The sequence below is a fragment of the Autumnicola aciditolerans genome, assembly GCF_041679265.1.
Lineage (GTDB): Bacteria > Bacteroidota > Bacteroidia > Flavobacteriales > Flavobacteriaceae > Autumnicola.
Genome location: NZ_JBGFSM010000006.1, coordinates 1 through 115,343 on the forward strand (window position 1 = coordinate 1; position 115,343 = coordinate 115,343).

General features: G+C 39.4%; 110 protein-coding genes and 2 tRNA genes (1 of these 112 running past the window's edge). 58 read left to right on the plus strand and 54 right to left on the minus strand.

The genetic code is table 11. The features are described from left to right. The coding region (locus tag AB8M93_RS07450; protein ID WP_373056948.1) for a hypothetical protein at window positions 1–2,800 on the plus strand (2,800 nt) is incomplete at its 5' end. Next, window positions 2,800–5,868, plus strand: a complete 3,069-nt coding sequence (locus tag AB8M93_RS07455) for a LamG-like jellyroll fold domain-containing protein (protein WP_373056949.1) — start codon at window positions 2,800–2,802, stop codon at window positions 5,866–5,868. The genes AB8M93_RS07450 and AB8M93_RS07455, both read left to right, overlap by 1 nt. Before the next feature lie 148 nt (window positions 5,869–6,016). Here the strand turns inward: AB8M93_RS07455 and AB8M93_RS07460 are convergent, their stop codons facing one another. From AB8M93_RS07460 to AB8M93_RS07585, 26 genes are all read right to left on the minus strand, one after another. Then, on the minus strand, window positions 6,017–6,892 hold the full coding sequence (locus AB8M93_RS07460) for a hypothetical protein (RefSeq protein WP_373056950.1): 876 nt from the start codon (window positions 6,890–6,892) through the stop codon (window positions 6,017–6,019). An 87-nt stretch (window positions 6,893–6,979) separates the two neighbouring features. Then, window positions 6,980–7,588 (minus strand): HAD family hydrolase, encoded by a 609-nt coding sequence (locus AB8M93_RS07465; protein WP_373056951.1) that lies wholly within the window; start codon window positions 7,586–7,588, stop codon window positions 6,980–6,982. 39 nt (window positions 7,589–7,627) lie between these two features. Then, on the minus strand, window positions 7,628–8,488 hold the full coding sequence (locus AB8M93_RS07470) for a glycosyltransferase family 2 protein (protein WP_373056952.1): 861 nt from the start codon (window positions 8,486–8,488) through the stop codon (window positions 7,628–7,630). Window positions 8,489–8,497: 9 nt separating this feature from the next. Beyond that, a complete protein-coding gene (locus AB8M93_RS07475) occupies window positions 8,498–9,082 on the minus strand; it encodes a DapH/DapD/GlmU-related protein (protein ID WP_373056953.1) in 585 nt (194 codons plus the stop codon). 6 nt (window positions 9,083–9,088) lie between these two features. After that, window positions 9,089–10,015 (minus strand): hypothetical protein, encoded by a 927-nt coding sequence (locus tag AB8M93_RS07480; protein ID WP_373056954.1) that lies wholly within the window; start codon window positions 10,013–10,015, stop codon window positions 9,089–9,091. Window positions 10,016–10,070: 55 nt separating this feature from the next. Further along, the gene (locus AB8M93_RS07485; RefSeq protein WP_373056955.1) at window positions 10,071–11,297 is read right to left on the minus strand and encodes a glycosyltransferase; all 1,227 of its coding nucleotides are present in this window, start codon (window positions 11,295–11,297) and stop codon (window positions 10,071–10,073) included. Further along, window positions 11,294–12,469: a glycosyltransferase family 4 protein gene (locus tag AB8M93_RS07490; RefSeq protein ID WP_373056956.1), complete on the minus strand. Its 1,176-nt coding sequence runs from the start codon at window positions 12,467–12,469 to the stop codon at window positions 11,294–11,296. The genes AB8M93_RS07485 and AB8M93_RS07490 overlap by 4 nt, the downstream gene beginning before the upstream one ends. Beyond that, complete coding sequence (locus tag AB8M93_RS07495; RefSeq protein WP_373056957.1) at window positions 12,466–13,905, minus strand: hypothetical protein; 1,440 nt, start codon at window positions 13,903–13,905, stop codon at window positions 12,466–12,468. Before AB8M93_RS07495 ends, AB8M93_RS07490 begins: the two co-directional genes overlap by 4 nt. A 5-nt stretch (window positions 13,906–13,910) precedes the next feature. Beyond that, window positions 13,911–15,155, minus strand: coding sequence for a glycosyltransferase family 4 protein (locus AB8M93_RS07500; protein WP_373056958.1), 1,245 nt, complete (start codon window positions 15,153–15,155; stop codon window positions 13,911–13,913). A 22-nt stretch (window positions 15,156–15,177) separates the two neighbouring features. Further along, on the minus strand, window positions 15,178–16,302 hold the full coding sequence (locus AB8M93_RS07505; RefSeq protein WP_373056959.1) for a glycosyltransferase family 4 protein: 1,125 nt from the start codon (window positions 16,300–16,302) through the stop codon (window positions 15,178–15,180). Window positions 16,303–16,356: 54 nt separating this feature from the next. Beyond that, complete coding sequence (locus AB8M93_RS07510) at window positions 16,357–17,226, minus strand: hypothetical protein (protein WP_373056960.1); 870 nt, start codon at window positions 17,224–17,226, stop codon at window positions 16,357–16,359. Window positions 17,227–17,267: 41 nt separating this feature from the next. After that, window positions 17,268–18,203 carry an NAD-dependent epimerase/dehydratase family protein gene (locus AB8M93_RS07515; protein WP_373056961.1) on the minus strand — a complete coding sequence of 312 codons (936 nt, stop codon included), beginning with the start codon at window positions 18,201–18,203 and terminating at the stop codon, window positions 17,268–17,270. Window positions 18,204–18,222: 19 nt separating this feature from the next. Next, window positions 18,223–19,374: a glycosyltransferase family protein gene (locus tag AB8M93_RS07520; RefSeq protein ID WP_373056962.1), complete on the minus strand. Its 1,152-nt coding sequence runs from the start codon at window positions 19,372–19,374 to the stop codon at window positions 18,223–18,225. Further along, on the minus strand, window positions 19,375–20,313 hold the full coding sequence (locus AB8M93_RS07525; protein ID WP_373056963.1) for a glycosyltransferase family 2 protein: 939 nt from the start codon (window positions 20,311–20,313) through the stop codon (window positions 19,375–19,377). A gap of 2 nt (window positions 20,314–20,315) precedes the next feature. Beyond that, on the minus strand, window positions 20,316–21,602 hold the full coding sequence (locus tag AB8M93_RS07530; protein ID WP_373056964.1) for a lipopolysaccharide biosynthesis protein: 1,287 nt from the start codon (window positions 21,600–21,602) through the stop codon (window positions 20,316–20,318). 46 nt (window positions 21,603–21,648) lie between these two features. Next, window positions 21,649–23,985 (minus strand): GumC family protein, encoded by a 2,337-nt coding sequence (locus tag AB8M93_RS07535; RefSeq protein WP_373056965.1) that lies wholly within the window; start codon window positions 23,983–23,985, stop codon window positions 21,649–21,651. A gap of 21 nt (window positions 23,986–24,006) precedes the next feature. After that, window positions 24,007–24,771 carry a polysaccharide biosynthesis/export family protein gene (locus AB8M93_RS07540; protein WP_373056966.1) on the minus strand — a complete coding sequence of 255 codons (765 nt, stop codon included), beginning with the start codon at window positions 24,769–24,771 and terminating at the stop codon, window positions 24,007–24,009. An 83-nt stretch (window positions 24,772–24,854) separates the two neighbouring features. Continuing rightward, on the minus strand, window positions 24,855–26,219 hold the full coding sequence (locus AB8M93_RS07545; protein ID WP_373056967.1) for an exopolysaccharide biosynthesis polyprenyl glycosylphosphotransferase: 1,365 nt from the start codon (window positions 26,217–26,219) through the stop codon (window positions 24,855–24,857). A gap of 126 nt (window positions 26,220–26,345) precedes the next feature. After that, entirely contained in the window at window positions 26,346–27,458 is a 1,113-nt protein-coding gene (gene gmd / locus AB8M93_RS07550) for a GDP-mannose 4,6-dehydratase (RefSeq protein ID WP_373056968.1), read from the minus strand. 51 nt (window positions 27,459–27,509) lie between these two features. Next, on the minus strand, window positions 27,510–28,277 hold the full coding sequence (locus AB8M93_RS07555; protein WP_373056969.1) for a glycosyltransferase family 2 protein: 768 nt from the start codon (window positions 28,275–28,277) through the stop codon (window positions 27,510–27,512). Between the two features lie 75 nt (window positions 28,278–28,352). Then, window positions 28,353–29,321, minus strand: a complete 969-nt coding sequence (locus AB8M93_RS07560) for a UDP-glucuronic acid decarboxylase family protein (RefSeq protein ID WP_373056970.1) — start codon at window positions 29,319–29,321, stop codon at window positions 28,353–28,355. A gap of 64 nt (window positions 29,322–29,385) precedes the next feature. Beyond that, window positions 29,386–30,387, minus strand: a complete 1,002-nt coding sequence (locus AB8M93_RS07565) for a mannose-1-phosphate guanylyltransferase (RefSeq protein WP_373056971.1) — start codon at window positions 30,385–30,387, stop codon at window positions 29,386–29,388. Window positions 30,388–30,461: 74 nt separating this feature from the next. Further along, window positions 30,462–31,901, minus strand: coding sequence for a UDP-glucose 6-dehydrogenase (locus tag AB8M93_RS07570; RefSeq protein ID WP_373056972.1), 1,440 nt, complete (start codon window positions 31,899–31,901; stop codon window positions 30,462–30,464). Between the two features lie 728 nt (window positions 31,902–32,629). After that, the gene (locus AB8M93_RS07575; protein WP_373056973.1) at window positions 32,630–33,313 is read right to left on the minus strand and encodes an outer membrane beta-barrel protein; all 684 of its coding nucleotides are present in this window, start codon (window positions 33,311–33,313) and stop codon (window positions 32,630–32,632) included. Between the two features lie 182 nt (window positions 33,314–33,495). Continuing rightward, window positions 33,496–34,740, minus strand: coding sequence for a S8 family peptidase (locus tag AB8M93_RS07580; RefSeq protein WP_373056974.1), 1,245 nt, complete (start codon window positions 34,738–34,740; stop codon window positions 33,496–33,498). Window positions 34,741–34,864: 124 nt separating this feature from the next. Beyond that, window positions 34,865–35,182: a rhodanese-like domain-containing protein gene (locus AB8M93_RS07585; protein WP_373056975.1), complete on the minus strand. Its 318-nt coding sequence runs from the start codon at window positions 35,180–35,182 to the stop codon at window positions 34,865–34,867. A 155-nt stretch (window positions 35,183–35,337) separates the two neighbouring features. Between AB8M93_RS07585 and AB8M93_RS07590 the strand changes: the two genes are divergently transcribed. The 15 genes from AB8M93_RS07590 (at window position 35,338) to AB8M93_RS07660 (ending at window position 45,680) form a co-directional block, all read left to right on the plus strand. Then, a complete protein-coding gene (locus tag AB8M93_RS07590; protein ID WP_373056976.1) occupies window positions 35,338–35,790 on the plus strand; it encodes a MarR family winged helix-turn-helix transcriptional regulator in 453 nt (150 codons plus the stop codon). Between the two features lie 36 nt (window positions 35,791–35,826). Next, the gene (locus AB8M93_RS07595) at window positions 35,827–36,459 is read left to right on the plus strand and encodes an NAD(P)H-dependent oxidoreductase (protein ID WP_373056977.1); all 633 of its coding nucleotides are present in this window, start codon (window positions 35,827–35,829) and stop codon (window positions 36,457–36,459) included. A gap of 79 nt (window positions 36,460–36,538) precedes the next feature. Further along, on the plus strand, window positions 36,539–37,039 hold the full coding sequence (locus AB8M93_RS07600) for a YceI family protein (RefSeq protein WP_373056978.1): 501 nt from the start codon (window positions 36,539–36,541) through the stop codon (window positions 37,037–37,039). Between the two features lie 299 nt (window positions 37,040–37,338). Further along, window positions 37,339–37,530, plus strand: a complete 192-nt coding sequence (locus AB8M93_RS07605) for a GIY-YIG nuclease family protein (protein WP_373056979.1) — start codon at window positions 37,339–37,341, stop codon at window positions 37,528–37,530. 133 nt (window positions 37,531–37,663) lie between these two features. Continuing rightward, complete coding sequence (locus tag AB8M93_RS07610) at window positions 37,664–39,058, plus strand: anthranilate synthase component I family protein (RefSeq protein WP_373056980.1); 1,395 nt, start codon at window positions 37,664–37,666, stop codon at window positions 39,056–39,058. A 109-nt stretch (window positions 39,059–39,167) separates the two neighbouring features. Next, window positions 39,168–39,857, plus strand: coding sequence for an anthranilate synthase component II (locus AB8M93_RS07615; RefSeq protein WP_373056981.1), 690 nt, complete (start codon window positions 39,168–39,170; stop codon window positions 39,855–39,857). A gap of 48 nt (window positions 39,858–39,905) precedes the next feature. After that, window positions 39,906–40,898 (plus strand): anthranilate phosphoribosyltransferase, encoded by a 993-nt coding sequence (trpD, locus tag AB8M93_RS07620; RefSeq protein WP_373056982.1) that lies wholly within the window; start codon window positions 39,906–39,908, stop codon window positions 40,896–40,898. Between the two features lie 156 nt (window positions 40,899–41,054). Beyond that, window positions 41,055–41,837: an indole-3-glycerol phosphate synthase TrpC gene (gene trpC, locus AB8M93_RS07625; RefSeq protein WP_373056983.1), complete on the plus strand. Its 783-nt coding sequence runs from the start codon at window positions 41,055–41,057 to the stop codon at window positions 41,835–41,837. A 48-nt stretch (window positions 41,838–41,885) separates the two neighbouring features. Beyond that, window positions 41,886–42,131 (plus strand): DUF6364 family protein, encoded by a 246-nt coding sequence (locus AB8M93_RS07630; RefSeq protein WP_373056984.1) that lies wholly within the window; start codon window positions 41,886–41,888, stop codon window positions 42,129–42,131. Further along, on the plus strand, window positions 42,128–42,541 hold the full coding sequence (locus tag AB8M93_RS07635) for a type II toxin-antitoxin system VapC family toxin (protein ID WP_373056985.1): 414 nt from the start codon (window positions 42,128–42,130) through the stop codon (window positions 42,539–42,541). The genes AB8M93_RS07630 and AB8M93_RS07635 overlap by 4 nt, the downstream gene beginning before the upstream one ends. Before the next feature lie 29 nt (window positions 42,542–42,570). Then, entirely contained in the window at window positions 42,571–43,242 is a 672-nt protein-coding gene (locus AB8M93_RS07640; RefSeq protein ID WP_373056986.1) for a phosphoribosylanthranilate isomerase, read from the plus strand. A gap of 59 nt (window positions 43,243–43,301) precedes the next feature. After that, window positions 43,302–44,483, plus strand: a complete 1,182-nt coding sequence (gene trpB, locus AB8M93_RS07645; protein WP_373056987.1) for a tryptophan synthase subunit beta — start codon at window positions 43,302–43,304, stop codon at window positions 44,481–44,483. Window positions 44,484–44,533: 50 nt separating this feature from the next. Beyond that, a complete protein-coding gene (gene trpA / locus AB8M93_RS07650; protein ID WP_373056988.1) occupies window positions 44,534–45,301 on the plus strand; it encodes a tryptophan synthase subunit alpha in 768 nt (255 codons plus the stop codon). 77 nt (window positions 45,302–45,378) lie between these two features. After that, the gene (locus AB8M93_RS07655) at window positions 45,379–45,543 is read left to right on the plus strand and encodes a hypothetical protein (protein WP_373056989.1); all 165 of its coding nucleotides are present in this window, start codon (window positions 45,379–45,381) and stop codon (window positions 45,541–45,543) included. Continuing rightward, window positions 45,543–45,680, plus strand: a complete 138-nt coding sequence (locus AB8M93_RS07660; protein WP_373056990.1) for a 30S ribosomal protein THX — start codon at window positions 45,543–45,545, stop codon at window positions 45,678–45,680. Before AB8M93_RS07655 ends, AB8M93_RS07660 begins: the two co-directional genes overlap by 1 nt. Before the next feature lies 1 nt (window position 45,681). Here AB8M93_RS07660 and AB8M93_RS07665 read toward each other — a convergent pair whose 3' ends face one another. The 4 genes from AB8M93_RS07665 to AB8M93_RS07680 form a co-directional block, all read right to left on the minus strand. Then, the gene (locus AB8M93_RS07665; protein WP_373057182.1) at window positions 45,682–46,341 is read right to left on the minus strand and encodes a uracil-DNA glycosylase family protein; all 660 of its coding nucleotides are present in this window, start codon (window positions 46,339–46,341) and stop codon (window positions 45,682–45,684) included. A gap of 112 nt (window positions 46,342–46,453) precedes the next feature. Then, entirely contained in the window at window positions 46,454–47,215 is a 762-nt protein-coding gene (gene yaaA / locus AB8M93_RS07670; protein WP_373056991.1) for a peroxide stress protein YaaA, read from the minus strand. A gap of 106 nt (window positions 47,216–47,321) precedes the next feature. Further along, window positions 47,322–48,371: an RluA family pseudouridine synthase gene (locus tag AB8M93_RS07675; protein ID WP_373056992.1), complete on the minus strand. Its 1,050-nt coding sequence runs from the start codon at window positions 48,369–48,371 to the stop codon at window positions 47,322–47,324. Further along, window positions 48,372–48,986: a PASTA domain-containing protein gene (locus tag AB8M93_RS07680; RefSeq protein WP_373056993.1), complete on the minus strand. Its 615-nt coding sequence runs from the start codon at window positions 48,984–48,986 to the stop codon at window positions 48,372–48,374. It lies immediately after the preceding gene. A 100-nt stretch (window positions 48,987–49,086) separates the two neighbouring features. Between AB8M93_RS07680 and AB8M93_RS07685 the strand changes: the two genes are divergently transcribed. Both AB8M93_RS07685 and coaD read left to right on the plus strand, forming a co-directional pair. After that, window positions 49,087–50,064, plus strand: coding sequence for a D-alanine--D-alanine ligase (locus AB8M93_RS07685; protein ID WP_373057183.1), 978 nt, complete (start codon window positions 49,087–49,089; stop codon window positions 50,062–50,064). A gap of 92 nt (window positions 50,065–50,156) precedes the next feature. Beyond that, window positions 50,157–50,618 carry a pantetheine-phosphate adenylyltransferase gene (gene coaD, locus AB8M93_RS07690; protein ID WP_373056994.1) on the plus strand — a complete coding sequence of 154 codons (462 nt, stop codon included), beginning with the start codon at window positions 50,157–50,159 and terminating at the stop codon, window positions 50,616–50,618. A gap of 15 nt (window positions 50,619–50,633) precedes the next feature. Here coaD and AB8M93_RS07695 read toward each other — a convergent pair whose 3' ends face one another. Continuing rightward, window positions 50,634–52,925: a TonB-dependent receptor domain-containing protein gene (locus tag AB8M93_RS07695; protein ID WP_373056995.1), complete on the minus strand. Its 2,292-nt coding sequence runs from the start codon at window positions 52,923–52,925 to the stop codon at window positions 50,634–50,636. A gap of 11 nt (window positions 52,926–52,936) precedes the next feature. After that, complete coding sequence (locus AB8M93_RS07700) at window positions 52,937–54,223, minus strand: PQQ-dependent sugar dehydrogenase (RefSeq protein WP_373056996.1); 1,287 nt, start codon at window positions 54,221–54,223, stop codon at window positions 52,937–52,939. 220 nt (window positions 54,224–54,443) lie between these two features. On the opposite strand from AB8M93_RS07700, the gene AB8M93_RS07705 reads away from it, so the two are divergent. Continuing rightward, a complete protein-coding gene (locus tag AB8M93_RS07705; RefSeq protein WP_373056997.1) occupies window positions 54,444–56,195 on the plus strand; it encodes a M14 family metallopeptidase in 1,752 nt (583 codons plus the stop codon). Here the strand turns inward: AB8M93_RS07705 and AB8M93_RS07710 are convergent. Further along, complete coding sequence (locus AB8M93_RS07710; RefSeq protein WP_373056998.1) at window positions 56,163–56,786, minus strand: NUDIX hydrolase; 624 nt, start codon at window positions 56,784–56,786, stop codon at window positions 56,163–56,165. The genes AB8M93_RS07705 and AB8M93_RS07710 overlap by 33 nt on opposite strands. 7 nt (window positions 56,787–56,793) lie before the next feature. Here AB8M93_RS07710 and pyrE point away from each other — a divergent pair, with 7 nt between their 5' ends. Continuing rightward, window positions 56,794–57,435 (plus strand): orotate phosphoribosyltransferase, encoded by a 642-nt coding sequence (pyrE, locus tag AB8M93_RS07715; RefSeq protein ID WP_373056999.1) that lies wholly within the window; start codon window positions 56,794–56,796, stop codon window positions 57,433–57,435. A gap of 3 nt (window positions 57,436–57,438) precedes the next feature. Further along, entirely contained in the window at window positions 57,439–57,831 is a 393-nt protein-coding gene (locus tag AB8M93_RS07720; protein WP_373057000.1) for an SRPBCC family protein, read from the plus strand. 52 nt (window positions 57,832–57,883) lie between these two features. Here the strand turns inward: AB8M93_RS07720 and AB8M93_RS07725 are convergent, their stop codons facing one another. Beyond that, entirely contained in the window at window positions 57,884–58,615 is a 732-nt protein-coding gene (locus AB8M93_RS07725; RefSeq protein ID WP_373057001.1) for a biotin--[acetyl-CoA-carboxylase] ligase, read from the minus strand. Between the two features lie 94 nt (window positions 58,616–58,709). Here AB8M93_RS07725 and rsfS point away from each other — a divergent pair, with 94 nt between their 5' ends. The 6 genes from rsfS to AB8M93_RS07755 all read left to right on the plus strand — a co-directional run bounded on the left by rsfS (window position 58,710) and on the right by AB8M93_RS07755 (window position 63,594). Continuing rightward, window positions 58,710–59,081: a ribosome silencing factor gene (rsfS, locus tag AB8M93_RS07730; protein ID WP_373057184.1), complete on the plus strand. Its 372-nt coding sequence runs from the start codon at window positions 58,710–58,712 to the stop codon at window positions 59,079–59,081. Between the two features lie 21 nt (window positions 59,082–59,102). Next, window positions 59,103–61,151, plus strand: a complete 2,049-nt coding sequence (gene ftsH, locus AB8M93_RS07735) for an ATP-dependent zinc metalloprotease FtsH (protein WP_373057002.1) — start codon at window positions 59,103–59,105, stop codon at window positions 61,149–61,151. A gap of 98 nt (window positions 61,152–61,249) precedes the next feature. Then, on the plus strand, window positions 61,250–61,861 hold the full coding sequence (locus tag AB8M93_RS07740) for an LUD domain-containing protein (protein WP_373057003.1): 612 nt from the start codon (window positions 61,250–61,252) through the stop codon (window positions 61,859–61,861). Window positions 61,862–61,864: 3 nt separating this feature from the next. Continuing rightward, window positions 61,865–62,668: a phosphatidate cytidylyltransferase gene (locus AB8M93_RS07745; protein ID WP_373057004.1), complete on the plus strand. Its 804-nt coding sequence runs from the start codon at window positions 61,865–61,867 to the stop codon at window positions 62,666–62,668. Further along, on the plus strand, window positions 62,658–63,314 hold the full coding sequence (locus AB8M93_RS07750) for a phosphatidylserine decarboxylase family protein (RefSeq protein ID WP_373057005.1): 657 nt from the start codon (window positions 62,658–62,660) through the stop codon (window positions 63,312–63,314). Before AB8M93_RS07745 ends, AB8M93_RS07750 begins: the two co-directional genes overlap by 11 nt. Before the next feature lie 4 nt (window positions 63,315–63,318). Further along, window positions 63,319–63,594, plus strand: a complete 276-nt coding sequence (locus AB8M93_RS07755; RefSeq protein WP_373057006.1) for an acyl-CoA-binding protein — start codon at window positions 63,319–63,321, stop codon at window positions 63,592–63,594. A 42-nt stretch (window positions 63,595–63,636) separates the two neighbouring features. Here AB8M93_RS07755 and AB8M93_RS07760 read toward each other — a convergent pair whose 3' ends face one another. Then, on the minus strand, window positions 63,637–64,482 hold the full coding sequence (locus AB8M93_RS07760; RefSeq protein ID WP_373057007.1) for a DUF1206 domain-containing protein: 846 nt from the start codon (window positions 64,480–64,482) through the stop codon (window positions 63,637–63,639). A gap of 123 nt (window positions 64,483–64,605) precedes the next feature. Beyond that, complete coding sequence (locus AB8M93_RS07765) at window positions 64,606–67,236, minus strand: valine--tRNA ligase (RefSeq protein WP_373057008.1); 2,631 nt, start codon at window positions 67,234–67,236, stop codon at window positions 64,606–64,608. A 135-nt stretch (window positions 67,237–67,371) separates the two neighbouring features. Between AB8M93_RS07765 and AB8M93_RS07770 the strand changes: the two genes are divergently transcribed. The 9 genes from AB8M93_RS07770 to AB8M93_RS07810 all read left to right on the plus strand — a co-directional run bounded on the left by AB8M93_RS07770 (window position 67,372) and on the right by AB8M93_RS07810 (window position 76,399). Next, window positions 67,372–67,758 (plus strand): DUF1573 domain-containing protein, encoded by a 387-nt coding sequence (locus AB8M93_RS07770; protein WP_373057009.1) that lies wholly within the window; start codon window positions 67,372–67,374, stop codon window positions 67,756–67,758. A 187-nt stretch (window positions 67,759–67,945) separates the two neighbouring features. Further along, window positions 67,946–69,139, plus strand: a complete 1,194-nt coding sequence (locus tag AB8M93_RS07775; RefSeq protein ID WP_373057010.1) for a pyridoxal phosphate-dependent aminotransferase — start codon at window positions 67,946–67,948, stop codon at window positions 69,137–69,139. A gap of 1 nt (window position 69,140) precedes the next feature. Then, the gene (murB, locus tag AB8M93_RS07780) at window positions 69,141–70,154 is read left to right on the plus strand and encodes a UDP-N-acetylmuramate dehydrogenase (protein ID WP_373057011.1); all 1,014 of its coding nucleotides are present in this window, start codon (window positions 69,141–69,143) and stop codon (window positions 70,152–70,154) included. A 126-nt stretch (window positions 70,155–70,280) separates the two neighbouring features. After that, a complete protein-coding gene (locus tag AB8M93_RS07785; RefSeq protein WP_373057012.1) occupies window positions 70,281–70,490 on the plus strand; it encodes a membrane or secreted protein in 210 nt (69 codons plus the stop codon). A 5-nt stretch (window positions 70,491–70,495) separates the two neighbouring features. Next, the gene (locus AB8M93_RS07790; RefSeq protein ID WP_373057013.1) at window positions 70,496–71,602 is read left to right on the plus strand and encodes a glycosyltransferase; all 1,107 of its coding nucleotides are present in this window, start codon (window positions 70,496–70,498) and stop codon (window positions 71,600–71,602) included. Then, the gene (locus AB8M93_RS07795) at window positions 71,593–72,165 is read left to right on the plus strand and encodes an RNA polymerase sigma factor (protein ID WP_373057014.1); all 573 of its coding nucleotides are present in this window, start codon (window positions 71,593–71,595) and stop codon (window positions 72,163–72,165) included. Before AB8M93_RS07790 ends, AB8M93_RS07795 begins: the two co-directional genes overlap by 10 nt. 73 nt (window positions 72,166–72,238) lie before the next feature. Next, the gene (gene lipA, locus AB8M93_RS07800) at window positions 72,239–73,117 is read left to right on the plus strand and encodes a lipoyl synthase (RefSeq protein WP_373057015.1); all 879 of its coding nucleotides are present in this window, start codon (window positions 72,239–72,241) and stop codon (window positions 73,115–73,117) included. A gap of 5 nt (window positions 73,118–73,122) precedes the next feature. Beyond that, complete coding sequence (gene gap, locus AB8M93_RS07805) at window positions 73,123–74,130, plus strand: type I glyceraldehyde-3-phosphate dehydrogenase (protein WP_373057016.1); 1,008 nt, start codon at window positions 73,123–73,125, stop codon at window positions 74,128–74,130. A 34-nt stretch (window positions 74,131–74,164) separates the two neighbouring features. Then, complete coding sequence (locus AB8M93_RS07810; protein WP_373057017.1) at window positions 74,165–76,399, plus strand: ATP-binding protein; 2,235 nt, start codon at window positions 74,165–74,167, stop codon at window positions 76,397–76,399. Window positions 76,400–76,495: 96 nt separating this feature from the next. Here the strand turns inward: AB8M93_RS07810 and lpxK are convergent, their stop codons facing one another. Beyond that, window positions 76,496–77,500, minus strand: a complete 1,005-nt coding sequence (gene lpxK / locus AB8M93_RS07815; protein WP_373057018.1) for a tetraacyldisaccharide 4'-kinase — start codon at window positions 77,498–77,500, stop codon at window positions 76,496–76,498. Window positions 77,501–77,572: 72 nt separating this feature from the next. On the opposite strand from lpxK, the gene AB8M93_RS07820 reads away from it, so the two are divergent. From AB8M93_RS07820 to msrA, 4 genes are all read left to right on the plus strand, one after another. After that, window positions 77,573–78,667, plus strand: a complete 1,095-nt coding sequence (locus AB8M93_RS07820) for a Nif3-like dinuclear metal center hexameric protein (protein WP_373057019.1) — start codon at window positions 77,573–77,575, stop codon at window positions 78,665–78,667. A 2-nt stretch (window positions 78,668–78,669) separates the two neighbouring features. Continuing rightward, window positions 78,670–79,449, plus strand: coding sequence for a zinc ribbon domain-containing protein (locus tag AB8M93_RS07825; RefSeq protein WP_373057020.1), 780 nt, complete (start codon window positions 78,670–78,672; stop codon window positions 79,447–79,449). A gap of 181 nt (window positions 79,450–79,630) precedes the next feature. Continuing rightward, window positions 79,631–80,215: a hypothetical protein gene (locus AB8M93_RS07830; RefSeq protein WP_373057021.1), complete on the plus strand. Its 585-nt coding sequence runs from the start codon at window positions 79,631–79,633 to the stop codon at window positions 80,213–80,215. A gap of 10 nt (window positions 80,216–80,225) precedes the next feature. After that, window positions 80,226–80,882, plus strand: a complete 657-nt coding sequence (gene msrA / locus AB8M93_RS07835) for a peptide-methionine (S)-S-oxide reductase MsrA (protein ID WP_373057022.1) — start codon at window positions 80,226–80,228, stop codon at window positions 80,880–80,882. Window positions 80,883–80,899: 17 nt separating this feature from the next. Here the strand turns inward: msrA and AB8M93_RS07840 are convergent, their stop codons facing one another. Further along, entirely contained in the window at window positions 80,900–82,246 is a 1,347-nt protein-coding gene (locus tag AB8M93_RS07840; protein ID WP_373057023.1) for an FAD-dependent oxidoreductase, read from the minus strand. A 252-nt stretch (window positions 82,247–82,498) separates the two neighbouring features. Here AB8M93_RS07840 and AB8M93_RS07845 point away from each other — a divergent pair, with 252 nt between their 5' ends. The 6 genes from AB8M93_RS07845 (at window position 82,499) to AB8M93_RS07870 (ending at window position 86,924) form a co-directional block, all read left to right on the plus strand. Beyond that, window positions 82,499–82,744, plus strand: a complete 246-nt coding sequence (locus AB8M93_RS07845) for a hypothetical protein (protein WP_373057024.1) — start codon at window positions 82,499–82,501, stop codon at window positions 82,742–82,744. Window positions 82,745–82,813: 69 nt separating this feature from the next. Continuing rightward, window positions 82,814–83,476 (plus strand): flavin reductase family protein, encoded by a 663-nt coding sequence (locus tag AB8M93_RS07850; protein WP_373057025.1) that lies wholly within the window; start codon window positions 82,814–82,816, stop codon window positions 83,474–83,476. A gap of 14 nt (window positions 83,477–83,490) precedes the next feature. Continuing rightward, window positions 83,491–85,038 carry a cryptochrome/photolyase family protein gene (locus tag AB8M93_RS07855; RefSeq protein ID WP_373057026.1) on the plus strand — a complete coding sequence of 516 codons (1,548 nt, stop codon included), beginning with the start codon at window positions 83,491–83,493 and terminating at the stop codon, window positions 85,036–85,038. Window positions 85,039–85,199: 161 nt separating this feature from the next. Further along, window positions 85,200–85,355, plus strand: coding sequence for a lmo0937 family membrane protein (locus tag AB8M93_RS07860; protein ID WP_373057027.1), 156 nt, complete (start codon window positions 85,200–85,202; stop codon window positions 85,353–85,355). Window positions 85,356–85,435: 80 nt separating this feature from the next. Next, complete coding sequence (locus AB8M93_RS07865) at window positions 85,436–86,194, plus strand: SDR family oxidoreductase (RefSeq protein ID WP_373057028.1); 759 nt, start codon at window positions 85,436–85,438, stop codon at window positions 86,192–86,194. A gap of 58 nt (window positions 86,195–86,252) precedes the next feature. Further along, entirely contained in the window at window positions 86,253–86,924 is a 672-nt protein-coding gene (locus tag AB8M93_RS07870) for a hypothetical protein (RefSeq protein ID WP_373057029.1), read from the plus strand. A 113-nt stretch (window positions 86,925–87,037) separates the two neighbouring features. On the opposite strand, the gene kynU is transcribed toward AB8M93_RS07870, so the two are convergent. After that, the gene (gene kynU, locus AB8M93_RS07875) at window positions 87,038–88,330 is read right to left on the minus strand and encodes a kynureninase (RefSeq protein ID WP_373057030.1); all 1,293 of its coding nucleotides are present in this window, start codon (window positions 88,328–88,330) and stop codon (window positions 87,038–87,040) included. A 93-nt stretch (window positions 88,331–88,423) separates the two neighbouring features. Here kynU and AB8M93_RS07880 point away from each other — a divergent pair, with 93 nt between their 5' ends. Next, window positions 88,424–89,065 carry an O-methyltransferase gene (locus tag AB8M93_RS07880; RefSeq protein ID WP_373057031.1) on the plus strand — a complete coding sequence of 214 codons (642 nt, stop codon included), beginning with the start codon at window positions 88,424–88,426 and terminating at the stop codon, window positions 89,063–89,065. Between the two features lie 32 nt (window positions 89,066–89,097). On the opposite strand, the gene AB8M93_RS07885 is transcribed toward AB8M93_RS07880, so the two are convergent. The 7 genes from AB8M93_RS07885 to AB8M93_RS07915 all read right to left on the minus strand — a co-directional run bounded on the left by AB8M93_RS07885 (window position 89,098) and on the right by AB8M93_RS07915 (window position 95,353). Continuing rightward, window positions 89,098–89,658, minus strand: a complete 561-nt coding sequence (locus AB8M93_RS07885; RefSeq protein WP_373057032.1) for a phosphatase PAP2 family protein — start codon at window positions 89,656–89,658, stop codon at window positions 89,098–89,100. 12 nt (window positions 89,659–89,670) lie between these two features. Then, window positions 89,671–89,952: a Sec-independent protein translocase subunit TatA/TatB gene (locus tag AB8M93_RS07890; RefSeq protein WP_311534096.1), complete on the minus strand. Its 282-nt coding sequence runs from the start codon at window positions 89,950–89,952 to the stop codon at window positions 89,671–89,673. Window positions 89,953–90,021: 69 nt separating this feature from the next. After that, on the minus strand, window positions 90,022–92,337 hold the full coding sequence (locus AB8M93_RS07895) for a M1 family metallopeptidase (RefSeq protein WP_373057033.1): 2,316 nt from the start codon (window positions 92,335–92,337) through the stop codon (window positions 90,022–90,024). 56 nt (window positions 92,338–92,393) lie between these two features. Continuing rightward, entirely contained in the window at window positions 92,394–92,900 is a 507-nt protein-coding gene (locus tag AB8M93_RS07900; protein WP_373057034.1) for a DUF6702 family protein, read from the minus strand. A 29-nt stretch (window positions 92,901–92,929) separates the two neighbouring features. Beyond that, a complete protein-coding gene (locus AB8M93_RS07905; protein ID WP_373057035.1) occupies window positions 92,930–93,649 on the minus strand; it encodes a peptidase associated/transthyretin-like domain-containing protein in 720 nt (239 codons plus the stop codon). Between the two features lie 97 nt (window positions 93,650–93,746). Next, entirely contained in the window at window positions 93,747–94,532 is a 786-nt protein-coding gene (locus AB8M93_RS07910) for a peptidase associated/transthyretin-like domain-containing protein (RefSeq protein ID WP_373057036.1), read from the minus strand. Between the two features lie 29 nt (window positions 94,533–94,561). Then, window positions 94,562–95,353, minus strand: coding sequence for a hypothetical protein (locus tag AB8M93_RS07915; RefSeq protein ID WP_373057037.1), 792 nt, complete (start codon window positions 95,351–95,353; stop codon window positions 94,562–94,564). Between the two features lie 172 nt (window positions 95,354–95,525). Here AB8M93_RS07915 and pepE point away from each other — a divergent pair, with 172 nt between their 5' ends. Both pepE and AB8M93_RS07925 read left to right on the plus strand, forming a co-directional pair. Next, window positions 95,526–96,233, plus strand: coding sequence for a dipeptidase PepE (pepE, locus tag AB8M93_RS07920; protein WP_373057038.1), 708 nt, complete (start codon window positions 95,526–95,528; stop codon window positions 96,231–96,233). A gap of 2 nt (window positions 96,234–96,235) precedes the next feature. Beyond that, on the plus strand, window positions 96,236–97,150 hold the full coding sequence (locus tag AB8M93_RS07925) for a glutaminase (protein ID WP_373057039.1): 915 nt from the start codon (window positions 96,236–96,238) through the stop codon (window positions 97,148–97,150). An 83-nt stretch (window positions 97,151–97,233) separates the two neighbouring features. On the opposite strand, the gene rpsT is transcribed toward AB8M93_RS07925, so the two are convergent. The 4 genes from rpsT to proS form a co-directional block, all read right to left on the minus strand. Further along, the gene (rpsT, locus tag AB8M93_RS07930) at window positions 97,234–97,482 is read right to left on the minus strand and encodes a 30S ribosomal protein S20 (RefSeq protein ID WP_373057040.1); all 249 of its coding nucleotides are present in this window, start codon (window positions 97,480–97,482) and stop codon (window positions 97,234–97,236) included. A gap of 31 nt (window positions 97,483–97,513) precedes the next feature. Continuing rightward, window positions 97,514–97,585 (minus strand) — tRNA-Glu (locus AB8M93_RS07935). A gap of 68 nt (window positions 97,586–97,653) precedes the next feature. Beyond that, window positions 97,654–97,725, minus strand: a tRNA-Glu gene (locus tag AB8M93_RS07940). 76 nt (window positions 97,726–97,801) lie between these two features. Next, window positions 97,802–99,280 carry a proline--tRNA ligase gene (gene proS, locus AB8M93_RS07945; RefSeq protein ID WP_373057041.1) on the minus strand — a complete coding sequence of 493 codons (1,479 nt, stop codon included), beginning with the start codon at window positions 99,278–99,280 and terminating at the stop codon, window positions 97,802–97,804. A gap of 110 nt (window positions 99,281–99,390) precedes the next feature. On the opposite strand from proS, the gene AB8M93_RS07950 reads away from it, so the two are divergent. Both AB8M93_RS07950 and AB8M93_RS07955 read left to right on the plus strand, forming a co-directional pair. Next, window positions 99,391–100,524: a hypothetical protein gene (locus AB8M93_RS07950; RefSeq protein WP_373057042.1), complete on the plus strand. Its 1,134-nt coding sequence runs from the start codon at window positions 99,391–99,393 to the stop codon at window positions 100,522–100,524. 105 nt (window positions 100,525–100,629) lie between these two features. Further along, window positions 100,630–102,138: an OmpP1/FadL family transporter gene (locus AB8M93_RS07955; protein ID WP_373057043.1), complete on the plus strand. Its 1,509-nt coding sequence runs from the start codon at window positions 100,630–100,632 to the stop codon at window positions 102,136–102,138. Between the two features lie 266 nt (window positions 102,139–102,404). Here the strand turns inward: AB8M93_RS07955 and AB8M93_RS07960 are convergent, their stop codons facing one another. Continuing rightward, window positions 102,405–104,252 carry a T9SS type B sorting domain-containing protein gene (locus AB8M93_RS07960; RefSeq protein ID WP_373057044.1) on the minus strand — a complete coding sequence of 616 codons (1,848 nt, stop codon included), beginning with the start codon at window positions 104,250–104,252 and terminating at the stop codon, window positions 102,405–102,407. 144 nt (window positions 104,253–104,396) lie between these two features. On the opposite strand from AB8M93_RS07960, the gene folE reads away from it, so the two are divergent. The 6 genes from folE (at window position 104,397) to AB8M93_RS07990 (ending at window position 110,231) form a co-directional block, all read left to right on the plus strand. After that, window positions 104,397–105,074: a GTP cyclohydrolase I FolE gene (gene folE, locus AB8M93_RS07965; RefSeq protein ID WP_373057045.1), complete on the plus strand. Its 678-nt coding sequence runs from the start codon at window positions 104,397–104,399 to the stop codon at window positions 105,072–105,074. 36 nt (window positions 105,075–105,110) lie between these two features. Next, window positions 105,111–106,595 carry a cysteine--tRNA ligase gene (cysS, locus tag AB8M93_RS07970; protein WP_373057046.1) on the plus strand — a complete coding sequence of 495 codons (1,485 nt, stop codon included), beginning with the start codon at window positions 105,111–105,113 and terminating at the stop codon, window positions 106,593–106,595. An 18-nt stretch (window positions 106,596–106,613) separates the two neighbouring features. After that, window positions 106,614–106,856 carry a membrane protein insertion efficiency factor YidD gene (gene yidD / locus AB8M93_RS07975; RefSeq protein ID WP_373057047.1) on the plus strand — a complete coding sequence of 81 codons (243 nt, stop codon included), beginning with the start codon at window positions 106,614–106,616 and terminating at the stop codon, window positions 106,854–106,856. A gap of 57 nt (window positions 106,857–106,913) precedes the next feature. Further along, window positions 106,914–107,741 carry a prolipoprotein diacylglyceryl transferase gene (lgt, locus tag AB8M93_RS07980; RefSeq protein ID WP_373057048.1) on the plus strand — a complete coding sequence of 276 codons (828 nt, stop codon included), beginning with the start codon at window positions 106,914–106,916 and terminating at the stop codon, window positions 107,739–107,741. Next, window positions 107,738–108,238 (plus strand): DUF192 domain-containing protein, encoded by a 501-nt coding sequence (locus AB8M93_RS07985; protein WP_373057049.1) that lies wholly within the window; start codon window positions 107,738–107,740, stop codon window positions 108,236–108,238. The genes lgt and AB8M93_RS07985 overlap by 4 nt, the downstream gene beginning before the upstream one ends. A 640-nt stretch (window positions 108,239–108,878) precedes the next feature. Next, the gene (locus AB8M93_RS07990) at window positions 108,879–110,231 is read left to right on the plus strand and encodes a hypothetical protein (protein ID WP_373057050.1); all 1,353 of its coding nucleotides are present in this window, start codon (window positions 108,879–108,881) and stop codon (window positions 110,229–110,231) included. A gap of 197 nt (window positions 110,232–110,428) precedes the next feature. On the opposite strand, the gene secDF is transcribed toward AB8M93_RS07990, so the two are convergent. The 3 genes from secDF to AB8M93_RS08005 all read right to left on the minus strand — a co-directional run. After that, window positions 110,429–113,437: a protein translocase subunit SecDF gene (gene secDF / locus AB8M93_RS07995; RefSeq protein ID WP_373057051.1), complete on the minus strand. Its 3,009-nt coding sequence runs from the start codon at window positions 113,435–113,437 to the stop codon at window positions 110,429–110,431. 166 nt (window positions 113,438–113,603) lie between these two features. Further along, on the minus strand, window positions 113,604–114,530 hold the full coding sequence (mdh, locus tag AB8M93_RS08000; protein ID WP_373057052.1) for a malate dehydrogenase: 927 nt from the start codon (window positions 114,528–114,530) through the stop codon (window positions 113,604–113,606). Window positions 114,531–114,618: 88 nt separating this feature from the next. After that, a protein-coding gene (locus tag AB8M93_RS08005; protein WP_373057053.1) for a DUF6588 family protein crosses the window boundary here: on the minus strand, window positions 114,619–115,343 show its 3' portion. It continues 262 nt past the right edge of the window; the window shows 725 of its 987 coding nt (coding positions 263–987); the start codon falls outside the window, past its right edge; its stop codon occupies window positions 114,619–114,621.

A 115,343-nucleotide genomic window follows, 5' to 3' on the forward strand; every position in this document is an offset into this window, starting at 1 on the left:
AGGAAGCGGCACGGTACAGTCTTTAGATCTTTCCGATAACGAGCTTTCCATCTCTGGAGGAAATAAAATAACTTTTGATAACTGGGATACCGATGCAACCGATGATTTCTCGGGAGATTATGACGACCTTCAGAATAAACCTGAGCTTTTCAGCGGAAATTTTAATGACCTTCTAAATCTGCCAAATCTGTATACTTCTGAAGAGGTGGACAGCCTGATGGTAAACGCGGGAGGAAGCGGCACGGTGCAGTCTTTAGATCTTTCCGATAATGAACTATCTATTTCAGGAGGAAACAAAATAACTTTTGATAACTGGGATACCGATGCTACTGATGATTTCTCGGGAGATTTTAATGACCTCCTGAATATTCCGAATCTGTATACTTCAGAAGAAGTGGATAGCCTGATGGTAAATGCGGGAGGAAGCGGTACGGTGCAGTCTTTAGATCTTTCCGATAACGAACTATCTATTTCAGGAGGAAACAAAATAACTTTTGAAAACTGGGATACCGATGCTACCGATGATTTCTCGGGAGATTTTAATGACCTTCTGAATCTGCCAAATCTGTATACTTCCGAAGAGGTGGACAGCCTGATGGTAAACGCGGGAGGAAGCGGTACGGTGCAGTCTTTAGATCTTTCCGATAACGAACTTTCCATTTCAGGAGGAAACAAAATAACTTTTGATAACTGGGATACCGATGCTACTGATGATTTCTCGGGAAATTTTAATGACCTCCTGAATATGCCAAATCTGTATACCTCAGAAGAAGTGGATAGCCTGATGGTAAATGCGGGAGGAAGCGGCACGGTACAATCTTTAGATCTTTCCGATAACCAGCTTTCCATTTCAGGAGGAAACAAAATAACTTTTGATAACTGGGATACCGATGCTACCGATGATTTCTCGGGAGATTTTAATGACCTTCTGAATCTGCCAAATCTGTATACTTCCGAAGAAGTGGATAGCCTGATGGTAAATGCGGGAGGAAGCGGTACGGTGCAGTCTTTAGATCTTTCCGATAACCAGCTTTCCATTTCAGGAGGAAACAAAATAACTTTTGAAAACTGGGATACCGATGCTACTGATGATTTCTCGGGAAACTATGACGACCTTCAGAATAAACCTGAGCTTTTCAGCGGAAATTTTAATGACCTTCTGAACATGCCGAATTTGTATACTTCCGAAGAGGTAGATAGCCTGATGGTAAACGCGGGAGGAAACGGCACGGTGCAGTCTTTAGATCTTTCCGATAACGAGCTTTCCATTTCAGGAGGAAATAAAATAACTTTTGAAAACTGGGACACCGATGCTACCGATGATTTCTCGGGAAACTATGACGACCTTCAGAATAAACCTGAGCTTTTCAGCGGAAATTTTAATGACCTTCTGAATCTGCCAAATCTGTATACTTCCGAAGAAGTGGACAGCCTGATGGTAAATGCGGGAGGAAGCGGTACGGTACAATCTTTAGATCTTTCCGATAACCAGCTTTCCATCTCTGGAGGAAACAAAATAACTTTTGATAACTGGGATACCGATGCTACCGATGATTTCTCCGGAAATTATGACGACCTTCAGAATAAACCTGAGCTTTTCAGCGGAAATTTTAATGACCTTCTGAATCTGCCAAATCTGTATACTTCAGAAGAAGTGGATAGCCTGATGGTAAATGCGGGAGGAAGCGGTACGGTACAATCTTTAGATCTTTCCGATAACCAGCTTTCCATTTCAGGAGGAAACAAAATAACTTTTGATAACTGGGATACCGATGCTACTGATGATTTCTCGGGAGATTTTAATGACCTCCTGAATATTCCGAATCTGTATACTTCAGAAGAAGTGGATAGCCTGATGGTAAATGCGGGAGGAAGCGGTACGGTGCAGTCTTTAGATCTTTCCGATAACGAGCTTTCCATTTCAGGAGGAAATAAAATAACTTTTGCTAACTGGGATACCGATGCTACCGATGATTTCTCGGGAAATTATGACGACCTTCAGAATAAACCTGAGCTTTTCAGCGGAAATTATAATGACCTTCTGAACATGCCGAATTTGTATACTTCCGAAGAGGTGGATAGCCTGATGGTAAACGCGGGAGGAAGCGGCACGGTGCAGTCTTTAGATCTTTCCGATAACGAGCTTTCCATTTCAGGAGGAAATAAGATCACCTTTGATAACTGGGACACCGATGCTACCGATGATTTTGATGGAAAATACGCTAGTCTTATAGGTGCTCCCCAAGTCTACACAAAATCTGAAATTGATAATCTTATTGCTGATAATAGTGGTTCAAGTAGTACAAACCAATTTTTGACTCTTAATGAAGATCAATTGAGCATTTCTGATGGGAACACAGTTTCTTTTCAGTCCTGGGACATGGACGTCACAGATGATTTTGACGGGAAGTATTCCAGTTTAACAGATGCTCCTGAAGTTTATACCCGGGCGCAGGTAGATAGCATAAAACAAGCACTATTGGAGAATATTAGTAATGTGTATATAAAAAAACCAGTTGTTGTTAACATTTCCTCTTCAAGAAATATATCTTCAGGCGATATTAGCAATACCATTGCCTGTACTGCATCTTCTACCTTAACCATTAGCTCTAACTTTAATGAAATGAAGGTGGGACAAACTATTAATCTTGAAGTTCATGGTACCATACTTAGCATAAAGGCAGATTCCGGAGTGACTCTAAATGGCACCTCGGCAGGAAACGCCAGTATTGGTAATAATGAGGCTTATACAGGAGGAATATTAAGAAAAACAGGTACAAATTCTTATATTGTATTGTAATGAGAAATATAATTTGTTTACTAATCTCCGTCTGTTTCTGTAGCGCAGCTTTTGCTCAAAATTTTCATTACGCATTAAATCCGCCACAAGGTGCTATTAATAATTGTGATGTAAATACTGGAGGTGTTCAGTTTGATGGTGTAAATGACTGGATAGATATTCCCGACATCATGCTTTCCGGAGATTTTACTATAGAATTTTGGGCAAAACTTGAAGGAGAAATAACTAATGATGATGCAGTACTAGGGCAAGTTGGTAAAGGTCCAGATATAAATTTTGACTGGAAAAAGGTAAGAATTTATGTACCCAATGAGGGCTCTGCAGGAAGAGTAATTTATGCCAATACAACTGTAAACCCCGGAGAGTGGAATCATTTTGCTTTTATTAGAAAAGGCAGGTCCATTAGACTATATATAAATGGTGCAGAAGATAAAATCACTACTACTAACTGGTCTGGAAATTTTCCAATCAAGGCTTTAGGTCGAGGCAATGCTGGTTTTTTTGGAGGATGCCTGGATGAATTAAGGATCTGGAACAAGGCAAGAACCTTTGAAGATATAGCTAATAACTTTAAACAGGAAATAAATCCACATGCTGATGGATTGGTTGCCTATTATGACTTCAATGCTACAGGAAAAGAGGTTGTAGATCTTTCTGGTATTACAGGCAATGGGGTGTTGGGGGCAACATTGGCCTCAGGAAATGATGACCCTTCCAGAAACAATGATGTTCCCGGAATTTGCAATTACCTGCCACAATCCCTAAATGCTCTTGAAAAAAACTCGTATGTTCTTAACAGGGCAACTACCACCTCGGCGGGGGTGTATGCAGAAGATGGAACTCTGGTTAGGACATTATGGAATAATAAATTTCAACAGGCAGGTACCTATCCGCTCAACTGGGATAATAAAGATGATGCGGGAAACACAGTAAATTCCGGTAGTTATTACATTAAACTCCTCACTAATAACCTTATTGCCGAGTGGGAAGGACCAATAGGCAATAATTCCCCATATCTTACTGGAGAAGGGGTGCAAACTTCTTATGAGCAGCTGCGAAGCATGTCCATTGTAGATGGTTATGCATATTTAGCTGCCGGTTTTAATGAAGGAAAAGCGGCACAGTGGAAAATAAATTTAAACAATCCTAATGTTCGAATACCCATAAGAATACTTAAAGAAGGTGTCTTTGGGAATGGCCAGGAAACAGAATATTCCACTACCGATGGAAAAACCGTTTATTACGGGGGGTATGACGACTGGGGAAGGGATAAGGTGAGTTTTATATTTGGCATTAACCCGGAAGATGACTCCTTTCATACCTTTAGCAATGGCAGTGCTTATACCACGGCTGCGGGAGGAGACACCTACACTTCTGCCATTGGGGTAATGACTGATGAAGTAGAATATGATAAATTTATTTCAGGGATGGCCGTACAACGTGATGGAGATTTTCTTTTTGTTTCGTATCTCAATCTTAATGAAATAAGAGTATATCAAAAAAATACTGGAAGCCTGATAAGGAAAATACCTATAAATAAACCTGCATTAACCGCTATTGAAGCAAATGGCACGGGTGATATTTGGTTACAGCATAATGGCAATATAGTAGAGAAATTCAAAATACACAGCGATGGCAATCTTAGTGCCACGGGTATTAAAATTGAAGGCACCAACAAGGTTCATGCTATGGGTGCAGATCATTCAGGAAACCTCATTGCCATAGTAGATGGGATGACGCAAACCGTAAAAAGATTTTCAACCACAGATGGTTCTTTTTTAAATTCCTTCGGGCAAAATGGCGGCTATGCCGGTAATCCCACCGTTCTGGATGATAAGTTTTACTTTTCTGATCGCCGGGACGACGGGAAATTTCTTCGGGGTGCAAAAACCTTCATCACTTATGAGACAGATGGCAGCTACTGGGTGGGAGATACCTACAATATGCGGGTTATGCATTTTAGTGGTGCAGATAAACTCCTTAATAAGATTGAATATCAGGGTGAGGTACGTTCAGCTACCGTAGACCCTAATGATCCTACAAGAGTTTTTGCTGATTATATGGAATTTAAAGTAGATTATAGTAAAGAACTTGGAGGCAATAATGGCTCCTGGAAAACAGTGAGAAATTGGAGATATCATACTGAAGGGTTTGAAAATTGGTACTATAAGCTTAGGTTTGTTTATACCTTATCTAACGGCAGAACATACGCCCAAATAAATCCTTCCAAGGCCGATGATCCCTTTGTGATTTTTGAACTGGATCCTGACTACGGATTAAGAAATACGGGCATTAAATTCCCTAAGGGCGGTAACCCATGGGTACTGGATTGGTTTTTAAAGGCTGATGGTTCCATGAGAAAATATACCCTATCTGGCGAGGAAAATGCCCGTACAGTTACCTGGGCAGAAGCGCCACTTACAGGATTTGATGCTAATAAAAATCCGCAATGGGGAAGTTTAAGAACAATCGCACAATTAAAAAACCAGGATAAACTTCAGCCATATCACCGTTATGGAATTTTTCAGAATACGCCTCCTATCCCAGACCTCTCTAAGAACGGGGTATTGGTTTCTTATGAAAACCATCATCCCGGCCTTGGAACTACGGGCTATCACCTGGGTGGTCTTAAACCAGGAACAAATGAGTGGTTGTGGAAAGCCATGCCCAGTACACCTGAAGACTACTCAGGCCCCTTCCCCACAGATGGAAGGTATGATATAGGGAATGGTGTACATTATCCCGGTGGTCCGGCTATAGTAATAGATGATCTTATATTTGCCGGTTACCATGGCGAACTATGGAAAAACTCTACTGTTAATATGTGGTATATCTACAGGGACGACGGCTTGATGCTTAAGTTATTTGGAGTTAAAGGTACCGATGTTGCTAATGAAAGCACACCTTATGGTTCTGCCGGTAATGCTCTTTCTGCCAATGTTGTAAAAATTGGAGAAGTCTATTATTTATATCATGCAGATGAAAATGCCCATGGAGGTGTAAACCGCTGGAAAATCTCAAATATTGAAAGCATCCAGGAGCAGCAGGTAAAAGTAGAGATGGAATAGCTATAAAGCAAGTCATTTCTAATACAAAACGCGGTCTGAAAAACTGTTATTTCAGACCGCGTTTTGTATTGTAAGTGTAATCATAGATAATAATACGCTTAGGGAACTTCAGAAATTGGAAAAACCGGGAGCAGTTCCCTCTTTTTGCTTATTCATCACTTTCATTTATAACAGAAGAATTTGCTGAAAATATTTGTTCTATATCCTGAAGGCTTATTTGCTTCCCCACAAAATTTCTTAATAAAGATAAAAGAATCATTGTTAAATGTGTTCCTACATAAATTGTAAACACTAAACTGAAATCCCTTAAAGGAATTTGATCAAAAATAATATAGGGAGCTAAAAATAGAAAAATAATCAGATATCGAATCCAGACGTATTTCATAAGCTGGATATTAATATACCAGAAATCCATTTTTCTACTGGCATATTCAATACTAAAGAAGCATGCTGTAGACAGCAGTAAGAGTGTAACCAACATAAAAGGAACATGGTCCATAGCAAGTATTAAAAAAGCAGATGGAATAAACCCTTTTAGAAAACGAAGGATCATAAATAAAGGAACCCGGAATCTCTCCTTAAGATTTCCATAAACAAAATAAATAAGAAACATGGAGGTGTACAACCAAACAATTTCCACATTTACCCAGGAATCTACAAAAGAAAGTATGCCATAAACAATTATAATCCTCATAAATATGGCAAAATACACATGCCTTTCTGGCACAGGATTTTTATATATTATCTTGCATATTTTTTTATTTTCCTTTTTAATAGAAATATTATCTGTGTAAATATATCCTACTTCATAGGCTACTGAGAAAACGAGCAAATGGAATATAAATCCAGAAATATTAAAAAGATCAAGGCCTTCCAGTACAACAAGAGCATAAATAGGAATCCAAATATAATCTCGTAACATTGAAGAAAAATATGCCACCACACTGGTTCGCCAATTACTATCATGTCTTCTTTTATACCTTTCTAAGGTATAAAGCAATGGAACTTTTAGTTCTAATTTCATAATTAATTATATAATGGTTAGTCTAACAGATTAGCCACTTTAATTAAAGAAACATGTTTTGGGAATGATGTAGGGGATTTTTAAAATTTATACTTCCACAATCTTATCCATATAAGGAATAAGCTCTCCTTCTGACGCTAAATCATCTGTATAGTAGATCATTTTCTCCTTTTCTTCTTTAATAAATTGCACTTTAAAATTGCCGTAAGTATCAGTTTTGATACCGCTTATGCTTCCTTTTTTAAAAAGAAATTCTGTACAAATAACTTTTTTAAAACCAAATAATGCTGCTATTTGCTGTGCCGGAACCTCTGTGCATCCCGTTAGCAATACATCTGCAGAGCTTTTATCTTTTATTAAGAACTGCCCAAGAGAAGTAAGGGATTCCATGAATATTGGGTGATAGACCTTGTTAAAGTAATTTTCCAGGTCGGCTTTTTTCTGACCTTTAAAATAAATCTTAATAAGTAGTCTTCTTGATTTTATGGGATGATAATTTTTTGTGTAAATAAGAAAAATGGCAATAGCGCGTCCTAAAAACAGTCGGCCATATTTCTTTTTATACCGAAGGAAACCATGTACAAAATCAAATGTGCTGTTTAAAGAGGATAAAGTTCCATCCAGGTCATAATAATGTTTTACTGTAGCTTTAGCAAAATCATTTAGTACAGACTTTTCTTTTTCTTTAATTTTCATAAGTGCAGATGCGATAATTTTACCACTTCTATAGTAGAGTTAGGAGTTTTCAAATGTCATATTTGCAGAAACAGCCTTTGAATCTTCAGCTTTTGGCTTCTCCTTATGAAGTTCTTTCATCTTAATTTGAATAAGAAATTCATAATATGCCATGTTAATACAATAAATAAACCCGGGAGTTCCTTCAGTAAAACCAAGGTTTAGAAAATAAGCCTGGAAAAATCTCAAGAAAGGCCAACCAGGTATCCTGCTCAACCAGGATTTTAATGCCGGATTTCTTACACTGGCATCTTTGGTAAATATCTTTTTAAAAGGAGGGCGCTTCCCAGACCGTGCAACGGCTTCCTGCGTAGAATATTTATTATGTCGCTCCATCCAGTAAAACCATCCTTTTGAGAATCCGTAGTGCAGGTATGGCTCTTTTAAATATTGAATTTCACCCTGTACTTTATCCTCTTTTTGCCCATGTCCAAAATCGGTAAACCTGGCTTTCCCTTTACGCATAAGCCTAAACTGCCATTTAGGAAAATTATCGCAACGCTTCAGCCATTTTCCATAAAGCATCATTTTCCAGCAACAGTAGTATCCGGCAACATTTTCATCTGCATCCCGAATTGCCTTCATTAATTCTGCCTTAAACTTTTTAGGTACTACTTCATCTGCATCTAAAAAAAGTATCCAGGTTTGAAGCTCCAGGTTATCCAGGGCGTAATTTCTCTGTTCTCCAAAACTCTTAAAAGCGTTCCTGCTAACTTTTGCACCGTATTGTATGGCAATCTCTACCGTCCCATCTGTACTCCCGGAGTCAAGAACATGAACATCATTGCACCAGCTTACAGAATTAAGGCACCTGGGTAAATCTTTTTCTTCATTCTTGGTAAGGACTACTATTGAAATCATTTCCTGCACTTATAAATTTATTCCTTCCAGTTTTCTTTCTTTCACCGGAACGCAGGGATGGCCTGCACAAACCATCCATGTTGGCATATCTCGAGAAACCACGGCACGCGCGCCTATTACACTACCCTCCCCTATTTTAACGCCGGGATGCACAAAGGCTTCAGCAGCAATCCATGCATGTGCACCAACATTTATGGGCCTGGTATACAAGGGGAAACCAGGTTTTGTATAATCATGTGTGCCTGCTACCAGGTGCGCTCCCTGGGAAATTACGGCGCGCTTTCCTATAACAATTTTCCCCTGAGAATATAAGGTTACCCCATTTGCTATTCCACACTCATCCCCAAGCTCCAGGTTCCAGGGAGCCCAGATTTTCACCCCGGGATAAACATGTACACGTTTACCCAATTTTGCACCAAATAAACGTAGTAAAAATGCCCTCCATGCATGAAAAGGATTTGGGGTAAACCGGAACAGGAAGAAGCAGGCAAGGTTCCATATTAGCCGTTTCAATCTATTCTGAAAACTGAAGGATGGCCCAGTAAAAGTATCTTCGTTAGTATTTGCTGAAAAATTTAAAACCGCCTTTTCCATAATCAATTAAAATTTTTCTTTAAGATACAGCCTCATTGAAATGAAAAATTTGTCCCTAAAACTAAGTGTATCTTCTTCTTCAATAGTTATTTGTATAAGCTCTGATTGCACATTGTTTTTAAACTCTGAAAAACTATTTTTAAACATGTATTTTCCTGGTCCTGCAAAATGAAAAATGGAACCTCCTTTTAACAAATGGCGAAATTCTTCGAATGAATCTATCATTCCTTTTTTACCAAAATATTTATACCCGTTTCGCTGTACCTCCAATACAGATCTTTTACGCATACCGGAGGTAACTTTTACCTGCTTACCATTGAAAAGGACCCTTTTCTTACTTTTACCCGCAAGGCATGACCAGCCAGATTGCTCAGACCACCAGTAACTTTTACAGGTTGTTAAATATTTTGAAACAATTTTTTCCAGATATCTAAAATCGATTATTTCTGGATTTACCGTTATAAGCCCTGCGTTAAGGGCGGGCACCATCTTCTCATTCCATGCCATATTCCACTTCCCTCTATATGCAGGCACATCTTCCCTCATGTAGGCAATATCGAAACCTTTCATTGGAAGCAGCACCCTGTCTTTAATGTATACATCTGTATCTATAATAGTGATTTTCTCTACCTTAGGAAACAAGATAGCCGAGTCAATAATTTTTCTCCAGGTACTATCCTTAGATCTAATTTCTTTTAATGCGGGATAATCGGTAAGAAAATCTTCAACAACAGAATTGGAATTTAGCACCTGAAAATTCATTGAAGAAAAAACAGCTTCTTCCCTGTTGCTCAAAGCACTATCTGGCAATACATAGAATTGTGAAGAAGAGATATTCTGAATATTACCCCAGCTTTTCATGCAGGGGATGGTCCACTCATTATCTATATAATTAGAACCGTACAATGTAATTAAAGGGTTTTCCCTATTCATATTAGTAGTATTCAAAGCAGCTTCAGGAGGGGATTAAATTTTGTTTCAGAAAGGTTTAAAACGTTATTGAGGAAGGCGCTTCTTTAAGAAGAAAGCTTTCTTTCCATTGGTTTACAAAAGAATCCATGGCGTATTGCTTCTTATAGCAATTGGCCGCATTCAAACTTTTTTCTTTTTTTTGGTTATCCGGCATGCCGCACCAGTTTTCCAATAATTTTATAGTGCCGGAGAGGGAGGCTGGAGCTACCAACCCTGCAGAAGCCTCCTCAATTTCCCTCCAGATGTTTACCTGGTTTGATATAAGTACAGCTTTTGCACAGGCGAGCGCTTCTATTATTGCAATACCAAAATTCTCCTGTTCGCTGGGTAAAATAAACGCCTCACAGCCATAAAAAGCACCCCATTTATCCATGGCAGTCAACATTCCTGGAAAAAATACCATCTCCCTTAAATCTTTATTATTTTCTACCATTTCTTGTACTTCCCTACCGTATAAAGATTCCTTACCCGGCCCTGCAATTACCAGAGCGGGTAATTCTTCCTTATTTTTCTTTATAAGATATTCATAGGCATTAATAAGGTTTTTTACTCCCTTCTTTTCGTGAATCCTACTCAGGAAGAGAATGTAAGGTTTTCCTTCCAGGTTACATTTTTTACCAAATGCACGCGTCATGGACAATTCATAAGCGGGAGGCGCTTCAGTCCCCAACCCTACTACAATTTCTTTTGTTGGTTTATAGGGGTGAAAAGGTTCATGGGCCAACCGTCGCTCCTCCTCACAGGTAAATAAAATTCCATCTGCTGCATTGATGACTTTAGATTCAATAAATTTCCAGTATAAAGTATTTCGGGCTGCCTTTATTTTCCTGGAGCTGGCTTTCTGAAAATAAGGATCAAGCATGCCATGAGGCATGATGTAAAGCCGAGGGCATTTTTGTTCCTTTATTCCCACTTTTTTTTGCTCCTTAAGATTTTTTAAAGCTTTATAAGTGGCGAAAGAATTGTATAACCACAAACCATGGATGATCACAAAATCATAATCCTCCAGGTTTTTCTGCAGCCATGGCACCAGTTTTTTGCTATAGCTCCAGGGAGATTTGGCAGGCCCGAGTGCATAGACTGCAAAATTATCTTCTTTTAAAAATGCTGCTTCAGGATCATCAAGGCATAAAACCTCATTTTGAAATTCTTCTTCGGATAGTCCTTTTACAATGGTACGTACTGCTTTGCATACGCCACCAAGCTGAGGATCCATTCCTTCTATAACGTGCAGAATTTTCATGAATTTTTATAGCTATGAAGAATTTCAATATAAATTTGCTCAATATTATCTAATGCGAGATTTTTGTCGAAGCGTTTGGCATTATCAATGCCCTTTTTAATCATCTTTTTTCTTTCTTCTGGCTGCAAAGTTAGTAACTGCTGTAATACCGCTGCTGACTTAAAGGCCCATTTTTCAACCTGTTCTCCTTCTGTTGGGCGCTTGCTTATATAATATGCGGCCTTGCCTGCCACTTCAGTCATAGGAGCCTCATGGGTGGTTATAACAGGGCATCCAGATGCCATTGCTTCAGCAATTGGCCATCCAAAACCTTCTGCGAGAGAAGGAAAAAGGAATGCTCTCGCTCCACAATAGGCAAGCTTCACTATATTATCAGAAGCATTTTTAATGAAATGGATATCACTTTTAAAGGGAGAAGCTTCAAAGACTTTTTCAAGAGCTGATAACGGTGCCTGCCCAACCAGGAGCAATGGCAAAGCGGCCCCGGAAGTTTTTCGCCAAGCATTATAAATTTCTATTACTCCAATCCTGTTCTTGTACCATTGGTTCCCGCCTACGTGTAAGATATACCCATCCCCTATTTGTAAATTTATTTCTTTACTCAGTAATTTACGGGCATTATCTGCATCATGAGGTAAAAATTGCTGATTTAATCCATTATAAACCACTTCTGATCTTGCAGGATTAACTTTAATGAATTTACTCAGGTCCTGCTTTGTTTTCTCTGAAACTGAAATAAAGTTTTTCCCTGTGGAATAACCATTTCTAATAAGTGCCTGGTATTGCTTCCCTGTCCAGGAGGTTTTGTTTTCCTCAATTTCATTTAATGCGGAACGTTGCGCCAGAAAATCGTGGCAATGTACCACGTGGGGTTTATCTGCAACAAGTTTAACCCATGGCCCTAACGCATGATCTGTGAAGACAAATAAGGTTTCCCGTGGTAATGCCTTTTTTTTCCTGCGAACCTGTACAGGAAAAATTAAATATTGATCGATATAGCCCATCCATTTTTTAAGGTTTTCTTTTAATGGGAATTTGTGAAAATATTCCTTAGGGGACCATATTTCAACCTCATGATGCCTGGCTTTCATACCCTCTGCCAACATTTTGGCAAAACGGGGCATACTTTGGTGGTTAAGAAATGTGGGATGAGCAAAAAAAACGATTTTCATGTAATTCCTTTTCCATTACTACCCGGCCTTTCCCAAAAGGTTTGCTCTTCTAATCCTTCTTCCTTTTCCTTAATGTTTAAAGCGCCCAGGACCAATCCTCCTATTAAGGTACTAAATCCAAGTGCAGTGGGTTGTGCCCATTGCCCCTGCGGAATGGTTATTAGGGCAAAACTCAGCAAAATCCATGGTAGCAAATTGTCATATTTTAAGCTGTTATAACTTCTAAGGCTAATTTCAAAACAAAATGCCAGCCTTAAGAGGATCACTAAGATGCCTAAAACGAATCCCATTTCGCCTATGAGACGCGCCCATTCTCCTTCAGCTATTAAAAAGGAACGCTCCCCCGTTAATAGTGCACTTCCTGCATTGGTTCCCATTCCAAGGCCATATCCAAAAAAGGGCAGGTCATTACTATTTATCACTGCAGATATCATCCCCCCAAAATATCTTTCTATGAGTGAACTCGCAACTCCGCCTTCAATACTACTGGCATCTTCAAAACGGGCGATAAAAGCTTCCATAGCAGTTTGAAAAAAGGAAGTTTGGCTTAGCATGGCCAGCAATACGAGCATGCAAATTCCAGCAATTAACATTCTTGAAAAATACTGAGGCTTCTGAGAGATGGCTATCCCGGTAAAAATAACTGCAACTACAATGGAGAAAAACAAGCTCCTGCTAATAGATAAGGGAATAGAAGCCAGTACAGCCATAGTGGAAGCAAACAATAAAAGCTTATTAATATTGTGTCTGTTAACCCAGAAGTAAAGAACAAAGCAGGCAACCAGGCTAAAGAACATAGAGTTTCCGGTAGTAAAAGAAAAGGTTCCAGAGGGCCGGAAAAACCCCATAGCGCCACTAAAGCCAGAACCTTCTGTATCCCCTCCTATCCCCCTGTTTACCCATGCTGATTGCGGGCTATAGAATTGTAAAGCCGTTAATATTACCAGCGGTATGGAAAGCCACAAAAGAACTTTCCCTATTTTAATGACATCATCTTTATTAAAAATACTGCCTATTACAAACATCAGTGGAAAATGCAGAATTAGAATACGTGCTCCAAAAAGACTTACAAACAAATTACCATGTCCAAATATAAGTGTAGTTGAAATCCCAATTATTGCAAGGGCCACCATTCCTGCAGAATAGATGTTAAAAGGCACGATATCTTTTTTCCAGGCTAAAAATAATATCCAAATTGCTATAGGATCCCTAACTACCAATAATGGAGCTGATAACGCAGGTATGCCCCATTTTCTCAATGCTCCTTCAAAAATTAACAGAAGAAAATAACACCATATTCCGGCTTTAAGATATTTATATCTCTCAACATTGGCTGCAAGGCTTTTATGGGTACCCTCATTCATGGTGTTGGTCTCCTCCTGCTGTGCTTCCCCCCTAACTGTAGCATTACTGGATGTATAAATCATTTCTTCCATGCAGGTTACTCCTTATGATTCCTAATTGCTTCTGCCAATTCTTCTCCATAAACCTGCCATGGGCGTAACCTTGCCTTTTCTACCGCTGCTTTCCCTACTCTTGAAATTTGTTCTGGATTTGCAATAAGTCCTTCTATTTCATTTCGTAACGCTTCAGTAGAAGCTGCTTTAACAAGCCATCCATTTTCATTATGAGTGATAAGATCTGGGCCTGCTGTGCGATCTGTTGTTATCACAGGAGTTCCCTGAGACATAGCCTCTGTAATTACCATCCCAAAACCCTCAAAAAGAGAGGGGAAAAGAAGTACATCATGCTCCCGCATTAATTTAAGAACTTCTGCATGAGGTAGTGTGGGAATCCATGTATGTTTTGATAATGCCATATCCAGGGGCTTGCAATTGTTAGATGCTTTGTGACCCACCACCGTTAAGGAAACATAAGCTTCCAGCCCTTCAACGGCCGCAAAAACATCGGCAATTCCTTTTCGTTGCGATAGCCCCCCCACAAAAAGCAGCTTCAGCTTCCTATTGGTTTTAAGATCATTATATCTTCTTTTCTCCAGAGCTGGAGGAAATCCATAAGGGATAATTTCTACAGGGGCCAACTGCCCCGGAAAATCTGCCAGGCTCCTTGCGGTAAAGGTACTGGCAACAAATATACGGTCGGCCATTTTTAATTCCTCATCTTTCCGTTGTAGTTTAGCTTCAGAATCTTTCATCCCTGTTAGGGTGGAAGACCATCCCGGCCAGCGCTCCTCTTCTGCCTTCAGCATTTTTTTTGCAGTACGCCAATATCCTATTGGTAAATCATAAAAACGAGAAATACCATTTTTTTCTGCTTCTATAAAAGAAAACCATGCACCGTCCTCGTAACCATACACAGCGTTAGCTCCTTTATTTTTTGCAGGTTTTATCCTGGAAGCTACTTTACGGTCTTGATTTTTGTATACCGCATCTACACAAAACACCCCCTCTTCATGTTTGGTTAACCTATCCATCCTCAGCTTTTGTGCAGCCATACGTCCTGCTTCTTTCCATGGGCTGGTATAAGTAAAGCCACTTAATTCAGGTTCAAAACCTCTTCTTTTTAAATCTGAAAGAGGGCGTAATGTGCTCATTTTGTCCAGGAAATTACCTGGAAAAGTAGCTATTGCTGTATGAAATTCATATAACATTCCGGCATTCATTAATCCTTTTAATAATGCCCGGTTAAATTGGTTACTGGTGGGGTGGGAAATAATCACTTTCATATATGGCAATATATCTATTGTTTTAGTACATTACTTCTTCTGTCTTCCGGATGGGCCGGGCAGTAAAATAGGCTTCAGGGTTTTTAAGCATTTCTTTCCATATTTCCCAGAACGCATCGTTACTAAAATGGTTTCTATACACCCGGTGAATTTCTTCTGCTGAAAATAATTCAGCTTTTATACGATCAATAAAAAGTTTTAAATTCTCTACCAACATTTCAGGTTCCTTCTCAGATACTATCATTCCGTTTTTATTAATTTCTGCCACTTCGGGCATAGCCCCTATGGTAGTACATAAAATCGGGCGGCCATACCGCATGGCTTCTATTACAATTAATGGTAAGCCTTCTGTATCTACAGAAGGGATCACTACTCCATGAGATGCACTTATAATATCTGCAAATTCTTCATCTTCATAAAAACCTTTCATGAACACCTTTTCTTCAAGGCCTTCCGTTTTAATAGTTTGTTTTATAGCCTCTGCTTCAGAACCCTTACCGTAGATATCAAGAAGTAAGTCTTCCTCCCTGAAGAATTTAGCGCAGGCCTGAACAAATTGCCTAATTCCCTTGTTCCATTCCAGTCTTCCAAAGTAAGTTAAGCGGATAGTTCTTTGAGCTTGAGGAATAGCTTCAAAATTATTTGACTTGTATTCTTTAGAGAAACAGGGTAGCCATGCCACAGGTTTTTCAGAAGAAACATTCTTTTTAAAAACTTCAATCATTCCTTCAGTTTGTGGTGCAATCGCGTCAAAAAGCTTAACCATTTTAAGCTTTAACGGAATATTATGTGCTTCAAAATGCACCTCTTCAAAAAATTTAAAGGTTGAAGCAGGTAGTGAAGCGGCAACCATAGAGTACCCATGGCCGTAACCTGTTGCTATAAAAACGTCTGGATTGAACGATTTTGCTTTTTTACAGGCCTTTCTTAATTTAAAATACTTCCCCAGTTTCTTTGAAAGTGAATCTGTAATATAAGGCACAGAAATTTCCGGGACTTCATTATCTTCAAAAATACATGCGCCGCTATTATTTACATTGATAAGGAGAAGCTCGTGGCCGGCTCTTCTTAGATACCTGCACAATACAATATAGTGAACTATAAGTCCTCCCATGAGCGCATTGTTGCCCATTACTATTATTTTCATCTTTAAATTTTAAAACGTTTATACCTGGATGATGCCAAAAACCTTCTCCTGAATTTACTTATTTTCAGTTAACCGGAATTTTAATTTTTCAAAGGCTGCAGAGACCGGATTGCTAAATTTAAGGTCTTGGGTTTCCAGGGTGACTATTTTGGTGTGTTTCTGGTAAATTAAATCGCTTACGCGGGAATAAATTTCTTCAAACCCTTCCAGCCTTTTTATAAGATGTATAGCAATGGTATCCGGTTTAATTTCATTCATGGATGCGGGAATAATTGCCTGCTCTTTTCTCCATATTTTCCCATTGCAATTTGCTCCCAATAAAGCCCATGCCGTCTGGTCTGCCAGCGAAACCCTCCAGGGTTCCTTGTCTTTAGGAAAATATTCTTCTTTGCTGAATAGCCATTCAAAAAGGTCAAAATCTATAGCACCGTTCCGCAGAAAATAAAATCCCGCATTTATTTTATCCGGAAATTTTATTCTTGGATGTATAAACCTTTCAAAGAAATTAATGGAATAATAATCAAACCTATCACTCATAAGTACAAGGTCTTCACTTCCATATTTGCTTCTTTCCAGTCCTACAAAGGGTTTTATAAAAAAAACATCAGAATCAAAATAGACATAATCGTCATCTTCCACTACAGCCATATCAAAGAGTTTAACTGTAAAAGCATTCTGTCCCCGCCATTTCTTACAAAAAGGATGGGACTTTAAAGCTTCATCAGCCAGGGCATCCACTTCTTTTTTATCTTTAACCTTAATTCCAGGTATATCACGCAATTTCTCTTTATCCTCCTGGGTAAGAGAACCATCTTCATATACATGAATTCTATAGTTATCCCTGTAATTATGGATAAAGGATTTTAATGACATTAAGGCCATTTCTATATCTCTGTGACAAGCTAAAGTGGTAATTGTAATCATAATAGAATTGGAATATTAAAACTTTATTACTTCAGGTATAATTAATATATGGATTTGGCCCATGTTGCCACCTGCTGCAGCCCCTTATCTAAATTGTATTCCGGTGTAAAACCAAGACTTCTTAATTTTGAAATATCTGCCTTCCAATTAGCCGGATCTCCTTTAGGAACCACTCCGTCAAATTTAATTTGCACCTCCACGCCCAGGTTTTTTATTAGGAGTTTTGCTACTTCATTAATGCTGCTTTCCACCCCCGACGCAAGATTATACACTTCCACTCCTTCCGGATTGGATTTAGAGATCACTTTAAGAACTGCCTGGCAAACATCTTTAACATACATAAAATCCCTGCTTTCTTTGCCTGTACCAAAAAGGGTAATTTCAGCTTTGCCTTCTTCTTCAGCCAGGAGAGCCCTTTGACTCACATCCCAAATAAGTTGTTTTCTAAGCTCAGGTCCATAAACTGAAAATATTCTGAAAATGGTAATACCTAAATTAAAAACCCGTGCATATTGGGTTAGCAGTGATTCTGCCGTTGCTTTATGGATGCCATAGGGAGAAATTGGCATTATTGAAGTTTCTTCAGTAATTGGCAAGGTTTCCGGATTGCCATACACGGCTGCGCTTGAAAAAAGAAAAAGCCTTGCCTGTGGCTGTGACTTTTTTAAAAAAGAGGCAAGCCTTGCAGTTCCCGGCAATAAACTGGAAAAATCGCCAAAAGGATCTTTTACAGAAGCAGCAACCGATGCCCCACCTGCTAAATGGCATACGGCATCTATTTTGTTGTTCTCCAATAAAGCATCTAAATCTACAGTGTCCAGTGAAGTAGTCGCAAAACCTGCCCATATTTGTGGTTGTAGGGGAGCTCTTAAATCTATACCAAACATCCTATGGCCAGCTTTGGCTGCCATTCGTGATAACCAGGTCCCCAGGAATCCTGAAGCTCCTGTAATAAGTATGGTTTTTGGTTGGGTCATATAATTAAAAATGTATTTTTCAATTTATTGGCTGTAGCTCTCTGGCAAGGCCCATATAAGCCTGCTGCGCTTCTTCAAACCTATTTTTCTTTTCAAAGTTTCCACGGGCATTAAGGCTTTTATAAATATCCTCAGCTCCAAATACCTGGAAAACTCCTTTTGCTTCCATTTCCTGTTTGTACATGGTATCTTCAGAAGAAATTATCACAGGGATTCCTCTTTCCAGCCACGCGATAGCAGAGCCACTTTTATCCAGGCCGTCTATTCTTGTAGTTACTACTCCTAAATCTACTAAATTCATACATCGGTTTACCTGGGAAGAATCTAAGGCACCGGTTTGAAAGTGGGAAGCATGGGCATCCTTCGCCATTTTTCCAATTTCCTGCCCCCTGCCATGGCCAATAGAGAGAATGCCTATTTTCTTCCCTAAACCTACCGCAGCTTTTGCTGCCGAATGGATTAAGTTTTTAATGCTCATGTAATGATAAACGGTACCAAAAAATCCCAGGATGAGCCAATCTTCCTTATTAGCGGTAATAGAATGAAGGCCTTTACTTTCTAAAATTTGATGCCATTGTTCATCTGAAGCCTTTTCTTCTGTAGGAATATTGCTAAAAACCGGTATTAATCTGGATCGAACCCCTATCTTCCGCAGATTATTTAAAGAGGTTTGAGTGTTAGTGAATACCTGCCGGGGATTTAAGCTGGCATACATTTTACTGATTAAAAGCTTTTGGAAGTTTCCTAGAATCTTCTCTTTTATTTTGGATTCTCTGGCTGTCCCGCACCACAGCTCATGGAACATGATATGGAGATTACTACTGGCCAAGCTTTTTTTGAGGCGCAACATTTCCAGGGGTAAACCATATTTATTGAACCCAAAACCTACATATTGCAAACTTACCCATTCCGGTGCCAGGGAATTTATCCACTCCTCCACTATTTTTATCTTTTCCCTGCTGGAAAAAAAGGAAGGAATGCGTACTACCCAATATCCAGTGTTGTGGCTTTTTCGCTCTTCTTTTGTTATTTCAGAAACAAACGGATCATTTAAAGCTATGACATTTATGGTAAACCCTTCTTTAGAAAGATTAACAGCCAGTCGCGAAACATAATCGCCTACTCCATCTTTTCCGGGCTCCATCCCGGGGCATATAAAGAGAAGTCTCATTTATGATATAATATTAATTAACCGTCTAATGCCCCCCAGAGTAAGGATCTTATTCCTGTGCCACTTGCTAAAATATATATTTAAGGCTTCCCTTCTTTTTCCTTTTTCCACAGCCTGCAGGATAGCAACAGGAGCTTTTCGTTTCAAAATAAGATTAACAGGGTCTGTTTTTTTACTATTGGCAGTTATACCGGCTTGTTGTATAATTCTAAAAGCCTGGTATCCTGAATCTGTCCTATTGCGGGCAATAGAGGATTCAGTAATCCTGTACTTCGCAGTATAGGCGTTAATAAAGTGTAGGTTAATTCCGCTAACCCCTAATCTAAAACCAAAATCGAAGTCCCCTGCATGCCCAATTTCGGTTTTACTACGGTAGTTTATTTTCTCAATTACAGTTCTGTCCACCATATAACAGTCATTAGGGAATTGTTGAACCATCCCGGCTTCCAAAGGGGAAAGTTTATTTGTACTATAATAGGCAGTTCTAAAATAGTAAGTATTCAACTCCTCTGAATGCTTCTTGTTAACAACTCCCCTTTCATCAATTATATATTGCTTACCGTAAACTGCCTGTATAGTATTATCAGACTGGAAACATTTCATCATCTTCTCCAGGGCTGTTTCCATCAATAGATCATCATCATGCAATAAAACGATTTTTTCTCCACTGGCGTTTTTAAACAATCCATTAACGTTTGCAGCCTGTCCCAATGGAGGTTCATTCTTAAAGTAACCTATATCAATTGCTGAAGCATCTTTATAAGTTTCCACCAGTTCTCTTGTTTCATTATTTGTGGAATCATCGCCTATTAAAATTTCGAAGGGTAAAAATGTTTGACTTAAACAGGAATCCATCGCTTCTTTTAAAAGGTCTGGCCGGTTATAAGTAGGGATACAAACCGTTATTTTCATAAGAAAAAATCCTGATATTTTAAACATTCTTAGACTTTTTGAAGCCCTGCAATGCTATTGGATAAATATAATAGCAGGGTTATTGAGCCTGAAAGGATACCCATGTATAAAACACCGGTTAAGGTAGTAATATCGAAAAGAAATATTCCTAATAAAATCCCTCCAATATCCGTTGGTATTTCTAATAATGGAGTAAACTTAATCCACCCTTTGTTAAGATTTACATTATGCACAATTCCTATTATAAATCCTATTGAACCCCCTATTATCATTAATAAAAGTTCATAATCTAAATTCTGGTACCCTTCACCCAAAATCCATAAGAAAAATTCAGGGAAAAAGGCAACAGCCAAAAGCACTATACCGCATATAATTAAAGAAGCCATAATTGCGCCTACAAACATTTTTTTTAGCCTCTCTAAGTTATTATTACGCGCAAACATGGGAGCGTAGATATTGTGAAAAAGAGCAGATATAATGGTAAAGATCAATGAAAACCGCGCCAGTGCACCTATCTCTGCAAGGGAATCTGTTGTACCAAAAACACCTAACAGGAAGATTGAAATTTGCCCTTTAAAAGCAAAAAAAGCCGAGTTATGCCAATTTAACCTGATGTAATAAATAAGCGTCTTCTTATAATCAGGATTGATCTCTGAGACTTCCGCTAATCCTAAATCTTTACCTTTTCTTTTAACATAGATATAAGAAGACCAGGCACTTATACTGGTTATAAGGAAAATTACTGCTATTACGTAATCCAGATTAAGAAAAAGTAAAATTCCCGCAATACCAATAAATCTAACTACATGACCTACAAGTTCAGAGATTTGCACAATAGACACTTCTTTTTGCAGTAACATGGCTGTTCGAAGAAAGGCGGTTTGAACTTCTGGTATTACAATTAAGAGAAGGCACAGTAGAAACCATATAATTCTGCTTATCTCTACCTCTTGCTCAAATAAAATATATGCGGCATATCCGCCCACCAATAGAAAAGCTATACCAATAATTATGGGAGCAATATGTTTGGCGGTTCTAATAAGACTCGAAATTTTTGAAGTATCACTCCAAATTTCTCCTCCAATCTTTTTAAAACCGATGAATATTGCTGAATTGGAAAGGGGTATAAGCATTCCCTGTATAGTAAGTAACACGGTATAAATAGCATAATCTGCTTTAGACAGCTCACGCACCAGCAATATACTTATTGCAAACCCCAGTGCTTTTCCTATCATTTGGGAACCTAAAACCTGCCCTATAGGTTTAAGTGCCGATTTGGTAAAGTATGGACTGATTTGCTCTATTGTAACTCGCAATCTTTTGTTGATATTATTAAATCTATTTAAAATTTAATCTTTAAAATTAGTTCTGGATGGCTGCCCGGCGTTCAGCATTTAATACTTTATTGGGGGCATGCCCATAGCCATAAGCATAGGCTTCCTTAGATTTTATGCCATTAAGAACAATCATAGGGCGATTGAGTTTATTTTTTTGATATATATCTTCAATAATCTTAAGTTCAGATTTCCTGGTATAATTATGTCTGATGACATAAATACTCGAATCTACATAAGGAGCGAGAGCATACGCATCTGCTACTTTACCAATTGGAGCGGAGTCTATAAGCACATAATCAAATCTTTGTTCCAGTTCCTTTAATAGATATTCTATCTTAGGGCTTAACATCAATTCCCCGGCGTTAGGAGGAATAGCTCCCGAGCCTATGAAATACAAGCCTTCAATTTCTGGAGAAGAAATGAGCAAATTTTCTATTTGCAGCTCATCATCCACAAGAAAATCAGTTATTCCAAAATCATCAGAAAGGCCTATATCTTTCATTAGCTTTGGTGCTCTAAGGTCAAAACTTAAGACTACCACTTTTTTGCCGGAGCTGGCAAGGCTACTTCCAAGGTTTATACTAAAAAAAGTTTTTCCTTCACCCTGCTTTCCGGAGGTAATCAAAATGGTTTTATTCTTTTTCCCGGCAGAAATAAACTTAAGGTTAAACCTGATAAGCCTAAATAGCTCCGCTACCGGAGTATTATTCTTTTCCTTTGCAACCAGGGTCTCTTTCTCCTGATTATAGGCAATTTCCCCCAGTACCGGCACGTGGGTGTACTCTTCTATCTCTTCACGCTCCTGTACTTTGTTATTTATTTTTTCCTTGACATAAACTATGGAGAATGGAAGGAAAAGACCTAGAATAATTGCTCCAAGATATACTGAAGTTGTATTAGGGCTTACGGGATACCCACCTGCTCTTGGAGCATCTACTATCCTGGTGTTTGAAATAGGGGCAGCCAGAGACAAAGCTTCTTCCTCCCGTTTTTGCAAAAGGTAAAGGTAAAGCTCCTGTTTGGTCCCCTGTTCCCTGTTAATAGCTAAAAGCTGTCTCTCTGCAGCCGGCACTTTTCTTACCTGTGATTCATATTGCTGCGAATTTTGTCTTAAATTTCTTTGCGCGATGATTAAGCCATCTTTAATATTACTAAGATTTTCTAATGTGCTCGCTCTTAAATCTTTAATTTGCTGATCTATCTCCACCACAAGTGGATTGTCTTTTGGGGTAGTACGTATTAAACTTCTTCTTCTTAACTGGAGCTCATTTAATCTTGAAATTAGGTTTACAAGCGTTGGATCTTCAATATTAAGTGTACTGGGGACTGTGGGGGCATTCTCGCCCTGTTGTCCCAGATATGATTCGATAGAATTTAAAACGTCCAACTGGGTTTGATAATCTGCCAGTTGCTGATTTGACTGGCTTGCCCGCTGCAAATAAAGTTCAGCATCAGAGCTTACATTAGTAAGTTCATTTCGCTGTTTATAATCTTCTACATTTTTCTCTACACTGCTAAGTTCTTCAGTAAGCATTGCAAGACGCTCATCTATCATATTGATAGTATTATGGGCTAGCTGATTATGGTAAAAAATTGACTTTTCTGTGTAAGCTTTAATCAAATTCTCCATAATACGTTTTCCTCTTTCGGGAAAGGGATCGGTTAAACTTAAAGATAGAAGGCTTCCATTGTCATTAACCGGTTCTACAGTAAGGTTACCGCTATAGTAGTCAGCAAGGCCTTCCACGCTATTAAAAGTCACATAAATATTTTCTTTAAATGAAGAAAGAGGGACTTCTTCATTGCGGTTAACAGTAAAAACACCGTATGGTTTTTGTATAATTTCTCCAAATTTATAGGCCATAAAGGTTTCCGGCTGTCCATCATTTAATTTGGCTAGTACAAAACTGTTATCATCTTTTATCCTTACGCTTAGGAAAGTTTGAGGTTCCAGGTAAGAAGAGTCAGCCGCACTTATGCTTATAGGAAGATTGCCAGAATAGACTTCAACACCATCAAATTTCCCCTCTACATAATATCTTACCTGCAGGTCCATTTGCCTGATCACCTTCTCCATTAGTCCTGCAGAACGCAAAATGCCAATTTCATCTTCTATATTCCTGGAGGGTTTAATTAGTCCTAGATCTCCAAAAGACTCTCCACCCCCTGATGCTCCCTCTCCTTTATCTTTATCTTTTAAAAGAATGGTACTGCTAATTCTATATTCAGGCACCGCCTTATACCGCAGGTACCAAAATGCTAATCCAATGCATATAAAAAGTCCTATTAAAAATAGGTACCAATACTTCAAATAGTTTGAAATAACTGATTGGATATCTTTTCCTTCAGATTTTCCTACCATACCAATTCGATTTATATAATATTAATTTAAATTAAGCAGAATTAACGAACCTACTGAGATAAGGGATAAGATTAGAGAAATATTGCTCCTGGTTAAGCTAGCCTGCTCCTTTTTGGATTTAATAGGTTCAACATATACTACATCATTGGGACCTAAATAATAATATGGAGAGTTAAGAACTTCTTTTGTATTTAAATTGAGCCTTACCGCCTGGCGGACGCCTTGTGATTCTTTAATTATTAAAACATTATCCCTCTTTCCATATACCGTTAGATCTCCAGCCATTCCAAGGGCTTCTATAATGCTTATTCTTTCTGAAGGAATAATAAAAGTAGAAGGGTGGTTGACTTCTCCAATTACTGTAATGCGGTAATTAGCGTATCTTACAGATATAATAGGATCTCCCAGATACTTTGAAAGAAGATTAGTGAGTTTATCTTTAACTGCCGATTTTGTAAGACCTGCGACTTCAATACCCCCAACTACAGGAAAATCAATATATCCATTACTATCTACAAGATAACCATCATTAACAGAGGTTGATGCATCCTCACTATTCCCTGAGGAGTTTCTGTTGAATGGAATATTTGCTTCAGGATTTAAGCTAGTTACTTTTATATTTAAAATATCATTAGGCTGTATAACGGGCTCCTTTATAACATTGGGAACATCTTCAACTGTGACCACTTCCTTGTCTGAAAAATCGCTGAAATAAGTAAGATTTCTGGATCCCGAACAGGAAAAAATAAAAGGTAAAATCAGGAAAAACAGGCTTTTTGAATTCATATAAGAATTGAGTTCTATTTATAGTTATTGTTATTGTTGGTTGTTCTATTTATTAGCTTACTAGGAAAAGGCATCATTATAATTCAATATGCTTTTTCCTCTCCTTTAACTGCATTCAGGATCGTTTGATAAATTATACTTAAATCCAAAAGCAGCGACCATTTTTCCAGATAAAAAATATCCAGGCGTACGCGATTAATAATATCTGTTTTTTGAATAATTTCTCCACGATAGCCTTTTATTTGAGCCAAACCTGTTATTCCCGGCTTAGCAAAATGTCTAACCAGATATTTATCTACCGAAGAACCATATTCTGTGGTATGCCTTTGCATATGCGGCCTTGGACCTACCACACTCATATGTCCGAGAAAAACATCTATAAACTGAGGTAGTTCATCTAAACTGGTTTTGCGTAAAAACTTCCCAATTTTAGTTACCCTCGCATCATTTTTTGTGGCCATAGTAGTATGTGCATCAGAACTTACTGTCATAGACCTAAATTTATGACAGCAAAAGACTTTACAATTTACCCCGTTTCGCTCTTGTTTAAAGTAAAGAGGACCTGGAGATTCCAGCTTAATGAGGATATATAAGATAGGGGTTATCCAGGACAGAAGAAATAGAATTACCAAAGAAGAGAAAACCAGATCAAATGTTCTTTTTACAATACGTGCGTATTGTCCTTCTATAGGGGTTCTTCTCATATTAAGGACGGGAACATTATCATATAGTTCAATGGACATTGCCCTTGTAAAAATTTCTTTATTATCAGGAATAATTTTCAGCTTTTTTAAGTTATTGTCTGCAAAAGTGATCAGGTTTTTCAATTCATCATGGGTAAGTTTAGATACCATACAATAGATTTCATCTACTTGATTACTTACCGCATACTTAAAGCAATTCTCTATTGTTCCTAAATAAGTAGGGCTTGTGGAAGGGATATTATCAAAATATCCCAAGTACCGGTAGCCTAAATCTGGTTCATCAAATACCTTCCTGATTTTTTTGAGGTTTTTATCCCTTCCCACTACCATTACATTTCTAAAATTACCGCCTTCGAGCCTGTACCTGCTGCGCATCCAATAAAACATCAGGCGATAAAGAAAAAGCAATAAAATGATAATCACGTACACAGAAATATGATGATTAAAAGAATATTGTTCCTGTTGCACGACCCCTAACAATGCAAAATAAGCTAATCCATATACTACAAAAAGTTGAAGCAATTTTGGAAAATTAGTCATAAAACGTTCTTTCCTTCCAGTAGGATAAAAATTAAGACTATACGTTATAATAAGCCATGAGAAGTTATAGTAAAAAATATTATTTACATTTAAATATATTTCTGGAATAAACAAAAACAGGCACCCATTGATTATCATCAGGTGGATAAAAATCGAAATGGGTATTATAAATACAGACTTTTGCATATTTAGGCGTCTTAACATTAGGTTATTAGCAGACCTAGTGATTTCAAAATTGCCACCATGGCATACTTAACCGTTCGCTGTAAATCTTTTTATATAGAATAGTAATCCGCGGGTTTTACTATTCACCAAAAGCATATGAAAAACTTATTCATAGTAATTGAAGGTTTCATAACCCCCGGTTTGCAGATGCTTATCCTTTTTCATCAATTTTACGTCGCATTCCATCATTTCATGAACCAACGACTGTAGATCGTACTCTGGAACCCATCCTAGTTTTGTTCTGGCTTTGGAGGCATCCCCTATTAAAAGATCAACTTCAGTAGGCCGGAAATATTTTGGGTCTACCGCTAAAACCTCTTTCCCTTCCTCAATCTGAAAATCTGGATTGGAGCAGGATTTAACGAAAGCCTTTTCTTCAATTCCTTTTCCAGAAAATTCAAGTTCTATTCCCACTTCAGCAAAAGCCATTTGTACAAATTCTCTAACAGGAGTGGTTTTACCTGTTGCAATTACCCAATCTTCAGCATGATCTGCCTGCAGGATCATCCACATCATACGCACATAATCTCTTGCATGACCCCAGTCCCTTTGGGCATCAAGATTTCCCAGATACAATTTCTCCTGCAGTCCAAGTGCAATTCTGGCCGCTGCACGAGTGATCTTACGGGTTACAAAAGTTTCTCCTCTTAAAGGAGATTCATGATTAAAAAGTATCCCGTTACAGGCAAACATTTTATAAGCTTCCCGGTAATTTACAGTTATCCAGTATCCATACATTTTGGCTACCGCATAAGGGCTGCGCGGATAAAAAGGAGTAGTTTCAGACTGGGGGACTTCCTGAACCTTACCGTACAATTCTGAGGTGGAAGCCTGGTAAATCCTGGTTTTCTTTTCCATTCCCAATAGTCTCACTGCATCAAGGATACGAAGTGTTCCTAGCCCGTCTGCATTACCCGTGTACTCCGGAGTTTCAAAAGACACCTGAACATGGCTCATGGCTGCCAAGTTATAAATTTCATCTGGCTGAATTTCCTGAATTAGCCTGATGAGATTGGTGCTATCTGTCATATCCCCGTAATGCAGGATAAAGTTCCTGTTTTCTACATGTGGATCCTGATAAAGATGGTCCACCCTGTCTGTATTAAATAAAGAGGCTCTTCTTTTTAGGCCATGAACAATGTATCCTTTATTTAAGAGAAATTCACTCAGGTAGGCGCCATCCTGCCCTGTTACCCCGGTTATAAAAGCTGTTTTCATCTTGTTAATTGTTGGTTTTCGGTTTATCTGAATCTGGTAACGCCTGAATTATTAATAAGCTTTAAAGCCCCTTAACTGGGGGATAAGATAGTGAGGTATTTTTCTTCCCACCTTAAAGAAGAGAGTAAACAATCCCATAAGATTATGTTTTTCAATAATTTCCATGTCTTCCAAAGATTTCTTTTTCTGCAATTTCATCGTGGTGCTTTTACCTCCCAATCTCATTTTCACAATCCATTGATTGATATACTTCTTCCTGATATTATCATTTTTAAACCAACGAAGAGACATCTCATAATCTCCTGCGATTTTATAATGTTGATCATATAGCCCGTACTTTTCATAAATTTCCCTTCGAACATATATGGTAGGATGTAATGGAATCCAGCCGAACAACAAATAATTCTTTTTGAAAGGATTTGAGGGATAAATACGTTTCACATCATGGGTATTCTGTTGATCAACAAAAAGACCCTTTCCATAAAGAAGATCTGCGCCGGAACGATTAAAACTCTCTACCACTTTTTCTATAGTGTCCAGGTGGTAGAAAAAATCATCGGAATTTAAAATTCCTATTACATCTCCTGTAGACTTCTTTATACCCTTATTTATGGCATCATATAATCCATTGTCTTTTTCTGATATATAATAATCAATTTTGTCCAAAAAAGGTTGAATTTTTTGCTGGGTTCCATCTGTAGAACCCCCGTCAATTACAAGATATTCAATATTAGGATACGTTTGATGTAATACGGATTCAATACAATCTGTAATATAATTTGCATTGTTGAATACTACGGTAATAATTGATACTTTCATTTTGTTTAGAATCAAGTTTATACGTAGTAGGAAGGAGAGGCAGATTTTTGGGCATTATGGGCTGCTTAATTTTACTTATTTTAATATTTGGTCTGGCACTTTTTTATTTCGTTCAAGGAGTGTATCAAAATACTTAATAGTTTTGTACAATCCTTCGCGGAGTTCTATTCTGGGTTCCCAGCCATTTAATTCTTTTCTGGCCAGGCTTATATCCGGCTGTCTTTGTTTAGGATCATCTCTTGGAAGGTCCTTAAAAATTAATTTTGAAGAGGAACCTGTTAATTCCAGTACAATTTCTGCCAGTTCTAACATCGTAAATTCATTTTGGTTACCAATATTTACCGGACCGGTGAAATTTGAGGTTGCCATTAGCCTTATCATTCCTTCAACAAGATCGTCTACATATTGAAAACTCCTGGTTTGTTTTCCATTACCAAATATGGTTATATCTTCTCCTCGAAGGGCCTGAACTATGAAGTTTGAAACCACTCTTCCATCATCAGGATTCATATTTGGACCATAAGTGTTGAAAATCCGGACAATTTTAACCTCAACATTATTTTGGTGATGATAATCCATAAATAAAGTCTCTGCACACCTTTTCCCTTCATCATAACAGGAACGGGGACCAATAGGATTAACATTCCCCCAGTAGCTTTCGGTTTGCGGATGTACTTCAGGGTCACCATAAATTTCACTGGTACTGGCCTGCAGAACCTTTGCTTTTACTCTCTTGGCAAGCCCCAGCATATTTATAGCTCCCATTACCGAAGTCTTTATAGTTTTAATAGCATTATATTGATAATGTACAGGAGAAGCCGGACAGGCGAGATTGTAAATTTCATCCACTTCAATCATAAATGGAATGGTAACATCATGACGAATCAATTCGAAATAAGGATTATCCATTAGCCCGATAATATTTTGTTTGCTTCCGGTGAAGTAATTGTCCAGGCATATCACCTCATTCCCCTCATCAAGAAGCCTTTTGCAAAGGTGGGAACCAATAAAGCCCGCACCACCAGTCACTAAAATTCTTTTCATTTTATAGTTTGGTAAGAAATTTATTATTAGATAACATAAATTAGAATAGACATCCAAACAATGATTACCTGATAAGATCAGGATAATATTGTTCCAGGTAGGTATAAACCTCTTTTACATCCTGGGAAGCAGATTTGGAAACAACAAGATTGGCGTCTTGTGTAGAAATTAGAATACAATTATTTAATCCCACAAAAAAAGTGGGTTTCACATCTCCAATTTGCATGTTTTGGTTGGCATCCATAGCATAACCCTTTGCTCTAAAATATTCATAAACGGCTTCAAAAGATCCCATGTCACTCCACATAAAATTTGAAGGAATTACCTTTATGCGATCGCTCTTTTCCATTACCGCATAATCTACACTAATAGAAGGAATTTCCATTGATGCTTCAAAATCCAAAACTCCATTAGTACCAGTACTCCAGGCATTGAAGGATCTTGTATAAACTTCAGGTGCATATTTTTTTAATTCTGCCAAAAAAACTCCGGCTTTAAAGCAAAACATTCCGCTATTCCAAAGAAAATTTCCAGATGCGATATAATCCAGTGCATCTTGCTTTTTGGGCTTCTCCCTAAAAGAAATTACGTTATTCCCATCAAATTCTATATAACCATAACCCGTTTCGGCAACAAGAGGCTTTATACCAAACGTGACCAGAAAATCTTCTTCCGCCAGTTTAACGGCTTGATTTACTGCGGTAGTATACGCCTCCCCCTCTTCTATAATATGATCTGCAGGAGTTACCAGCAAAATATCATGAGGCTTTGCGGCAAATGCTGCAAAAGCGATTGCAGGAGCAGTATTTCTTGGTGTGGCTTCCACTATATTTATAAAATCCTCACAATTGGTTTTAGCTAAAATTTTTTCTGAAAGCCCCCTGTTGCCACTATTGCCTACTACAATAAGTTCATGGCATAAACTGCGATTTCTTTCCAAAGCAAGTTCAAACAACGATTTTTCAGAAAAGATTTCCAAATATTGTTTGGGTTTTGACTGCCTGGAAAGAGGCCAAAGCCTACTCCCCACTCCCCCTGTTAATATTACGTGTGAAATATTTGTCATAAAAAGAAATGTTTTTGCTTAATCCCCCAGGATATAAAGAACTGTACTCTGCCTTTTTAAGATCGTGTGTACTTTTAACTCGCCAGTGCAGTGCTGTCTGCAAGAACTTTTAATTCAGTAGGTTTCCCAATGCTCTTTATGATGAAGCCAATCTTCATCATTTTCTGAATATCCAGTAAATCACGACCATCAAATATAAAAGCTGGTTTTAACATATTGTCATATATTTTTTCCCAGTCATAAGTCGCAAATTCTTCCCATTCTGTAAGAACGGCAATAGCATGAGCATCTTTACAAGCCTCATATGGATCAGAATAAACTTGACTGTTTTTACGATTTGCTTCCTTGCTTCTGGTTCCCAAATAATTTAAATCGCTGTAAATTTGAGCCTCTTCAACTTTGGGATCATAAACAGCAACTTCAGCTTCCTCGTTTAGCAGGTGATCAGCAACATAAATGGCTGCAGATTCACGGGTATCGTTGGTATCCTTTTTAAAAGCCCAGCCTAAAACTGCGATTTTCTTTCCTGAAACTGTATTAAAGAGGGTTTTGATAATATTATCAGCAAATCTTCTTTTTTGATGATCGTTCATAATAATCACCTGTTCCCAATAGTCGGCTACTTCATTTAGTCCGAAGGATTTCGCTATATAAACAAGGTTCAAAATATCCTTTTGAAAGCAGGAGCCTCCAAATCCAACTGAAGATTTGAGAAATTTTGATCCTATTCTGGAGTCCATTCCCAATGCCTTGGCCACTTCATTTACATCTGCCCCCGTTTTTTCACATAGTTGAGACATCGCATTTATACTTGATACCCGTTGTGCCAGAAAAGCATTGGCTGTTAATTTGGAAAGTTCAGAAGACCATACATTGGTAGTTAAAATATGATTATCTGGAACCCAGCGCCTGTAGACATCACACAATGCTTTCACGGCTTGGCGTCCTTCCTCTGTATCTATATCTCCACCAACTAAAACCCGGTCCGGATTGAGAAGATCTTTAACCGCTGTTCCTTCTGCAAGGAATTCCGGATTAGAAAGGATTTGATATTTCACACCGTTTCCTGTATTGTACAAAATATCCTTAAGAGCCGCTGCAGTGCGAACCGGAAGAGTGGACTTTTCAATAATTATTTTATCATTTTTAGCTACCGAAGCGATTTGCCTTGCACACAATTCTATCCACTTTAGATCTGCTGCCATTCCTTTTCCTATGCCATAAGTCTTTGTAGGCGTATTTACAGAAATAAATATCATTTCTGCTTTATCTATAGCGGCATCTACATCCGTTGAAAAAAACAGGTTCCTTCCCCTGGCTTCAGAAACAATTTGTGCTAAGCCTGGTTCATAAATAGGAATATTGTTCACATTATCATCATTCCAGGCAGCGATTCGCTTCTCGTTGATATCTACAACAGTAACCTTAATATCAGGACATTTTTGAGCTATAACAGCCATAGTTGGTCCACCTACATAACCAGCTCCTATACAGCAAATATTTTTGATTTCCATAATTTACGCTTTAAAATTTTTAAATGATTTCTTCTGGGAATTTCACGGCTTCGCCGCAGTAAGCCACATGGTGAACTTACTAATTATACAAAAGTTATCGGGGGGCAAATTATCCGACCATTGGGGAACTTTGGCTGGTTAAATTTCTATAAATTAAAAGTATAATTTTTTTTGAATCATCATTTATATGGTTCATCTACTTCAAAAATAGCTATTGAATATTCAGAATTATTTTTAACATTATCGATTTTAAATTGATAATATTTCAATTAAATCCAATTTTATATGATAATAATACTTTAAAAAGAATCTCTTCCACTCAAAATAGAGAAAATATTAAAACCTCCGTTTAAGTTAAATTAATGTTAAAATCAAGGTTATAAAAATATGTTAAAATTTTAGTCGATAAAATGTTCAGTTATTCCTGTCAGCAACATAAAATCTCTAAGTAGGGATGGTTGAAAATTTAAGAAAATAGAGCTTTTGGGGGTTGAAAAGTCAAATTACCTAGAAAGAAAAGAAAAAGTAGTGCATAATTGCCACTATATGACCTCAGTCAAAATTCGGAACTTTAAAAGTTTAAAACCAGAAAAACACTGAAAACGTTTACATCAAGTGAAATAAGAAAAACCTTTGATTCAGAATTATAGAAACATTGGGTAAGAATTAAAATACCCTTTAGAGGGGAACAAGCGAACGAAGATTAGCCACCTGCGTTCTTAGGGTAATTAAAAATAACAACCCCTACCACTTCTCCTTCCTCCACTAGCTTTACTGTCAAAGAGTTTAAAACTAAGGCTGAGCAATATCTGATTGAGGCGGGAATCGCTGAAGTTAGCCCTATTTACTCCGTATTGACTATTGATAATATCCACATCCTGTTCTTCCTCTGAAGAAAGCGTCCTGTCATACCGCAGATCTAATTCAAACCTTCCAAATCCAGCTTTTACACCCAGGTGCGCCGATAATGGAGTGTTCTGTGCAACAACTTCAGAATTGTTTAATTCATTCCCTTCAAGTGTGGAATTGATAATGTTAGTATATGCAGGGCCGGCATAAATATCTACTGGACCAAATATGTTATACCCCACCAAAAGCGGAATGCTTAATTTATCTACGGCATAAACAGAAGGGCGTGTAGGAAAATCAAATTCAGTTTCAATGGTGTTATACATAGCTTCCGGACGGACGAGAAATTTTCCGAACCTTAACTCAAAAAATACGCCTCCGTGAAAACCTATTTTTGAATTAGCCTGAAAGGTATCTCCATTAAACCCACCGTTAGGAATTCCTGTTAATTCACCTCCCATGGCACGATTAATACCACCTTTTAATCCAAAACTATATTCCTGTGCATGCACAGAGGCTAAAGATGAAAACAAAAACAAAAGAGATAACAGACACTTGTTCATAACGTAGGTTTAGTAGGTAAAATCTTCGCGGGTAAATATATCAATTATCTAAAATAAATTTGATCTCTCCCACTTTATTTTTAACGTAAAAATTCTTTTAAAAGTATATTAATAGAAAATGCCTCCAGCAGCATGGAGCTATTGGAGGCACTTTATCACTCGGTTTTTCCAGATCAAAATATCTAATGTACAATAGCCGGGTCTGGATTACCATCTGGATCTCCAATTACATTACCCTGTGTTGAAGCATTGCCCAAAAGTAAAACTCCTGCTGCATGTGGTGAAGCCATAGAGGTACCACTAATAGTGTTATATCCACCATCTTTCCATGTGGATTTTACAGCTACACCTGGTGCAGCATAATCTACAGGAGGATTGGAGTAATTTGAAAAATATGCCCATTCATCATTAGAATCCATTGCTGAAATTGTATAGATATTGATACCATTTGCACGAGCCGGAGAATGGTTATTGGCATCATCACTTTCATTTCCTGCCGCAAGGGTAAACTTTATACCTGCTTTACCGGCAGCAACAACTGCATCGTCCAATGCCTGAGAAACCGGCCCTCCAAGGCTCATGTTTGCCACATCACCAGATTTTCCCTTTGCAGCTACAAAATCTACTCCTGCAATAACGCCGGAGTAAGATCCGCTACCACGACTATCTAGAACCTTTACTGGAATTACTGTGGCCCCGGGAGCTATTCCTACTACTCCTATATTATTATTCAGGGCTGCAATAGTCCCGGCAACATGAGTACCATGCCCGTTTCCATCGTCCAGGGATCTGCCATCCCGGCCTGAGGTAAAAGCATTGAATCCACGTGAAGCATCAACTTTAAGATCTGGATGGTCAAGGTCTATCCCGCTGTCTATGATCCATGCCACTCCGGTACCACTATAGGAAGTTACTCCATTTACACGTAAAACTCCATAAGGAGTTTCCTGGCCTCCCGTACTACCACCGTCTCCTGGATTTGAATCACAGGGAACTCCGTTTGGAGTACCACAGGGAGGAGCAAGGGCAATAACTTTGTCCTCCTCGATAAAAGCTATTTCCTTCTTGCCTTTTAATTTCTCTACATCTTCAAGGGACAACTTAAGTGTTACTCCATTTAATGCTTTACTATAGACATTAATGACTTCAGCATCGGCTACACTCGCAGCTTTTAACAATTGCCGGGCTTTGCTTGCAACGGCTTCCTGGGCTTTTGAATAACTATCAGGAAATTTAGAGCTTGCATCTCCTGTTACCGCAGTATTAAAAACCACAATGTACTGGCCTTCAATAATATTTGAAGATGATGGCTGAGTAGCCATTGGCAACATTTCTTCTTCCTGAAATTCTTTTGTATCCTGAGAACAGGAGCACAAGATGCCTGCAGCAATCACAGTTACTGCCAAAGGCTTAAATTTGTTTAGCATAGTTAAAATTTTAGTTAAATAAGTGGTTTAATATATGCTAAACCTAACTAAAATTCTATGAAGTGCAAATATTTAAGATGAAATACATCTAAACCATCAAAAATAATTTAAAAAAGAACAATATTTAATCATCCCCTTCCACTTCACCATGCCAGTTCATAAATCCTCCCTGGAGGTTATAAGTGTTGGCATATCCCATTTGATCTAAAATAGTACATGCCTGAGCACTTCGCTTTCCAGAACGGCAATAGATGTAGTAATTTTTATTTTTATCAAGTTTCTCAACTTCCTCTACAAACTCCTGTCCTTTATATATATCTATTATTTTGGCGCCGGGAATATAACCCTCTTCTACTTCTTCATCTGTCCTAACATCCAGGATTACGGCATTTTTATCCTCCTTTAATTGCTCGCTCCACTCTTCTTGTGAAAGTTCTTTCATAACTATGATTATATTAGATTTTAAAAATACTAAAGATACCTGAAACACTTATAGAACACAACCTATACTCTTGAATAAGAAATAATATTTAACATTTAGTTAATATAATACTTCATAATAAAACTTATATTTGTACATACAAATGTTGTATTAACATGAATGTAGAAAAAATTTTAAAAACCAATAAGCCGCTTCCCATAAAAAAGAAGCTTATCATTAATATGATGCTGGCCACAAATGCAGCCAACACTTTAATGGCAGATGCCCTTAAGCCATTCGACATTTCTATTCAACAATTCAATGTTCTTCGAATCCTTCGCGGGCAACAGGGGAAACCGGCAAATCTCAATACCATTCAGGATAGAATGGTGAATAAGATGAGCAATACAACTCGATTGGTAGATAAATTACTGGATAAAAAACTTTTAGACCGATGCATTTGTGAAGAAAACAGAAGAAAAGTTGAAATTGTGATCACTTCTAAAGGCCTTGACCTTCTAAAAGAACTCGATCCAATTGTGGAAAATACTGAGAATAAAATAACCACAAATCTTAACGAAAAAGAAATAGAGCAGCTAAACCAATTGCTCGAAAAAATGAGAAACTAAAAAAATTTTAAATCAACACTTGTATATACAATTATTATGGATACATATATCAATAACTTAGAATGGAGATATGCTACCAAAAAATTTGATAGCACTAAAAAGATTTCTTCAGAAGATCTGGAAAAACTGCTGAAAAGCATTCAACTTTCCGCTTCATCTTACGGTATGCAGCCTTATGAAGTACTAATAATAAAAGATCCGGAAGTGAGAAAAAAACTTCAGCCCGAGGCATTCAATCAATCTCAGATTACTGAAGCCTCTCATTTAATAGTTTTCGCAAATCTTACTTCTATTTCTGAAGAACATGTAGATGCCTATCTGGACAACATCAGCAAAATAAGGGAGATTCAGGTAGAAAAACTGAACGGCTTTAAAGATATGCTGGCAAATACTGTACTTCAACAGTCTAAGGAAGAGCAAAGTGCCTGGGCAGAGAAACAGACCTATATCGCTCTTGGAAACCTGCTTTCTGCAGCGGCAAATTATAAAATTGACGTTTGCCCCATGGAAGGTTTTGACGCCGGGAAATTTGATGAAATTCTTGGCCTTAAAGAGAAAGGCCTTTCTACTGCAGTAATCGCAGCTATAGGTTACAGAAGCGAGGAAGATGTTGCACAACACGCCAAGAAAGTGAGGAAACAAAAAGAAGAATTATTTCAGCATATATAAGTAATTCCAAAAAATTGCTATGAAAAGGAATTATATCATGCAATCAATCTAAAAACATTCATTTAAAATTAATATTATCATGAAAAAGCAAGTAAACTCAGCACAAAGTAATGTCATATGGAAAGGAAAAAAATTAGCCGGTTCTCATACCGGAACCATTGATATTAAAGAAGGGTATTTTGAACTTGAGGATAACAAGCCGGTTGGAGGCGAATTTATAATAGACATGCCTTCTATTACCGTTACAGATCTTTCCGGAGACAGCAAAGCGCAGCTGGAAGGCCATCTAAAAAACGATGACTTTTTTGCCGTAGATACTTATCCAACCGCTAAACTGGTGATTAATAATGTGGTTAAAAAGGAAAATGGCACTTACGGAGTTTTGGGTGACCTTACCATAAAAGAAAATACACATCCGGTAACTTTTGAGCAGGAGTGGAAAGAAGATACTGCTTCCGCAAAAGTGGTAATAGACAGGACCAAATATAATGTGCGTTATGGATCGGGAAGTTTTTTCTCTAATTTAGGAGATAATACCATCCACGATAATTTTGAACTCGATGTGGAAGTAAAATTCTAAAAAACATTCTGTTATGAGGCTGGTCAATGAAGTTTGGCCAGCCTCCTTAACTTACCTCAAAACTAAAATAGAAAATTGTTTGTCATTTAAAATTTGATCTCTATATTTGAGGCAATGAAAATTTTTACTGTACATACTTGGTGGTGGAACAACTTACGTCAAAAGTCGTGAAGTAACATTGCTATAGTATAACTCCATACAAAGGCTTGTCTCACGACAAGCCTTTTTTATTTGTATAATATGGTCATTTCCGCGAAGGCGGAAATCTAAAAAAACGAGAACTTCAAATTTCAATGAGAATGAACAATTTCCAATATTATGTTTATATCATAACAAACAGAAAACTTGGTGTATTATATATTGGAATGACCGGAAGTATAGAACAGCGGTTGTACCAGCATAGAAATAAAAGCAGTAAAAGTTTCAGCAGTCGTTATAACCTGAACAAATTAGTGTATTATGAACTATTTGAATATCCTTTACGGCCATAAAACGGGAAAAACAACTAAAAAAATGGAACAGAAACTGGAAAATAAATTTAATTAACGACTTTAACCCTGATTGGGAAGACTTAACACAAAGATTTGTATAAGAGTTTCTGAAGCGTAAATACCAAAAATAACCATGTACCAATTAAAAACAACACATAAAAAACTGCTTGCCGATACTATCACCCCGGTAAGTGTCTATCTTAAGGTGCGCGATAAGTATCCAAACAGTTTGCTCCTGGAGAGTAGCGACTATCACGCCAGCGATAACAGCTTCTCTTATATTTGCTGCAATCCCATGGCTTCCATAAAGATCAAAAATGAGCAAATTGAAGAAAGTTTACCAGACGGCACTACAAAAACTACCAATATTGAAGACAGTATAAATGTGGTGGAGAAAATTCAGGAATTTTCAAAACAATTTAAAGCCGAAAATTCAGACTTCAAATTCATCAATAACGGACTTTTTGGCTACATCGCTTACGACGGAGTACGATATTTTGAAGATCTTGAGATCACCAAAAAGAAAGGCGACCTGGACCTGCCGGATATGTATTATGCGGTTTATCAAAATATAATTGCGATAAATCATTTTAACAACGAGGCTTATATTTTTGACCATTCTTACAAAACAGAAAGCAAATTAGCTGAAATTGAGCAACTACTAAAAGTTCGCAACTTCGCCACCTATAATTTCACCCGACAGGAAGAACCCTTTTCCAATCTTACCGACGAGGAGTTTATTGAAAATGTGAAACTGGGGAAAAAACATTGCTACCGCGGGGATGTGTTTCAAATTGTACTTTCCAGAAGGTTCTCCCAAAAATTTAAAGGAGATGAATTTAACGTGTACCGAGCCCTGCGCAGCATAAATCCGTCGCCCTATTTGTTTTATTTTGATTACGGCGATTTTAAAATCTTTGGCAGTTCTCCCGAAGCGCAACTCGTGGTAAAAGACGGGCAGGCCGAAATCCATCCTATTGCCGGCACCTTTAAACGCACCGGAAACGACGAGCAGGACGCAGAGCTTGCCAAAAAACTGGCCGCCGATGAGAAAGAAAATGCAGAGCACGTGATGCTGGTAGACCTTGCCCGCAATGATCTTAGCCGCCACGGCAGCAATGTTAAGGTAGAAAATTACAGGCAAATCCAGTTTTTTTCGCACGTGATCCATCTGGTGAGTAAAGTAACCGGCACCAAAGATCCCGGCACGCCAACAATGCAGGTGGTGGCCGATACCTTTCCCGCCGGCACCTTAAGCGGAGCGCCCAAGCACAGCGCCATGAAGCTTATCGAAAAATATGAAAATGTGAACCGCGATGCCTACGGCGGCGCCATTGGTTTTATGGATTTTGAGGGCAATTTTAACCACGCCATCATCATTCGCTCCTTTGTGAGCAAAAATCACCATTTGCATTACCAGGCCGGCGCCGGAGTGGTTTCAGAATCAAAAGAAGAGAACGAATTACAGGAAGTTTACAATAAACTTGGGGCATTAACAAAGGCACTGGAAATAGCAGAAGATGTATAATTTGGGCGTTGCCCTGCGGGCCGGGCTTTCGGTAGTCGCTTTTTAAAATTTGCCAATTTTAAAAGAGCTCCAACACTACCTCAATCCCTAACGCAAAAAGAGAGAAATCATGAGTGAAAATTCAACTATAGAAAGAAATCCCAACCCCTCATTAGAAGGAGGATCGGGAAGTGCGGTTAAAAAAATATTGGTTATAGACAATTACGATTCCTTTGTTTACAACCTGGTTCATTATCTTGAAGACCTCAATTGCGAGGTAACAGTCAGAAGAAATGACCAGCTGCAATTGGAAGATGTAGAGAAATTTGATAAAATCCTGTTATCGCCCGGCCCCGGAATCCCTTCCGAAGCCGGACTTTTAAAGCCAATTATCGAGAAATACGGGGCAACAAAAAGTATCTTTGGAGTATGCCTTGGCCAGCAGGCCATTGGCGAAGTATTTGGCGGAAAACTGGGAAATCTGAAATCGGTTTACCACGGCGTGGCCACCAATATTAAGCTCTGTGTAAAAGATGAGCCCATTTTTAAAGATCTGCCAGACAATCTTAAAGTGGGCCGTTACCATTCCTGGGTGGTTCTTAAAGAACTACCAGATGCTTTGGAAGCCACTTCTTATGACGAAGACGGGCAGATCATGTCCCTTCGTCATCGGGAATTTGATGTACGCGGAGTCCAGTTTCACCCGGAATCGGTGCTCACACCAGAAGGTAAAAAGATGATCGAAAACTGGGTAAACAGCCCCTACCCAACCCGCTCAAAAGAGCAGGAAGAAAATGCGAGTACAAACACTGAAGTTTAACTAAAATACCTCAACAACTCTGCAGATTTTCTGAAGACGAGGGAAAATATGAAAGAACTATTAAACAGGTTAATAAACCACGAAACCATCACCAGGGAAGAGGCTAAGCAGGTATTGTTTAACATTTCTGATGGCGAATATAACAGCAACCAGATAGCCGCTTTTCTAACTGTTTACATGATGCGCAGCATTACCATTGAAGAGCTGGAAGGTTTCAGGGATGCGCTGCTGGAACTCTGTATTGCTATAGATTTAAGCGATTACAATCCTATTGATCTTTGCGGCACCGGCGGCGATGGTAAAAACACTTTTAATATCTCCACCACTGCTTCATTTATAACTGCCGGCGCAGGGGTTAATGTGGCAAAGCATGGGAACTATGGAGTATCTTCGGTTAGCGGAAGCTCAAATGTAATGGAACACCTGGGAATAAAATTCAGCAATAACCCGGATTTTCTGGAAAAATGTATAGACCAGGCGGGAATTTGTATTTTACATGCCCCTCTCTTCCATCCGGCTATGAAAAACGTGGCCCCGGTAAGAAAATCTTTAGCAGTTAAGACCTTTTTCAATATGCTGGGGCCAATGGTAAATCCCGCTTTTCCTCAAAACCAGTTAGTGGGCGTTTTTGACCTGGAACTGGCACGAATGTACGGTTATCTTTATCAAAATACCGATAAGAATTTTACCATTTTACACGCCCTGGATGGTTATGACGAAATTTCCCTGACCGGAAAAACCAAAACCATTTCCAATGATTCTGAAGCGATGATTGGCCCGGAAGATTTTGGAGTTAAAAAACTTGATCCTTCCGAAATTGCCGGGGGTGGTTCTATAGAAACTTCCGCAGAAATTTTTACAAATATTCTAAGTGGTAAAGGCACCGTAGCACAAAATAATGTGGTTTGTGCCAATGCAGGCATGGCCATTGCAACTGCACAAAAGGTCTCCCTAAAAGAAGGTTTTGAAAAAGCGCAGGAATCCTTAAAATCCGGTAACGGTTTAAAGGCACTAAAAAAGTTGCAGGAGTTGAGTAAATAACCACCTGCCCTAGGCTGTTAGGTGGAGCCTGCCTGGCCGAAAGACAGACGCAGTCGAGAACGGGTAAAATTGTGAATGGGCAAAGTCCAGAACAGTTGTCAGTTCGAGCGCAGTCGAGAACAAGTGCTGCCATTGCAGAATTATTAAAAAAGAACAATGAACATTTTAGATAAAATAATAGCAGATAAGCTTAAAGAAGTTATCCTCAAGAAATCAATAATCCCGGCAGCTCAGCTGGAGAAATCGGTACTTCTTGACAGAAAAACCGCTTCTCTTACTAAAGCTTTAACCAAAAGCAAAACCGGGATTATCGCTGAACATAAAAGAAGGTCGCCATCCAAAGCGGTAATAAACCAAAACCTGAATGTGGAAGATGTGGCTAAAGGTTATGAGGATGCAGGAGTTTCGGGAATGTCTGTACTTACTGATGGAAAATATTTCGGCGGCTCTCTGGAGGACCTGCTTTTTGCCAGGGCCAGTGTGAGAATGCCCATTTTGAGGAAAGAATTTATCATTGATGAATACCAGCTCCTGGAAGCCAAAGCCTATGGTGCAGATGTAATCTTGCTGATTGCCGCCGTTTTGGAAAGGGAACAAATAAAACAACTTTCAGAATTTGCCAAAAGCCTGAAACTGGATGTACTGCTGGAAGTGCACAATGAAGAAGAACTTCAGAAATCCATTATGCCCAGCCTGGATATGCTTGGCGTCAATAACAGGAATTTAAAGACTTTTGAAGTGAGTACAGACATCAGCAAATCCCTTTCAGAAAAGATTCCGGCAGATTTTGTAAAGGTTTCTGAAAGCGGAATAAGTTCCGTAGAAGCCATTAAAGATTTAAAAGAATATGGCTATAAAGGCTTCCTGATTGGGGAGAACTTTATGAAAACCGATGATCCCGGAAAAAGTGCGGCAGAGTTTATAAAACATTTATCCTAATAGTTTTTCACGTGCAGAACAGTTATATTTATACGTAAATCATCAAGTATGGATACAAAGCTCACCTTAAGCCTTAATAAAGCAGTAATTGAAAAAGCTAAAGATTATGCCAGGTCTAATAACACCAGCCTTTCAAAGATGGTTGAATTTTACCTGGCTGCCATTGTAGAAAAAGATGAAAAAGATTTAAATATTACTCCCCTTGTGGAAAGCCTTTCCGGAGTTATAAATATTGAAGAAGATTTTGACTATAAAAAGGAGTATGGAGAATATATAATAAATAAGTATAAATGAAGAGACTCTTTATAGACACCAACATCATCTTAGATTTACTGGCAAAGAGGAATCCATTTTACCCGGCAGCTGCCCGAATGTTTTCCATGGCTGACAAAGGCGAATTAAAACTGGCTATTTCCTCTCTCAGCTTTGCAAATACTCATTATATATTATCAGGTTTAAAATCTAGAAATGAGGCCAGGCTCATTCTGCGCAGGTTCAAAGTGCTGGTCGAGGTGTTACCGCTGAATGATAAAATTATAGAACTAGCTCTTAATGATGAGGATTTTCCGGATTTTGAAGATGCAATGCAATATTATACTGCTTTGGAATTTCAGCACCAGATAATAATTAGCAGAAACCTGAAAGACTTCAAAAATTCAAAAATTCCTGTGTTAAGTGCAAAAGAATTTTTGGCTAAAGCTTAGTTGACATTTGAAAAGAAAATATCAGAATTATGAAATCTTCTGAACGGCATACTTTAAAACTTAAAATCTGCGGAATGAAAAACCCGGAAAACATCAGGGAGATCGCTCAGCTTCAGCCGGATTATATGGGACTGATATTTTATGAAAAATCACCCCGGTTTGTGGAAAGCCAAATTTCTGAAATACCTTCCGCAATAAAAAAAACAGGAGTTTTTGTAAATGCTTCCGTAGATGTCATCCTTGAAAAAGTCAGGGATTATCACCTCCAGGCGGTGCAGCTGCATGGCGATGAATCAGCAGATTTTTGCCAACAGGTAAAAGAAGCCATTGCGGATACCAAGCTGGAAATCATCAAAGTATTTTCAGTAAAAAATGAATTTAATTTTGCAGTTTTAAACGATTTTGAACCTTTTGTAGATTATTTCTTGTTCGACACAAAAGGCAAAAATAAGGGAGGTAACGGGATCACCTTTAATTGGGAAGTTTTAAAAAATTATCCTTCTTCCGTTCCGTTTTTCCTTAGCGGCGGGATAGGAATAGAAGAAGTTGAAGAAATAAAAAAACTGCAAAAATGGTTTCATCAAAATGGCCAGGAGGGTTTACTTTACGCTGTAGATGTAAACAGCAGGTTTGAAGACGCACCCGGATTGAAAAATGCAGAAAAGCTTCAAGTATTTAAAGAATCCCTGGCGAAAAAATAATTACTCAAATAAAACCTACAAGGTCTTGAAGACCTTGCAGGATAGACAAAAAGAACAATATGACCTATCAGGCAAACGAAAAAGGCTATTACGGCGATTTTGGCGGCGCTTATATTCCGGAAATGTTATATCCAAACGTAGAGGAATTGCGCTCGCAATACCTGGATATTATGAAAGAAGAATCTTTTCAGAAAGAATTCAAGGCTTTGCTGAAAGATTACGTGGGGCGGCCCACTCCGCTCTATTATGCAGAACGCTTCAGCAAAAAATACAATACAAAAGTTTATCTAAAAAGAGAAGATCTTTGCCATACCGGTGCGCATAAAGTGAACAATACTGTTGGACAGATCTTAATGGCTAAACGGCTAGGCAAAAATCGCATAATTGCTGAAACCGGCGCCGGACAACATGGTGTTGCCACCGCTACGGTTTGCGCATTAATGGGTATTGAATGTATTGTATATATGGGCGAAATAGATATTGAGCGCCAGGCGCCAAATGTTGCCCGAATGAAGATGCTGGGTGCAAAAGTTGTTCCGGCGAAATCGGGTAGCCGTACGCTCAAGGACGCCACCAACGAGGCCATCAGGGACTGGATCAATAATCCTGTAGACACACATTATATTATAGGTTCTGTGGTTGGGCCGCATCCTTATCCCGATATGGTCGCGAGGTTCCAGGCGGTGATTTCCGAAGAAATTAAAGTTCAGCTTAAAGAAAAAGAGAACCGCGAAAATCCAGATTATGTGGTGGCCTGTGTTGGCGGTGGGAGCAATGCTGCAGGAGCTTATTTTCATTTTATGGATAATCCCAATGTAGGCATTATTGCCGTTGAAGCTGCCGGAAAAGGAATCCAGAGTGGCGAGAGTGCGGCGACTTCGGCTTTGGGAAAAGAAGGTATTATTCATGGCAGCAAAACTCTGCTCATGCAAACCGAGGACGGGCAGATTACCGAACCTTATTCCATTTCTGCCGGGCTGGATTATCCCGGTGTGGGGCCGATGCACGCGAATTTATTCCGAAGCGGCCGAGGGGAATTTATTTCTATTACCGATGAAGCCGCAATGAAAGCCGGGCTGGAACTGGCAAAACTGGAAGGTATTATTCCTGCCATTGAAACCTCGCATGCCCTGGCCATTTTTGAAGACAGGAAGTTTAAAAAGGACGAAATTGTGGTGGTAAACCTTTCCGGGCGGGGAGATAAAGACCTGAATACTTATATTGAATATTTTAATCTATAATTTTAAATCTCCCAGGTTTTGAAAACCTGGGAGGTCTTGAACTGCTTACAATGAACAGAATTAGCAAAAAACTGCAGGAAGACAAAAAACTGCTCTCCATATATTTTACCGCGGGATATCCCGAGCCGGAGGACACGGTAAAAATCATAAAAGACCTGGAAAAAAGCGGGGTCGATTTTATTGAAATCGGTTTGCCGTTTAGCGATCCTTTAGCCGACGGGCCTACCATTCAGGAGAGTTCTACCAAAGCGCTCAAAAAAGGAATGACCACTAACCGGCTTTTCAAACAGCTGGAAGGAATCAGAGAGTCGGTGGAAATTCCGTTGATTATTATGGGCTATTTTAACCCCATTCTTCAGTACGGCGTAGAGAAATTCTGCCGAAAATGTGAAGAAACCGGCATCGATGGATTAATTATTCCAGATCTTCCGGTAGATGTTTATAATGAGGAATACAGGGCTATTTTTGAAAAATATGGCCTTCAGAATATATTTCTAATCACTCCACAGACTTCAGAAGAAAGGATCCGTTTTATCGATTCGGTTTCCAATGGTTTTATTTATATGGTGAGTACAGCCAGCGTAACCGGTTCTACAAAAGGTTTTAGCGACGAAACAAAATCTTATTTTAAGAGGATTGATGGAATGAAGCTAAAAAATCCGCAGATCGTTGGTTTTGGGATAAGCGATAATGAGACTTTTCAACAGGCAACACAATACGCCAAGGGTGCTATTATTGGCAGCGCGTTTATTAAACACCTCAATAAAACCGGAACAGAGAGCATTGAGGATTTTGTCAAATCTGTTAAAGGACTTTAACCTATTCCTAACAGGACTTTAGGAGTGTTTGACTGCCTCTTTTCTTATCTTAGAGTAGAATCTAAAAATATACAATTATGGGAGGCCCAATTGAAGATAAACACAGAGGAAAAACCGATCGCAGAAGAAGTGATAATGATCCGCTAAGCGGAGAATTAGGAGATCGTGACGCTCAAAATAATGACTATGATATTGATGAAAAAACCATCAAAGATCAAAAGAATAAAGGAGAAACAAAGTAATGGGTAGAGGTGATAAAAAGACTAAACGCGGTAAAATAGCCATTGGCACTAATGGAAAATTAAGGCCTAAACGCAAAAAGTTTAAGGTAAAACCCACAACCATGGCCGATACTCAAAAGAAACAGCTGGAACAATAATTTAAAAATGTTCCTTATACTGTAGAACCCTGAAATCAATCGTATTGAATTCAGGGTTTTTCTTTTTCATTTGTTTATAGAATTCCATGCTTCCAATGGCGCGATTCGCCGATCCGGAAGGCGCGGTTAAAGAAACCGTTTTGATAAGCCGCCCGTCCAGCACAAATTGATGGATCTTAGGCACATCATTAGAAATCACTTTCATTTTAATATCGCTTCCAATTTCCTTTAAATGTCTTCTGAAGAAATATTCAGGGCCGTTTTTGCTGTTTCCGCCAGTAAACAAAAGCGTATCAATTTTAGGATTTTCACGCAGAATCTGGATCATATTCCGCAATTCCACCTGCTGCATTCCCAGGTCTGATGCATCAATTTTTTCCCTCCTGCTGCTTTCCACCATATCGCAGATTCCAATCCCCCGGCTCTTAAGCCATTCCTTTCGATGTTCCACGGCCTCTTCAGTGGTTTCAAACCTAAGGCCAATATCAAATATCTTATCCAGCACCAGCCAGAGCAGCCCGTCCCGGCTTCCGTAGCAAAAATCAACGTCCCCTTCTTTTAACTGCCTATTCGTAAATCTTGGCGGCGGCAAAGTGCCCACGATAAGCTTGGTGGCATTTTTAGGAATAAATGGGCGATATGGATGGGTGTGGTGGAAAATAACTCTTGTTGTTCTAAATGTTAAATTTTGAATTTTAGATTTTAGATTATTTCGGCTACGGGTTTAGATGTCTTTTGCTAATCGTGATATTTAAAAATTGATGGCGCTTTTTTTACCGAATAAAAACCGGCTCGTTTTCTTTTTCGGTGTGTTCTTCGCTAAAGCGATAATCTTCATAATCGTAGCCTTTAATATCTTCCAGTGTGCTGGCGTTTTTGTCGATGATATACCGCACCATGGAACCTCTGGCTTTTTTGGCGTAAAAGCTGATGATCTTCAGTTTCCCGTTTTTGTAGTCTTTAAAAACAGGGGAAATGACCGGCACCTTTAAAGCTTTTTCATCTACGGCTTTAAAATATTCATTACTGGCCAGATTGACAAAAAGTTCATCATCTTCCAGTTCCTCATTTAAAGCTCCTGTCACCTTCTTTTGCCAGACTTCATAGAGGTTTTTCTTTCTCTCAATTCCCATAGAAGTACCCATTTCCAGTCGGTAAGGCTGCATGAGATCCAGCGGCCTTAAAATTCCGTAGAGACCGGAGAGAATACGTAAAGTATCCTGAAGCTTATCCAGTTTATCTGTGGGGATGCTGTAAGCATCAAGACCTGTATATACATCACCAGCAAAGGCATACATAGCGGGGCGGGAATTTTTTTTGTTATGATCTTCTTCAAATTCCTGGTACCGGGTATAGTTTAGATCTGCCAGTTTATCGCTGATGCCCATTAATTCTGAAATTTCCTTTTTGCTCATCCTGCCCAACTTGCGGTTCAGTTTTACAGTAGTTTCTAGAAATTGTGGCTGTGTGCCTCTTGTAGTTGGTAATTTTGAATCATAATCCAGGCTTTTGGCCGGGGAAACAACAATTTTCATTTTCTGAAGATTTTACGCCAAAGATAAGTTTAAGAATAAGATTTGAAAAAGTGCAGGCTAACTAGTTCTTTATTCAGGAATAGAATCAGCTTATTTCAGTTTTAGTCTAAAGCATCTCCTTCTGATTCTTAGCGTAGCTCTCCCACTTTTCGATACAGTCCTGCATATCCTGGGGAATTTCAGTATTAAAACTCATCCATTGTCCGGTTTTAGGATGCGTAAAACCTAAGGTTTTTGCATGCAGCGCCTGGCGGGGAAGCGCTTTAAAGCAATTCTCCACAAACTGCTTGTATTTGGTAAAAGTAGTTCCTTTAAGCACCCGGTCTCCTCCATAACGCTCATCGTTAAAAAGGGTATGGCCAATATGCTTCATATGCACTCTTATCTGGTGCGTCCTGCCGGTTTCCAGCTTACAGGAAACCAGCGTTACGTAGCCAAAGCGTTCCAGCACCTTATAATGCGTTACTGCCGGTTTACCTTTATCGGCATCGTCACCTTCGTAGACAGTGTTCTGCAATCTGTTTTTTGGATGCCTACCGATATTCCCCTCTATAGTACCTTCATCTTCTTCTACATTTCCCCAAACCAGCGCAACATAATCGCGCGCACTGGTTTTTTTAAAGAATTGTTTGGATAAATGGGTCATGGCTTCTTCTGTCCTGGCAACCACCAGGAGTCCGCTGGTATCTTTATCTATCCTATGCACCAGCCCGGGCCGGTCACTGCTATTATTGGGTAAGTTTTCGAAATGATACACCAGGGCATTAATAAGGGTACCGCTGTAGTTGCCGTGCCCCGGATGCACCACCATTCCGGCAGGTTTATTTACCACCAGCAGCGTATCGTCCTCATAAACAATGTCAAGCGGAATATTTTCCGGAGTAAGTAAAAATTCATAAGGCGGATGCTCGAACATTACCTGTACCACATCGCCAGCCTTAACTTTATAATTTGATTTTACAGCGACTTCATTCACATAAATATTACCGCTTTTGGCCGCTTTCTGAATTTTATTTCGGGTAGCTTTTTCAATGTAATTCATTAAATATTTATCTACCCGAAGTGGATTTTGTCCTTTTTCAGCTATAAACTTATGATGCTCATAAAGTTCATCATCCTGTTCTTCAACATCATTTATTTCGTCTTCTTCCCTCATTTAAAATTCAATTTCTTCAGCTTCAGGATTTATTTCGCCTTCCTCTTCCGTCTGGTTATACCGGCCTGAACCGTCGCCAAGCACAAGGTCAATTTTTGAGGTTTTCATCAATTTATCGCCCGGCTCCACCAGTTCCCCATTATGGCGCATTTCCAGCACGGCATCTTCAGCAATATCCGGCTTATAAGTAATTTCTCCAATTTCAAAGCCTAAAGAACGAAGCGTGGGCTCCACTTGTCTTCTGGTTTTTCTTATCAAATCATTTGGGATAGTGACTTTTCTAAAGCCCGAAGGATTTAATGTCAGATATATTTTTCTATTTTCCTTTACAAATTTTCCCGGTTCAGGCACCTGTTCAATTACAGAATATCGTGGAAAATCGGGATTAAAATTTGCCGAATCCAGGATTTCGTATCTCAGGTCCAGCTCGTCCAGGCGCTCATCTACATTATCCAAAGACATGCGGGCCAAATCTGGCACCTCTATCCTTTGATCCTGATTGGTGGAATAATCCAGCCACTGTAAGGCCAGGAATACGATAACCACAATGGCTATTGCTGCTAAAACTAATTGTATTAGAAAAGTTTTGCTGAAGATAAAACGTAATAATCCCATAGATTGGTTTAAAAAAACAAAGATATAAAACCCGGCGGTTTTGGATGCACCCGTTTTAAGTGATATTTTTGATAACGATTTAAATCCCGATATATTGACCATGAAGAAAAAAATTGCCATCGCCATGGGCGGCTATTCCAGCGAATACCGAATTTCCATCAACAGCGGAAACATGGTTTATAAGCACCTGGACCGCGAGCTTTATGAACCTTACCGGGTGCATATCCTGCAAAGCGAATGGTTTGTGGTGGCAGATGATGACACTCCTTATCCCATCAACAAAAGCAATTTTACGGTTACTATTAACGAAAGGCTTATCACGTTTGATTGTGTTTTTAATACCATTCATGGAACGCCCGGCGAAAACGGACTTTTACAGGCGTATCTTGAACTGGTGGGCATTCCCCAAACCTCATGCGGGGCTTACCAGGCAGCTTTAACCTTTAACAAGCGGGATTTAATAAGCGTTTTAAAACCCTACGGAATAAAGGCTGCCACAAATTATTTCCTGAATAAAGAAGACCATGTTAATGTAGATGAAATTATTGAAAAAGTTGGCCTGCCTTGTTTTGTGAAAGCTAATCGCGCCGGAAGCAGCTTTGGGATTACCAAGGTTAAAACCAAAGAAGAATTGGTCCCGGCCACCAAAATTGCTTTTAAAGAAGATACTGAAGCAATTATTGAATCTTTCCTCGATGGGACAGAAGTTTCGGTTGGGGTGGTAACCTATAAAGGGAAAGTTTTGGCTTTGCCTGCTACAGAAATTGTTTCCATGAACGAATTCTTTGATTATGAAGCTAAATATTTAGGCAAATCCAAGGAAATCACTCCTGCCCGAATTTCAGAAGAACAAACAAAAAAAGTACAGGAAATTGCTGTTCTTATCTACAAGAAACTAAAGATGAAAGGCCTCACCCGTTCCGACTTTATTTTTCATAATAATGAGCCTTATTTTATAGAGATGAACACCACACCCGGTTTAAGCCAGGCAAGTATTTTACCTCAACAGGCCGAAAAGGCTGGAATTAGCCTAAAAGAGCTCTATGGAAGCGCAATAGAGGCCGCTTTAAATTATTAAAATATTACCAACTGCCTTTCTTTCGAAAATGATCCTATAATCTGAATTAATCATTGGCAACTTTTTTCAGCAGAAATATTTATCTTTAACCTATGAGAAAAGCTGTATTTCCCGGATCTTTTGACCCGCTTACCTTAGGCCATACGGACATTATTGAACGCGCCTTGCCCCTTTTTGATGAAATTATCCTTGCCATTGGAACAAATTCTGATAAAAAATATATGTTCTCTCTCGAGGAACGCCTTTATTTTTTAAAAGAAACCTTTAAAGAAGAACCTAAAATTGTAGTGACCACTTATAGCGGACTAACCGTAGATTTTTGTAAAGAGCAGGAAGCCGGTTTTATTTTGCGTGGCCTGCGTAACTCTAAAGACCTGGAATTCGAAAAAACCATTGGGCAGACCAATTATTTAATGTCGGGCATCGATACCGTTTTCTTTATAAATGCGTCGGGAAAAAGCCATATTTCCTCAACCGTGGTAAGGGATGTTAGAAGACACGGTGGCGACTATAATTTTATGGTTCCTGATGCGGTAAAAAATTCAAAATTCTGAATTTTAAATTTTGAATTAAAAATCATAACTCACTCCTACTCCTCCAAAATAGTTACGTGGATTTCCGGGATAATAATAGCGCGGGGCCGCTCCTCCAAAACCAACTGCATTAGTAACAATACTTGCAGCATAATGTTCATCAAGTAAATTGTTGATGCCGGCATTTAAACTTATGTCAAAATTTTCAGCTAATTCGAATTCATAAGAAGCTTTAAGATTTAACAACTGGTAAGAATCGGTATAAGCTGAATTGGCATCATTGAGAGGCATTTCACCTACCGCGCGGTAATTGCTGTAAAAAGATAAACCGAATGTTGTGGAAAGATCAAAACCTACATTGACTGTTGATTTTGGAACTCCCGGCAGCTCGTTCCCGGAGAAATCTTCCTCTTCATTCACAAATTCATCAAATTTGAAAAAATTAAAAGCAGCATTTGCATAGGGCCGGCCGGTAATCCCGCCACCAAGATCAATATTGTATTTTGTCAAAAATTCAATCCCGTTATGGTCTGTTTTTCCTGCGTTTATGCCCACATACTGATCCTGTCCCACCCGCTGCGCCACGATTAAATTTTCTATCTGGATGGAATAAAAAGCAACTTCAGTATAAAGGCGGTTTTTTAACCAGTTCCCTTTAAAACCCATTTCATAATTGATACCGGTTTCCGGTTCCAGTTCAGTATTAATTTGTCCTTCAGGAGTTAGGGTTTCAGCAACCGTGGGAGTGGAAAAGCCGTGGCTGACTGAGGCGTAAATATTTTTACCCCTTGCAATTTCAAAAGTAGTTCCTACACGCGGCGAAAAAATGGTTTTAAAGCGATAATTTCCCGACTGGTCTAGCTCATCTTCAGCATAAAGATCATCGAGCGCATAGCTGGTGGTATTGATATTAAAACCTGCTTCTGCATTCCACCTGCTGGTGATCTCCAGGTTAATTTGCCCGAATAAATTGGCGTAATTGCGCTCCTGTTCATTATTACTAAGACGGGAACCACGCACGCTGCCCAAATTTTCAAAATCTTCATAGAGGTTTTCAAAAGTGCCAGTCTCGTACCATTCATTATAATACTCGGCGCCAAAACTTATTTGAGAAACCATTTCTCCAAAATTTGCATTAAGGTTGAATTTTGTCCTCGCCCCCGCAGCAAGACGTTCTTCCTTCAAAATATCAAACGGCCGTGGTTCATAGCCATTCCTGAAATTCATATAAATGCTGGTGGAGTTGCCGAAATTCTCAGAGAACTGATGATTGTAGGCTACGCCCAATAATCCGCGGTCGTACGATTCATATCCTTTGGAAGCGGCCCAGGTGAAAGCTGCCGTTTCAGGATTATTACGAAAATCTTCTTCATTTAAGGAACTGGGAATAAAAGCTTTCAGTTTTGTGAAATTTGCCAAAAAGGAAATACGGTTATTTTCAGAAGTCAGCAACTTTGCGTTCACTAAAGCAGATTTCCGATCGTAACTGCCATTTTCCCTGTACCCGTCACTTTTTAAATGTGAATAATTAGCAAACAAACTGGTGTTTTTGGAGCTATGAGAGGCAGTGACTATTTCTTTTGAAGTATTAAAACTGGAAAGCTGATATTTGACTTTTCCGGAAGTACCTTCATGATCCGCGCTGGCCGAATATAAATTTATAGAACCGCCCAGGCCTGCGCCATAGATACTGGAAGTGGGGCCTTTAATAATCTCAATCCGCTCCAGGGTTTCCTGGTCAAAATCGTCTAAAGTAAGTTCCCCTTCCGCAGTGGTTAAAGGAATTCCGTCAAAATAAGCCTGAATTCGATTGGTGCTATATTGAGAGCGTGCGCCAATCCCCCGAATATTAATTTTATTGGTGTTAAGCGCGCCCTGGTTTACGTACATTCCAGGCACGTAATTGAAGTTATCCAGGATGGCGATTGCATCTGTTCGTTGCATATCGCTTTCAGAAATAAGCCCTACGGAAGCCGGGATTTGCTGCAGTTTATTGGGAATTATGGTACTTCTAACCACTACTTCTGAAAGATCATCACGGTAAGGCTGAAGCCGGATAATAATTTCTTCGGAAGCTGAAGAGATTGCTCTTGTAGTATTCTGAAAGCCAAGATAGGTCACTTCCAGGTTTACCGGAAGATCTTCAGCAGTAATTTGAAAATTTCCGTTTTCATCTGAAAACACAACAACTCCGGAAGCTAAATTTTCAATTCTTGCATCTGAAATTGCTTCCGAAGTTGTGGCATTTAAAATTCTTCCGTCAATCTCCTGACAGTAAATTTTTCCGCAGCAAAGCAAAAGCAGTACTGCTAATAATTTCTTTTCCAATATTTTCTGTTTTATTCCGCAGAAACTCTCCAAATGGTGTTACCATCGTCATCATTAACCAGCAAAGAACCATCAGGCAAAGTAGTTACCGCTACAGGACGACCGTAAACCCTACTGGCATCCTCTTCTGCAATAAAGCCGGTAAGAAAATCTTCCGGTTCCTGTGGCTGCCCGTTTTCAAAAGGCACAAACAAAACTTTATAGCCTGCAAGATCTGCCCTGTTCCAGGAGCCATGCTGTCCTACAAAAGCACCATTTTTATATTTATCAGGAAACTGGTCTTTGGTGTAAAAATGCAATCCTAAAGATGCACTGTGTGATGTTACCGGAACATCCGGAACAATAGCTTTTTTAACCATATCCATGTGCGGATCTTCATTCCACCTTGGATCCTGAAGTTGCCCGTAGTATGAAAACGGCCAGCCGTACCAGCCGCCTTCTTTTACGCTGGTAATATAATCTGGCACCAGGTGATTACCTAACTTGTCACGTTCGTTTACCGCGGCCCAAAGTTCCCCGGTAACGGGATTCCAGTCCATTCCCACAGGATTTCTTAAACCCGCAGCATACACTTTTTCTCCCGAGCCATCAGGATTAATTTCCAGGATATTGGCGCGACGTTCCTCTTTTTCAATACCGTATTCCCCGGCATTACTGGAAGAACCTACAGAAATATAAATTTTACTGCCGTCTTTATTTGTTATGATATTCCGGGTCCAGTGGTGATTATAGCCCCCCGCGGGAAGTTCTAAAATAGTTTCACCTTCGGCGTCTATCGAGTTTTGACCTTCTTGATACGGAAACCTTTTTAAGCCATCTACATTGGCAACATAAAAGTAATCGTTTAACACCAGCATTCCGTAAGGCTGATTAAGGTCTTCTAAAAATACATGACGTTCATCTGCTTCTCCGTCCCCATCAGTATCCCTTAATAAGGTAATTTGATTAGCACTTTTTTTCGCATCATTGGTCTCTGCCACAAAAATATCATTATTTGGCGCTACGTAAGTAATACGCGGATGCTCAAGATCTCCTGCAAACTTATTCACTTTAAAACCTTCCGGAGCTTTGGGCATATTCCCGTTAGACCAGCCAATAGCTGTACTTTCATTATCCACCGATTCTGAAGAATACGGAGGCACGAGCGTTAATTCCCCTATAGCAGTTTGTACCACGTCTGGTTCTCTTTGAGCAATTTCTGCCTTTTTCTCTTCACTAACTTCTTCATATTGCGCAAAGGCCGATACGCCTGCACAGGTAATAAGGAAGAAACTTAAAATACTTGAAATTCTTTTCATTATACACGCAATTTTTCCTAAAAATACCCCGAAATTTGTGCTCACAAAAGTTTTTCAAGCTGATTAGGTTTCCTTTAACAACAGCATATTTCCTGCTGCTGATAAGATTTTGGCTGCCTTAGGTGTTTTATTTAAGTTTACACCTTATTTTTAAGAAATCTTTAGGAAGAAAAATTATTTCTCAGGATTGAGAGTTACTCAAGCGTTCATTTATCTTTTTATGAAAAAAGTATTCGCATTATTATTGCTTCTAATAGTATGTTATTCCTGTGACCTGTCTAAATACCAACTGGTGGTGGATTACGATTTTGAAACTCAGTTTGAAAAATCAGGAGGTACTGAAACAGCTACTTATCAACAGGTAATTGATTTTTATACCGAACTTGAAGAAGCATATCCCACCGTCACTTTTACTGAAGTTGGGGAAACCGACAGCGGAAAACCCCTGCACCTGGCCGTATTTAGCCCAACAGAGGAATTTGACCTTGAGGAAATAAGGAAAGATAAAACGATTATACTTATCAACAACGGGATTCATCCAGGAGAAAGCGATGGGATAGATGCCACCATGATGCTTTTTCGAGATCTTGCAGGAGATTCTATTGAGGTACCAGCCAACACGGTTATAGCCACTATTCCCATCTATAACGTGGGAGGCGCTTTAAACAGGAACTCCACCAGCCGCACCAACCAAAATGGGCCGGTGGAATACGGCTTTCGGGGAAATGCTCAAAATTATGACCTGAACAGGGATTTTATAAAAGCCGATACTAAAAACACCAGGAGTTTTTATCGAGTTTTTCAAAATTTAAAACCCGATGTTTTTATAGATACTCATGTAAGCAATGGGGCAGATTACCAATACACGCTCACTCATTTGTTTACCCAACATAATAAACTTGGCGGGGAACTGGGCGAATATCTTAATAATCGAATGATGCCCGCCCTGGAAGATTCTCTAAAGCTAAAGAACTTACCCATTACTCCATATGTAAACGTTTTTAATGATGTTCCTGAAAAAGGATTTAGTCAGTTCTTTGATTACCCCAGGTATTCCACTGGATATGCTGCATTATGGAATACGCTATCCATGATGGTGGAAACCCATATGCTCAAGCCTTATGCGCAAAGGGTAAATGCCACCTATGAATTGCTTCGTTCCATGATTTCCATTACCAATGCTGAAACTCCAACTATAAAAGATCTAAGAGAGCGGGAAACAAAAAAATACCTCACGCAAAGATGGTATCCGGCAAAATGGGAAGCAGACATGGAAAATCCCAGTACCCGGGAATTTTTAGGTTATGAAGGAGCGTCCATAAAAAGCGAGGTTACCGGCCAACCCAGGCTTAAGTATGACCGTGAAAGGCCATTCAGCAAAGAAGTAAAATATTATGATAATTTTGTTTCCAAAGATCGTATTGAAATTCCAAGAGCCTATATAGTCCCACAAGGTTGGTGGAAAGTAACCAGTCTCCTGGAATTAAATAATATTAAGATGCAACCGCTTGCCAAAGACACTACCATTTATGTGGAGACCTATCGCATAGAAGATTATCAAACCACAGAAAGCCCTTTTGAAGGGCATTACCTGCACCACGGTACAGAGGTATCTAAAACCATGGATTCTATCTTCTTCAGGAAAGGAGACCTTTATGTGACCACTTTTCAGGACGGTGCAAGGTATCTTGTAGAAACGCTGGAACCCACTACAGCGGATTCCTTTTTTAACTGGAATTTCTTTGATACGGTGCTACAGCAAAAAGAACATTTTTCGCCATACGTTTTTGAAGATATGGCCAAAAAGCTGTTAGATGAAAATCCGCAGTTAAAAGAAGAGTTTGAAGATAAGAAGCAGAATGATGCCAGTTTTAGAAGAGACGGATATGCCCAACTGGACTGGATACACAAAAACTCACTGTATTACGAAAAAGCCCATTTACGCTACCCTGTCTTTAGAGTGCCCAGATAAAAATTCTTTTGGAAAGAGCAGCTTTATATTTGCATAAGATTTTTCCAGGGCTTTTTGGCTCTTCTTTAAATTCTTCCACTTTGCCTTTTCTATTCCTTCTTTTAATTCAGGTTTAAGCTCTCCCTCATAAGAAGTGCGCATTTCATACCAGTGCGTCACTTTAAGCCTGTATTTTCCCTTTCTCTTAAAAACATGGTAAGTCTTCCGCAGAAATTTGGTGATCCTGAGATCCTGAACCCCGGTCTCTTCTTCAACTTCTCGAATAGCTGAATCTTCTATGCGCTCTCCTTTTTCAGTTTTTCCCTTAGGAAGGTCCCAGCGCTTATTCCTGTAGATAAAGAGAATTTCATCCCTGTCATTCAACACCATTCCCCCTGCGGCAGTAACCACCCGCAGCTTTTTCAGCAGGTATTTAAGCAGCTTTTCTTCCTCTTCATGATAAAGGTTCACGTAGAGCAACTTCCCTTTGTTGATCTTTTTGATCACTTTTTTCAATCGCACTTTTTTTATTGGAAAAGAAGTGTACTCTTCCCCAATATCTTTTTTTGTGGAGAGAATTATTGGGATATCATTTACAAAAACTTTATACATTTGTACTATGATTTTAAACAAAGAAACAGCAAAACAAACTGCTGAAGTATTGCTGCAAATTAAAGCAATTAAATTAGAACCGCAAGAACCCTTTACATGGGCGAGTGGCTGGAAATCTCCAATTTACTGTGACAACAGGATTATACTTTCCTATCCTGCCATAAGAAATTTTATTAGGGAGCAATTTGCCAAACAGGTGGAAGAAATTTATGGAAAACCTGATGTGATTGCAGCGGTAGCTACCGGTGCTATTGGTATTGGTATGCTGGTTGCCGAATATCTTAGCCTTCCCTTTGCCTATGTAAGGCCGGAAGCCAAAGGTCACGGCAGGAAGAATCAAATTGAAGGGAATCTTGAAGCCGGGCAGTCGGTTGTGGTTATCGAAGATTTAATAAGCACCGGCAATAGCAGCCTTAATGCCGTAAAGGCCCTGAAAGAAGCCAAAGCAAATGTAAAAGGCATGATGGCTATCTTTACTTACGGCTTTGATGCGGCACAAAAAAACTTTGAAGAAGCTAAGGTAGAACTGCACACCTTGAGTGATTACAGCCATTTACTGGAAACAGCACAGAAAACAAAATATATAAATGCCCAGGAAGCCAGCCTTTTGGGAGAGTGGCGGCACGACCCGGGCAACTGGAAAAAATAATTTATGAATTTAGAAAGTCCAAAAGTAACTGCTGATAAAAGTCAGCAGGAAATGTTCAATTTTTTGACCAATGTTGAAAACTATGAACAGTTAATGCCGGAAAGCAAGGAAAAATTTAAGGTAATAGACCAGGAAAGTTTTCTTTTTGGCCTTAAAGGAATGCCAGAAATAAAATTGAAAATTCAGGAAACCGAATTTTCAAAATTAGTGGTTTTAGGCTCTACTTCAGATAAGCTGAATTTTTCTTTAAATATTCATATAGAAGCCCTAAACGAGAACCAGAGCGAAGTACAGCTTTTATTCCATGGGAATTTCAACGCGATGATGAGCATGATGGTAAAAAATCCGCTGCAAAAATTTATCAACAGCCTGGCAGAAAATATTTCAAAATTATAAGCTGAAAATAACACTGTTTTAAACCTCATTCCTACCCGAATGAGGTTTTTTATTAGAAAAGAAGTTTTACTTCCTTTAAATCAAAAACCTTTAGAATTTCATTTTCCAGTTCTACCTTTAAAAGGCCTTCACTGGTCACCCCTCTTATAATTCCGGTTAAACGACTTCCATTAGGCAGTTGAAAAGTAGAAGCCACCTCCTTTCTAAATAATTTAGATTCATATTCTTTCAGAATTTCTCTGCCGGTACGATGGGAAATTTTCTCAAGCCTGCTGCTAAGAGCATCAAGTAATTTTTCAAGAAGCCTGTCAGGCTCATAAATTTTGCCTGTCACCTGCCGCAAAGATCCCGCCTGAGGGAGGTTGGGAAAAAATTCCTGGTTTACATTAAGGCCAATTCCTATAATAGAGGCAGCAATAGCATCCTTTTTAAGGATATTTTCTATTAAAATTCCACAAATCTTAACATTCGCTGCCATTATGTCGTTAGGCCATTTTACCCGCAGTTTTGGAACCTGGTAGTCTTCAAGCGTATCTAAAATGGCAAGTGCAACGGAAGCACTGAGTAGAAATTGTTTCTCTGCAGTAACACCTGTTTTGGGATATAACACGCTAAAAGTAAGATTTTCCCCCGCATTAGAAACCCACCCGGCACCTCTTTGGCCCTTACCATTGGTCTGCAGGTGAGCACTTACACAAAGAGGTGCAAACGCAGATTTCCCGGGATAAAGATCCCTGGCGAGCGCGTTGGTGGAATTGATGGCATTAACTTTGATTATACGCATGTGAGAACGTAAAATACTTAAGCGTTAAAATGTTATAAAGAACAGACATTAAAAAGACTAAAAAGTAATAACTTTGCGTAAAGAAAAAGATTTAATGGCAAAAAAAGAAACGAACAGCGATCATCTTATTGCACAAATAATAAAAGGGATAGAGGAAGTAAAAGGAAATGACATTGATATCCTTGACCTGAGAGAAATCGAAAATACAGTTTGTGATTACTTTATCATCTGCAATGGTTCTTCTAACACGCAGGTAAACGCCATAGTAAATTCCGTTCAAAAATCAGTTAGTAAAGCTCTTAAGGACAAACCCTGGCACATTGAAGGTAGTGAAAACGCGGAATGGGTTTTAATGGACTATGTAAATGTAGTGGTTCATGTTTTTCAACGACATATAAGAGAGTTTTACGATATTGAGAGTCTTTGGGGTGACGCAAAAATAACCTCAATTGAGACAAATTATTAAATCTAACAGAATTAAGTAAGAATGGCGAAACAGCAACCGAAGAAAAGACTGGATCCAAAGAAGCCAAAGTTTAGTGCATACTGGATCTATGCAGCTATCATCATCATATTTTTAGGAATAAATTTCTTTACCGGCGGTGGTTTTAATGAGCCTGCTCAAATTACCCCAAGCCAGTTTGAAGAATATTTAAAAGAAGGAGACGTTAAAAAACTGGTTATTATTAATAACCAAAAAGCTAATGTTTATCTTACCGACGAAGCTAAGCAAAAAGACGAGCATAAATCGGAAACCGATCCTGATATATTTCCGGGAGGAGACAGTCCTGCCTATACTTTTAATTTTGGAAGCCTGGAAAAATTTCAAAATGATGTTGAGGAAATTGAGGAAGAATATGGAGTTTCAGCAAACCTTAACTTTAAGAGGGAAACCAATGTTTGGGGAGAAGTCTTCTTTACCCTGCTTCCTTTTATCCTCATTATAGGAATATGGATCTTTATTATGCGGAAGATGAGCTCTGGCGCAGGAGGAGGTGCAGGAGGCCAAATTTTTAATATTGGAAAATCCAAGGCAAAGCTTTTTGACCAGAATACCGATGTTAAAACTTCTTTTAAAGATGTGGCGGGCCTTGAAGGCGCCAAAGAAGAAGTACAGGAAATTGTAGATTTTCTTAAACAACCTGAAAAATATACCGCTTTAGGTGGTAAAATTCCGAAGGGTGCTTTATTAGTAGGGCCTCCTGGAACAGGTAAAACCTTATTAGCAAAAGCTGTGGCCGGAGAAGCCAAAGTACCTTTCTTCTCTCTTTCGGGTTCAGACTTTGTAGAGATGTTTGTTGGAGTGGGAGCCTCACGTGTACGCGACCTTTTTAAACAGGCTAAAGAAAAATCGCCATCGATTATTTTTATAGATGAAATTGACGCCATTGGTAGGGCTAGGGGAAAAAGCAATTTTTCCGGCTCTAATGATGAGCGTGAAAATACCCTTAACCAGTTGCTTACCGAAATGGACGGTTTTGGAACCAATACCAATGTAATTGTAATTGCTGCAACCAACCGCGCCGATGTTTTGGATAAAGCGCTTATGAGGGCGGGCCGTTTTGACAGGCAGATTTATGTAGACCTGCCGGACCTTAACGAAAGACGCGAAATTTTTGAGGTGCATTTAAAACCACTTAAAAAGGTTGCCGATGAGCTGGATACTGAATTCCTTGCAAAACAAACTCCAGGTTTTTCCGGGGCAGACATCGCCAATGTATGTAACGAGGCTGCGCTTATTGCCGCCAGGAAAGGAAATAAAGCGGTTGGGAAACAGGATTTCCTTGATGCGGTAGACCGTATTGTAGGCGGCCTTGAGAAAAAGAACAAAATTATAACCCCTGAAGAGAAAAAAGCGATTGCATTTCATGAAGCAGGGCACGCGACCGTGAGCTGGATGCTGGAGCATGCCGCACCTCTTGTAAAAGTGACTATTGTACCCCGAGGCCAGTCCTTGGGAGCTGCCTGGTATCTACCTGAAGAACGTCTTATTGTACGGCCGGAGCAAATGCTGGACGAAATGTGTGCTGCATTAGGAGGCCGTGCTGCCGAGAAAGTTATTTTTGATAAAATCTCCACCGGTGCTCTTAGTGACCTTGAAAAGGTAACAAAACAAGCCCGGGCCATGGTGACTATTTATGGCCTTAATGATGCCGTAGGAAACCTTACTTACTACGATTCTTCTGGACAAAGCGAATATAACTTCACCAAACCGTATAGCGAACGTACTTCAGAATTAATAGATAAGGAAATTTCAAATCTTATTGAAACGCAGTACCAACGGGCAAAGGATCTCTTAACTAAACATAAGGATAAATTAAGCCAGCTTGCAGATATCCTTCTGGACAAAGAAGTAATTTTTAAAGATGACCTTCAGCGTATATTTGGGGACAGGCCCTATCAAAAAGAGGAAAAAACTTTAGAAGGACGCCCTGTCAGGAAGGCAGCTCCTGAAAGAAGAGATCCCGAGGCCACTTCTCTTATTAATAATCCTGAAGAAGCAGATATAGAAAAGAAAAAGTCTGTAAATAAATAAGTTTCTTACTACAGGTAAAAAATCTTAATTTGACCCAAGGTTAAATTAAGATTTTTTACCTTTGGTAGAAATGACATTGAGAACCACACCTAAATTCTATGAGTCTATTTAGAAGATTCCTGAACCCTAAATCTAAATCAGACAAAAGCCAGGAAAAACCTGAAAATGCTGATAGGGGTAAGTATATGCCTGAGGTAAAACTCCCTACAGATGAACGGTTTATGCTCAATTTCAGGAACAATGGTGGTAAATTTCTTTACTGCGAAAGCCAGGAAGAAGTGCTGGAAGCTTTTGACAACATTTTGTTGGAAAACGACTGGTATGAAAAAGACTGCTTCTGTTTTGATCCCAATCTCCAGGAAAAGTTTAAAGGTTTTAATTTAACTTTTAACCGCTCCTCCGGCGCGCCTTTCTTTCTTTCCACCTGTGAATATCTTATTGCCAATGATGGTTCCATCCTGATTTCTTCTAATCAGATTAAAGAAAGTAAACTTCATGACCTACCGGCGAACTTCGTTATTTTAGCTTCCACAAGCCAACTAACAGACACTATTGGGGAAGGTTTAAGAGGAATCAAGTTTAGAAACAAGCAACACATTCCTTCCAATATTACTACTATTAAAAATTTTGAAACACAGAAGGAAGGCGATTTTATGAGTTACGGTAGTAGCACCAAAAACCTTTATTTACTTCTTCTGGAAGATCTTTAATATATGAGGGAAGCTATAATCAGAACCGTCTCGGGATTATTGTATATATCCATATTGGTAGCTTCCATTCTTTCTTCTGAATTTATCTTTATCACCCTTTTTTACTTGCTGGGGCTGGTATGCCTAATAGAAATGCAAAAACTGCTCAGGCTAAAAAGTTATGCCCTTTATGCGGTACAGGCCTTATTATTTTACCTATTCAGCTATCTTAAATTTAATCAGGACGCAACTATTCTCCTTCTTCTTATCACCATCTTTGTAAACCTATTTCTGGTAAAGGACCTAATGATGGTAAACAAAATACCGGTTTTTGAAAAAAAGAAGTATATCATTATTATTTTTTATCTTATCTCTTCAGTTATTTTCTTAACTCTTATTCCTACTATAGAAGGTGTTTTTATTCCAAAACTTGTCGTAGGAATCTTTGCACTTATCTGGACAAATGACACTTTTGCCTTTATTGTGGGTAAAAATTTTGGCCAGCGCAAATTATTTGAACGCATCTCTCCCAACAAAACTATTGAAGGTTTTCTGGGAGGGCTTATCTTTAGCTGTGCCGCCAGTTACTTTATTTTTGTGTATACTCAATTCTTAACTTTTTCTATCTGGTTGGGATTAGCAATAATATTGAGTATTTTTGGGACCCTGGGAGATCTAATACAATCTAAATTCAAGAGGCAGGCCGGCGTAAAAGACAGCGGCAAACTAATGCCAGGGCACGGCGGACTGTTTGACAGGCTGGATAGCATTATCTTTGCCAGCCCTTTTGTTTATGCCTATTTATACATGCTGAACTATGTTTCATAAAGAAGGTTACAAGATCATGACGCTTACTGCAATTTTATTAATTGCAATAAACATCATTACTTACACGTTAATTAATACCTACTGGATAAAATTTGCCATCCTGGTAGTATCTGTTATCCTGTTTTTACTGATTATTCAGTTTTTTAGGAACCCCACAAGAAAAACAGAGATTAACAACCGCAACATCGTAGCCCCTGTAGATGGCAAAGTAGTGGTAATTGAAGAAGTGTTCGAAAAAGAATATTTTAAGGACAAACGTTTACAGGTCTCTATTTTCATGTCGCCCATTAATGTACATGTTACCAGGCATCCGGTTGGAGGCAGGGTTAAATTTAGTAAATATCACCCGGGGAAATTTCTTGTGGCATGGCATCCAAAGTCAAGCGAAGAAAATGAACGCACCACAGTGGTGGTGGAAAATGAAGTTGCGGGCGAAATCCTTTACCGCCAGATTGCCGGAGCTATGGCCAAACGTATTGTAAATTATGCTGAAGTTGGGCAGGAAGTAGCCCAGGGAAGCGACAGTGGATTCATTAAATTTGGATCCCGCGTAGATGTTTTTATGCCCCTTGGCACCCCAATTGAAGTAGCTCTTAATCAAAAAGTCAAAGGAGGATTAAGTGTGATTGGTAAAATACAGGATTAGTTTAATGATGCCGGAAGATCTTGATAAAAAATTCCGAAAGGCCTATCGAATGGTCAGTAAAACAAAGCAAAAATTTCCGCCGGATGTTTTGCTGCACTTTTATGCCTACTACAAAAGGGCAACAGAGAAAAATGGATTTTACATTCCTCCCACCAGCGAGGGTGATTTAAGGTCTGCATTTAAGGTTAATGCGCTTGTGCAGGTAAAGAACCTCAGTAAAGAGGAAGCCCAGGAGAAATACATAGCGCTAGTAGAAGAAAATATTGGCAGTATCCCATAACTTAATTGTTACTGGCTTCCACCACTTTTTTCTCCTTTGTATTTATCCATAACCGGGATCTGTAGGATCGTTATCCACATCGTAAGTAAATCCCATGGCAAACATAAATAGTCCATAGCAAATGGTACCAACAGCCACCACAGCAAAAGGAAGTTTTCCCACATGGTCGCCTATAAAATTAAAAGCTTTGTCTGTATTTACCACATATTGTTCATTATCTGTAAATCCGGCTTTTACAAAAAAGAAGCCAATAATTCCCAGGATAATTCCGCGGCACAAATAACCAATTTTTGCCAGGAGAAAAATCAGCTTTTTCCACTCCTTTCTATAGCCGGCAATATCAAGACGTTCTCTGTAACCTTTTCTTAACCCATATAATAATTGCACTAAGGCAGTTCCCATTACTATCACCCCGAGGCTTATTACAACCCAATCTCCCCAGCTTTTCTGAAGCATATTGCTAATCATTTCCCGCTGTTGTTGCGGTCTTCCGCTCTCGCTAACTTCACTAAGCCCTAACAACACCATTAGGGCAGAATAAGCTATCAAAGCATCGGCCAGGGAACTAAGGCAAATACCTGCCCTATGCCCCAATCCTCTCCAGTTACTTCCATATTTATATGGATCTTTTATACTTTCATATATGCGCCAGGCAAAATAGCTGAGCATTCCCAGGAGGATTAGAAACACCAAAACATCCCCGAAGGTGTAGTCGCTTATGGAAAGCAGAAAACTACTTTCGCTCGCCCCTCCATGTTTTATCCTTAGAAGCGAAAGAATGGCAATTACCCCCACTGCTATATAAATTATTCCTGTGGAAATACAGCCATAAATGGGAAGGTACCTGATAGCCCTTTTCTGATTTCCTTTACCCGGCCTTTTTGTCATAACTACAAGGTAAAGAATTTTAGATCTTTTTAAAACAGAAGTTCTAAACCAGAAACTGTGTGAGAATTTACTGCAGAGAAATAATAGTTAACCCGTGGGGCAAATAAACAATCTGCAAACCGGCTATTTTAAACTCGCCAGGCTGGCTTTTAGGGCTTCAATTTTTGCTTCTGCATCTGCTTTTTTTGCTTTTTCTATAGCCACCACTTTTTCTGGTGCATTATTTACAAAACGCTCGTTAGAAAGCTTTTTCTCCACAGATTTCAGGAAACCTGAAGTATAATTTAACTCTTCCTCCAGCTTTGTGATTTCAGCTTCAACATCTATGGCACCGGTCACCGGGATAAAGTAATCATTGGATTTCACCCTGAAAGAAAGTGCTCCTTCCACCTGTTTTTTTACATATTCCAGCGAAGACAGGTTGCCCATCTTCACAATTACAGGATCAAAATAGGTTGAAGTCTCTTCATTGTTTAAAACCCTGAATTCAACTTCATTTTTAAAAGAGATGTTTTTTTCTTTCCTTATTTTTCTTATTCCCGTAATCACTTCAGAAGCGACGGCAAATTCAGCAATAATATTTTCATTAAAAGATTGCTGCACAGGCCATTTTGAAATAATTAAAGCCTCTCCAGGAGTTCTTCCTGTAATTTCCTGCCAGATTTCTTCAGAAGCAAAAGGAATAAAAGGATGCAGGATTTTTAAGTTATCTTCAAGAATTGAAATAACCGCTTTAAAAGTTACTGCATCTACAGGTTCTCCAAAGGCAGGTTTTACCATTTCCAGGAACCAGGAACAGTAATCATCCCAAATAAGTTTATATGTAGACATAAGGGCATCGCTAATCCTGTATTTTGAAAAATGATCTTCAATTTCCCGCAGCGTTTTCTGAAATTTTGCTTTATACCATTCCATGGCAATTTTGGCAGTTTCGGGCTGCTCTTTTTCTTCGGAAACTTCCCAGCCTTTTACCAGCCGAAAGGCATTCCATATCTTATTAGTGAAAGCACTCCCCTGCTTGCAAAGGTCTTCATCAAACATAAGATCGTTCCCTGCCGGTGAGCTTAGAAGCATTCCTACTCTTACCCCATCTGCCCCATATTGTTCAATAAGACCGAGTGGATCTGGAGAATTCCCCAGGGATTTAGACATTTTGCGACGCTGTTTATCCCTAACGATCCCCGTTAAATATACATTTTTAAAGGGCCGTTCTCCACGATACTCATATCCTGCCATGATCATTCTTGCTACCCAGAAAAACAGGATTTCCGGGGCGGTCACAAGGTCGTTGGTAGGATAGTAATATTGAATTTCCTTATTTTCGGGCTCAAGAATTCCATTAAACACACTCATTGGCCATAACCAGGAGGAAAACCAGGTATCCAGGGCATCTTTATCCTGCCTAAGACTTGAAATTTGCAAATTTTGATTACCGGTTTTTTCTTTGGCTTTTTCCAGGGCAACTTCAATAGTTTCAGCAACTACAAAATCTTCTTTTCCATCACCATAAAAATATGCGGGGATCTGGTGCCCCCACCAAAGCTGACGGGACACATTCCAGTCCCGAACGTTTTCCATCCAATACTTATAAGTATTCAGAAATTTATCGGGTACCAGGTTAATATCATCTCCTACCACAGCTTTTATGGCAGGTTCGGCTAAATCCTTCATCTTCAGGAACCACTGGTCGCTTAATTTTGGTTCTATTACCGCACCGGTACGTTCACTGGTACCCACTTTATTGGTATGCTCTTCAATTTTCTGCAGCACCCCTAGCTCTTCAAGCTCTCTGGTGATTTCCTTTCTTACCGTAAACCTGTCTTTACCCTCATAATGCAAGCCGTAAGAGTTTAGTGTGGCATCGTCATTAAAAATATCGATCACTTCCAGGTGATGCTTATCCCCCAGCATTTTATCGTTCTCATCATGTGCGGGGGTTACTTTTAAACAGCCTGTACCAAACTCCATGTCTACATATTCATCTTCAATAATGGGAATTACACGGTTATTAATTGGTACAATGGCCCTTTTTCCTTTAAGGTGGGTAAAACGTTCATCATTTGGATTTATACATATTGCGGTATCTCCAAGAATGGTTTCCGGCCGGGTGGTAGCAATAGTGAGAGCGTCTTCTACACCTTCAATTTTGTAGTTTAGATAGTAAAGATTTCCCTGCTTTTCCTGATAGATCACCTCTTCATCAGAAAGGGTGGTTTGGGCTTCAGGATCCCAGTTTACCATTCGGTAGCCCCGGTAAATGAGCCCTTTCTCATATAAATCAACAAAGACTTTAATGACCGAAGCAGACATATCTTCATCCATGGTAAATTTGGTGCGTTCCCAGTCGCAGGAAGCACCAAGTTTTTTAAGTTGTTCCAGGATTATACCGCCATGTTTATGGGTCCATTCCCACGCATGCTGTAGAAATTCCTCACGGCTAAGGTCATTTTTATTAATGCCTTCAGCTTTAAGCTTGGCCACCACTTTTGCCTCGGTAGCAATAGAAGCATGATCTGTTCCCGGCACCCAGCAGGCATTGTAACCTTTAAGCCGTGCCCTTCTTACCAGCACATCCTGGATAGTATTGTTAAGCATATGCCCCATGTGCAATACTCCGGTAACGTTTGGCGGGGGAATTACAATAGTATAAGGCTCCCGCTCATCTACTTCAGAATGAAAATAACCGTTTTCCATCCAGTAGTTATACCACTTATCTTCTACTTGTTTTGCGTTGTATTGGGAAGCAATTGCCATATCTTGGTCTAATTTTTGAAAATAAAGGCAAAAGTAATTATAACTAAAGGATTTTAAAAGAAGTTGAATTGATTATAATTTGGTCTATTTTTCAATTCGGAGTATCTTTACAAGATCTATTTAAACCAATTAATTATGAAAAATTTAGTAATGATTGCCGTATTTATCCTGGCCGGAATAGGCACTGCCTCGGCCCAGGCTAAGATGGAGTTCAAGTCTGAAACCATAGATTATGGCACAATAAAAAAAGGAAGTGACGGCGTGCGGGTTTTTGAATTCACCAATACCGGTAACGAGCCACTTGTGATAGAGGACGTGAAATCCAGCTGTGGCTGTACCGTTCCTAAAAAACCAACAAATCCTATACTTCCCGGTGAGTCTGGGCAGATAGAAGTAAAATACGATACTAAACGGGTGGGGCCTATTCGTAAAACAGTAACTGTTTATTCTAATACAGAAGAACCCACCAAAGCCCTTAAGATTAAAGGAACTGTAGTGGAAGAAGAAAGCTCAGAAAGCTAATTACAGTTTTTGAATAATTTTTAAAAAACCTCCTGCCAGCGCTGGAGGTTTTTTATTGAACCGCTATATTCAAGGCGCCTTGAAATATTTCCGGCCTTAACAGGCATAACCTCCTTTTTATTAAGGCAGGAACTTATTATTCTTCTATTATTTTTGCACTTTTGCATTTCTATAAACACGAACCATTATGCCTAATATTTCTCAAAAAGGGCTTCAAATGCCTGAATCTCCAATCCGTAAACTGGTTCCTTTTGCGGAAGCAGCTATAGAAAAGGGAAAGACAATCTACCAGCTAAACATAGGACAACCAGATATTAAAACCCCTGAAGTAGCTTTAGAGGCGGTTAAAAAAAATAATATAGAGGTGTTATCTTACAGTCATTCTGCAGGTTTCCAGAGCTATCGCGAAAAACTTGCTGCTTACTATAGCAAGCACGATATTCCTGTGGACAGCAATGACATCATTATTACCACCGGCGGCTCAGAAGCCTTGCTCTTTACCATGGGGAGTATTACAGATCCCGGAGACGAGGTAATTATTCCTGAACCTTTTTATGCCAATTATAATGGTTTTGCCACGGCTTCAGGCGTAAAGGTAATACCTATAAAAGCTTCTTTCCAGGACAATTTTGCGCTTCCGGAAATTTCAGAATTTGAAAAACTGATCACGGACAAAACAAAAGCTATTCTCCTTTGCAACCCGGGAAATCCCACAGGATACCTTTACACCAAAGAAGAAATCCGGCAAATTGCCGATCTGGCAATTAAATATGATCTTTTTGTAGTTGCAGATGAAGTGTATCGGGAATTTGCCTATGACGGGGTTACCCACCATTCCATTATGAGCATCCCTGAACTGGAACAGCACGCGATAATGGTAGATTCGGTTTCCAAACGCTACAGTATGTGCGGGGCGAGGATAGGTTGCCTGGTTTCAAAAAATAAAGAGGTGATAAGTGCGGCAATGAAGTTTGCCCAGGCCAGGCTAAGTCCGCCTACTTTTGCACAGATAGCAAGTGAAGCAGCCCTGGAAACCCCAGAAGAATACTTTAACGAAGTAATTGAAGAGTATACCCTTAGACGGAACATACTCGTTGAAGGCCTGGAGAAAATAGAAGGGGTTAAAGTGGCAAAACCTAAAGGAGCATTTTATTGTATAGCAGAATTGCCTGTAGATGATGCCGAAGATTTTGCAAAATGGTTGCTGGAGGACTTTCAGCTAAACGACGAAACAGTTATGGTGGCTCCTGCAGCAGGCTTCTACTCTACTCCAAATACAGGAATGAACCAGGTGAGGATCGCCTATGTTTTAAAAAGGGAAAACCTGGAACGAGCCCTCGAAATTCTTCAGGAAGCTTTAATACAATATAAAAACCGATAAAATGCAGGTTTCTGAAAATGCTTCTCTAAAAAAATTCAACACTTTTGGTATAGATGTAAAAGCCAAGAAATTTATATCTGTAGATACTGTTGAAGAGTTAAAAGAAGTATTGAAGCAAACTTACGCCCAGGAATTGTTTATCCTTGGAGGTGGCAGCAATATGTTGCTTACAGCAGATATTAACAAAACCGTACTTCATATCAACTTAAAGGGAAAAGAAATTCTCTCGGTAACCGGGAACGAGGTTCTGGTTAAGGCCTGTGCAGGTGAAAACTGGCACCAGTTTGTACTGTGGACATTAAAACAGGAACTGGGAGGCCTTGAAAATCTTTCTCTTATTCCCGGGAATGTGGGCACAGCCCCCATACAAAATATTGGAGCGTACGGAGTAGAATTAAAAGATGTTTTTGAAGAATGCGAGGCTGTAAATATCCAAACGCTGGAGCAGCGAAACTTCAGTAAACAGGACAGCGAATTTAATTACCGGCATTCCATTTTCAAAACTTCTTTAAAGGGGCAGTATATTATTACCAGTGTCACCTTCAGGTTAACTAAAAGCCAACACATTTTACGCACCAGCTATGGCGCTATAAAAAATGCCCTGGATCAAAAAAAGATTTTTTCAGCCAAAATAAGGGATATTTCAGACGCTGTAATTGCCATTAGGCAGGAGAAATTGCCAGATCCCAAAGAGCTTGGAAACAGCGGGAGTTTTTTTAAAAATCCGGTGATTAAGAAGGAAGAGTTCAATAGACTACAGCAGCAATATCCCGAAATTCCCTCTTACCCGGTTAGCCCCTCGAAAATTAAAATCCCGGCGGGATGGCTTATTGAAAAAGCAGGTTTAAAAGGTTACCGCGAAGGAGATGCCGGGGTACATAAAAACCAGGCGCTTGTTCTTGTAAATTATGGGAATGCCACTGGCCAGGAAATTTTGCACTTATCTCAAAAGATCCAGATGGAGGTGAAAGAAAAATTTCGAGTAGAACTTGAACCTGAAGTCAATATTTTCTAATTTAACCTGCAGTAAAAGGGTATTGGTTCGAAAATTGCAAGATATAAATGCAAATGAGTATTTTTTATTGGCTCATTTTTCCTAAAGGTATTTTTATTCTTATTTTTGTAATCAGAAAAAGTAAACATGCAATTATTCTTAATAAGCTTCGTACTAATAGCCCTGGCATTTGCGGGAATCGCAATCAAGATCTGGGGAAAAAAAGATGGTAAATTTGCAGGAACCTGTGCCAGCCAAAGTCCTTTTTTAAATAAGGAGGGGGAAGCCTGTAGTTACTGCGGAAAAATGCCGGATGAGATTGGAAATTGTTCTTCAGACGCAAAAAAGGCCAGTTAATTTGAATGACCACAATCCTGTTGGCTGTATTCCTTCTAATTGCAGCAGTTAATCTCACCTATTTTCTTACATTTTTCAGTTTTGCCTCAGGGCGGCAACAAATAGCTTCTTCGCCAAAAACAGAAACACCTGTTTCCGTGATCATTTGCGCAAAAAACGAGGCACAAAACCTTAACACTTTTCTTCCCGCTATTATTGCACAGGAATACCCGGAATTTGAAATAATCCTTATTAATGACGCTTCCACAGATGAAACTTTGGAGGTAATGGAAAAGTATAAGGAGCTGGACGGCAGGATTCAGATTGTAAATGTGCAAAACAACGAGGCTTTCTGGGCAAATAAAAAGTACGCCCTCACCCTGGGGATCAAAAAAGCTAAATTCCAACACCTTCTTTTTACAGATGCCGACTGTGCACCACAATCTAACAAATGGATTAGTGAAATGACTAAAAATTTTAACACCGGCAAGTCTATTGTTTTGGGCTATGGCGGCTATTTTAAGAACAAATCGTCCATACTCAACAAGCTTATCAGGTTTGAAACCCTGTTAACCGCTATCCAGTATTTTTCTTATGCAAAATTAGGATTTCCCTATATGGGGGTAGGCCGCAATCTGGCATATACTTCAACCCAATTCTATGAACAGAATGGTTTTGCTAATCACCTTCATTTAAGGTCTGGTGATGATGACCTTTTTGTAAATGAAAGTGCAACCTTAGAAAATACTGCCCTTTGTTATGAGCCTCTGGCAATAACGAGAAGTGTCCCAAAGAACAGTTTTGGCAAATGGATCACGCAAAAAAGAAGGCATATTTCTGTAGCCGGCCATTACAAAAGAAAGCATCAGCTGCTCCTGGGGATTTTCTATGCTTCCCAGATTGGTTTCTGGTTATTTTTCCCATTCTTGCTACTTACAGGCTTCTGGTATGTTGCGCTGGCCATTTTTGCTCTGGTCCTACTGGTAAAAGGAGTTTTATATTTTAAAGCGGCAGCGAAACTGGATGAAAAAGATGTGGTATGGTTATTTCCTGTTATGGAATTGTTTCTAATCACCACCCAATTAGGTATCTTTATTGCAAACATTTTTTCAAAACCTACTCATTGGAAATAAATCCGGAAAAGCTTCTGAAAAAAATAAAGGAGGCAAAAGGTGGTAACCAGGCAGCGTTTAATTATCTTCTGGATAGTTACTGGAATGACGTTTACGGATTTCAGCTTAAAAAAACCCGTAATGAATATGAAGCTGAAGACATTAGTATTCAAACCTTTTCCAAGGCTTTTAACCGCATTGAAACTTTTGATGAAAATTATTCCTTTAGTACCTGGCTTATTGCCATTTCAAAAAACATCCATGTAGATATGCTGCGGAAGAAAAATTCTTCCATAAGGTCCCGCACCACCACCCATGACGAAGATAAAGTCTATACTATTGCAGACGAAACTCCTTCTATAGAAGATAAACTTATTAACGAACAAAATCTTGCCCAGCTTCTTACTGATATTAAGCAATTAAAACCTCATTATCAGGAAGTAATTAACCTGAGGTACTTCCAGGAGAAAAGTTATAAAGAAATTGCCGAAAGCCTGGACGAACCAATGAATAATGTAAAGGTGAAACTGTTGCGGGCAAAGAAGCTGCTGGCCGATATTATTGAAAATCGGAATCCTAAGTAAGATCTGCCTTAGTCTTCGTCTAAACTTATGCAGTTTGTTATAATATTGTATCTTTGAACAACAGAATTTTGCTATGAGTACAGAGACTATTACGCCCGTAAAAAATAAAACCCAGGCTAAGCCAAAATGGCTAAGAGTAAAACTTCCTACCGGGAAGAAATATACTGAACTCAGGAGCCTGGTTGATAAATATGACCTTCATACCATTTGTACTTCAGGAAGCTGCCCTAATATGGGAGAATGCTGGAGTGAAGGTACCGCAACCTTTATGATTCTTGGAAATGTTTGTACCCGTTCCTGCGGATTTTGTGGTGTAAAAACCGGCCGGCCCGAAACGGTGGAATGGGATGAGCCTGAAAAAGTTGCCCGTTCTATTAAACTGATGAAAATCAAACATGCTGTTATTACCAGTGTGGACCGCGATGATTTGAAAGATATGGGTTCTATTATTTGGGCAGAAACTGTGAAGGCTATTCGCCGAATGAATCCTGAAACCACCTTGGAAACCCTAATTCCCGATTTTCAGGGAAATGAACGAAATATAGACCGGATTGTAGAAGTAATGCCTGAAGTGGTTTCTCATAATATGGAAACTGTAAAAAGGCTTACACGGGAAGTACGAATCCAGGCCAAATACGAACGTAGCCTGGAAGTGTTGAGATATTTGAAACAACAAGGCATTAACCGTACAAAATCTGGCATCATGCTTGGCCTTGGGGAACAAGAAGAAGAAGTGATTGAAACACTACATGACCTTCGCAATGCCGGGGTAGATGTGGTGACCATTGGCCAGTACCTGCAACCCAGTAAAAAGCACCTGCCGGTTAAACAATTTATCACTCCAGACCAGTTTAAGAAATATGAAGCCATAGGTTTGGATCTTGGGTTCAGGCATGTGGAAAGTAGTGCACTGGTTAGATCTTCTTATAAAGCTCAAAAGCATATCAACTAAACTTTATGAATTCCCCCATTAATATTGCCATTAACGGTTTTGGGAGGATTGGGCGCAGTTTATTTAGATTACTGGTAGATCACCCAACTATTAATGTTGTGGCGCTTAATGATATTGCCAATGCCGAAACGCTCACCCATCTTCTCAAATACGATAGCATTCATGGCAGGCTGAAAAAAGAAATTACGGGGCAAAATGCTAAGATCACCATTGAAGGTAAATCCACTCACGTCCTTAATTATGCTCATCCAAAAGACATTCCCTGGCAAGATTTTCATGTAGATTACGTAATAGAATGTTCGGGAAAGTTTAATACTACTGAAGATCTGGAACATCATCTCAAAGAGGGTGTGAAAAAAATTATTCTCTCTGTCCCGCCCGAGGATGCATCTATTAAAATGATTGTTCTGGGGGTAAATGATCATCTTTTAGACGGTTCAGAAAAAATTATTTCCAATGCTTCCTGCACCACTAATAATGCAGCCCCAATGCTCAAGGTTATTCACGATCAACTACGGGTAAGCCAGGCTTATATTACCACTGTTCATTCCTATACCTCAGATCAGAGCCTGCATGATAAGCCTCACCGTGATTTAAGGAGAAGCCGGGCCGCGGCACAATCCATTATTCCTACCACCACCGGTGCCGCAAAAGCTTTAACCCGAATTTTCCCTGATTTAAGCGAGGTAATTGGCGGTTGCGGAATAAGGGTGCCCGTTCCCAACGGTTCGCTTACCGATATGACGCTGAACGTGGAAAATAAAACTTCTATTGAAGAAGTAAACCGTCTTTTTAAGGAAGCCGCACTAGGCACTCTTAAAGGTATTTTAAGTTACACAGAAGATCCTATTGTTTCTGTAGACATACTGGACCAGGAATATAGCTGTGTTTTTGACGCACAAATGACCTCGGTAATTGGGGGGAAACTGGTAAAGCTAATAGGATGGTACGATAATGAAATAGGGTATTCCAGCAGACTCATAGATTTAATTTCTATCGTAAACAAGAATTAACTATATTTATCGACCTTAAGTTGCCAAAACCCAAATGAAGAACTTAACCCTCTCCCTGTTATTTTGCCTTATATGCTCTTTTGCCTTCGCTTTCCAGAGCCAGGAGGTAAAAAATGAAGATGAAGTAAGTGAGAATATTCATCAGTTGCTCAGCGATGCTGAATCTTCTATCCTGCATTACAATTTTGACGCTGCCATGAGGGAACTGGATTCCTCCATAGCCCTGGCAAAGACAATAGACCACAAGCGGTACCTTGCCCTTTCCAACAGCATCCTTTCTAATCTTTATTATATAAAACATGATAATAAAAAAGCCAGTAAAATAATAAATAAAGCGATTGCTGTACAAAAGGAAATTGGGGATGAGATTGGTTTGGCTTACAGCTATCTGCAGTTTGCCAAAATTTTAGATCTACAGCAGCAATATGGGAAAGCAAAAGAATATCTTTCCTTAGCTGAAGATATTTATGAAAAACACGACAACAGGGAACAACTAGGCCTGGTGGCCCTCAATCGGGGAGTTTTGCAGCTGCATGAAAATTCAGATTATGAAGCCGCTTTAAATAACTTTAACAATGCTGAAATTTATTTATCCGGAAGTGATAATCCGTATGAAAAAAGCCGTCTTAACTATTTTAAATCCAGCGCACACCTCTACCTTAATCGTATTGAAGAAGCGGAAAGGAGCGCCCGCAAATCTTTAAAGATCGCTGAAGAGAATAGCTTTGGAGGTATGGTGGTAAGTGCCAGCAAAAGATTAAGCACTATCTATGAAATGAAACAGCAGCCGGATTCTGCCCTGGCTTATCTTCAAAAAAGTTATACTACCAAGGACTCCATTTATAATATGAATGAAGAGGAACTTGCGCAGGAAGCCAACAGCAGGTATGGCCAGGATGCTCTTAAAAACACCCTAAGTTCCCTTACGCTTCAAAATGCCGAGCAGGAAAAATCCCTGAAGGTGAATAAACTCACCACGATTTTAAGTGTTGCCCTTATCACTATTCTTTCCCTCCTAACCCTTTCCCTGTATAAAAACAACAATCTTAGAGCAAGGGCCAACGATCTTTTGCAGAAAAAAAATACAGAACTTACACTGGCCAAAGAAAATGCCGAAAAAGCTTCCCTGGCAAAAGCACAGTTCCTAAGCACTATTACACATGAGTTGCGCACTCCGCTTTATGCCGTTACAGGCTTAACGCACCTTCTCCTTGAAGAAAGCCCAACCGAAAATCAAAAGGAACATTTAAATTCTTTAAAATTTTCAGGAGAATACCTGTTATCCCTCATTAATAATATTTTAGACCTCAACAAACTAGAGGCGAATAAGGTGGAATTAATGGAAAGCACATTTAATCTCAAAAGAAGAATTTCTGATGTGCTTATTGCCCTTAAGAATTCGGCAGATGAAAAAGAGACTAAAATCCACTTTAATTTTGACAATTCCATCCCAAGCAAATTAAAAGGCGATCCCCTAAAAATTTCCCAGATCCTAATTAATTTAATAGGGAATTCCATAAAATTTACTGAAAACGGGGATATATGGATTAATGTCACCAAACTAAATCAGAATGATAAAAAAGTCTATCTAGGCTTTGAGATAAAAGATAATGGTGAAGGTATCAGCAAAGAAAAGCAGAAAGCGATATTTGAAAATTTCACCCAGGGATCTACACAGATCAATCGTAAATTTGGAGGTACAGGTTTAGGGCTCTCCATTGTAAAGAACCTGTTAAGCCTTCTAGACAGCGAAATTCATCTGGAAAGCGAATTGGGAAAAGGTTCTAAGTTTACCTTTGAACTTAAATTTGAAGCCCTGGAACCCCCTAAAGAAAATGCTACCAGGCAGTTAAAGGTAGAGAAAACCGAAGCTTTATCTAATGACATCATGATTGATAAAAAGATTCTTATTGTAGAAGACAATAAGATCAACCAGATGATCACCAGGAAAATTCTGGAAAAGAATAAAGTAATTTGTGATGTGGCAGATAATGGTACTATTGCCATAGATAAGGTAAAAAACAATCATTTTGACCTTATCCTTATGGATATACACATGCCAGGCATAAGCGGAATAGAAGCCACTATAGAAATCAGGAAATTTAATGAAGATATTCCTATTATAGCGCTTACCGCAGTCACCCTGGATGAGAACCTGGATGAATTTTACCTCAACGGCTTTAATGATATTATTCCCAAACCTTATAAGACCGAGGAATTCTTCCACAAAATTAACCGTTATTTATCTGCAAGGGAAACTACCATATAGTAATTGGCACAGGCTTTGCAATTATCAGGCTAGTAAAATTATATATAAAGACATATAGTTTGAATTAGCCAGAAAAGAATGAGGTGCTTATGCGCCTCATTTTGTTTTTATAAATTCCCTGATTTCTCGCTTAAATGCTTCTTCCCCGGTGATAAACTTTGTATTAATGGGAAGATACCATAACTGTTCTGCAGGAATATGCTCTTTTAACCTCATATAATCCTTTTCTGTAGCCAGAATAAAATCCCGGGAGGCAATTTTTTTTATTTCTGCGGAAGAAAACTGGTGGTGATCAGGAAATTGCAAATGCCGGAACACAAACTTCCTTTCCTTCAAAAATTCTACCAGTGGCACAGGATTGGCGATCCCGGTAATTAAAGTAAAATTCACCTTAGCCAGTACCTGCAATGTTCTGGCATTACCATTTCCAAAAATTTCTTCTCCATAGGAAATATAGCTGAAGAACAATCTTTGATAATTACGTGGTTTTAATGCTGTTCTTATCCTTTGCATTTCATCAATTCCCAGATCTGGAGGACATTTGGTTACCACGATAATCGCTGCCCTTTCAGCTCCTGCTGCGGGTTCCCTAAGGTTGCCGGTAGGCAACATCACATCATTTATAAAAAGTTTATCGTAAGCAGTGAGCAAAATGTTGAGGCCGGCTTTAACCTTGCGATGCTGGAAAGCATCATCCAGGAGGATTACTTCAGGATTTTCTTCAGCTAAACAGGAAATTCCGTTCTGCCGGTTGGCATCAACGGCAACAAGAGCATCAGGATATTTACGCTTAAACTGTAAAGGCTCATCACCCACTATTGCTGCAGATTCCCTTCCGCTAAGAAAAACATAACCTTTACTATTCCTTTTATAGCCCCGGGATAAAGTTGCCACACGATACTCCGGCAGGAGAATTTTCAGTAAAAATTCTATCATGGGAGATTTTCCGGTGCCTCCGGTATTCAGGTTTCCAACACAAATCACCGGAAGGTCATATTCCCGGGATTTCAAAACCCCGGTATTGTAAAGGAAATTTCTAAACCAGGTAATTGCGCCATAGAGCAGCGCAAAGGGGAAAAGTAGTTTTCTAAGTATCAGCATGAGAGGCAATGTATAATAAATCTAGAATATTATCTTTGAATACACCAAAACAACGCTTATAAAGAGACAAATATGCTCATAAAAGAAGTTATACGCCATATAGAAGAATTTGCTCCGCTAAATTACGCAGAAGAATTTGATAATGTGGGCCTGCTGGTGGGAGACGAAGAAACCAGGGTGACCGCCGCACTTATTACGCTGGACACGCTGGAGAGCGTGGTAGATGAAGCCATTGCAAAAAAATGCAATTTTATAATCAGTTTCCATCCTATTATATTTTCCGGCCTTAAAAAACTTAACGGTAAAAATTACGTGGAACGCACCGTCATTAAGGCCATTAAACATAATATTGCCATTTATGCCATACATACTGCTCTAGACAACCAGTATAAAGGGGTAAACCATATGCTTGCTGAAAAGCTTAAACTAAAGAACCAGAAAATCCTGATCCCAAAAAAAGGCAGTATTAAAAAACTTAGCACATTTGTCCCAATTGATAAGACTGAAGAGGTGAGAACCGCTCTTTTTAAAGCAGGTGCAGGCAGTATAGGCAATTACGACCAGTGCAGTTTTAATCTTAAGGGCAGTGGGAGCTTCCGCCCTAATGAAGAAGCAAATCCCGCAATTGGGGAAAAAGGAAAAATACATTTTGAAGAAGAAATGCAGTTAGGGATTACTTTTCCAGCCCATTTGGAATCAGCAGTACTTCAGGCCCTTTTTAAAACACATCCTTATGAAGAAGTAGCTTATGAAATCATCACTCTGGAGAACAGGCACCAGCATTTGGGAATGGGAATGATTGGAGAACTTGAGAAGGAAACTTTAGAAGAAGAATTTTTAAACTCCTTAAAATCTGTTTTTAATGCTGAAGTGGTGAGGCACTCGGCTTTACGGGGCAAACCGGTGAAAAAAGTAGCGGTTTTAGGCGGAAGTGGCAGCTTTGCCATAGAAAATGCAAAACGGGCAGGCGCCGATGTTTATGTTACGGCAGACCTTAAATACCATGATTTTTATAAAGCTGAAGGAAAAATAGTTTTGGCCGATATTGGACACTATGAAAGTGAGCAATTCACAAAAAATTTACTATATTCTTTTCTTAGTAAAAAAATTAGTAATTTTGCACTTATTTTAGGAGACACAAACACCAATCCAATCAAGTATATTTAACTATGGCAAAAAAAAACGATGTTACTGTAGAAGAGAAGTTAAGAGCGCTATACGATCTTCAGTTAGTCGATTCACGAATTGACGAAATTAGAAACGTACGTGGCGAACTTCCTTTGGAGGTTGAAGATTTAGAAGACGAGGTAGCAGGATTGAACACGCGTTTGGAAAAATTAGAGGCAGATATCGAAGTTGTGGAAAACGACATCAAGAATAAGAAGAACCTTATTGATGAAGCAAAAACTACAATAAAGAAATATTCCGATCAGCAAAAAAATGTGCGCAATAACCGTGAATTCAATGCCCTAAGCAAGGAAATTGAATTCCAGGAGCTGGAAATAGAACTGGCCGAAAAGCACATTAAAGAATATAAGGCTCAAATTGAGCAAAAGAAAGAAGTAATTGCCCAAACCCAGGAACGCGTAGACGAGCGAAGAAAACATCTTGATCATAAAAAAAGTGAATTGGATGAAATTCTTGCTGAAACAGAAAAAGAAGAGCAGGCGCTGATAGACAAATCTGCCGAATATGAGCAAAACATTGAGGACCGCCTTGTAAAAGCTTACAAGAGAATAAGGACCAATGTAAAGAATGGCCTGGCTATTGTTCCGGTGGAGCGAGGGGCTTCAGGAGGTTCTTATTTTACCATTCCGCCGCAGGTGATCATGGAAATAGCCGGGCGCAAAAAAATTATTACAGATGAACATAGCGGAAGAATCCTTGTAGATGAAGATCTGGCAAGGGAAGAGCAGGAGAAAATGGATTCGCTTTTCAAAAAATTCTAGAAGTTATTCTTTAAATATTAAACTGCCTGAAGGTAATAGTAAGATCTTTTGATCTGAAGCAAAATCTTTCAGGCAGTTTTTTTTATTCCCATACCTCATCCCCGCTGCAAAAGAGGGATTAACACGACTTTTACATAAGTTTTCAATCAAAGGCTTACCTTTATTAGCCTAAATACTATTGATGAAAATAAAATTCTACAGCCTGATCTTTATTCTCGTTTTGTGCTCCTGCAAAAACAATGCGGACCAGAATGGGAATAAATTAGAAGAAAATCCCGAAAACAGCGAATACAATGCTGTAGGTCCAGGAGTTCCTGTTGAAAATGATGAAATTTACAAGGATGAAGAAAACGCTGAAGCTCCCGCTAAAAAAAGCCCTTCTCCCGCAGTACAAGCCGGAAATTATATAAAGGAAGGAGAAGAAACTTCTCCCGCTTGTACCTGTTACTGCCTGGATGTAAATCTTTCAGGTACTTCAAAATTGTGCCTGGTAGAAAATGAAATGTACATCAATTCAAGATTTGAAAAATCCGGGGACAGTATTAATATTTTCTACACCGGCCCTTCTGAAGAAAATTCCACTTCAGATTTACCGTGGGAAAAATTTGATAAAGATCAACCCGTGGCGGTGTTAAAACCTATGAACAACGGGCAGGTAGAACTGGATTGGAAAGGTTTCAGCATAAATGGAGAATTAGCAGTAGATTATGCCATTTATGGAAAGAAGAGCCTTGAAGGCACTTATACAAGAAATAAATCCCTATAAAAAACAAGCTATGAAAAATTACCTGAGTATTTTATTACTCTTATTTATATCCTGTGGAAACGGACAGGAAAAATCGGCAACCCGGCCTGAAATTGCTAATGCTGAACCGGTAGAAGTGCCAGGCCAGGATGGTTTGAAGAGAGCGTATTTCTCCAGCGGTTGCTTCTGGTGTGTGGAAGCCATTTATGAAAGTGTAAAAGGTGTGAAAGAAGCTATTTCCGGCTATGCCGGCGGCCATACCAAGAATCCCACTTACGAGGAGAGCAATACTGGCCGCACCGGCCATGCAGAATCTGTGGAAGTGATTTATGATCCAGATGTTGTAGATTTCAGAACGCTTGTAAGAGTATATTTTGGATCACAGGATCCCACGCAGGTAAACGGGCAGGGTCCGGATATTGGCTCGCAGTATCGCTCGATTATTTTTTATCAGAACCAGGAACAAAAAGAGATTATAGAAGAAGTAAAGGCTGAAGTGGCGAAAGAATTTAACGAACCTATTGCTGCTGAAATATTACCCTTCCAGAAGTTCTGGAAAGCGGAAGCCTACCACCAGAATTATGAAGAAAACCATCCTGAAAATCCTTATATTCAGAATGTTTCCATTCCCAGGATTAATCGGTTTAAGAATAAATTCCCGGAATTACTAAAAAAAGGAGCTCATTAAAGAACAGAATACCGGGTTTATTGGGCAGCAAGAAGTTTAAGCATTTTTTCTTCAATTTCCTGCTGATCCCATTTTTCCCTTATGTTTTCGGTTTTCATCACCTCATCCATAATTTTTCTTTGCTTCTCCCCTATTGCTAAAGCTTCGGCATAAGGACGATCTGAAAAAGTAACGCGGGAATAAAGTGGCACCCAGTTTCCCGGATGTTTCTCGCCAAATCGTTTTTCTATTTTCTTCCGAAGAAGAAATTCAGGATCGGCGGTTTTACTGCTCATTTCTATAAAATTCTGGTAACTTAGCTCGGCAATCGCATCTGCATTAGGTTTTCTTTCCTTTTGATATTCCCTGAAAATACTCTCCCAGTCATCTTTATATCGTTCCATCTTTTCAAAAAGAACAGAAATATCTTCAAATCCCGCATTCATCCCCTGGCCGTAAAAAGGCACAATGGCGTGGGCAGAATCGCCAACAAGGGCTATTTTATCATTAAAAGTCCACGGGAAGCATTTTATAGTCACCATGGCGCTTGTAGGATTTTTGAAAAAGTCTCGTTTTAAATTGGAAATTTCGGCTTTAATATCAGGAAAGAATTTTTCAAAAAACGCGTCTGCCTTCTTTTCTGTAGTAATAGACTCGAAAGAATACTCCCCTTCAAAAGGCATAAACAGCGTACAGGTAAAACTGCCATTTAAATTGGGCATGGCAATGAGCATAAATTCTCCACGTGGCCAGATATGGAAAGATGCATTATCCAGTTTATGGCTGCCATCTTCGTTGGCGAGAATGGTGAGTTCTTTATAACCCACCTCAATAAAATGCTGGGAATAGTTAAAGCGACTCTGCCGTTGCATTTTATGGCGAATCCTGGAAAAAGCTCCGTCTGCCCCAAAAATAAGGTCAAAATCATATTCCTTCCACTCGCTTTTTTCCGTTTCGCCGGTATACAATTTTGCCTGTGGCATATCAATATCCCAAACCTTTTCTTCAAAACGAAATTCGACGCCGGCAGTTTCAGCCAGGTCTATCATTTTACGGTTAAGGATTCCCCGGGAAATGGAAAAAATCGCTTCGCCTTCTTTTCCATATTTCTGAAAATAAAGCGGTTTATCATTCACGTGCATTGCCCTCTTGTCCAAAGGCAACGCCAGTTCACGAATCTCTTTCTCTATACCTGCAACACGCAGGGCTTTCCAACCACGATTGGACATGGCAAGGTTGATGGACCTGCCCGAAAATTCAACTTTTCTAACATCCGGTCTGCGGTCAAAAACCGTAACCAGGTGGCCGGCCTTTTTTAAGTACAGCGCAAGCAATGAACCCACAAGTCCCGAGCCAACCACTGCAATATTTTTTTGTTCCTGCATTTTCTTGTTTTCAGAGAATAAAAATTCTCTCTGCGAAAATACTCATTAATTCTGATATGGGTTTAACCCAACGGAACCACAGAAAATTGTAATTCTCTGCCACTATATGCAGCCCAACTTTTTTTTGAATTGCATCCTATTTTCTTATAGCTTTGACTTAAACTGCCTAGATCTGAAAATCTTTTTTTCCTGATGCATTGCACCTACTAAAGCAATATGTTGTACCTTATAGAAAATCAACAAAAAATAGAAATGGATTCACAGAACCCGGAGCAAATGCGCGCCACTCTAAGCAAACTGGAAGATATCCGGAACAGCCAGGAAAGCATTATTGATAAAATAAACCATGTAATCACAGACCTTTTTGAAAATCCAGACAAAGAGCTGGAAAAGGCTATGAACGCGGCACACCAAAAGGCTTCAGACAATGTAGATGAAGTACGTGAGGCAATGGAAAATTATGAGATGAAAATCAATAAAATTGAAAATCAGGGGTAAATTAAAAAAGCATTAACAAATATTTATATGAGGATTAGTAAATTGAGATGAAATTAATTTACTCTTTTTATGAAACATATTACCGCCAGTGACATTATGGAGATGGAAAAGATCTTCCGCCTCAACCTGGTGAATAGCTGCACAGGTTATAAATCTGCCAACCTCATTGCCACAAAATCCAGAAACAATCTTTTAAATGTGGCTGTTTTTAGCTCGGTAACCCACCTGGGAAGCGATCCTGCCCTGTTGGGATTTATTACCCGTCCCACGCATGTTCCTCGTAATACTTACAAAAACATTAGGGAAACTTCATTTTTTACGGTAAATCACGTACAGGAAAACCTCATTGAAAGCGCCCATCAAACGGCCGCAAAATATGATGAAGAGGTTTCTGAATTTCAGCAAACCGGCCTGGAAGAAGAATATCTTGATGGCTTTTTTGCTCCTTATGTAAAACAGTCTACAGTGAAACTGGGCTGTAAGTACCGCAATGAATACACCATTAAAGAAAACAATACACTGCTGGTGGTGGCTTCTATTGAACATATATATTTTGAGGAAAGCATACAGGCACCGGATGGGTGGCTTCGTTTAGATGATGCCGGTACCGTAGCCGTAAACGGGCTGGATGGCTATGCCCTGCCCACGCTGCTGGATCGTTTTCATTATGCCCGGCCCGGCCAGGAAATAAAGTCCTTCTTCACAAAGAAAAACCCTGCTAAAGAAGATTAATTCCTCAGGAATTTATGGCCAAAAACAAGAAAATACTTCGGCTGATTTTAGGAGATCAGCTAAATCATCATCACAGCTGGTATAAGGAAGAGCAGGAAAACATCACGTACGTTTTTATGGAAATGCGCCAGGAAACAGATTATGTGGTGCACCATATTCAGAAAATTGTGGCTTTCTTCAGTGCCATGAGAAATTTTGCTGATTATCTTAAAGATCGTGAATACAACATTATCTATTTCAGAATAAATGATGAAGAAAATAAACAGGATTTAGCATCCAATCTTTATCAGCTTATTCAAGAACATAACTTCAGCAAATTTGAATATCAGCTTCCGGATGAATATCGTTTGGATAAACAGCTTGATGATATTTGTAAAAACCTCGATATCCCTTCAGAGGCTTATGACACCGAACATTTTTTTACGAGCAGGACTGAATTATCCAGTTTCTACGAAGGTAAAAAGGATTTGACGATGGAATATTTTTACCGGCATATGCGCAAAAAGCATGGGATCCTGATGCTGAATTCTAAGGATCCTGAAGGGGGAAAATGGAATTATGATAAATCCAACAGGCAAAAGTGGAAAGGAAAGGTGAACCTTCCGCATGAACGGGGATTCAGGAAAGATGTTTCCCAGCTTGTGGAAGAAATTGAAGCTGCGAATATTAAAACAATGGGGACTATAGCAGCCAAAAATTTCAGCTGGCCTACTTCACGTGAAGATGCCTTATCTGTCCTAAATTACTTCTGCAAAAATCTGCTGGTACATTTTGGAGATTTTCAGGATGCCATGCATACCGGGGAAGCATATCTTTTTCACTCCCGGCTTTCCTTTAGTATGAATTCTAAAATGATAAGCCCTAAGGAAGTTATCGATTCGGTTATAGATTACTGGCACGATCATCATGAAGAAATAGATATTTCCCAGGTAGAAGGTTTTGTAAGGCAAATTTTAGGATGGAGGGAGTATATGAGGGGAATTTACTGGCAAGAAATGCCGGGATACAGTAAAAAGAACAAGCTTGAGAACACCGCTCCTCTTCCGCAGTTTTACTGGACTGCAAAAACAAAAATGAACTGCCTGCACCATGCCGTAAAACAAAGCCTGGAAAAAGCTTATGCTCACCACATCCAGCGCTTAATGATCACCGGGAATTTTGCCCTGCTCACCCAGTGCGATCCAGATGAAGTGGATGCCTGGTACCTAGGAATCTATATAGATGCTATAGAATGGGTGGAAATTACCAATACCAGAGGAATGAGCCAGTTTGCCGATGGCGGAATGGTGGCTACCAAACCCTATGTTTCCAGTGGCAGCTACATTAACAAGATGAGTAATTACTGCAAAAATTGCCATTATAATGTAAAGAAGAAAACCGGTGAATTTTCCTGCCCCTTTAACAGCCTGTACTGGAATTTTCTTGAAGAAAAAAGGCCTTATTTTAAGGATAATCAAAGAATGAAGATGATGATGAGCCTTCTCGATAAAAAACCTGCCGAAGAAATGCAGGAAATCCGTAATCGCGCTGAGGCCATTAGAAAAAATCCCGATTCTTTTTAGCGGCAAAGTTAAACACGAGTTAAACTTTAACTTGCGGAGGTAAGGATTATATAACTTCGTTAATGCAACTCATTTACTCTGTGTATTGTAGCACGGGATAAAGATTTGCAAATGACCTATTATTAACCAATACGCGACAAAATCGCTTAATCCCAACCATTATGAGAGATCTAATTTGGCTTATTATTGTATTATTAATTATTGGATGGCTTGTGGGCTATTTTGCCTTTCCAGATTTAGGTGCTATTATTCACATCTTACTTGTGGTAGCAGTAATTTTGATTATATACAAACTATTAACAGGACGTAGCCTTTAGTAATTAATTCCTTTAAAAGCCCTCCGCAATCCGGAGGGCTTTTTATTTACAAGCTAAGCTTTATCTTCAAAGAAAATTTTATGTGGAATTTAAAAGAAAAAAAAGCAGTTATTACCGGAGGAACAAAAGGTATTGGAAGAGCAGCGGTAGAGAGTTTTTTAGAACTGGGAGCAGAAGTGCTTTTTACTGCGAGGAATGAGAGTGATGTTAAAGCTTTTGAAAAAGAACTAAAAGAACGGAATTTATCGGTTACCGGTATGGTTTCAGATGCTACTCTCAAGCAGGACCAGCAAAAGCTATCCCACTGGATCGAGCAGCATTGGGGGAAGCTGGATATTCTTGTAAATAATGCAGGGGTAAATATCAGGAAAAAAGCCGCTGATTATTCTGAAGAAGAATACCGCAAGGTCCTGGAAATAAATCTCATCGCACCTTTTGAATTAAGCCAAAAGCTCTTCCCTTTTCTCAAATTATCAGGAAACTCTTCTATTATAAATATTGCCTCCTCTGCAGCCATGCAGGATGTGGGCACAGGAGTTCCCTACGCAATGTCTAAATCTGGCTTACTCCAGCAAACCAGGAGCCTGGCCGTGGAATGGGCAGGCGACGGGATAAGGGTGAATGCCATGTCACCCTGGTTTACGGAAACCCCGCTTACCAGAACCTATCTTGAGCAACCAGAAAAAATAGCGCCTATTTTAAAAAGGACGCCGCTAAAGAGAGTGGCCCGCGCAGAAGAAATGGCTGCTATCATTTCCTTTCTGGCGATGGACAAATCTTCTTACATTACCGGGCAAAACATTGTTGCAGACGGAGGTATGAGTATAAATGCCATTTAAAACATTTATTTGCTACCTTTAAGATGCTATTAGTAAAGCCATATAATTTAAACTTCTAATGATGAAAAACTTATTTCTCCTTTCTCTGCTTGTTATTTTTGCAGCAGGTTGCAAAAGCAATACTAAAGATTCCACTGCTGCCTATGCAGATAGGCCGGCTATTGCCAGAGATATTGCAACGGCAAACGGACTGGATGATTTTAAAGACGTAGAACAAATCAACTTTACCTTTAATGTAAAGGTTCAGGATAGTTTAAGATCACAAAGGAGTTGGCAATGGAAGCCCAAAACCAATGAAGTGACCTTAACAGAAAATAATGCTACCAAAACCTATAAAAGGAATGGGGAGCTTACTGAAGAAGAAAAACAGGCAGACCAAAAATTTATAAACGACACCTATTGGTTGTTATTTCCTTATCAACTTGTATGGTCTGATGCTCAAATTTCAGAAGAAAAAGATGCAACGGCGCCTATTAGCGGCAATAAAATGGATAAGCTCACTGCCTCCTATTCGGGAGAAGGCGGTTATACACCAGGAGATTCTTATGATATCTATTATGATGATGATATGATCCTGCAGGAATGGGTTTACAAAGCTGCCGATGGCAACAGGGAAATGGCTACTACCTGGGAGGGCTACAAGAATTTTGAAGGCGTGAAGATCGCCACAAGCCATAAATCCCCCGATGGTAGTTTTGAATTATTTTTTGATAATATTTCTGTGAAATGAGTTCGTAGAAGTTCCGGTAGCAAAAAGTAAAGAGAGGTTAAATGGATTTTAGTTTTAAAATAAACTCCATCGTTGTTTCTCCTTTTGGAGCAGCCGCCCCAGTTCATCTGCAATTAATTTTTTGTTTCATGAAGGTCCAAAATGCCTCTTTTTAAAATCTGTCCAAAGGTATAAACATCTTCAAACGAACAGTAAAAAGGCGCCGGAGCGAGACGTATTACATTTGGTTCCCGCCAGTCCAGATAAACGCCATGTTTCATCAGGTAATTAAAAAGCTCCCTGCCTTCCCCGTGCAGGAAAACAGAGATTTGTGTTCCCCTCTCCTTTTGGTTAGATGGGGTAATAACTTCAAAGGAGCTCTCTACTTCCTTATCTATTTCATGCAACACAAACTCCAGGTAAGCCACAATTTTATTTCTCTTACTAATTAAAGCAGGCATTCCCACTTCCTCAAACATTTCCAGGGAAGCAAGATACGGTGCAAGCGCCAGAACAGGGGCATTGCTTATTTGCCAGGCATGGGCATCGGGTTCCGGCTGAAACTCCGGCTCCATAAGAAAACGACGTTCCTTATTATGCCCCCACCAGCCTTCCAACCGTTGAAGGTCTTTTTTGCCGTGATATTTTCGATTTATAAAACATCCCGAGGCATTTCCAGGCCCCGAATTCATATATTTATAGCTGCACCACGCGGCAAAGTCTACATTCCATTCACTTAATTTCAATTCTACATTTCCTGCCGCATGAGCGAGGTCCCAGCCTACCATTGCTCCCACTTCATGGCCTGCTTTTGTTATACTTTCCATATCAAAAACCTGACCGGAATAATAGTTTACACCGCCAATGAGCACTAACGCCAGCTCCTCCCCAACCTCTTTTATTTGTGCCAGGATATCTTCTGTACGGAAATTATTTTCCCCTTCCCTCTTTTTTATTTCCACTATTGCTTCGGAAGAATTATGCCCGTGTAATTTTACCTGGCTTGCCAGCATATACTGATCACTGGGAAAGGCTTTTTCTTCACATAAAATTTTAAACCTCTTTCCGGATGGACGATAAAAGGAAATCATCAGTAAATGAAGGTTTACCGTTAAAGTATTCATTACGGTCACTTCAGAAGGTTTTGCGCCAACAACTTTTGCCAGTTTTTCTGAAAATCGTTCATGATAATCCCACCAGGGCTTTTCAGCATAAAAATGCCCCTCCACTCCTAAAGTTGCCCAGTCCTGCATTATTTCATCTACATACTCTTTTGCAGATTTTGGTTGAAGGCCTAAAGAATTCCCAACAAAATAAATAACATCCTTTCCATTTACCTGCGGAAAGCTGAATTGATCCCGATACGAGGCCAGTTTATCTTCAGCATCCATCCTAAGGGCAAATTCCCGGGTATTTTCAAATTTCATGTGCGGTGGTTTTTGGTAAAAATACAATTTCAGAAAGAAAATTACGCTTGAAATTGAAGAAGCAATTTGTTTAGTTTTGTAAAAAAAGAATTTATGGATTTTCTTCCTCAGAATATAGAAGATTATATTGTTGAGCATTCCCAAAAAGAACCGGAACTGCTGGGCAAACTTAACAGAGAAACCCATCAAAAGATCCTTCAGCCACGCATGTTAAGTGGGCATTACCAGGGACGCGTGCTTAGCCTGTTATCTAAGATTATTAAACCCCATACAATTCTTGAAATTGGTACTTATACCGGCTACTCTGCCTTAAGTCTGGCCGAAGGCCTTTCACAAAATGGTATTCTCCACACCATAGATATTAATGAGGAACTTTTTGATTTTCAGAAAAAATATTTTGAGGCATCACCATACAAGAAAAATATCAGGCAGTACCTGGGAAATGCCGTGGAAATTATCCCGCAAATTGAAGATAATTTTGACCTTGTATTTATTGATGCCGATAAACCTAATTATCCCACCTACTTTAATATAATTATCGAAAAGATGAATCCCGGCGGAGTTATTCTTTCTGACAATGTTCTTTGGAGCGGAAAAATTGTAGAGGATGTAAAGCCAGATGATGTATCTACAGCGGCTTTGCTGGAATACAATAAAATGCTGGCTACAGATGAACGTATTGAAACCGTTATTTTGCCCATTAGGGACGGGCTCACCTTAAGCAGAAAAAAATAAATACTTGTCTCTATTTCTCAGAACAGCAGGAATTAAATTGAAAAACGTTTACCAGATCTTTGGTAGAGCCAGAAGAAAATATAGGCCATAATTACTCCCACCAGAGCGCCTACAAGAATATCTCCGGGATAATGGACACCTACGAATATCCTGCTAAGTACAAATATAATTGGCCAGATAAAAGCCAAAAAAATCCATTTAGATTTTTCCTTTAGGGCCAGTACAATAAAAGTTACTGCGGCAAAAGAAGTAGAAGCATGCCCTGAAAAGAAACTGTAGTTGGTTGGTTCCTGTAAAATGCGGATTATATCCACCAGGTCTGGGTTATTATTAGGGCGTAATCTAAGAGCCAGCCCTTTTACCAAATTGGTAAATCCCCAGGTAGTAAAAACTGCTGCAAGAAGGAACAAAGAAGTCATCACTGCCTTTCTCCACTGAAAAGCGATGAAGAAAAGTGCAAAAAACAGGATATGAAGGGGTATCCAGTGTTCAGGTTGGGTAACAAAAATCCAGAAATCGTCATAAGATTCAACTCCAAGACTGTTAAGGTAGATAAATAATTCTCTATCCCACTGTTTTAATTGTTCCAACATCTAAAGAGCCGATTAAAATCTGCGCTTTACCGATCCGGTTATCTCATCAATATCCTCTTTCACTTTATCTATCTCCCCTTTGATATCCTTGGACAGATTTTTATCTATGCCTTGTTTTTCAGCGCTGCGCTGAATTTCACTCTTAATATCGTTAGATGCATTTCGGAGTGTTTTCATTCCCTGCCCAAGTCCTCGGGCAATTTCAGGAATTTTATCAGCTCCAAACACCATAACCAGAATAAACATGATAAAGGCAATTTCAGCTCCGCTGATGAATAATGGAAGTATTAACATAACACAACAAATATAAATACAAATATCACTAAAAAAGAAGCCGACTCGTTAAAGTCGGCTTAAATTATTTTAGTCTTCTGCGCTGGCTTTAAATTCTTCAAATTGATTTTTGGTTTCCTCTTTTGGCCAGGCGTTATTGCTAAGATCTACATCTGCGGTTTCCAGATCTGGATCTACTACAATTTTGGTAATTTCTTTACTGCTTGGAATAACCTTACTTACTTCAGCATTATTTTTTCTCCAGATTTGCACCGGATAGGTCTTTTTCTCTGTAGTGCCATCTGCATAGGTGATTTCAACAATTAGAGGCATAATTAATCCACCCGGTTTCTCAAAGGTAACCTGGTAGAAATATTTAGGAGCATTAAGATTCGCTCTTTCCTCTTCACTAAAATTATCCATTACAAATTCCTGAAGAGTAGAAGAACTTTCCAGCATGGTTTTTTCCTTTAGATCTTCGCTAAACTCAGGATCTTCCTCTTTTACCACGTAAAGCGCTTCAACTTCTCCGGGAGAAGCATTGTAATAACGCTCAAGCATTTCTTTACCGGCTTCTGTAGGGGTATCGGTTATATAATATTTATTTACTTCTTTAATTCCAAGATCTACATTATCTGTAGAATAGAACCATCCTCTCCAGAACCAGTCAAGGTCTATGGCAGAAGCGTCTTCCATTGTCCTGAAGAAATCCTCTGGGGTAGGATGCTTAAACATCCATCTATGCGCGTAGGTGCTAAATGCATAATCAAAAAGTTCGCGGCCCATCACAGTTTCTCTTAGGATATTTAAAGCAGTTGCCGGTTTTCCGTAGGCATTATTCCCTAACTGGTAAACTTCTTCAGGATTAGACATAATTGGCGCTATAAACTCCTGATTACCTTTCATATAAGGTACAATTTTATGCGGCTGCCCTCTTCTGGAAGGATAATTTTCCATTGGTGCGATGGCTTCAGGATATCGTTCCCCAAATTCCTGCTCTGCCATATACTGCACAAAGGTATTAATCCCTTCATCCATCCAGCCCCACTGCCGCTCATCGCTGTTAACGATCATTGGGAAAAAGTTATGTCCCACTTCGTGGATGATTACACTCATCATTCCAAACTTCACACGGTCACTGTACTCCCCGTTTTCATCTGGACGGCCGTAATTCCAGCAAATCATGGGATATTCCATCCCCTGGTTTTTGGCATTTACTGAAACTGCCTTGTGGTAAGGATATTGGAAAGTATGGTTGGAATAGCTTTTTAAGGTACTTGCAACCACCCTACTGGACCACTGTTCCCATAGAGGATTTCCTTCTTTAGGGTACAGCGAAACCGCCATCACTTTTTTACCCATAATATCTGTAGCCATCATATCCAGGATAAACTTCCTGGAGGTGGAAAATGCAAAGTCACGAACCATATCGGCTTTATAATGCCAGGTTTTGGTTTTCTTTGAAGAGCTTTTTTCTGCCTTCTCCGCTTCTTCAGGAGTCACGATTAGAACAGGCTTATCATAAGAATTTTGTGCTTCCTCATATCGCCTCATCATCTCTTTTGTATAAACCTCTTTACGGTTTTGCAACTTCCCTGTAGCTTCCATTACGTGATCTGCAGGTACGGTAATATTTACATCGTAAGAACCAAAAGGCAGGGCAAATTCCCCACTTCCCCAAAACTGCATATTCTGCCATCCTTCCACATCGTTATAAACAGCCATTCTGGGAAAAAACTGCGCAATCACATAAGCGCGGTTACCATCTTCAGGAAAATATTCGAATCCTGAACGTGCACGGTTTGTTACGTGGTTGTTGATTTTATAGTTCCATTTAATGCTAAAACTATAATCCTCACCAGATTTTAGTGGCTCCGGTAAATCTATGCGCATCATGGTTTGGTTGATGGTATACTTTAAGGCATTCCCATCTTTAGAAACTTCTATAATATTAAAACCTCCATCAAAAGGTTTCTTAAGATATTTTTCTGAAAATCGGGAAGGAGTAGCCACAGGAGAAAGGCCTTCACTGTCTCTTTCTAAAGAAGGGGAATTCTTTTCTCTGATATTTTGATCTAACTGCACCCACAAATATTCCAGGTCCTGAGGAGAATTGTTGTGATAAGTTATAGTTTCTTCGCCAGATAACATGGTATTTTCATCATCAAGCACCACATCTATATTATAATCGGCCTGGTTTTGGTAATATGCCGGACCTGGGGCACCGGATGCTGTTCTGTATTGATTTGGAGTGGCAAATTCCATGTACATTTGCCTGAATTTGTTCTCGTTCGAATGCCCTTCCTGTCTCTCCTGTTGCTGGGTATCTTCCCCATTATCCTGGGCATAAACCCCGGCAAACAAGAACATAAAAAGCATTGAACATACTACTTTTGTTGTTTTCATTAAGTAAATTTTTATTAAAGATTGCTAAAAGTAACCAATTTCCCTTTTTCAAAAAATTAATCATCAAAATTTATGGTGCCTTCTTCCCTGTCCCGTTCCAGCAGCAGGCTTTTTATCTCTTCTCCCACCTCTACATGTACTACATTTTTTTGTTCACTGTAGAGATCGGTTAATAGAGCATTGGTTACTTTAATTTGATGAAATGAAGGCACTCCTTCCACCTCTATATAAAGTAACAGCTGATCTTCTTCATATTCCTTTCCCAGGTAATGCAGTTTCAAATTTTTGCCGTCTACAGAGATCTGAAGTTTTTGTGAAATATATTTTGCTATGGTCTCCTTTACAGCGCCCTCTTCTTTCTCATGGGAAAGACTAATATGGCTGCCATATCTTTTATTCAAAACCTTTTGCATATCATCAATAAAAACCCTGCTAATAATTTGAAAGGTCTGGGATTCTTTTTGGTATGCTATTTCTGTAACGCTTACATAGAATTTATGTTTTTCAGCAGAAAAGGAAGACAGCGTCAAAAAGAAAAGAAGGAGGACGGTAATTTTCTTCATTTTAATTTTTGCTTAAATCTAATCAAACTTCAGTCCAAATCCTGAAGATCCAGGAATTCAGCAGCAGGTTTTCTCAAAAATTGCATAAATTCCAGTTCCATCCCCTCTTCAAGATAAGGCTTCAGGTTATAAGTTTCAGCACAATAATAAAGATAGTCCATGATCATGGATTCCTTTAAATTCAATTCTTCGAGATAATAAGAGGCGGGGGCGATGTTCCTCGCCTTTTCGACGAGGGCGTGCAGTTTTTCATTTTCCCTCAGCTTTTTCAGCATTTTAATATCTCCGTTCAGGTGGCCTAATAACAAATCTACAGGGCTACCTCCATAAACTGTCATTTTTCTTTCGCTAAGCGTTCTCTCCCTTACATTACGTCTTTTTATGCCATAATTGGGCACCTCATTCACCTTCATATCCCCTATATCCCCGGCAAGGTTTCCTGTAAGGGAAATATTGCTGATTTGTACCTCGTCCAGCTCTGTGACCCCTGCTAAAAGTTTCACTTCAAGATAAGCAGCCTCAAAAGTAAGTGGCGAAATAATCACTTGAAGTTTTTTAAATTGAATAGCGGAAAATTCAAGAGTATCACCCTTATGTACGCGGATAGAAAAATTGCCGGAAGGAGAATTTATGGTCCCGGTTTGTGTTGTTTTATTGATAATGTTGATGAAGCTATTGTCCAGGGAATCATTCAGGATTTTCCCCTCAAGTAAGATACTTTCCTGGGAATAACTTGAAAAGGAAAGCATAAATAAGAAGACAGAAATGACTTTTTTAAAGCTTTCAGGAGGGAATAGCTTACTTGTGAATGTGGTAAATAAACCGGGAAATTCCATCATTTATAATCTATTCTGAATGCTGTAAATTGAGGAATTCCACGGCATATTTTTGATAAAACTCTAGCAGGTCCAGCCTTTTTTCTTCTTCCAGCAGATACTTCAGCTGATGGTTTTCTGCACAATAATAAACAAAATTAACAATTTCATCTTCCGGAATTTTTAAATCTTCCACGAAAAAGTCTACAGGAAAGGCGTCCATACCCTGCTCCACTATGGACTGCAGTTTTTCATTTGCCACGATTTTTTTCAGCTTTTTGGTCCTGCCGGAAATAGCATTTAATAAGGGATCCAGACCAACGGCGCCACCACTTCCTGTAACCCCGGGATTCCATGAAGATGCCGAGTGCAGCCGCCGCTCTGCAGCAGTCATGGGTTGTTTGTTTAAATTTGGAATTCCAAAGCCGGAGACACTGTAAGTATCCATATTGCCAATATCGGCGCCCAATGCTCCGCTTAAGGTGATATTGCTTATTTTAACCTCATCCAGTTGGTTAACACCAGTAACCAGCTTTACTTCCAGATAACCAGACTGGTATATTAAAGGGCTTACCGGCACCTCGAGTTTTTCATATTGAATAGAAGAAAATACCAACGTATCCTTCTGCCTTACCTTAATTGTAAATTCCCCCGAAGAAGAATTAATTGTTCCTGTTTTAAGGCTTTTATTAATAATATTGATGAAGGAACCTTCCAGGGAATCATTTATTATTTTTCCCTTAAGCTGAATAGTTTCCTGGGAGAATGCTGAAAATGAGATAATAAAGAGGAAGGCTAAAAGTAAATTTTTCAGCATAAAAAGGTTCGATTAACAGGTTGTATTGGTTACCGGACGTACTCTTCATTTTGCTCAAAAAGGTATTGCATAAGCTCGAGCTTATTCCTTTTTTCAAGCATTTGCTGAGTAAAGCCATTATCAATAACGTAAAAAATAAAGTCGGTCGTATGTGCCTTGTCTATATTTAAGGAGTCCACAAAAAAACCTTCTCCTAATGCGTAAAAGATCTTATCTGCCAGTTCTTCGCGGGAAAGCTTAGGGGATTTTGTCTTCTTTTCTCCAAAAAGCCCAAAAACCGATTTAAAAATATTCACAACATTCAATCCCTGGAAATCACTCGCGGTCCTGTTTCCCATAGCGTCATTGCGTACATAATTTGCTTTATACCGCTGGGGCATACTGGCCAGGTTGCGCATTTCAATATTAGAAACCATATTCATACCATTATCCACGGTATGAATTCTATTCACATCTACTTCCACAATTCCGCTAAGATCAGAGAGCCTTACTTCCGGCAAATCATTTACTGCCCGGTTCAGGTTAACGGTCATGGTTCCTAACTTGATTAGATTTCCCGGCATTATAATGGTAAAGGCTTCAAACTGAACTGCAGAAAAGACAAGGCTATCTCCCGCTGCTGCCTTAATTTTAAAATCGCCCCGGGCGTTGGTTATGGTACCAAGCCCGGCACTTTTATTAAAAACAGTTATTCCTCCTGCATCATCTCCCGGCGGCACAAGGATACTTCCATTTATAAACTGCCTGTTTTCCTGGCTAAAGCTGTTAAAGCTAAAACCCAAAAGAATTAGAAAAATGAGTAAAGTAGAGCAGTTCTTCATTTTAAATCTAAATTGCAGATTAGCTTAAAAAAATAATTCATTTTTCAGCGAAATCTAAACCTTGATTTTTGTAAATTAAAGAAACGATTATCTTCTTTAAAAAGACTTCTGTAGTGCGGAAATTTTTGTTAAAACTCTAAATCGCTACTTTTACGCTTCAAAAAAACAGCATATGATGAATGCAATTTTAGCAAGCACCTCTACCTTACATGGGGAAGATTACCTGGAATATCTTATTCCCGTGCTGCAGGAACTTTACAAGGATGCTGCTGAAGTCATTTTTATTCCATTCGCGAGACCAGGCGGTATTACCTATGATGAATACACTGCGAAAGCAGCCAAAGCTTTTGAGAAAGCGGGGAAAAATTTAAAAGGAATTCATGAATTCTCAAGCCCGGAAGAAGCTTTGAAGAACACAGGCGGAATTTTTACAGGTGGCGGCAATACTTTCCTGCTGGTTTCTGAACTTTACAGAAATAATTTAATGCTGCCCCTAAGGGAGAGCATTTTACATGGAGCAGCTTACCTTGGCACCAGCGCAGGCACCAATATTGGAGGTCTTACTATGCAAACCACCAACGACATGCCAATAGTGTACCCTCCAAGTTTTAAAACATTAGGGATTATTCCCTTTAATATTAACCCCCATTATTTAGATCCTGATGTTAACTCCACCCATAAAGGAGAGACAAGAGAAACCAGGATAAAGGAATTTCACAGGCTAAATTCACCTCCGGTGGTTGGTTTGCGTGAAGGCAGCTGGCTGGAGGTCACCCATACTAAAATATCGTTAAATGGTAGCTTACCGGCACGCATTTTTGAAAAGGAAAAAGTACCTTACGAATTAGATAGCGGGAGCGATCTCTCTCATTTAAACTAACTATGGATTACCAGGACATTCTGGATACTATTAGCACGGAATTGAGCTACCGGGATACAAGCGGCAAAGTAGCCTCGTATATTCCCGAATTGGCCAAAGTAGACCCCAGAAAATTCGGGATGCACCTTTATTGCGGTGAAAACAGGCATTATGGGTTTGGGGATAGTGAAGAGAAATTTTCTATTCAAAGTATTTCTAAGGTGTTTACCTTATGTATGGCCATGAATATTATGGGCGAAGACCTCTGGGACCGCGTAGATGTGGAACCTTCGGGGAACCCTTTTAATTCCTTAACCCAGCTGGAACAGGAAAAAGGCATCCCACGAAACCCCTTTATCAATGCCGGGGCACTGGTAATCTCAGATATATTGTTGGACCACCTTGAAAATCCAAGAGAAGAATTGCTTGCTTTTGTACGTAAAATAACCTGCGATTCTGATATACACTATGATAAAACCGTAGCTTCTTCAGAAAAATCGACTGGATTTAGAAATATTGCGCTGGTAAATTATATGAAAGCGCTTGGCAATATTAAATGCGAAGTGGAGCCTATTGTAGATTTTTATTTTCACCAGTGCTCCCTCGCCATGTCCTGCGAACAATTGGCAAAGGCTTTTATGATTTTTGCGAATAAAGGCCGAATTCTGAAAACCGGAGAAGAAATAATGAGACCGGAAATTGTAAAGCGTATAAATGCTTTGATGCAGACCTGCGGATTTTATGATGAAGCAGGGGAGTTTAGTTTTGAAGTAGGGCTGCCGGGTAAAAGTGGTGTTGGCGGAGGTATTGTTGCCATACATCCGGAAAGGTATTCTGTGGCGGTATGGAGCCCTATCCTTAACGAAAAAGGGAATTCTGAATTAGGAATGAAAGCCCTGGAAAGATTAACCACACTTACAGGTGTATCTGTATTTTAACAAAAGGCTTCTTCAGCAATAAAAATAAAAATGCTTTCCGTGAGATCACAGAAAGCATTAATTATAAATTGAACACTTTAAAATTAAAGCGCTGCTACGTGCTTAGTCAACTTAGACTTAAGGTTAGAGGCTTTATTATCGTGAATGATATTTTTCTTTGCTAATTTGTCTACCATAGAAATCACAGAAGGCAACAAAGTTTCAGCTTCTTCCTTCCCGGCTTCCTTCAATTTTTTAATCGCGTTCCTGGCAGTTTTGTGCTGGTAGCGGTTCCTAAGACGCTTAGCCTCATTACTACGGATTCTCTTTAACGATGACTTGTGATTTGCCATTACAAATTCTTTTTAATTAAATTTTTAAAAGTAGTCCGTAGGGGAATCGAACCCCTGTTACCAGGATGAAAACCTGGCGTCCTAACCCCTAGACGAACGGACCATTAGATATTTCAAAATTCAAGCCTTTAACCAGACTTTACAAGAAGTGCCTTCTATCTGCACTTTTTGTAGTCCGTAGGGGAATCGAACCCCTGTTACCAGGATGAAAACCTGGCGTCCTAACCCCTAGACGAACGGACCGTTTTTTGTTTAATTGCGGATGCAAAAATACAACTATTTTTGAATGCTGCAAATGTCCAACAAAAAAAATTAGAATTTAATAAGCCTTCGCGAAAAGTACCCGCTGCGAAGAAGCTTTTCCGGTAAGCACACACTCCCCTTCTTCTTTATCCTGATTAAAAGGAATACAACGAATAGTAGCTTTGGTCAGGTCTTTTATCTTATTCTCGGTCTCAGAAGTGCCATCCCAGTGCGCTGAAATAAAACCTCCTTTTTCCTTCAACACTTTTTTAAATTCGTCAAAAGAATTTACTTTGGTAATATGGCTGTCCCGGTATTCTTTTGCTTTCCTATATAAGGCTTCCTGGATTTCCTCCATTAGCACACTTACCTTTTCTACCACTTCTTTTTGCTCCACAAACTCTTTGGTTAACGTATCTCTCCTGGCAAGTTCTACAGTTCCTTTTTCAAGGTCTTTAGGACCAATGGCCAGGCGCACAGGAACACCCTGAAGTTCATATTGGGCAAATTTCCAGCCTGGTTTTTGTGTATCTCGATCATCATATTTTACCGATATTCCCTGGGCTCTTAAATTGGCAGCCATTTTATTGGCAACTTCGGAAATTTGCTCCAGTTGCTCATCTCCTTTATATATAGGTACAATAACCACCTGGATTGGGGCAAGTTTAGGAGGCAAAACAAGACCGTTATCATCACTATGGGTCATAATAAGAGCACCCATTAACCTGGTAGAGACCCCCCAGGAAGTTGCCCATACATGCTCAAGGTTTCCTTCTTTTGAGGCAAATTTCACATCAAATGCCCTGGCAAAATTCTGTCCGAGAAAATGAGAAGTTCCAGCCTGAAGCGCTTTGCCATCCTGCATCAGAGCTTCTATACAATAGGTTTCTTCAGCCCCCGCAAAACGCTCATTTTCGGTTTTGCTTCCTTTTACCACCGGTATAGCCATAAACTCTTCAGCAAAAGTAGCATAGATATCGTTCATCTGCATGGCTTCATCTAAAGCCTCTTGTTTGGTGGCATGAGCAGTATGGCCTTCCTGCCACAAAAATTCTGCTGTGCGTAAAAAGAGTCGCGTCCTCATTTCCCAACGCACCACATTGGCCCACTGGTTTATAAGAATTGGCAAATCCCGGTAAGATTGCACCCAGTTTTTATAGGTATTCCAGATTATTGCTTCAGAAGTGGGCCTTACCACCAGTTCTTCTTCCAGTTTGGCTTCGGGATCTACCATTAATTTTCCCGGATCGTCCGGATTATTCTTTAAACGATAATGGGTTACTACGGCACATTCCTTAGCAAAACCTTCAGCATTTTTTTCTTCGGCTTCAAATAAATTCTTAGGAACAAATAACGGAAAATAGGCATTTTGATGGCCTGTTTCCTTGAACATCCTGTCTAATTCCGCCTGCATTTTTTCCCAGATCGCATAGCCGTAAGGTTTTATAACCATACATCCACGAACAGCAGAATTTTCAGCTAAATCTGCTTTTACTACCAGTTCATTATACCATTTTGAATAATCTTCTGTTCTCGTGGTTAGTTTCTTCCCCATTTCAAATTATTTGGCATAAAACTTGTGAATTAGTTAACACAGGTTAAATACTCTGTTAGTTAGCGCAAAACTAACTATTTTTGTAATGTTCAACAATAAAATACAAGCTAATGATACGCAATTCCAACATATTCCAAAAGATCCCATTTTTCATGGCTCCTGTATTTTTGCTATTGTTAGCATCCTGCGGTTCTTATGAGTACTCCGGTTATGGCAGTGACGGAATTTACGGCGACGCAAATTCTGAAAATCCTTATAACAGGAGAACAAATAACCGCCTGGAACAATATGCAAAAAAGGACAAGACTGACAATAACAGTACCTATTATAAAAATCTTTTTGCTGAAAAATCACAGATGTACCAGGATGCTCTGGATGGAGCCATTTTTACAGATGTGGAAAGCTATTCCTCCTCAGAAGGCCAGGAAGGAGAATATTATGATGACTCTGTTGTTTACAGCGGAGGCTATGCTCCATGGGGAGAAGATCCTGACCAGTACACTATAAATATATACAACAATGGCTTTTATGGTTATGGATATTATAATCCATACCGTTGGGGCTATGGCTATCCTTATTATGGCTATGGTTACGGATATGGTAATTACTGGGGGTATGGATACCCTTATTATGCAAATTACTGGGGTCCATCCTGGAGAATAGGATTTGGATCTCCTTACTGGGGTCCATCTTTTGCCTATAGCTATGGTTATGGTAGCTTCTTTAATCCCTATTTCTTTAATGGGTACGGATATTACCCAAACTATGGAGGGTATTACAGAAGCAGGTATAACAGGAGCGATGTTGCATATAGTGCAGGCAGAAGAAATGCATCATCATCGTATTCTGCGAGAAGTAACCGAAATTATTCCAATGCCAGCAGCGGCAGAAATTCTTCTTACTCCAGGAGTATAAGGGAAATAAGAAGTAATAGAACCGCTGATGCAGATTACAGGAATTCCAGAAGCAGGTCTGTAAGATCTTCAGACAATTCTAATGTCTATAGCAGGAGCACCCGGCGTTCTGCAACAATTAATGAAAACAGAGGGAGCATTAGGAGTAATTCTTCTTATGAGCCTAGAGTAAGAAGCAGCTCAAGCAGAAGCTCCAGCGTAAGATCCTCTTCTCCATCAAGAAGCAGTAGTGGAACCGTAAGAAGTTCCAGCAGTTCTTCAAGGAGCAGCAGCTCGGGAAGCCGTAGTTCCGGAGGTGGACGTTCATCTTCAAGAGGAGGCCGCGGATAACCTCCAGGCTTACTCCATGAAATTTTTAAAAAACTATAATCGACCTTACAGCCCAAACTGTAGGGTCTTTTACAGAAAATCTATCACTTTATTTAAAATTATGCTATGAAAAAGCTATTATTCATATTAAGTGCAGTTTTGTTGAGCGGCGTTGCGAGCTCTGCCCAAACCACGGCAGATGCGTACCGGTACTCTTCTGAAGAACTTAACGGTACGGCAAGATATCAGGCAATGAGCGGCGCCTTTGGAGCCTTGGGGGGAGACCTTTCTGCCCTGAATGTTAATCCCGCAGGTTCAGCGGTTTTTTTGAACAGTTTTGCCAGCTTTAGCTTGAGCAGAAGAAGTTCTGAAAACCAGGTAAATTACTTTAATGAATTTATCTCTAATGAAGATTCCAATTTTAATTTCTCCCAGGCAGGTGGTGTACTTGTATTTAGTGGAAACAGCGGAAGTAACTGGAGTAAATTTACGCTGGGAGTGAACTATACTGAAACCAATAATTTTGATGATAGTTTTGTAGCTAACGGGATTAATAGCAATTCTATAGACAATTATTTTCTTGGTTATGCTGAAGGAGTGCCTTTAGATCTTTTAGAAACCGTGGATGGAGAGACCAAGGACGATCTTTATGCTTATCTTGGGGAAAATTATGGCTACGGAGCGCAGCAGGCATTTCTGGGTTACCAGGGATATATCATTAATCCCGTAACTAATGATTTAGAGAATACTTCTTACACTTCGGCTATTGCCGGTAACAGTTTTAATCAGCGCTATTCGTTTGCCTCCACAGGGCTTAATGGAAAGTTATCTTTTAACTTTGCCACCCAATATCAGGATTTTCTTTACCTAGGGATTAACTTAAACAGTCATTTTCTTAATTATGACAGCTCCAGTGTTTTTACAGAGTCTAACACCAATGCCCAGAGCGAAACAGATTATGTAAATTTTCAAAACAGGCTTAGTACCACCGGAGATGGATTTTCTCTGCAGGTGGGTGCTATTGCAAAAATTGGTGACATGTTAAGACTTGGTGCTTCTTATGAATCGCCAACCTGGTATAATATTAAGGAAGAAGCTGCGCAGAGACTAGAGACCGATAACGCCACTGTGGGTACTTCAATAATTAATCCTGAAGTGGTAAATGTTTATCCTGATTATACGCTGCAGACGCCAGGAAAAATTACCGGTAGCGCAGCAGTTCTCTTTGGAGGAAGCGGATTAATTAGTTTTGACTATTCCTATAAAGATTATACCAGCATGGAATTTCGGCCTGCCAACGATGCGGATTTTGAAATTGAAAACCGCAACATTGAAAACAATTTTCGTGCAGCCTCATCTTACCGCGTGGGTGGAGAATACCGGATAAAAAATTTCAGCCTTCGTGCAGGTTACAGGTTTGAAGAAAGCCCATATGCAAATGAATCTACAGTAGGAGAACTTACCGGCTATTCAGGAGGTTTGGGATATAATTTCGGAACGGTAAAACTAGACCTGGCTTACACTCGTGCAGAATATTCTACCGCCACTCCTTTGTTTAATGTAGGATTAACTGATGCCCCGGCGATAGACAGGAATCTTTCAAATTTTGTGCTTTCCCTTAGCTTTGGCCTTTAATGTTATTTTCTATGAAAAAACATTGCTACCATTTAAAATAAATATCGCGGTTCTGGCTGGAAATCAAGTCTATAAAAAGTTAAACTGAAATTCTAATTTTATAGAAGGAAGCTTTAAAGTGTAACAAAACTTTCTCAAGTGATCCCTGAAGGTATTTTAGCCTTTCTAAATTGAAATAAAATCACTCAGAGGGAGCTGCAGAGCACCTGATGTATTCTGCAAAAAATTTAATAAATATTAAAGCGCCATTACCGGCGCTTTTGCTTTTATCTTATTAAACTAAAATGGCCACTATAGGTCCTTACCTGTCCGCTTACTTCATCCCTATAATTTATTTTGAACCAATAATCATCTGCCGGGACATTGCGGCCATTGATGGTGCCATCCCATCCCGGCCCGTCCGGTGAAATTTGCTTTAGCAGTTTTCCATACCTGTCAAATATATAAAGCCCCTGCACTTCTAAATTATCTGCAAAAACTAAATTCCAGGAATCATTATATCCATCAGCATTTGGCGTAAAGAAGCGCATATAACCCACCAGATCAAAACTTGAAGAGGAGGTTATCCCGCAGGTAGTAACATCCCTTACATTAATAACATGTGTGCCCGGTTGCACTTGTTCAAAAACATTGGCTGACTGCCAGTTGCCATTATCCAGCTGGTATTGGTAAGTAGTCTCATTCCCAAATCCGGGAGTTGCTTCTGCTGTCACAACATACCCGCCGGTAAAATCGCTTCCATCAATTTGCACAAGCACTTCAGCCGGCGGGGAATAGTATTCCAGATTCGTCCGGTAAGTTCGCATACAACCTGTGGCAGTATTGGTGAGCACCAGACTAATTTCCGGAGATGCGGGAATAGAATTAAGGCTTAAAACAGGATTTGTAGAAATTAAATTGCTCCCTTCAAACCATTCATAAGCATATTGATTCCCAAGGTTTGATCCAATTTGAATATTATTTATAAGGTTTCCCTGTGCGGTGGTACATGCACCAGTTACCTCCTCCAGTCCGGGATCGTTAAACGTGCTGGTAATAATTTCAAAAGATACTATTTCAGATTCACAACCGCTTTGCTGCCCTACAATTTTCGCAAAAACTTCTGCATTTCCTTCCCACTGATATGCCTGCGGATTTGCTATTGCACTTCCATCCTCGGCGGCCTCTTCAGATTCAAAATATAATACCCTATAATTTTCACGAGGAGAATTTCCGGCTATAACAGCAGCAGAGGCCTGGGTAAGGTCTACAATTCCTTCAGCAGTAGCACAGGCTACAAAATTTTGAGGTAAAGAAGCCACAGGTTCCTCAAAAAAAGAAACATTTACATCATCCTGATCTGTACTTCCATCCCGTGCATCTGTAACCACCACCTGATAATTTCCATTTGAACTTACTTCAAGAGTAGGATCGGTTTCCCCGGGAATAAGGTTGTAATTCCCGGTATTTTCATCATAAACATACCACTCATAATCTGTAGCATCTTCAGTAGTGCCGTCTAAAATAATGCTGTTTTGGCCACAAACCACCCGGTCCTCTCCCAGGGTGCTCTGCAGGATACTACAGTCGGTAGCGCCAGATCCCGGCTGGCTGCTATTGGTTTGCTGAAGGCTTATATAGCCCTGGGACCTGGAAAAATTGGTAATAAGCACTACATAAATATCCCCTGCCTGGGCATTGCTGATAGTAAGGCTTTCCCTTGCTGCTTCAGAATAACTGCAAGACACTATATTTCTGGCGCTTAAAGCGCTGTTAGAACAATAATCGTCTTCTTTATCAAAGGGCCCCCAGGCGATAAAATCTACATCTAACAGCGCACCGGTTCCATCCTGGTTCTGAAACTGAGAAATGGTAAAGCGTAGATTTCCAGAGTTTTCTATCTGTAAGTAAAACCAGGCGGGATAGGGTTGAGTTAATAAACAGCCATAATCTGGGCCAAACTGGCCATTTACCACTCCTCCATTAAAAGGGTTAGAATTTTGAAAAACCAGTTCCTCATCCCCCGCACAAAAGGGTTCAATGCTTTCGCATTGGCCACCCTGGGCATACAGATTTTCTCCTTTCCAACCCCATATTAAAAAGAATATAATGAATATAAAAAATCCCCGTTTCATCAAAAATGACTCTTGCTCGCAAATTAAAGAATTAAATCCTAATAGTATTTCCAATGCTTTCAAATTCGCAGCCTTAAAAAAGCTGATAAATATGTATCTTTGCAAGCTAAACTATCGGTTTACGACTATTATTGTAAAAAGTAGATGAAAATAGACAAGATTTTGGATGAAATAGATGAACTGGGAGAGGCGCATGCAAGTAGTAGCGCAGAAACTCCACTTCGTGAGGATGCCTTTGAAAAAACAGATCTGGAGAAGATCGAACTTATAAAAGAGGATGTAAATCACATTATGCAAACCCTTGGCCTGGATTTAACTGATGACAGCCTTAAGGGCACCCCCCAAAGAGTAGCGAAGATGTTCGTAAATGAAATCTTCTCGGGGCTGGACCCCAAAAGAAAACCTAAAGCCTCCACCTTTGCGAATAAGTACAAGTACGGAGAAATGCTCGTGGAAAAAAATATTACTGTATATTCCACTTGCGAACATCATTTATTGCCCATTGTTGGCAAGGCTCATGTAGCCTATATTTCTAATGGGACTGTGGTTGGTTTATCTAAAATGAACAGAATCGTAGATTATTATGCAAAACGCCCACAGGTTCAGGAACGCCTTACCATGCAGATTGTCCAGGAGTTACAAAAGGTCTTAAAAACAGATGATGTTGCCTGCGTAATAGATGCCAAACACCTGTGTGTGAACAGTAGGGGAATCCGGGACATAGAAAGCAGTACGGTAACCAGCGAATTTGGCGGGGCCTTTTCCCAAAAAGAAGTAAAGAGAGAATTTCTGGACTATATCAAACTAGATACACTCTTTTAAAAAAGCTTATTCACATTATAAAATTTCCACGCATTTATGGCGCTTTACCAGGAACAAAGCTTAAAGATTTATAATTCAATGACCGGAGAAAAGGAAACTTTCACTCCTATTAATGAAGGCAATGTAGGCATGTATGTTTGCGGTCCAACCGTTTATAGCAATGTACACCTGGGGAACTGCCGTACATTTATTTCCTTTGATCTTGTCTTAAGGTACCTGAAACATTTGGGCTATAAAGTTCGCTATGTTCGCAATATTACCGACGCCGGACATTTGGAGAATGACGCCGAAACCGGGGAAGACCGTATTGCTAAAAAAGCACGTTTAGAGCAAATAGAGCCTATGGAAGTGGTGCAGCGATACACTATAGATTTTCATAATATCCTTGAAAAATTTAACAACCTGCCGCCAAGTATAGAACCCACCGCTACAGGGCATATTGTGGAACAGATTGAAATAATTAAAACCATAATTGATAAAGGTTTTGCCTACGAGGCCAATGGTTCAGTATATTTTGATGTTCTTAAATTTAATAAAGAGCATAGCTATGGAAGGCTTAGCGGGAGATCTCTTGAAGACATGATTGCCAACACGCGTGAGCTTGCCGCACAAAGCGATAAAAAGAACCCTCAGGATTTTGCACTTTGGAAGAAAGCTGAACCACAACACATTATGCGTTGGCCATCACCCTGGAGCGACGGATTTCCCGGCTGGCACCTGGAATGCACCGTAATGAGTACTAAATATTTAGGCGAAGAATTTGACATTCATGGGGGCGGGATGGATCTAAAATTTCCACATCATGAATGTGAAATCGCCCAGGGAGAAGCCGCTACTGGCGTAAACCCGGTAAATTACTGGATGCATGCCAATATGCTTACCTTAAACGGAAAAAAAATGGCAAAAAGCACCGGCAATAATATTCTTCCGAATGAAATCTTTAGCGGGAACAATGATATTTTGAACAAAGCTTTCTCCCCAAATGTGACCCGGTTTTTTATTCTGCAAGCGCATTACAGGAGTATTCTGGACTTTTCTAATGAAGCGCTTTCTGCCAGCGAAAAAGGTTTTAACCGCCTAATGGAAGCTTATGATACCATTGAAAAACTTCCTGTAAGTAATGCTTCTTCCTTTTCTTTTGAAGAGTGGAGGCAGTCTTGCTATGAGGCCATGAATGATGATTTTAACAGTCCTATTCTAATTGCAAAATTATTTGATGCGGTAAGAACGATCAACAATATTAGGGAAGGAAACCAAAACATTAGCGAGGAAGATAAGTCAAAGCTAAAACAAAGCATGGCTGAATTCCTATTTGATGTTTTAGGCTTAAAAGAGGGAGAGAAAAAAAACAATGAGTCTGGTGAAAAACTTTCCGGAATAGTAGAACTCCTGATTAAATTAAGAGCTGAAGCAAGAGCTAACAAAGATTTTGCCACCAGCGACAAAATACGGGACCAGTTACAGGAAATGGGCATTCAGCTTAAAGACGGAAAAGACGGCACAACCTTTTCCTTAAATTAAATATAAAGGATATGACCAATGATCAATAAAATACTGGCATATCCTTTTATTTTACTGGTAAAATTTTACCAGCATTTCCTCTCGCCGCTCACCCCCGCCACCTGCCGCTTTTCCCCTACCTGTTCCCAATATACCCTTACCGCCCTGCATCGCTTTGGATTTTTTAGAGGGGGCTGGCTAAGCATTAAAAGAATTTTAAGCTGCAATCCCTGGGGAGGCTCAGGATACGATCCCGTACCCTCAAAAACTGAAGAGAATTAAGGTGGTAGAAACGATCAAATATGTATCTTTACCCATCCAATCTTTAAAGTACCTCAAATGTTATTGAATGCCATACACTGGAATCCTTCAGAAGGCTTTGATCTGGGATTTTTTACCCTTCACTATTACAGTTTAATGTTTCTTATTGCTTTTGGCCTTGGATGGTATATCATGAAAAGCATTTATGTAAGAGAAGGTATAGAAATTGAAAAACTGGATTCTCTTTTTATTTATACAGTACTGGCAACTTTAATTGGAGCCCGCCTGGGCCATGTGATTTTCTACGACTGGGAGTATTTTCAACACCACCTGCTGGAGATTTTCCTGCCCGTAAGATTTGAACCCGAATTCCAGTTTACAGGATTCAGAGGTCTTGCGAGCCATGGTGCTGCAATAGGAATTATTACCGCAATGTTCCTTTATAAAAAAAGGGTTTTAGACAAGCCGGTCCTATGGATTTTGGACCGGGTGGTTATTCCGGTGGCCTGCGGCGGAATTTTCGTTAGGATTGGAAACTTTATGAATTCTGAAATAATTGGTAAGCCCACCCACAGCGACTATGGAGTTGTGTTTGAAAAGCTGGGAGAGTCTTTTCCCCGCCACCCTGCACAGCTGTATGAATCGGTATGTTATCTGGCCATATTTGGGTTTTTGTGGTATTTATACTGGAAAACAGAGAAACGCTTTAAGGTAGGTTATATATTTGGAATGTTCCTGGTACTGCTATGGACGGTACGGTTTTTTGTGGAATTTATTAAAGAGCCCCAAGTTGAAGAAAGAGGCACCTGGCTCCTAAATACCGGCCAATGGCTAAGTATTCCATTTATCCTGGCCGGCTTCTATTTTATGTATCGGCCAACCGGCCAACAAAGAAGAACAGCATGATAAGCAAAAATCACATCATATTCCTGATGCTCGCTGCAAGCATATTTGCTTCCTGCAAAAACAATTCTGATGATGTTAATCAGCAAATTGAAACAGATCCCGTGGAATTCACCAAAGAAGCGGAATTATACCTTATCAACGCCGAAGGAGACACCCTTAAAAAGCTGGATATAGAAATTGCCGATAATGACTATGAACGGGAAACCGGGCTTATGTACCGCACTGAAATGGAAGAAGACCAGGGAATGTTATTTGTTTATGATAATGCATCCATGCATTATTTCTATATGAAAAACACCTACATTCCGCTGGACCTTATTTTTTATGGTGCAGATAGCACCGCTGTAAGTTTTCAGCAAAATGCAGAACCAATGGACGAATCGTTACTACCTTCTGGTGAACCTGCACAATTTATTCTTGAAATTAATGCAGGGCTTGTTGAAGAATGGAATATTGAAATTGGCGATACCTTTTCTATGGAAAAAGCCGGGGAATAAAACTTCAACCCGCTTATTCAATTAAGCAATTTATCATTTTACCACTGCAGCTTTCCTGCAATTTTTCTTTAGTAAGAATCTGTTATAAACCTCATTAGCTCCTATCCAAGACGCTGCGATGGATGCTCACTTAATCTACCTCCTTAATAAATCCAAAAGAAAAGTTTTCACTCTATTTAAATCCAGCACAGGGTTTGGAGTATCCTTTAGCTATTCCAATAATAGCGCAACATACAAGCACCTGGGTCAAATATCATTTATAATTAACCTTGCCAGCACTTTTTATTTGTAAAGAGATCTTTACCATTTCACCTAGCTTCACACCTGCCTCATGATATATTTCGCGATTTCTCCTAAAAAGAGTGCGCTGTATTGATGTTTTGAAGGCAGTTACCAAATGTAGTTTTACAAAATCTATAGTAAGATTTTTCCCTTTACATGTAAGAAAAGATAAATAGTAAGCCTTTTATAAAACATCAAAATTAAATTTTGGAAACGTTTGATTAACCCTGGTATTAGATCTATTCCTCTTAAAAACAAATTTGGGGGGTTTTCCCTACTAATTTTCAAAGCAAAAAAATCTTAAAATTAGATTACAGAATTTAGAGGTTCAAAGTATTAACCATTCAATAGAATAGTCATGAAAAAATTTAAACACGTTATTGCCCTAGTGGCGATGTTACTTATGATCTTATCTTCCTGTAGCAGGGAAGATAGCAATGATTTGACCGCACCAGATAACAAAGCAAGTTTGTCTTTTTCCACTTTGCTTAATGATCTTATGAACAGTTCTAAACAACAAGCTGCAGACGATTTACCAGCCTGTAGTGATGATGCACCGGCATATGTACACGTAGTTCTGGAAGGAGAAGAGAATATTGGCTCACTTGGAAATCCTTTGCAAATTCCTGTAAACTCCACCCCTTCTGATGAAGATGGCGATGGCGATGGCGTAGCAGAATATTTTACGGAATATTCTGATGATTTGGAACTTAGCCCTGGAAACTATCAGCTTGTTTATTTTGTGGTTTATAATGAGGACAACGAGATTATCTGGGTGGCACCAACAGAAGGCGGAGAACTTGCGGGATATGTGGATGACGCACTGCCTATTGATATAAGTCTTGGTGCAGGAGTAAAAAAATATGTAGATGTTAATGTATTGTGTTATGATAACCGAATGGTAAACGAATATGGTTACTTGTTTTTTGATATAATTACCAATGAGGCGATAGAATTTTGCTTTTTCGCGAATTACTGTACAGACAATGGAAGACACTATACCGCAAATTACAGTGTAGACATCTGGCTAGGAACCGATAATACAGGTACCCCTCTTTATACAAACCTTACTCCTGCCACCGGAATAAACGAAGATGGCGATTACTATGCAGGGCCTGTATGTGCCATTCTTCCTTCTAATGATGATGAGGATGAAGAGTACATCTATTATGAATTGTCTTTATTGGACTGGGATGAAAATTACGGAGAAGTTACTCCAAGAATAGTTTCCGGCACTTTAAGCAGAAGCGATATTGAAGCCAATTTTGGGGAAGATGATACCATGGATTATGAGCATATACAATTTAACTGTATTCCAGACCAAGAAATTCCACCAGGACCAAGATGCCTTCCAGATCCAACAGGAGAATGTGAGCAATTTATATTTATTGAGGATGTTGATATTGCAGATTTCTCCGGTGGAAATCCTCAGTATCCCGTATTTTCTGAAGATGGAGACGCAGTAGGTACAATTACTTTTAATCTTGAAGTGAACGAAGAAGGCAGAGACCTGTTGAGCGCGAATGTACAACTAATTGCCGGTTGGACTGGAACCGCCGCCAGGATTACCCTTCCTGAATATTTAAATGCAGACGATGTTTGCGTAAGAAATATTAATTCTTCGAACTTTGAAGTGGTCTATCAGGCTGGAGCTATAAATTATCCCGTAGTGGTTAGGTTTGCAACTAATATTTGTCCCAGCGGATTGTAAAACCGCTTTATATAACGGGAACACTTATTAATTAAAGGGTCCAACCCCTAATTCCAAAAAAAATGAGGCTGTCTATGGAGACAGCCTCATTTTTATCTGAAAAACTATTTTTTCCCAATTATTACATCATCATATTCCTTCCCATTTATACCCAGGAATTCAATTTATAATTTAGGAATTAATGACCACAGGCCTACTTAAGCTGGGGTAGTTTGGGTCTCTTCTATTTTTTTCTTCTTCTCAATCTTAGACTTATCACTAACGCTGTCAAACATTATTGGAGTCGCGATAAAAATGGAAGAATAAGTACCAACAATCACCCCTACAATAAGCGCAAACATGAAGCCCCTTATGCTTTCCCCGCCAAAGATAAAGATGGCAAGCAGCACGATTAAAGTAGTAAGGGAGGTATTTAATGTACGGCTTAAGGTACTGTTAAGTGCACTGTTTACTGTTTTGCTTAAAGGCCAGCTGGAGTGCTCCTGTACATATTCCCTGATCCTGTCAAAAACCACCACGGTATCGTTAAGTGAATAACCAATTACCGTAAGAATTGCGGCGATAAAGGCCTGGTTAATTTCCATGCTGAATGGCATAATCTTGTAAAGCAGTGAAAATATTCCCAGCACGATTAATACGTCATGGAAGACTGCAACCACAGCACCTAAACTAAACTGCCATTTCCTGAACCTTAGCAGGATATAAAGGAATACTACTATTAATGAACCTAAAACCGCCCAAAAAGAAGCGTTCTTAATATCATCTGCAATAGTAGGCCCAACTTTCATAGATTCCATAATTCCCACTTCCTTCTGGTCTGATCCGTTTGCAAAATCATCGTAACTAATGTCTGCAGGAAGATAAGGCTGCAAAGCCTGGTAAAGCGTCTGTTGAATTTCTTCATCTACCTGGGCTCCTTCATCATTCACCCTGTAATTCGTGGTAATTTTTAACTGGTTATTCGGCCCAAAAGTTTTGGCTTCGGCATTTTCAAATACCGCTACCAGATCTCTTTCTACTTCAGTAGGAACCACATCATGATCAAATCTTACCGTATAGGTTCTACCTCCAACAAAATCAACACCCTGGTTAAGGCCCTGCACAAAAAGGGAACCAACACTTAGGATTATTAAAGTTCCGGAGATAATATAGGCCATTTTCCTTTTTCCGAGGAAATCTGTATTCATATTATTAAACAGTCGCTGCGTTGCTCCCGTTGAAAACTTAAGAGATTTGCCGTTTTTACCATATCCGTCAATAAACAACCTGGTCACAAAAATTGCCGTAAAAAGAGAGGTTGCAATACCTATAAGTAAAGTTGTGGCAAAGCCTTTAATTGGCCCCGTTCCAAGAATAAGTAATATAAATCCTGTAAGCCCGGTGGTTATATTGGCATCAAGGATAGAGGATAAGGCATTGCTAAAACCATCTTTAATAGCCTCAACCTGGGTTTTACCCTTTGCCAGTTCCTCCTTGATTCTTTCAAAAATAAGCACGTTGGCATCTACAGACATACCAATGGTCAATACAATACCGGCAATACCAGGTAAAGTTAGTACCGCGCCAAGCCCGGCAAGAATCCCAAAGATAAACAGGATGTTCACCACCAGGGCGACATCTGCAAACCATCCGGCTTTTCCATAGTAGAAAATCATCCAAAGCAGTACAAGCACAAGCGCAATAAGAAAGGAGTTTACACCACTGTTAATCGCTTCCTGACCTAAAGATGGTCCAACAATCTCACTTTGTATAATTTCTGCGGAAGCAGGTAATTTACCAGCTCTTAATACGTTGGCTAAATCCTGGCCTTCAGTAATTGAAAAATCACCTGTAATTTCACTTCTTCCACCTGAAATAGGTCCGGTGGAAACCCCTGGTGCAGAATACACAATATTATCCAGTACAATGGCAATATTGCTCTGCTGGCTGGAAGCCAGACCTGTCATTTCTTCCCATATTTTAGCTCCCCTTCCATCCATTTGCATAGAAACGGCTACTCTTCCCAGCTGGTCATAGGTTTGCTGGGCATCGGTAATCACACTTCCGCTCAACGGCGGTTCCATCCCTCTGTTTCCTTTAAGGGCATATAAACCAACGCTTCCAGATTCCTCATCCGGAACCCCCCAAACAAATTTAGCAAACCGCTGCTCGGTGGGAAGTAAAGAACGCACCTGTGGTTTGCTTAAATATTCATTCACCTTAGCAGTATCTGCAACAGCAAAAGTTGCCAGCACCGGGCTGCCCTGGTATCCGGGAGATTTTATCAATTCGAAAAGCGGATTATTACCTGCGGCAACATCTGTAGTATCTTCAGCATCAGCCAAAAGTTCGCTTAATTCTTCATCTTCAGCAGCAGTAGTATCGGTTTCAGTTTGAGCGGCCTGAGCCTGCTCTTCCTGAGTCCCAACAAGATCAGCTAAAACAGTATTGGCTTCATAAAGGAAATTTCCAAGTTCAGTATTCTTATAAACATGCCAGAATTCGAGTTGGGCGGTGCTCTGCAACAGGTTTTTAATCCTTGTTACGTCTTTGGCTCCCGGAAGCTCCACAAGAATTCTTCCTGAATTTCCAAGTCTCTGGATGTTGGGCTGGGTTACCCCGAACTTATCAATACGCTTTCTTAAAACTTCAAAAGCAGAAGTAATTGATTCATTTACCTTTTGCCTGATGATACCTTCTACCTCCTGGTTGGACATATCAGGATTAATCTCGTCACTTAATGCCTTATTAAAAAATACATCCGGAGATGCCAGTTTTGCATCGGGAATACTGTTGAATTCTTCAAAGAAAAGATCTATATAATCTTCCTGGCTATCTGCCTGGGCCTCGTCTGCCTGGGCAATGGCCTGGTTAAAAGCGGGATCGTTAGTATTATCTGCCAAACCTCTAAGGATGTCCCTAACAGAAATTTGAAGAATAACGTTGATCCCTCCTTTAAGGTCAAGCCCTTTATTTAATTCCTTATCCTTAGCTTCATTATAGGTAATTCCTGCAATTACTTCTTCATTTCCAATGGAATCCAGATACCTCTGCTCCATCATGTCCCTCACATCAGAGTAATCTTCTACATTTTCTCCAACTTCCTGAACAGCAAACTCTTCAGCTTCCTCCTCAACCTCTGCGGTAATGAAGGTAAATGACAGCTGATAAAGACATACTAATCCAAATAAAATTGCAAAAACTTTAATGAGTCCCTTGTTCTGCATTATTCTTTAAATTATAATTAAATAGGTCATTTTTAAAAACGGACAAATATAGGGTTTCAAAAATGAAATCCCAATATTTTTTTTTGAATATTTTAACTTTTTCGCATAAAAAAAGACCACCTCAACGGCAGTCTTTTTTCTATTATTTCGGCTTCTCAGCTACAGTTTATACTTCCAGCAAACCATTGGTTTTCTTAACCCCTTCAGCGCTTTCCTGCATCTTGTTCATCTCTGCCTCATCAAGTTCGATTTCCACTATTTTTTCAAGCCCATCTTTGCCAAGAATAACAGGAACTCCTATACATATATCGTTCAAACCATATTCGCCTTCTAAAAGTGCAGAACAGGGGAACATTTTCTTCTGATCACAGGCGATTGCCTGTACCAATCCGGAAACCGCAGCTCCGGGAGCGTACCATGCGCTTGTTCCTAACAATTTAGTTAAGGTTGCGCCTCCCACTTTTGTGTCTTCTGATACCTGGTTAAGCCTTTCTTCTGATAAAAATGCACTTACCGGCACACTGTTACGAGTGGCCAGCCTGGTTAACGGCACCATCCCTGTGTCGCTATGCCCGCCAATTACCATTCCGTCTACATCTGAAGGTGGACATTCTAAGGCTTCACTAATTCTATATTTAAACCTGGCACTGTCTAAAGCACCACCCATTCCTATAATTTTATTCTTCGGAAGTTTGGTTGTTTTATGTACAAGGTAAGTCATGGTATCCATAGGATTGCTTACTACAATAATAGTGACCTCTGGGGAATGTTTGATAAGATTAGAAGACACCTCTTTTACAATGCCTGCGTTTATGCCAATTAGTTCTTCCCTGGTCATCCCGGGTTTTCTGGGAATCCCGCTGGTAATTACTGCCACATTACTTCCGGCAGTTTTTGAATAATCGTTGGTACTTCCTGTAATTTTAGTATCAAAACCATTAAGAGTTGCAGTTTGCATAAGGTCCATTGCCTTACCTTCAGCAACACCTTCCTTAATATCTACTAAAACCACTTCTGAAGCAAAATTCTTGATGGCCACATATTCTGCACAGCTGGCACCTACCGCACCGGCTCCTACTATTGTAACTTTCATTATTTATTTTTTATCGATTAATAGTTGGCACGAAAATACAAATTATGTTAATGAATTTGTAATAAGGAATGGTTAAAGTCCCCTGGGATTAAATTCTAAAATGCAGGCCGATATTAAGGTTGAAGAATTTTCCGGCAGTGGCCATGGTACTTATTTTAAAATCCCGCAGGTAAACGTTAAATCCTATATCTCCTTTAAACTGCGCTTCTGAATCGTCTAAGGCAATCAATTCATCATTAACAAGAGGTAAAGCAAATCCACTACCATTGAATTCGTACTCAAAACTAGATTGTGCCACGGCAAGAGCTCCGAAAATTTCAAAATTTTCATATCTCTTCGATGCCATAAATTCTGCCATTAGAATATGAGCATTAACATCTATAGCAGTAAAAGTCACAATTTCTGGAACAGATATTGGATCGAATCCATAATTAACATTAAATAAATTGTAAGACAAAATAGTTGCCAATTGAAGATCATCGTTGTTATTAAACCTGAAGTATTGACTAATATTATGTTTTAAACCAATCCCATATGTACTAAAACTAGCTCCATCTATTTCAAGATTAGGTAGAGCACGAACTCCAACTTCAGTTTCGAAAGGAAGGCCAACATTCACCTGTACAAAAGGATAAATAAATGAACTTTTATCTAAACCATCTATAGCATCAAAACCTGAAATAGCGATTGTTTGATTTAAGTAGTTAATCTCTCCTTCAAATTGCACATCAGTTTCACCACCAAAAGCAGTCGGTATTATCGCATTATTCGCACCAGTTATCTTTAGAATATCAAAATTGCCTGAATTAATAG

Excerpts from the sequence above, each read along its gene's own strand:
- AB8M93_RS07455 (WP_373056949.1), top strand. The coding sequence starts at position 2,800 with ATGAGAAATATAATTTGTTTACTAATCTCCGTCTGTTTCTGTAGCGCA.
- AB8M93_RS07460 (WP_373056950.1), bottom strand. The coding sequence starts at position 6,892 with ATGAAATTAGAACTAAAAGTTCCATTGCTTTATACCTTAGAAAGGTAT.
- AB8M93_RS07465 (WP_373056951.1), bottom strand. The coding sequence starts at position 7,588 with ATGAAAATTAAAGAAAAAGAAAAGTCTGTACTAAATGATTTTGCTAAA.
- AB8M93_RS07470 (WP_373056952.1), bottom strand. The coding sequence starts at position 8,488 with ATGATTTCAATAGTAGTCCTTACCAAGAATGAAGAAAAAGATTTACCC.
- AB8M93_RS07475 (WP_373056953.1), bottom strand. The coding sequence starts at position 9,082 with ATGGAAAAGGCGGTTTTAAATTTTTCAGCAAATACTAACGAAGATACT.
- AB8M93_RS07480 (WP_373056954.1), bottom strand. The coding sequence starts at position 10,015 with ATGAATAGGGAAAACCCTTTAATTACATTGTACGGTTCTAATTATATA.
- AB8M93_RS07485 (WP_373056955.1), bottom strand. The coding sequence starts at position 11,297 with ATGAAAATTCTGCACGTTATAGAAGGAATGGATCCTCAGCTTGGTGGC.
- AB8M93_RS07490 (WP_373056956.1), bottom strand. The coding sequence starts at position 12,469 with ATGAAAATCGTTTTTTTTGCTCATCCCACATTTCTTAACCACCAAAGT.
- AB8M93_RS07495 (WP_373056957.1), bottom strand. The coding sequence starts at position 13,905 with ATGGAAGAAATGATTTATACATCCAGTAATGCTACAGTTAGGGGGGAA.
- AB8M93_RS07500 (WP_373056958.1), bottom strand. The coding sequence starts at position 15,155 with ATGAAAGTGATTATTTCCCACCCCACCAGTAACCAATTTAACCGGGCA.
- AB8M93_RS07505 (WP_373056959.1), bottom strand. The coding sequence starts at position 16,302 with ATGAAAATAATAGTAATGGGCAACAATGCGCTCATGGGAGGACTTATA.
- AB8M93_RS07510 (WP_373056960.1), bottom strand. The coding sequence starts at position 17,226 with ATGATTACAATTACCACTTTAGCTTGTCACAGAGATATAGAAATGGCC.
- AB8M93_RS07515 (WP_373056961.1), bottom strand. The coding sequence starts at position 18,203 with ATGACCCAACCAAAAACCATACTTATTACAGGAGCTTCAGGATTCCTG.
- AB8M93_RS07520 (WP_373056962.1), bottom strand. The coding sequence starts at position 19,374 with ATGAGACTTCTCTTTATATGCCCCGGGATGGAGCCCGGAAAAGATGGA.
- AB8M93_RS07525 (WP_373056963.1), bottom strand. The coding sequence starts at position 20,313 with ATGTTTAAAATATCAGGATTTTTTCTTATGAAAATAACGGTTTGTATC.
- AB8M93_RS07535 (WP_373056965.1), bottom strand. The coding sequence starts at position 23,985 with ATGGTAGGAAAATCTGAAGGAAAAGATATCCAATCAGTTATTTCAAAC.
- AB8M93_RS07540 (WP_373056966.1), bottom strand. The coding sequence starts at position 24,771 with ATGAATTCAAAAAGCCTGTTTTTCCTGATTTTACCTTTTATTTTTTCC.
- AB8M93_RS07545 (WP_373056967.1), bottom strand. The coding sequence starts at position 26,219 with ATGTTAAGACGCCTAAATATGCAAAAGTCTGTATTTATAATACCCATT.
- gmd (WP_373056968.1), bottom strand. The coding sequence starts at position 27,458 with ATGAAAACAGCTTTTATAACCGGGGTAACAGGGCAGGATGGCGCCTAC.
- AB8M93_RS07555 (WP_373056969.1), bottom strand. The coding sequence starts at position 28,277 with ATGAAAGTATCAATTATTACCGTAGTATTCAACAATGCAAATTATATT.
- AB8M93_RS07560 (WP_373056970.1), bottom strand. The coding sequence starts at position 29,321 with ATGAAAAGAATTTTAGTGACTGGTGGTGCGGGCTTTATTGGTTCCCAC.
- AB8M93_RS07565 (WP_373056971.1), bottom strand. The coding sequence starts at position 30,387 with ATGACAAATATTTCACACGTAATATTAACAGGGGGAGTGGGGAGTAGG.
- AB8M93_RS07570 (WP_373056972.1), bottom strand. The coding sequence starts at position 31,901 with ATGGAAATCAAAAATATTTGCTGTATAGGAGCTGGTTATGTAGGTGGA.
- AB8M93_RS07575 (WP_373056973.1), bottom strand. The coding sequence starts at position 33,313 with ATGAACAAGTGTCTGTTATCTCTTTTGTTTTTGTTTTCATCTTTAGCC.
- AB8M93_RS07580 (WP_373056974.1), bottom strand. The coding sequence starts at position 34,740 with ATGCTAAACAAATTTAAGCCTTTGGCAGTAACTGTGATTGCTGCAGGC.
- AB8M93_RS07585 (WP_373056975.1), bottom strand. The coding sequence starts at position 35,182 with ATGAAAGAACTTTCACAAGAAGAGTGGAGCGAGCAATTAAAGGAGGAT.
- AB8M93_RS07590 (WP_373056976.1), top strand. The coding sequence starts at position 35,338 with ATGAATGTAGAAAAAATTTTAAAAACCAATAAGCCGCTTCCCATAAAA.
- AB8M93_RS07595 (WP_373056977.1), top strand. The coding sequence starts at position 35,827 with ATGGATACATATATCAATAACTTAGAATGGAGATATGCTACCAAAAAA.
- AB8M93_RS07600 (WP_373056978.1), top strand. The coding sequence starts at position 36,539 with ATGAAAAAGCAAGTAAACTCAGCACAAAGTAATGTCATATGGAAAGGA.
- AB8M93_RS07605 (WP_373056979.1), top strand. The coding sequence starts at position 37,339 with ATGAACAATTTCCAATATTATGTTTATATCATAACAAACAGAAAACTT.
- AB8M93_RS07610 (WP_373056980.1), top strand. The coding sequence starts at position 37,664 with ATGTACCAATTAAAAACAACACATAAAAAACTGCTTGCCGATACTATC.
- AB8M93_RS07615 (WP_373056981.1), top strand. The coding sequence starts at position 39,168 with ATGAGTGAAAATTCAACTATAGAAAGAAATCCCAACCCCTCATTAGAA.
- trpD (WP_373056982.1), top strand. The coding sequence starts at position 39,906 with ATGAAAGAACTATTAAACAGGTTAATAAACCACGAAACCATCACCAGG.
- trpC (WP_373056983.1), top strand. The coding sequence starts at position 41,055 with ATGAACATTTTAGATAAAATAATAGCAGATAAGCTTAAAGAAGTTATC.
- AB8M93_RS07630 (WP_373056984.1), top strand. The coding sequence starts at position 41,886 with ATGGATACAAAGCTCACCTTAAGCCTTAATAAAGCAGTAATTGAAAAA.
- AB8M93_RS07635 (WP_373056985.1), top strand. The coding sequence starts at position 42,128 with ATGAAGAGACTCTTTATAGACACCAACATCATCTTAGATTTACTGGCA.
- AB8M93_RS07640 (WP_373056986.1), top strand. The coding sequence starts at position 42,571 with ATGAAATCTTCTGAACGGCATACTTTAAAACTTAAAATCTGCGGAATG.
- trpB (WP_373056987.1), top strand. The coding sequence starts at position 43,302 with ATGACCTATCAGGCAAACGAAAAAGGCTATTACGGCGATTTTGGCGGC.
- trpA (WP_373056988.1), top strand. The coding sequence starts at position 44,534 with ATGAACAGAATTAGCAAAAAACTGCAGGAAGACAAAAAACTGCTCTCC.
- AB8M93_RS07655 (WP_373056989.1), top strand. The coding sequence starts at position 45,379 with ATGGGAGGCCCAATTGAAGATAAACACAGAGGAAAAACCGATCGCAGA.
- AB8M93_RS07660 (WP_373056990.1), top strand. The coding sequence starts at position 45,543 with ATGGGTAGAGGTGATAAAAAGACTAAACGCGGTAAAATAGCCATTGGC.
- yaaA (WP_373056991.1), bottom strand. The coding sequence starts at position 47,215 with ATGAAAATTGTTGTTTCCCCGGCCAAAAGCCTGGATTATGATTCAAAA.
- AB8M93_RS07675 (WP_373056992.1), bottom strand. The coding sequence starts at position 48,371 with ATGAGGGAAGAAGACGAAATAAATGATGTTGAAGAACAGGATGATGAA.
- AB8M93_RS07680 (WP_373056993.1), bottom strand. The coding sequence starts at position 48,986 with ATGGGATTATTACGTTTTATCTTCAGCAAAACTTTTCTAATACAATTA.
- AB8M93_RS07685 (WP_373057183.1), top strand. The coding sequence starts at position 49,087 with ATGAAGAAAAAAATTGCCATCGCCATGGGCGGCTATTCCAGCGAATAC.
- coaD (WP_373056994.1), top strand. The coding sequence starts at position 50,157 with ATGAGAAAAGCTGTATTTCCCGGATCTTTTGACCCGCTTACCTTAGGC.
- AB8M93_RS07700 (WP_373056996.1), bottom strand. The coding sequence starts at position 54,223 with ATGAAAAGAATTTCAAGTATTTTAAGTTTCTTCCTTATTACCTGTGCA.
- AB8M93_RS07705 (WP_373056997.1), top strand. The coding sequence starts at position 54,444 with ATGAAAAAAGTATTCGCATTATTATTGCTTCTAATAGTATGTTATTCC.
- AB8M93_RS07710 (WP_373056998.1), bottom strand. The coding sequence starts at position 56,786 with ATGTATAAAGTTTTTGTAAATGATATCCCAATAATTCTCTCCACAAAA.
- pyrE (WP_373056999.1), top strand. The coding sequence starts at position 56,794 with ATGATTTTAAACAAAGAAACAGCAAAACAAACTGCTGAAGTATTGCTG.
- AB8M93_RS07720 (WP_373057000.1), top strand. The coding sequence starts at position 57,439 with ATGAATTTAGAAAGTCCAAAAGTAACTGCTGATAAAAGTCAGCAGGAA.
- AB8M93_RS07725 (WP_373057001.1), bottom strand. The coding sequence starts at position 58,615 with ATGCGTATAATCAAAGTTAATGCCATCAATTCCACCAACGCGCTCGCC.
- rsfS (WP_373057184.1), top strand. The coding sequence starts at position 58,710 with ATGGCAAAAAAAGAAACGAACAGCGATCATCTTATTGCACAAATAATA.
- ftsH (WP_373057002.1), top strand. The coding sequence starts at position 59,103 with ATGGCGAAACAGCAACCGAAGAAAAGACTGGATCCAAAGAAGCCAAAG.
- AB8M93_RS07740 (WP_373057003.1), top strand. The coding sequence starts at position 61,250 with ATGAGTCTATTTAGAAGATTCCTGAACCCTAAATCTAAATCAGACAAA.
- AB8M93_RS07745 (WP_373057004.1), top strand. The coding sequence starts at position 61,865 with ATGAGGGAAGCTATAATCAGAACCGTCTCGGGATTATTGTATATATCC.
- AB8M93_RS07750 (WP_373057005.1), top strand. The coding sequence starts at position 62,658 with ATGTTTCATAAAGAAGGTTACAAGATCATGACGCTTACTGCAATTTTA.
- AB8M93_RS07755 (WP_373057006.1), top strand. The coding sequence starts at position 63,319 with ATGATGCCGGAAGATCTTGATAAAAAATTCCGAAAGGCCTATCGAATG.
- AB8M93_RS07760 (WP_373057007.1), bottom strand. The coding sequence starts at position 64,482 with ATGACAAAAAGGCCGGGTAAAGGAAATCAGAAAAGGGCTATCAGGTAC.
- AB8M93_RS07765 (WP_373057008.1), bottom strand. The coding sequence starts at position 67,236 with ATGGCAATTGCTTCCCAATACAACGCAAAACAAGTAGAAGATAAGTGG.
- AB8M93_RS07770 (WP_373057009.1), top strand. The coding sequence starts at position 67,372 with ATGAAAAATTTAGTAATGATTGCCGTATTTATCCTGGCCGGAATAGGC.
- AB8M93_RS07775 (WP_373057010.1), top strand. The coding sequence starts at position 67,946 with ATGCCTAATATTTCTCAAAAAGGGCTTCAAATGCCTGAATCTCCAATC.
- murB (WP_373057011.1), top strand. The coding sequence starts at position 69,141 with ATGCAGGTTTCTGAAAATGCTTCTCTAAAAAAATTCAACACTTTTGGT.
- AB8M93_RS07785 (WP_373057012.1), top strand. The coding sequence starts at position 70,281 with ATGCAATTATTCTTAATAAGCTTCGTACTAATAGCCCTGGCATTTGCG.
- AB8M93_RS07790 (WP_373057013.1), top strand. The coding sequence starts at position 70,496 with ATGACCACAATCCTGTTGGCTGTATTCCTTCTAATTGCAGCAGTTAAT.
- lipA (WP_373057015.1), top strand. The coding sequence starts at position 72,239 with ATGAGTACAGAGACTATTACGCCCGTAAAAAATAAAACCCAGGCTAAG.
- gap (WP_373057016.1), top strand. The coding sequence starts at position 73,123 with ATGAATTCCCCCATTAATATTGCCATTAACGGTTTTGGGAGGATTGGG.
- AB8M93_RS07810 (WP_373057017.1), top strand. The coding sequence starts at position 74,165 with ATGAAGAACTTAACCCTCTCCCTGTTATTTTGCCTTATATGCTCTTTT.
- lpxK (WP_373057018.1), bottom strand. The coding sequence starts at position 77,500 with ATGCTGATACTTAGAAAACTACTTTTCCCCTTTGCGCTGCTCTATGGC.
- AB8M93_RS07820 (WP_373057019.1), top strand. The coding sequence starts at position 77,573 with ATGCTCATAAAAGAAGTTATACGCCATATAGAAGAATTTGCTCCGCTA.
- AB8M93_RS07825 (WP_373057020.1), top strand. The coding sequence starts at position 78,670 with ATGGCAAAAAAAAACGATGTTACTGTAGAAGAGAAGTTAAGAGCGCTA.
- AB8M93_RS07830 (WP_373057021.1), top strand. The coding sequence starts at position 79,631 with ATGAAAATAAAATTCTACAGCCTGATCTTTATTCTCGTTTTGTGCTCC.
- msrA (WP_373057022.1), top strand. The coding sequence starts at position 80,226 with ATGAAAAATTACCTGAGTATTTTATTACTCTTATTTATATCCTGTGGA.
- AB8M93_RS07840 (WP_373057023.1), bottom strand. The coding sequence starts at position 82,246 with ATGCAGGAACAAAAAAATATTGCAGTGGTTGGCTCGGGACTTGTGGGT.
- AB8M93_RS07845 (WP_373057024.1), top strand. The coding sequence starts at position 82,499 with ATGGATTCACAGAACCCGGAGCAAATGCGCGCCACTCTAAGCAAACTG.
- AB8M93_RS07850 (WP_373057025.1), top strand. The coding sequence starts at position 82,814 with ATGAAACATATTACCGCCAGTGACATTATGGAGATGGAAAAGATCTTC.
- AB8M93_RS07855 (WP_373057026.1), top strand. The coding sequence starts at position 83,491 with ATGGCCAAAAACAAGAAAATACTTCGGCTGATTTTAGGAGATCAGCTA.
- AB8M93_RS07860 (WP_373057027.1), top strand. The coding sequence starts at position 85,200 with ATGAGAGATCTAATTTGGCTTATTATTGTATTATTAATTATTGGATGG.
- AB8M93_RS07865 (WP_373057028.1), top strand. The coding sequence starts at position 85,436 with ATGTGGAATTTAAAAGAAAAAAAAGCAGTTATTACCGGAGGAACAAAA.
- AB8M93_RS07870 (WP_373057029.1), top strand. The coding sequence starts at position 86,253 with ATGATGAAAAACTTATTTCTCCTTTCTCTGCTTGTTATTTTTGCAGCA.
- kynU (WP_373057030.1), bottom strand. The coding sequence starts at position 88,330 with ATGAAATTTGAAAATACCCGGGAATTTGCCCTTAGGATGGATGCTGAA.
- AB8M93_RS07880 (WP_373057031.1), top strand. The coding sequence starts at position 88,424 with ATGGATTTTCTTCCTCAGAATATAGAAGATTATATTGTTGAGCATTCC.
- AB8M93_RS07885 (WP_373057032.1), bottom strand. The coding sequence starts at position 89,658 with ATGTTGGAACAATTAAAACAGTGGGATAGAGAATTATTTATCTACCTT.
- AB8M93_RS07890 (WP_311534096.1), bottom strand. The coding sequence starts at position 89,952 with ATGTTAATACTTCCATTATTCATCAGCGGAGCTGAAATTGCCTTTATC.
- AB8M93_RS07895 (WP_373057033.1), bottom strand. The coding sequence starts at position 92,337 with ATGAAAACAACAAAAGTAGTATGTTCAATGCTTTTTATGTTCTTGTTT.
- AB8M93_RS07900 (WP_373057034.1), bottom strand. The coding sequence starts at position 92,900 with ATGAAGAAAATTACCGTCCTCCTTCTTTTCTTTTTGACGCTGTCTTCC.
- AB8M93_RS07905 (WP_373057035.1), bottom strand. The coding sequence starts at position 93,649 with ATGCTTTCCTTTTCAAGTTATTCCCAGGAAAGTATCTTACTTGAGGGG.
- AB8M93_RS07910 (WP_373057036.1), bottom strand. The coding sequence starts at position 94,532 with ATGCTGAAAAATTTACTTTTAGCCTTCCTCTTTATTATCTCATTTTCA.
- AB8M93_RS07915 (WP_373057037.1), bottom strand. The coding sequence starts at position 95,353 with ATGAAGAACTGCTCTACTTTACTCATTTTTCTAATTCTTTTGGGTTTT.
- pepE (WP_373057038.1), top strand. The coding sequence starts at position 95,526 with ATGATGAATGCAATTTTAGCAAGCACCTCTACCTTACATGGGGAAGAT.
- AB8M93_RS07925 (WP_373057039.1), top strand. The coding sequence starts at position 96,236 with ATGGATTACCAGGACATTCTGGATACTATTAGCACGGAATTGAGCTAC.
- rpsT (WP_373057040.1), bottom strand. The coding sequence starts at position 97,482 with ATGGCAAATCACAAGTCATCGTTAAAGAGAATCCGTAGTAATGAGGCT.
- proS (WP_373057041.1), bottom strand. The coding sequence starts at position 99,280 with ATGGGGAAGAAACTAACCACGAGAACAGAAGATTATTCAAAATGGTAT.
- AB8M93_RS07950 (WP_373057042.1), top strand. The coding sequence starts at position 99,391 with ATGATACGCAATTCCAACATATTCCAAAAGATCCCATTTTTCATGGCT.
- AB8M93_RS07955 (WP_373057043.1), top strand. The coding sequence starts at position 100,630 with ATGAAAAAGCTATTATTCATATTAAGTGCAGTTTTGTTGAGCGGCGTT.
- AB8M93_RS07960 (WP_373057044.1), bottom strand. The coding sequence starts at position 104,252 with ATGAAACGGGGATTTTTTATATTCATTATATTCTTTTTAATATGGGGT.
- folE (WP_373057045.1), top strand. The coding sequence starts at position 104,397 with ATGAAAATAGACAAGATTTTGGATGAAATAGATGAACTGGGAGAGGCG.
- cysS (WP_373057046.1), top strand. The coding sequence starts at position 105,111 with ATGGCGCTTTACCAGGAACAAAGCTTAAAGATTTATAATTCAATGACC.
- yidD (WP_373057047.1), top strand. The coding sequence starts at position 106,614 with ATGATCAATAAAATACTGGCATATCCTTTTATTTTACTGGTAAAATTT.
- lgt (WP_373057048.1), top strand. The coding sequence starts at position 106,914 with ATGTTATTGAATGCCATACACTGGAATCCTTCAGAAGGCTTTGATCTG.
- AB8M93_RS07985 (WP_373057049.1), top strand. The coding sequence starts at position 107,738 with ATGATAAGCAAAAATCACATCATATTCCTGATGCTCGCTGCAAGCATA.
- AB8M93_RS07990 (WP_373057050.1), top strand. The coding sequence starts at position 108,879 with ATGAAAAAATTTAAACACGTTATTGCCCTAGTGGCGATGTTACTTATG.
- secDF (WP_373057051.1), bottom strand. The coding sequence starts at position 113,437 with ATGCAGAACAAGGGACTCATTAAAGTTTTTGCAATTTTATTTGGATTA.
- mdh (WP_373057052.1), bottom strand. The coding sequence starts at position 114,530 with ATGAAAGTTACAATAGTAGGAGCCGGTGCGGTAGGTGCCAGCTGTGCA.